Source organism: Aeromonas sp. S12(2024) (genome assembly GCF_041402305.1).
GTDB classification, from domain to species: domain Bacteria; phylum Pseudomonadota; class Gammaproteobacteria; order Enterobacterales; family Aeromonadaceae; genus Aeromonas; species Aeromonas veronii.
Genome location: NZ_JBGLRB010000002.1, coordinates 230,686 through 346,028, shown reverse-complemented (window position 1 = coordinate 346,028; position 115,343 = coordinate 230,686). Strand labels below are relative to the sequence as shown.

The window sequence follows — 115,343 nt, the reverse complement described above, 5'->3', positions numbered from 1 at the left end:
CGCCTATGAGGAGCGCATGAGCCTCACCTCCGGCGGTGTCACCCACACCTTGCGCCAACTCTGCGCGCCGCTCTATCGCAAGCAGCCGCAGCTCGATCTGGCCAGCGCCCTGCACGGGGTGAGCGATACCAGCGGGACGACCGGCTGGTTGCTGCACGGTGTTGTGCTGGCGCTCTTTATCCTGATGGCTGTAGGAGTCTGATATGCCTGTTCTTGAAATGCCGAGCTGGGGCATGGTTGCCCTCGCCCTGACCCAGGCCATCGCCATGCTGGCGCTGGCGCCGCTCGCCACCGGTTTCAACCGGGTGCTGCGGGCCAAGATGCACTCCCGTCAGGGGCCGGGCCTGCTGCAGGATTACCGGGATATCGCCAAGCTCCTGCGCCGTCAGGAGGTAACTCCCGAGCCTGCCGGCATCATTTTCAACCTGATGCCGGCGTTGCTCATCGCCGCCCTCTTGCTGGTGGGGATGGCGCTGCCGACCCTGACTCACGAGTCCCCCTTCCCCATCGCCGGGGATCTCATCACCGACATCTATCTGTTCGCCATCTTCCGCTTCTTCTTCTCCCTCTCGGGGCTCGACAGCGGCAGCATGTTTGCAGGGATCGGTGCCCGCCGCGAACTGACCCTCGGCATTCTGGTGGAGCCCATTCTGGTGCTCGCCTGCTTCATCATGGCGATGATGGTGGGCAGCTCGGATCTGGGCAACATCAGCAGCTATGTGGCGACCCAGCCACTGGCCGCGCCCATCGCCACCTTGCTGGCCGGTGCCGCCTGTGCCTTCGCGGTGTTTGTCGAGATGGGCAAGCTGCCTTTTGACTGCGCCGAAGCCGAGCAGGAGTTGCAGGAGGGGCCGCTCACCGAGTATTCCGGTGCGGGGCTGGCCTTGCTCAAGCTCTCCATCGGCCTCAAGCAACTGGTGGTGGTGCAGCTCTTTCTGGTGATTTTCCTGCCCTTCGGCAAGGCGGCCAACTGGAGTCTGCCTGCGCTCATCGGCGCGGCGCTAATCCTCGCCTGCAAGCTGCTGGTGGCCTTTTTGCTGGCTGGCATCATCGAAAACGCCATGGCCCGTACCCAGTTCGTGCGCACCCACAAGCTCACCCGCTTTGGGCTGGGGCTGGCTCTGCTGGCGCTGCTCGCCTATCTGGTCGGGATCTGAACCATGCCCGCCAGCACAGCAACTTTTTCCGATTTCATCATTTGTGAATGCTCATTCCCGAACATTAAAGTGAGAACTGCATGACCATCGCCATTTCGGATCGCATCGGCTGCGACTACATCCAGCAGGTGCGAGCCCAACTGCCCCACGCCATCGTCGACGAGGAGTGGCAAACCGCCGATCAGGCCACCATTACCGTCAAGCCCACCAGTCTGGTCGAGACGGCCAGCCTGATCTTCCATCAGCTGGGGGGCTGGCTTCCGCTCTCCTTTGCCAATGACGAGCGCAGCCTCAACGGCCACTTCGCCGTCTACCACGTCTTCTCCATGGAGGGCGACACCAAGTGCTGGATCACCGTCAAGGTGCTGGTGGATGCCGATACCCAGGAGTACCCCTCCATCACCCCGACCATTCCGGCAGCGGTGTGGGGCGAGCGGGAGATCCGCGACATGTACGGCCTGCGCGCCATTGGACTGCCGGACGAACGCCGTCTGGTACTGCCGGACGACTGGCCGGAGGATATCCACCCGCTACGCAAGGACGCCATGGATTATCGCCAGCGCCCTATGCCCACCACTGACACCGAGACCTACCCCTTCGTCAACGAGCTCGGCAGTGATGCCAACCGCATCGTGCCGGTCGGCCCGCTGCACATCACCTCGGATGAACCGGGCCACTTTCGTCTGTTCGTCGATGGAGAAGACATCATCGATGCCGACTACCGCCTCTTCTATGTCCATCGCGGCATGGAAAAACTGGCAGAAACCCGCATGGGCTACAACGAAGTGGCCTTCCTGACCGATCGGGTCTGCGGCATCTGCGGCTTTACCCACAGCGTCGCCTACACCACCTCGGTGGAGAACGCCATGGGTATTCCGGTGCCGGAGCGGGCCAAGATGATCCGCGCCGTGCTGCTGGAGGTGGAGCGCCTGCACAGCCATATCCTCAACATCGGCCTGTCGAGCCACTTCACCGGTTTCGACACCGGCTTTATGCAGTTCTTCCGGGTGCGGGAGAAATCCATGACCCTGGCCGAGCTGCTGACCGGCGCGCGCAAGACCTACGGTCTCAATCTGATTGGCGGGGTACGCCGCGACATCTTCAAGGAAGATCGCATCAAGGGTGCCCAGCTGGTACGGGAGCTGCGTGATGAGCTCAAACCCCTGGTGGCCATGCTGCTGGATACCGCCAACATCTCCTCCCGCCTCATCGGTATCGGCAAGCTCGAGCCGCAGATTGCCCGTGATTTCAGCTGCGTCGGACCCATGGTGCGGGCGAGTGGCTTCAAGCGCGACGTGCGCCGGGTCCACGACTTTGCCGGCTACCGCGAGCTGCCGATGGAGATCCAGACCAAGGCGGGTTGCGATGTGCAATCCCGGGTGCTGGTACGCATCCACGAGCTCTACGACTCCCTCGACATGATTGAGTTCGGTCTTGAGCACCTGCCGGAAGGGCCACTGCTCACCGAAGGCTTCACCTACCAGCCGGGCAAGTTTGCGCTGGGCTTTACCGAAGCGCCCCGCGGCGAGAACGTCCACTGGAGCATGACCGGGGACAACCAGAAACTGTTCCGCTGGCGCTGCCGCGCCGCCACCTACGCCAACTGGCCCGCCCTGCGCTACATGCTGCGCGGCAATACCGTGGCGGATGCACCGCTCATCATCGGCAGTCTGGATCCCTGCTACTCCTGTACCGACCGGGTCACCCTGGTCGACCCCAAGAAGGGCAAATCCACCGTGGTCTCCTACAAGGAGATCGAGCGCTACGGCATCGATCGCAAAAACTCTCCGCTGAAGTAAGGGGTCATCATGATCAAGCTGTTCAAGACCATCCTCAAGGCTGGCACCCCGACCGCCAAGTACCCCTTCGCCCCTTACGAGGTGAACCGGGATTTTCGCGGCAAACCCAAATATCAGGCGGATCAGTGCATCGCCTGCGCCGCCTGCACCAAGGCCTGCCCGGCCAATGCGCTGGTGATGGAAGTCGATATGGAGACCGGCGAACGGCGCTGGGAGATCTCCATGGCGCGCTGCATCTTCTGCGGCCGCTGCGAAGAGGTCTGCCCGACCCGCGCCATCGCCCTCTCCCCCGAGTTCGAGCTGGCGGTGACCAACAAGGCGGATCTCTATGAGGAGGCCCGCTTCGCGCTGGCCCCCTGCACCCTGTGCGGCACCTACTTTGCCCCGAGCAAGCTGGTGGCGCTGGTGGAGGACACCCTCAAGCAGGCAGGCACACCACTCACGACACCGGAGCGGCTGCACCACTGCCCCGACTGCAAACGAAAACAGAGCATGCTGAGCCAGCCTGACTCGGCCCTGATCACACCGATAGCCACACCGATGGCCGCACAAAAGGAGTGGATGTGATGAGCAAGATCAAAGGCATAGAACCGGTTGTCGGCCATGCCCATACCCGCGCCGTGCCGCTGGCACAGGATCCCGAGATCACCAAACTCAAGAAGACCCTGCTGAAAGACATTCGCCGCTCGGCCTATGTCTACCGGGTCGATTGCGGCGGCTGCAACGCCTGCGAGATCGAGATCTTCGCCACCATCACCCCGCTGTTTGATGCCGAGCGTTTCGGCATCAAGGTGGTCGCCTCCCCCCGCCACGCCGACATCCTGCTCTTTACCGGCGCAGTGACCCGGGCGATGCGGGTACCGGCCCTGCGCGCCTACGAGGCGGCGCCCGATCCCAAGATCTGCATCGCCTACGGCGCCTGCGGCTGTGACGGTGGCATCTTCCACGACCTCTACTGCGTCTGGGGCGGCACCGACAAGATCGTGCCGGTGGATGTCTATATCCCGGGCTGCCCTCCGACACCGGCGGCCACCATCTATGGCTTTGCCGTGGCGCTCGGTCTGCTTGAGCAGAAACTCAAAGCCACCAGCCACGAGGTGCAACCGGGTGAGCGGGTCGAGCTGCGCCACACCGGCATCCCCAACGAGATTCGGGTGATGATCGAACGCGAAGCGCGCCGCATGGCCGGTTATCGTCAGGGGCGGATCATCGCCGACGAATTCATGGCCCTGCTCGAAGGGGCGACCCAGCAGGATGTGGATCTGCGCATCCAGAGTTACCTCGATCAGCACGACGATCCGCGCCTCTCGGAGATCGTCAACAACCTCGCAAACGCCTGCCTCAACCGGGCGGGCGGCAAGGGAGAGGCGGTGCATGGCTGACGAGGTTTTTTTCTACCGCCTCTCGCGCAAGTTCGTCGACGAGCAGTTCGACGTGCCGGAAGAGGCCAGGGAGGTGATGTACTACAGCCTCGCCATCGGCCACCACCTCGGCATCGTCGATTGCCTGCGAGCAGACCTGGTCTGTTCGCTGACCGGTTATCGCGACTGGGTAGCCAAGCTGCCAGAGGGGAGTGAAGCGCGCCGCAAGATGGAGGGATTTCTCACCTTTGGCGAGGTCACCATCTATCGCGAGCACTGCCATATGCTGGCCTGCGCCTTCGACCGGCTGCGCAAAGCCGACAATGTGCTCGATGAGCAGGAGCTGGGCTGGACCAACACCTTTATGGATCAGCTCACCGCCCTCTATAACGATCCCCATATGTACCTGATGGTAAGGAGCCGCTGATGGGCTGCAATCTCGTGTTGACCGTGGGCAATGCCATGATGGGGGACGACGGTGCCGGCCCCTATCTCGCCGACAAGCTGCAGGCCGCCCCCCTGCCCGGCTGGATCCATATCGACGGCGGCATCGCGCCGGAAAATGTGGTCTACAAGGTGCGGGAGCTGCAACCGGAGCGGGTGGTGCTGGTGGATGCCGCCGAGATCGGCGAGAAGGCGGGTACCCTGCAGGTGATCCCCCCCGAGACCATCGCCGAGATGTTTATCTTCTCGACCCACAATATGCCGCTCAATTTCCTGATCGACGAGCTCAAGACCTTTGTCCCCGAGGTGATCTTTGTCGGGGTACAACCGGCCATCGTGGCGTTCTCCTTCCCGATGACCGAGATGGTGAGCGAGGCGATGGATTATCTTTATCTGCATCTTGATGCCGCCAAAGATACCAGTCTGTTAATAGACAAACTGGATCAGTGGAATATTGCCAACGCCAAGCGGTGATTATTTAGCGAGTTGTTAACGACCGTTATTGACTGACGCTTTTGGCTATGTGATCGAGGCCCGATGTTAAATTAAAAACATCGGGCTAATTGTGCTGAACTTGATATAAAACAAGGTTCTTTGATTTTTTCAAAAAATCGCTAACTCTCGCTTTTTTATGACAAAAAAGCGTTGCCAGTCACAGAAATTTGCCACAAAATGGCGACCGTTAAGGAAGTTGATGGGGTCTGGTGGCCTCCTCGGTCTTCAAAACCGATGTGAGCCGAGAAGGCTTTGGCAGGTTCGATTCCTGCCTCTTCCGCCAAATTTATCTATTGAACAAATACTCTCTCGCTGAGTTTATCTGCCCGAGTGTTATTTTCATCGCTTGTTCAATATGTTTGAAAGAATACCTTAAAAAAGGTGCTTGCCGCTTGCCAATATAATCCGGACTCAGGTTATCTCGCTGGCCAAAAAATAATTTATCAGCATCGATGCAGCATTAATTTATACCCGCTCATTGATGCATCCAATTTGCACTCATCCGCAAATCGCCAGCAGTGCCATAACCCGTCAGCTCGGCCTCTCTATCGGCAAACCGGTGCGCATCCCGAACCCACGCACTGCACTGGTAATCCCATGCCGAACTCGTCTCACGCGCCAGCCATCCCCCACCGCCAGCCCGCATCAGGTAAGGCTGCCGACGATTCACAGCCAGATTCTCAGCAACAGCCCGGCCAGCAACAAACGCGCCGTCTGCCGCAAGTGGAACAGCTGCTGCAGCAACCCTTTCTCGCCGGATTTATCGAGGCGCTGAGCCGCCCACTGGTGACTCAGGCGGTGCGCGACACCCTGAGCGAGCTGCGCCAGAGCGAAGATTTTCGCCAGCATGGCGTCGCCCCCGAGCAGATCGAGGCGCTGATTGCCAAACGCTGCCAACAGCAGTTGCGCCAGCGTCAAACCCGGGTGATCAACGCCACCGGCACCCTGGTGCATACCAATCTGGGGCGCTCACCATTAAGTCACGAGCTGTGGGACGAGGTGCGTGACCTCAACACCGGCTACAACAATCTGGAGCTGGATCTCGCCACTGGCAAGCGCGGCGGGCGCAAGGGGCTGATCGCCCCCCTGCTCCGTTGCCTCACCCAGGCCGAGGATTCGCTGGTGGTCAACAACAACGCCGCCTCGCTCTTTTTGCTGCTGCAGGAAGTGGCCAAGGGGCGCGAGGTGATCGTCTCCCGCGGCGAGCAGATCCAGATTGGTGGCGGCTTTCGCATTCCCGATATTCTGGCCCTCTCCGGCGCCAAACTGGTTGAGGTGGGCACTACCAATATCACTACCGCCAAAGATTACCTCGATGCCATCACCGATCAGACCGCGCTGGTGCTGATGGTGCACAGATCCAATTTCGCCATTCGCGGCTTTACCGAGTCCCCCGATATCGGCGAGGTGGCCCGCGCCCTGCCCGAACACGTGGTGCTGGCGGTGGATCAGGGCTCCGGCTTGACCACAGAAGAGTTTGCACCGGATGAAACCTCGGTGCGCCAGTACATCAAGGCGGGGGCGGATCTGGTCTGCTACTCAGGCGACAAGCTCTTGGGTGGCCCGCAAGCGGGCATCATCAGCGGCCGTAGCGACCTTATCAAGCGACTGGAAAAACACCCTATGATGCGCACCTTCCGCCCGAGCCGCATCGTCTACTCCCTGCTCGAACGCCTGCTCATCCACAAGCTCAACAAATCTCCCATCGGCGAAGGCATCGCCCAGCGCACCTTGAGCAACCCGGCCGCCATGCAGGCGAGAGCCTCCCGGCTGATGGCCGCCCTGCCCGGCTGCTTTGTGCCGGTCCCCGCCCAGCTGGTGGTGGGCGGCGGCACCTTGCCGGACGAGTTCTATCCGGCCCCTGCGCTCGAATGCACCGACCCGCGTCCGGCCCAGCAGTTGCTCGATGAGCTGCGCGAACTGCCGGTGCCGGTCATCGCCACCGTGCGCCAGCAGAAGGTGCTGCTCAATATGGCCACTCTGCTGCCGACCGAGATGGAGCTGCTGATCGCCCAACTCAGGGAATTGCTGCTGCCCACCCCGTTCAATGCAACAAATGCGACCGAGGAGCCCTGATCCCATGATCCCCTATCGCGCCGTTATCGGCCTTGCCGGCCACGTGGATCACGGCAAGACCCTGCTGATCAAGGCCATCACCGGCATCACCACCGCCCGTGCCCATGAGCAGGCCATCGGCATGACCCAGGATCTCGGCTTTGCCCACTTCGACGACGGTCAGGGCAACACCATAGGCGTCATCGACGTGCCCGGCCACGAGCGCTATATCCGCAATATGGTGGCGGGGCTCTGGAGTCTGGATCTAGTGCTGCTGGTCATCGCCGCCGACGAGGGGTGGATGCCGATGACCGGCGATCACCTGCGCCTGCTCAAGGCGATGGGGGTGCCACGCATCTTGGTCTGCATCAACAAGTGCGATCTGGTCTCCCCTGACGAGCTTTTGCTGTTGGAAGAGAGTCTGCTGGAGCGGGTGATGGACGAGAGCGGCATGGTGCCCGATATCGTCAGCGTCAGCGCCAAGACCGGCGCTAATATGGCTGCCCTGCACACCGCCATCGTGCGCCAGCTTGCCGATCTGCCAGCCTCACAAGCGGCTCGCGAACAGGGTGCCCCGCGACTGTATGTAGACCGGGTCTTTACCGCCAACGGCACCGGCACAGTGCTTACCGGCACCTTGCAGCAGGGCAGCCTCAAGGTGGGGGACAAGCTGCGCCTCTACCCCGCCGATCGGGAGGTGCAGGTGCGCTCCCTGCAGGCCTATCACCAGAGCGTCGACGAGATCGGCGCCGTCTGCCGGGTGGCGGTGGGCCTGAAAAAAGTGCCTCACAAGGAGGTGGCCCGCGGCCACTGCCTTACCAGCACCGCCGGTCAGTGCGAGGCGGCAACCCACCTTATCGTGCGGCTCAACGCCGAGAGCCTGAGCGGCAAGGCGTTACGCACGCAGGAAGTGGAAGTAGCCCTCGGCAGCTGGCATGGCCGTGCGCGCTTTGTACCAATAAAAGAGACCCGGCTGGCGCGGCTGATCTTTACCAGCCCCATCCCCTGCTTCTTTGGCCAGCCGCTTGCCATCATTCGTCACGGAAGCAGCGAACTGCTGCACGGCGCCCGCATCGTCTGGTGCGGCGACATCCATCCCGCCAGACGCAAGGCGCTGCACACCCTGCTGGGCGAGCTACCTGATGACTTGGAGCACTACAACCCGGCCACCCTGCAACTGGGGCTCAATGGCTATGTGCTGGCCAGCCGCTTTGACCAGCAGCCAGAGCAGATCCCCCCCCTCGGTGAGTGGCTGCTGGATAACTGCTGGCTGGCCCAAAGCCGCGACCAGCTGCTCGCCACGCTGGCCAGCGAACCGCTCAGCGCCGCCGAGCTGGCAACCCGCTTTGGCATCGCCCTGCCGGTCATTCAGGCCCTGCTCCAGCAGCTCAAGAGCGAGCAGCTTGTTCGCCTGCACCATGACAAGTGGCAGCAGGGCAGCGGCGAGTCGGAAGATGATTTGGGGGAAGAGGCGCAGCTGGTGCTCAAGGTGGTGCGAGATCAAGGCAAGGAGGGGTACGAGCCCGGTAAACTGGGCCCCGGCGGCGTGGAGCTGGACCCCTTTATCACCCGCAAGCTGCCCGCGGCCCTGCAGCAGGGCCTGCTACAAAAAGGCGCGTTGCAAAAGCAGCTGCGCAATCTGGCGCGACTCAAGTATCTGGTGCAGCTCGATGGCCCCATCTACTACGACGCCGCCCTTTACAACCAGATGGTCACCGCCGTGCTGGCGGGCCAGCAGGTGGGAGATCTGATCGACATGGCATCCCTCAAGGAGATCACCGGTTTGTCGCGCAAATACGCCATTCCGTTCTGCCTGCGCATGGAGATGGATGGCTGGGTGCGGCGCGAGGAGAACGAGCGCCGGGTGCTGCGTTTGCCGCAGACTCAAGATGAGATGGAGCCTGCATGAGCGCCACCATCGCCCCCGCTATCTCTCCCAATCCTGTGGCCAACCGGCTACGCCGCGAATTTCATATCGACGGGATCGTGCAGGGGGTCGGCTTTCGCCCCTTCGTCTATGGACTGGCACTGCGCCACGGCCTTGCCGGCTATGTGTTGAACGATGCCAACGGCGTCACCATCGGCGCCGAAGGATCGCCTGAGCAGCTCACAGCCTTTGCCCGCGAACTGCGGGAACTGGCGCCGCCGCTTAGCCGCATCGATCACTTCAGCGAGCGGGACCTTCCCCAAGAAGATAATCCCGATTACAACGACGCCTTTCATATCAAGGCAAGCCAGCAGCAGAGCGCGGCCACGGTCGCCATCTCACCGGATCAGGGGATGTGCGAGGCGTGCGCCCGGGATGTGGCCAACCCCAACGATCGCCACCACAACTACCCCTTTACCAACTGCACCCACTGCGGCCCGCGCTACACCATCATCCGCCGCCTCCCCTACGACCGCCCCCATACCGCCATGGCGGGCTTTGCCATGTGCCCGCGCTGCGCGGCGGCCTATGAAAACCCGCTGGATAGACGCTACCACGCCCAGCCGGTGAGCTGCCCCGAGTGCGGGCCCCATCTCAGCTGGCGCTCCGGCCGCGGCGATGCGCTGGCCGAGCGCGAGGATGCCCTGCAAGCAGCTGCCCGCGCCCTGCAAGCAGGCAAGCTTATCGCGGTCAAGGGAATGGGGGGTTATCACCTGATATGTGATGCCCGCAATGAACAGAGTGTTACCAGATTGCGAACGCTCAAGCGGCGCGCGCGCAAGCCACTGGCGGTGATGATGGGCTCCCTGGCCGAGGCCAAATTGCATGTCACCGGCAGCGAAGACGAGTGGAAGCTGCTCGCCTCTCAGGCCAGACCCATCACCTTGCTGCGCAAGCGCAAAAGCGATGATCGGCTCTCAGAATCACTACTGACAACCGCGCCGCTGGCCGAGGGGATCGCCCCCGGCATCCCCTACCTTGGGATCATGCTCCCCTATACCCCGCTCCATCAACTGCTGCTGGATGCCTGCGCCATGCCGTTGGTGGCCACCAGTGCCAATGGTCGCGGCAGCCCAATCCTTATCGAGTGCGAAGAGGTGGTCAGGGAACTCGGCCGCGAGATTGACGGCATTCTGGATCACAACCGTCCCATCCTGCACCCGTGCGACGACAGTCTGGTGCAGTGGACAGGCGGACGACGCCAAACTTTACGCCTCGCCCGGGGCTATGCCCCCTGCACCCCCAGCCTGAAACAGGCGGTCAAGGTGCCGCTGCTGGCGGTCGGGGCGCAACAGAAGAACCAGCTGGCGCTCGCCTTCGGTCGCCAGCGCATCTACAGCCCCTATATCGGCGATCTGCACAGCCTGCCGATGCAGGAGCACTTCGAGCAGACCCTGGCGACCTTTCGCGATCTCTACGATCTCAAACCCGAACTGCTGGTCTCGGATCGCCACCCGGGCTACCTCAGCCACCAGTGGGCCAAAAGCTATTGCCAGGATCAGGATGCAACCCACCTCGAGGTGCAGCACCATCACGCCCACCTGCTGGGGGTGATGGCCGAGCACGACATCACGGGCCCGGTGCTGGGTGTTGCCTTCGATGGCACCGGCCTTGGGGATGACGGTACCCTCTGGGGTGGCGAGCTGCTGCTGGCCGATGTGAAGGGCTTCGAGCGCGTTGCCCATCTCAGGCCGTTCAAGCTGATCGGCGGTGAGGCGGCCATCCGTGAGCCGGTACGCCAGCTGCTGGGGCTGCTGTTTGAATCGCATAGCCCTGAGCAGATCAGCGCCCTCGATATTCCGTTGATCAAGCAACTGCCCCTTGAGCGGATCAGCAACCTGCACCAGCTCTGGCATCTCGGTCGCAACGCCCCTTACACCTGCTCCATCGGTCGGCTGTTCGATGCGGTGGCGGCGCTCTTGGGGGTGATCGACACCCCCGATTACGAGGGCGAAGCCGGGCTCCTGCTGGAGGCAGCAGCCTTGCAGCTGGCCCCCGATGAACAGCCCTTCCCCCTCGCCTTTGATCTCAGCCAATCAGCGGAAGGGCCGCTGCAGATCGAGTGGGCCGAGCTCATCCATACCCTTGTCAGCGAGCGGCGCCAAGGCACCTCCACCGCCAGCCTGGCCGCCGGTTTTATCCGCGCCATCAGCAATCTGGTGGTTGCCCTTGCCGAACACTTCCCCGGCTATCCGGTGGCGCTGGGGGGCGGCGTCTTTCAAAACCGGGTGCTGATGGACCAGCTGGTGCCCGCTCTCGAAGCAGCCGGTCGGCAGGTATTGACCAGCGAAACCCTGCCGCTCAATGACGGTGGCATCGCCGCCGGTCAGCTCTGGTTTGCCATCCACCATCTTGCCACGCATCAGCCTGTCACAACCGGTTGTGCCACCTTGTCGGAGTCCTGAAATCCATGTGTCTATCCATCCCCTCTCAGGTGGTGCAGCTGCACCCCGAAGATAACTGCGTCACCGTCGATACCCTGGGGGTGCAGCGGCGCGTCAGCTGCATGCTGCTCGAGGAGCCCCTCCAGGTGGGCGACTATGTGCTGCTCCATATCGGCTTTGTGATGAGCAAGATTGACGAAGAGGAGGCGCAGGCCAGCCTCGAGAGCTTCCGCCAGATGGTGGCCCTGATGCCCAAACAGGATATCTTGCCATGCTGACCTTGAATGACCTGTTCCAGGGCTTTCGCCAGCCCGAGGTGATCCGCGCCCTCGCCGCCCAGATCACCGAACTCGCCAAAGATCTGCCCGAGCCGCTGCGGGTGATGGAGGTGTGCGGCGGCCATACCCACACCATCATGAAGTACGGCCTGCACCAGCTGCTGCCGGCCAGCATCGAGTTCGTTCACGGCCCCGGCTGCCCGGTCTGCATCATGCCCAAAGAGCGCATCGATCAGGCCATCGAGCTGGCGAGTCAACCGAATGTCATTCTGGTCACCCTGGGAGACATGATCCGGGTGCCGGGCTCCAAGGGCACGCTGGCACAGCAGCGGGCCAAGGGGAGCGATATCCGCCCGGTCTATGACCCCCTAGACGCCCTGCGTATCGCCAAAGAGAATCCGGAGAAAACCGTGGTCTTCTTCGCCATCGGTTTCGAGACCTCCACCCCGATGACAGCGGCGCTACTTGCTGCCGCTGAAGAGCAAGAGGTCGAGAATCTGCTGTTTCATATCAACCATGTGCTGGTGCCCCCTGCCATTCATGCGGTGATGGCCGACGGCGTTGCCAAGGTGAACGCCTTTATCGGCCCCTCCCACGTCAGCGTCATCACCGGCGCCGATATCTACCTGCCCATCGTCGATCGTTATCAGGTACCGGTGGTGGTGAGTGGCTTCGAACCGGTGGATGTGATGGAGGCGCTCTTGATGATGGTGCGCCAGAAGGTGGAGGGTCGCTATGCGCTGGAGGTGCAGTACAGCCGCGCCGTCACCGCCAGCGGCAATAAAGCCGCCCAGCGGCTGGTCGAGCGCTTTTTCGAGACCCGCGAGCACTTTCGCTGGCGAGGTCTGGGGGATATCAACGCCTCCGCCCTGCGCCTGCGCGATGCCTTTGCCAAGCGCGATGCGGAGCGTCACTTTGCCCTTAATCAGACTCCCATCGATGACCACAAGGCGTGCCAGTGCGCCGATATCTTGCGCGGCCTGGCCAAGCCAAACCAGTGCAAAGTCTTTGGCCGGGGCTGCACCCCGACCCAGCCCATGGGCAGCTGCATGGTCAGCTCCGAAGGGGCCTGCAATGCCTACTACCGATATATGGGGATCCAATGAGAGAAATTCAGTTAAGCCACGGCGGCGGCGGCGTCGAGATGAATCAGCTGATCAACCAGCTCTTCTTTCGCCACTTTGGCAACGAGATCCTGCTGCGCGGTGAAGATGCCGCCCTGCTGCCGGTGAGCGGCCCCGTTGCCTTCACCACCGACAGCTTTACCGTCTCGCCGCTCTTCTTTGAGGGGGGGGATATCGGCAAGCTGGCCATCGCCGGCACGGTCAACGATCTGGCCATGATGGGGGCCAAACCCGAGTATCTGAGCGCAAGCTTTATCATCGAGGAGGGCTTCCCCTACGCCGATCTGGCCCGCATCGTCGAGTCGATGGCTGCGGAGCTTGCCAAGAGCGGTGCCCGCATCGTCTGCGGCGACACCAAGGTGGTGCCCAAGGGGGCGGCCGACAAGATCTTTATCAACACCAGCGGGGTCGGCACTTTCCCTATGCCTCAGCAGAGCCGGGGCATATCGGTGCGAAACCTCAAGGCCGGTGACGCCATTCTGGTGTCGCGGGATATCGGCAGCCACGGCGCCTGCATCCTGATGGCCCGTGACGCCCTGCAACTGGGCTCCGATCTCAAGAGCGACTGCACCACCCTCTGGCCGCAGGTAGAAGCACTGCTAAAAGCGGGGATTACCCCTCACGCCCTGCGCGACGCCACCCGCGGTGGCCTTGCCGCCGTGCTCAACGAGTGGAGCAGCGCCTCCGGTGTTGCCATCGAACTGGAGGAGTCCGCCATTCCGGTGTGCGATCCGGTGCGCGGCCTGTGCGAACTCTACGGCTTCGAGCCCCATGATCTCGCCAACGAGGGAACCATGGTGCTGGCCCTGCCAGCCGAACAGGCGCAGGACGCGCTGGGCATCCTGCAGCAGTTCAACCCCACCGCCAGCCAGATCGGCGTGGTGCAGGCAAGCGATCGCCACAAGGTGATCCTCAACAACCCCTGGGGCAGTCGCCGTTATCTGGAGCTGCCGCAGGGGGAACTGCTGCCGCGGATCTGTTGATCGGCCATGTCATTCACTCAATTTCAGGGAAGAGTCACTGCTCCTCCCCATATCGGTTAAGGAGCCACCATGCACGAAATGTCTCTGGCCATGGCCGCCATTGATCTAGCGGCTGAACAGGCCACCCAGCGGGGCTTTACCAAGGTGACCGCCCTCTGGCTCGAGGTCGGCAGCTTCTCCTGCGTCGACCCGGGCACCATTGCCTTCTGTTTCGAGGCTGCCGCCAAGGGCACCGCCGTCGAAGGGGCCCAACTGCACTTTCAGCACCAGGCGGCAGAGGCCTGGTGTTACGACTGCAACCAGACGGTCACCCTCACCGAGCGCGGGCAGGCCTGTCCCGGGTGTGGCGGGTACAAATTACGAGTCGCGCAGGGTGATAGCCTGCGCATCACCGACATCGAGGTAAGTTGATATGTGTAGCGTATGCGGATGCGGCCAGGCGCGGATTGCCGGCCATGAGCACGATCATGAGCATCATCACGAACATGATCATAAGCACGACCATCATCATGCTCATGACGCCCATCACCATCATGATCACGAGCAGAGTGCGCCACGCACCCTGATCATTCACCACCACTATCACCATCAGGGAGATGTCCATCACCACTACCACGGGGTGCGGGCTCCCATAAGCCATGAGGGGCATGATCACCCCCATGAGCACCGCCATGATCACCCCCACGACCATCATCATGATCATGCCCACTCTCATGACCACGGCCATTCCCACGCGCATCCCCATGACCATGACCATGACCATGACCATGACCATGACCACCAGCAGGGTGATCTGCACTACGGCAAAGGGGAAGCGGGATTGTCGGTGCCCGGCATGGGGCAGCGTCAGCTGATCGCCATCGAGATGGATGTGCTGGCCAAGAACAATGCCTTGGCGGCCCATAACCGCGAACACTTCGACGAGGCGGCCCAGCTGGTGTTGAATCTGGTATCGAGCCCGGGTTCAGGCAAAACCACCTTGCTGTGCGAAACCCTGCGCCAGCTGGCCAACAAGCGCCCCTGCGCGGTAATCGAAGGGGATCAGCAGACCAGCGCCGATGCGGATCGCATTCGTGCTACTGGCGTCCCTGCCGTGCAGATCAACACCGGCAAGGGCTGCCATCTGGATGCCAAAATGGTCCACGACGCCTGCCACCAGCTGCCCGCCAATGAAGGGGGCATCCTCTTTATCGAGAACGTGGGCAATCTGGTCTGCCCCGCCAGCTTCGATCTCGGCGAGAAGTACAAGGTGGCGATCCTCTCCGTCACAGAGGGGGAAGAGAAGCCGCTGAAATACCCGGACATGTTTGCCGCCGCCCAGCTGATGGTGATCAACAAGATCGATCTGCTGCCCTACGTCAGCTTTGACGTGGCCCGCTGCATCGAGAACGCCAAACGGGTCAACCCCTATATTCAGGTGATCCAGGTCAGCGCCACCACAGGCGAAGGGATGGATGCCTGGCTCAACTGGCTGGCCAGTGCCTGAACCGGTTAAACGCCACTGATAGCGGTAGAAAACAAGAGAGGGAGGCTGATGCCTCCCTCTCTTTATCTGCGCACTTTGCCAACGGTTCTCTCTGTACAGAATGGCCAGCGTTTCATACTCGCATCCCCTCACCCTGGCCCTCTCCCCAGGGAGAGGGAACCGGTTTAGCATGCTGCAACTATACGACGCCCTCAAACTCCTCAGGGGGCGCTTCGAGCATAACAACCAGCCATATTTTCAAACCCCGAGATTTTCCAAAACCTAAACCCCGAGCCTGGCGAAATGGCACCGTCTGCCCCCTTCTCCCCTTGCGGGAGAAGGGCTGGGGATGAGGGGGAACTAACTATCAGGCCGCATTTTCAGCCAATACACCAGTCACGGGCTGCACCTCCCCAAAGCGCAGCACCCGATGGCAGATCTGGCGTAATAATGCCTGCTGGTGACTGAAGATCACCATGCCAAGCCCGCGCTGCTCGCATTCAACCATCAACTCCCGCCAGAGCTGACGCTGTATTTGCGGATCCAGCTGGGCGGTCACCTCGTCGGCAACCAGCAGACGAGTGCGAGGATCGAGGGCGCGCAACAGCGCGATGCGGGCCAGCTCGCCACCGGAGAGTTGACCGGGTTTACGACCAAGCCATTCAGGCTTGACCATAAAGCGGGCCAGCATGGCGTCATCGGGGCGCCATACATCCCAGAGCGCCTGCCCTGTGGTGCGATAGGGATTGAAGGTCAGTTCCGGATGCTGGGGCACCAGCTGGATGGGGTTATAACCTTTTACCTGTTCAGGTACTGGCTGCCCATCCAGCAGGATCTGCCCGCCAGCCCCAACCGGTTGCCAACCGGCCAATACCCGCCCCAGCGTGGTCTTACCATGGCCGCTGGGGGCAGAGATACCGAGCCGCTCCCCCGCTTTCACCGTCAGCGATAACCCCTGCCAGAGGGGGCGTTCCCCCTGGGCGATGGTGAGATTTCGTACTTCCAACATCAGGAGACCTCCGGCACAGAGAAGAGCGCATTGAACTCGGGCAGCGCCTGCCAGTGGGCGCGGAGCATCTCGCTCCCCTGCCCCTGGCGCAGATGGTGGCAGCTCAAGGTATCGCTCACCTGCCCCTGATGCAGCGCCACAATGCGATCGGCAAAGCGAGCCGCCAGCGCCAGATCGTGGGTCACCCAGAGGATACCGTTGCCCTGATTGGCCAATTCACGCAACTGGCCGAGCAGCAGACAGGCCAGCCCCTCGTCGAGCCAGGCGGTGATCTCGTCTGCCAGAATGTAGCGAGCACCGCCGAGCGCCGCAGTACAGGCCAGAATGCGCTTGGCCATGCCACCGGAGAGCTGGCGCGGATAGCGATCCAGAGTGGCAGCAGGCAGCTGGTAGCGCAGCAGCTGCTCGCCGAGCCGCTTGCGAGAACCGCTCTGGCCGCAGAGACGTGCCGCACGCCCCAGCTGGCGCTCCACCGTCAGCAATGGATTGAGGGCGCTTACTCCCTGTGGCACATAGCAGAGAGTGTGACCGCGCAGACGGGCGCGGCTGGCATCGCACAGAGGTGTGCCATCGAGGGAGATGCTGCCGCGCATGCGCAGATTGTCCGGCAGCAATGTCAGGGCGCTTTGCAGCAACAGGCTCTTGCCCTCGCCGCTCCCCCCCACCAGCGCCACTATCTCCCCCGGCGCCAGTTGCAGGCTGATATCGGTCAGCAAAGGCTGCCAGCTGCGCCGCCCCAGCCAGGAGTAGTGGACCGCCTCTATGGTCACCTGATCAAAACTCAGCATGGTTCACTCCTGTGCCACAACAGCTGTTGCAAGGCGCGGGTAGCCTGATCAAACAGCAGAACCAGCAGCAGCAACATCAGCCCCGGGAAGAGGGCCAGCCACCAACCGCCACCAGTCAGATAACGCAGGGCATCGGCCAGCAGCAGACCCAGCGAGGCCTCGTGGGCCGCCAGACCAAAGCCGAGAAAGCTCAAGGCCGCGCTGTGCAGTACCGCATGGGGAAACATCAGCAGGGTGCCGATAAACCACTGGGGCAACAGCCCCGGCAACAGGTGAGTACGCCAGCGACGCAGCGCCCCCATCCCCTGACAGCGGGCCAGCACCACATAGTCGCTGCAGGCGATCCGCCGCGCCTCGGCGCAGAGAATGAGCGCCAGCTTCGGCCAGTGGGTGAGTGCCACCGCCAGGATCACCCCGCGCATGCCGCCCCCCACGGTAAAGCAGATAAGGATCAAGAGCAGCATATGGGGCAGCGCCAGCATGGCGTCGATCACCATTCGCACCGCCGCATCACATCTGGGGTGAACGAGCGATACGCTGGCCGCCACCATGGCCAGCAACCCGCTGCAGAGCGCAGTGCTGATGCCAAGCTCCAGACTGGTGAGGGTGCCCTGAAAGGCGCGCAACCAGAGATCCCGCCCCATCTGATCGGTGCCGAACCAGTGGGTCAGCGAGGGAGGTTGCTGGCGCGCCAGCAGATCCATCGGCACATCCTGATGAGAGAGGCTCCAGCCGTAAGCAGCCAGCAGCGTCAATCCTAGCAGGGCAAAACCCAGCCGCAGTATGGAGGGTAACGGATTAAACAGCATGCTCACCCTCCCAGCCACGATTGATGCGCGCCAGCAGCAAACTGGCCACCGTATTGCCAATAAAGACCAGCAGGGTACAGAAGAGCACGATTCCCATCAGCAAGGGGATATCCCCCCGCAGCCCCGCATCCACGGTGGCCTGGCCGAGCCCCGGATAGGAGAAGACCTTCTCGGCCAAGAGCGAGCCGCCAATCAGCTCGCCAAGGGAGGCAAACTGCAGGCAGAGCGCCGGGGTCAGGGCGTGGCGCAGCACATGAAAACGCAGCATGGGCCAGCCGCCATCCCCCTGAGCGCGGGCGTAGCGGATAAAGTCGCTCTCCAGCACCTCGGCCACCCGCGCCCGGGTATGCAGGGCAATGTTGCCCAGTCCGAGCAGGGCGAGCGTGGTGACCGGCAGCAGCAGATGGCGCGCTCGCATAGCCCAATCTGCCTCATCGGCGGAGAGGCCCGGCGTCCAGGCGCAGCAGACTGGCAGTAGTGGCCAATGCACCGCAAACAGGGCGAGCAGCAACAGGCCGACCCAGAAGGTGGGCAGGGAGGCGAGCAGATAGGCAAAACGGCAAATCAGGCGATCGGGCCAACGATTGAGATAGCGACCGGCGCAGAGGCCAAGCAGAATGCCGAAAAAGCCGGAGAGCAGCCAGGCGCCCGCCAGCAGCAGGAAGGAGGCAGCAAAACGCTGGCCAATGACCTCACCCACAGGCGCGTTGTAGAGCATGGAGTAACCGAGATCCCCCTGCAGCACCTGGGTAAACCAGTGCCAGTAGCGCAGCCAGAGCGGTTGATCCAGCCCCCAGCGAGCGGCGATGCGGGCGTACTGTTCCGGCGGCACATGGAGCAGATCGTTGCCGATATAGGCCTTGATGGGGTCGATGGGGGAGTAACTCAGCAGCACAAAGGTGGCGACAGAGACCAGACAGAGCAGCCCTGCCAGACGCAGCAGGGCTTTTAGCAACAGATAACCTGAATGACTCAAGGGCGAACTTACCGGCACGTCCACCGCCAATCCTGCAGGTTGTTGAGCAGGGACCAGCTACCGTGGATTTCCGGCGCCCCCTTGCCAAGATCGATGCAGCGGTTGGCGAGATAGGTGTGCTGCACGTTGAGCAGCCAGGCCCAGGCGGCATCTCCCTGCACTCCGGCGCCGGTTTTGCCATCCCACTCCACCTGCTGCCAGAACGGCACGGCCGCCTGCCAGTTTGGGGCATCCAGCGCCTGCTTGAGGTGGCCATCCACCACAGCGTTGCTGTAGTAGCCCGGGTTGTAGAACTCTACACCACCGGAGCCGCTCTGGTAGTGGTGATAGAGCTCCATGGGATCCAGACTCCCCCACCCCATCAGTACCGGGTTGGCGTGCATTTCGCGCTCCACCTGCTCCCAACTGCCGGACTTGAGGCTCACCTCAAGGCCAATGGGTTTAAGCATGGCCCGCACCGCTTCCGCCAGATCCCGACGGGTGCTGTCGCCACTGGTGTACCAGAGGGTAAAGCCGGCGCGCAGCTTGCCCTTGTGGCGAATGCCGTCACTGCCCATCTTCCAACCCGCCTCGTCGAGCAGGGCATTGGCGTGGGCGACATCCCCATCCTTGAAGGCGGTGGCTTTGTTCAGCCAAGGCAAGCCTTCTACCGCGCTGTAGGCGGGGATGGCATGTCCTTCCAGCAGCTGGTCGGCCAGCAGCTTGCGGTCGATGGCGTAGTTGATGGCGCGGCGCACCGCCACATCCGAGGTCACGTCGTTGCCGATGGGATAACCCTTGGCATCTTTTTTACCAGCAGCAGGAATGGGGAAGACGATGCCGCGGTTCTCCACACTCGGCCGCACCCAGAGCTTGAGGGAAGAAGGCACGCTGGGCGCCAGCGACGGGGCAATGCGCACCACATCGAGCTGGCTACTCTGGGCAGCAGCATAGGCGCTCTCTTCATCGATAAAGACAAAGACCAGCCGCTTGAAGTCATTGCTGCCGCCGGCGTAAAAGGGGTTCGACTCCACCACCAGCTGTTGACCGGGCAGGAAGCTTACCAGCCGGTAAGGGCCGGCACCGACCGGTTTTTGGGCATAGGCTTTTGCGTCGTAATCCTGCTTCGACACTATCCCCAAGGATCCCAGCACGTTGACGAAGGTGCTCTGAGGGGCGCTAAGAGTGATGGCCACCTCGGTGGGCGAGAGCACCTTGGCCGAGACAAAGTTGCCCATGTCGATCTTGCCGCCACCCTTGGCGGCGCTGTTGTAGGTAAAGGCCACATCCTCGGCGGTGAGCGGCGCGCCGCTGGAGAATTTCAGGTCAGGCCTGAGGGTAATGAGCCACCCCTTGCCATCCTTGTTCGGGGTCACAGCCTGGGTAAGCACATTCTGCCAGCTGAGATCGGCGTTCTGCTTGAGCAGCGGGCTATGCAGCAGCAGGTAGCTGCCGTGGCTCCAGCCGAGCAGCGGGTCAAACCCTTCGGTGGGCTCACTGCCGATGGCGAGCTTGAGTTCGGCAGGCACAGGTTGGGCGGCGGCCAGCGCCGCGTGAGAAGCGGTGCCCAGCAGCAGGGTCAACAGGGCGGTAGCGCTGGATCTGGCGTAATGGCGAAGGGAATTGCGAGAAACAGTCATGGGGATCCTTCTTGTTTTGTACCACTCACGGATCATCACGCAAAAAAGAGGCGGAATGCGTGTCTGAACATGGGAGTGAGGGGCCAAAATGGCCCCCTATTCTAAACTTGATTTCGCGTGAAACCTAGCGACTATGCCGGTTGACCGCGCCGGGCACCGAATAGCCGTCTGCGGCCCAGATCCACGCCGCCAGCCCCTTGCTGCACCGGCAAGGAGAGCAGCATCTTGAGGGTGCTGCTCACCAGTGAGCGCCCCTTCACGGCACCGAGATGGGGATCGAGCGGCGACATCAGGGAGCAGGACAGCAGCTGACCACTTTCGGGCAATTCACCCACCATAAAGGTCATGTTGCCGCAGGGGAGCTGCAGGGCGAGTCGATCGCTGCTGCTGCGCACCGGCCAAAGCTGATCCGGCCCCGGCAGCACCACCACGCTCAGCATCCAGGGGGTGAGCACACAGCCGAGCCACTGACCTTCAAACAGCACGCACTCCGCAACGATTGGCATGGTGGCGTGATAGAAGGGCAGTCCTTGCATCTCTTCCCTGGCGATCCGCTCATACTGGGCCACCAGCAAGGGCGCGGGATTGGTGGCAAAACCGGCAAACTCCTGTGCCGTCTCCGGTACTCTCTCCAGCACTCTCTCAGCCTCGCTTAAATGGGACTGCGCCATAGGCCCTCCCGCGCTTGTTCAGCTTTCTCCTGCTCAGAGAGCGGGATGGCGGGGGCACCGACACTGGCCAGCAGGGTCAAAATCCGAACCGTCGCCTCCCCCATGGCCGCCGCCACCTCAGGGGTAAGGCCGATGCGCGGTTCGAGGGATTCAGGCTCTATGCCGATTAGAGTGAGCCGCTTGGGCGACTCCCCCGTCATATGCAGCGCCGAGAGCACGTCCGCCAGCCCCAGCTGGTGCGGGGAGATCTTGCGGCCAAACAGGGTCGGGATCTCCTCATCTTTCAGAGTCACTACGGTGCCCGGCGGATTACCGCTGCGCACCGCATCAACCAGAATGATGTGATCGCGACTGGCCATCGCTTCGAGCAACTCCATGCCGGCGGTACCGCCGTCGAGCAGCTCGATGCCGGGGGCGAAACGGTAGTTGCGCCCCAGCCCCTCAACGATGCGCACGCCGACGGCCTCGTCACTCAAGAGCAGGTTGCCCACGCCCAGGATCAAGGTGTTCATCACAGCACCTTCACCTGAGTCGTTTCACCATTTTGGGTATCCACCACATGCACAGCGCAGGACATGCAGGGGTCGAACGAGTGGATGGTACGCACCACCTCCAGCGGCTTGGCCGGATCGGCTACCGGGGTGCCTACCAGAGATTGCTCGTAGGGGCCGGGCTCGTCGTTGAAATTGCGCGGGCCCGAGTTCCAGGTCGATGGCACCACCGCCTGATAGTTCTCGATCTTGCCGCCCTTGATGACGACCCAGTGGGAAAGCATGCCGCGCGGCGCCTCTTCAAAGCCCACCCCGCGAAACTCCTTGTCCGCCGGGATCTCCGCCTTGATATAGGCGGTGGTATCCCCCTTGCCGATGTTGTCCACCAGCGCCTTCCACTGGTGCGCCAGGGTATCTTTGAGCACGCAGCAGCGCACCGCACGGCCGATGATGCGGCCCATGGTGGAGTGCAGCTGTTCAGTCTTGATGGCAGAGCCGGTGAGCGCCTTGTAGATGCCGTTCAGCTGATCGAAATGCGCCACCGTCTCCGGGTGTTTGGCGGCCAGCTTGACCAAGAGGTCTGCGAGCGGCCCCACCTCCACCACCTTGCCGTAGAAGGTGGGGGATTTGACCCAGGAGTATTTGCCATCATCCTGCCAGCCGGTGTAATTAGGCTCGGTCTTGCCCTCCCACGGCTTGAGGGGCTCGTCATCCTTGTACCAGGCGTGCTTGTTGCTCTCGGCGATGCCCTCCATCAGCCAGCCATCCTGATGGCTCTCGATGGGGCGATAACCCGCCAGATTGCCATTCTCGATATAGCCGCCCGGCATCAGGAAGCTACCACCGTTGGCGTCGGTGGGGAGCTCCGGCACGCTCAGGTAGTGCTTGGCCCCCTGCCCCAGACTCAGCCACTCGGGGTAGTGGGCAGCGATGATGGCGGCATCCACCTTGTAGACCTGCTCGATAAACTCGCCAAGCCGGTCGATAAAGCTCTTCACATAGAGCAGCCGCTCCAGGTTGAGCACGCTCGGTGCATCCAGATTGATGGGGTTGGCCACGCCGCCCACCGCCAGATTCTGGATGTGTGGGCTCTTGCCACCGAGGATGGCGACGATGCGGTTGGCATCGCGCTGGCACTCCAGCGCCTGCAGGTAGTGGGCCACGGCGATGAGGTTTACCTCCGGGCTCAGCTTCATCTCCTTGTGACCCCAGTAACCGTTGGCAAAGATGCCGAGCTGGCCGCTCGCCACCAGCGCGCGGATCTTGTCCTGCACCTTGGTCAGTTCATCGGCACTGTTGAGGGACCAGGTTGATACCCCCTTGAGCATGTCCGCCGCTTTTTGCGGATTGGCCTCAAGGGCCGCGGTGATGTCCACCCAGTCCAGCGCGGAGAGCTGGTAGAAGTGGACGATGTGATCGTGGATGTTGTGGGCCGCGATGATGAGGTTGCGGATAAACTGGGCGTTGACCGGCACCTTGGCGCCGATGGCGCTCTCCACCGCCCGCACCGAGGCGATGGCGTGGATGGAGGTACATACCCCGCAGATGCGCTGCACTATCATCCAGGCATCGCGCGGGTCGTTGCCCTTGACGATCTCCTCCATCCCGCGCCACATGGTGCCGGACGACCAGGCTTTGGTCACTTTTCCGCCTTCGATTTCGCAGTCGATACGCAGGTGCCCCTCAATGCGGGTGATGGGGTCTATGGTGATACGTTGGCTCATACGTTGGTTTTCCCTCGGGCCTGATAATCTTGGTGAACACGTTCAAGTGATGGCAGTACCGGCAGCAGCCGGATCAACAGCAAATAGGCACACACCTCGATGGCAACAAAGCCCAGAGAGATCAGCACCTCCTCCGCAGAGGGGAAGTAGTGGTAGCCATTGCCGGGGTTGAAGGCGAGCAGGGAGTAATCCAGCCGCCAGAGGGCGGCGCCCAGCAGCATGCTGAGGGCCCCCAGGAACAACATGCGCGAATCGCGGCGGCTCTTGTCCCAGTGGAACACCAGCAGCGGGAAGATCATCAGCGCAATCTCGCTCCAGAACATGATGGAGAAGCGATTGAACTCGGAGAGATACTCCGACTTGTCGTGGATGACGATCTCGGCAAAGCGCAGCGCCACAAACAGGATCAGGAAGATATCGATCACCTGGGTCAGCTTGTAGAAGAGCGACTTCTCGTTGGGGCCACGCCCCGCCAGTCCCGCCTGCACCAGAGAGCCCTCAAATACCACGATGGAGAAGCCCATGATAAATGCGGTCAGAAGCGAAAAGACCGGCAGCAACTCGTAGCTTTGCCAGAGCGGATGGATCTTCTCCCCCGCGACGATCATCAACGAGCCCATGGAGGATTGGTGCATGGTGGGCAGCAGAGCCCCCAGCGCCAGCACGAAGAACATGATCTTGTTGAGGCGAATGAGCGACGCCTTCCAGCCGAACTTCTCCAGCAGCACGGGCGCAAACTCCAGCGCCATCACCCCGATATAGATGGTCATGCAGACCGCCGTCTCGAACAGCACCGAGGAGGTGTTGAAGTGACCGGGCAGGTAGAAGTACGGCAGGTTCCAGTAACGGCCCACGTCGATGGTGATGGAAAGGCCGCCCAGCGAGTAGCCAAACAGGCTCGCCAACAGGGCTGGTCGCACCAGCGGGTGATACTCGCCCCGGTTGAACACATAGACAGCCCAGGCCAGCGCCCAGCCGCCACAGGCGAAACCGGTACCGATCAAGAGATCGAACGAGATCCAGAGCCCCCAGGGGTAGCCGCCATTCAGATCGGTGACAGAGCCCAGCCCGAAGACGAGGCGCTTCAAGATCAACATGCCGCACAGCACGGCAAAGGGGGCCAGCACCAGCACAGGCCAGCTGACCAGCTTGCCGCCGAGGGGATACGCCTTGTGGTTACTCATGATCCTTGCCTCCCTTTGTGGTGCCCTGATCCTTGATCTGCGCACGCCCCTGATCATGGCCATCATCGTGATGATGATCGTGACCATTCTTGGTGTTGCGGCGAATGAGCACCGAAAGGCCGGTCAGCACCACCATGGGCAGCACCATCCCCTTGTAGAGGGTGTGCTGGATATGCTCGGAGCGGGCACCGGAGGAGAGCTCCGGCAAGTCGGGCATGTCGAGCCTGGTATAGGGCACCCCGGCCAGCACCAGCACCTGGGTGCCGCCCCCCTCCTTCTCGCCATAGACGTAAGGCTGGTAGTTGGGCACTTCGTGCAGGTAAGGGTCGTTGGCAGAGAGGGTCTGGCGCGGATAGGCGTACTCGCTGCCCGGCTTTGCCAGCAGGCGGCGCTTGGCCTCGGCCATCAGCTCCTCGCGGGTGCCGAAGATCACGGCGCCGGTGGGGCACACCTCGACACACCCAGGCAACTTGCCCTGATCGATCCGCTCAAGCCCCTTCTGGTTGCAGAGCTCGCACTTGTGGATCGCCCCCAGCGGATTGTCGTAGTCATATTTGGGCACATCGAACGGGCAGCCCACCATACAGTAGCGACAGCCGGTGCAGACGCTCGGGTCGTAGTGAACGATGCCGGTCTTGGGATCTTTTTTAAGAGCCTGCACCGGGCAGACAGAGACGCAGTTGGGATCGACACAGTGCATGCACTGCTTCTTGATGTAGGCATAGCCATCCACCAGCTGATCCTTGTGCTCGCCAGTGCCGCTCTTCCACACCTGAATGATGTTGTTGGTGTAGGGGGTCAGCTTGTCGTTGTTGGACCAGGTTTGCGCCCCGGCTGGATTGGCCGGATTGCCGTTAAGGCGCTGGCACTCCGCCACACAGGCCTGACAGCCGACGCAAAGGGTAGAGTCATACAACATGCCGAGCGCGCCGGGAATGGGCGGCTTGTTCTTGGCCGCTGCCAGTGCGGTGCCGGGTACGGCTGTGCCCGCCGCCAGCGCACCGACGGAGGCGAATTTGAGGAAGTTGCGTCTGTTCACGGTTACTCCTCCCGTGATGGGTGCTGCCCGGCTTCGTGGCGCTTCTGCTGGCGACCGAGTTCACGCACCGTCATCAGACTCACCCCTACCAGCACCCCGAGGGCGCCACCGATAAGGCCGGTCGCGGTGGGCGAGGTATAGCCCCCCTCCTGGATCTTCACATCGGGTTTATCCACCCGCGGGGTCGGGTTCTCGACCTTGGCGAGCTGGAAGATCCCCTTGCTAAAACCGACCCCCTGCTCGTTGCAGCCATAACAGGGGTGACCGATGCCGACCGGCCAGATGCCGCCGCCCACATCGCAGAACTCCAGGGTCGAGCAGTTGCCGTAGGTCTCCGGCCCCTTGCAGCCCAGATGGTAGAGACACCAGCCCTGACGGTGACCCTCATCACCAAACTCCTTGGCAAAACGCCCTGCGTCGAAGTGCGGACGACGCTCGCAGTTCTCGTGGATCAGCCGCTCATAGGCAAACAACGGACGCTTCTTGCTATCAAGCGCCGGCAGCTTGCCGTAGGTGATGTAGTAGGCAACCGTGGTGAGGAAGTTGTGGGGATTGGGCGGGCAGCCCGGGATATTGATGATGGGAGTGCCGATATTGCCCAGCGCCTCTTCCAGACTGACGGCACCGGTCGGGTTGCCGCCGCTGGCAGGCACACCGCCCCAGGCAGCACAGGAGCCGATGGCGATCACCGCAGCCGCGTCGGCGGCAGCACGGCGAATATGGTCGGCGATGGGTTCACCGGCCACCATGCAGTAGACGCCGCCATCTTTGAGCGGAATGGAGCCATCCACCACCAGCACATACTTGCCTTTATAGCGCTTGATGGCGTTGTGCTTGTTCTCTTCCGCCTGATGACCAAAGGCCGCCGAGAGTACCTCGTGGTACTCCAGCGAAATGGTATTGAGGATCAGGTTTTCGATGGTGGGGTGCGTGGCGCGCAGCAGCGATTCGGTACAACCGGTGCACTCCTGCGCCCCAATCCAGATCACCGGCGGCCGTTCGGGGCTGGTGAGCGCAGTGGCCATCTTGGCGACAGCATGCTGACTTAATCCCAGGGTTGCGGCCATCCCGGCACACAATTTCATAAAATCACGGCGATTAATCCCATGAGCCGATAAAAAATTATCCTCGACCATTCTACTTATTCCCGTAGTGAGCACTTGTTTGATAAATGCTTAATAGCGGAAATGCTAAGGACTCACCCACCCTGCAGTATTGATCTCTATCAATTTCGACCGGCTTACCCCTATTTTCATAGCGAGCCACATCACAAATGAAATTAATTACCCCCAAAGAGATATTTAGCATCCCCGTAAATTTTATGAACTTAATTGGATATTAAATAATTAATCACCGCATATCCTCTCTTTCACTGTGAGCCAAATTAACATGATTGAAATCTTGGCTATACCGCTCATTTCACAATACTGATGCCCACCAATAAATGATCCATTGAATATATCTTTACTCATTCCATTGCATATTCCATACAGTCATCCACGGGACAACCTCCTGACTTGCCTCCCCATACCAGGACTGTCTCACGGCCAGCTGCCACCGGTAGCAAGCACGGCCTGCACGGCACGGTTTACCTACATGTAGCTTGGTTTCAGTTTGCATTTTACCTGCGCTTCAGTTCGACACGTTCTACTGCAAGCCCACACAGCACAACCCCGCTTGGCCTCCCTGCCCGTTTAACACAGCTTAATGAAAAGATGCCGCCGAGGTATGCATATCAATACGCTCCCCCCACTCTTTATTGTCTTGGATGCTGGTGAGTAAAATATCGCACTCACGGATATGTTTACGCATCATCGTGAATCTGCATTCAAATTAATGGTAAGAGAAAAGGCAAGGTGGAAGGCTGCCTGCAACATAGTGATCATATTTAACTCGCGATACATTCGCTCATCCGGTTACAGATGTTACTGCCCACCTTCACACTATTTACCTTCACGTCACCCTGCGTAATTAACCAGAGCGTAAATATCCATCTCCATCGATATAGATGATAATTATTCTTGTTCAATGGCAACCCCAAAAAATGAGTTGGGATGACGATGAACATGACAAACGATAAGGGTGTTAATCATCAGCCGAGCAGTGCCTCCAGCAACTACCTTGCCTGATCGAACTCGAACTCGTTGACAGCCCTGCTCAGCTCGTGAAATGCAGCCCGCAGCGGCCACCGTTGCAGAGAGAAACCTCCCCCTGACTGCCTCTGATAACCACGCCATGGAACCTTGATTCTGGCTGGCCCTACGGACACTTGCCAAGTGCGGGAATTGAACAAAAAAACGAGAAAAATCAAGATAGATAGCCAATTAAAATGACATAATTGACTATAGTTCAATCGAACGTTTGAAAAACGTGACCACTTCACATGGGCCCAGCGCAATGACCACTGAACGGGAACAGTTGATCCGCTCACTGTTTGATGAGTACATCGAGATGTATTCATCACGGGATGATCGGCTCACCACGCGGTTTAGCGACAATTTCAGCGGCTTTGCCGGCAGCAGTGATGTTCTGGTTACCGATAGGGATGAGTGGATCCGGATAACCCGCCGCGATTTTGCCCAGATCCCGGGCAGGATCCGCCTGGAAATACTCGATGTGACCCTGCAAGCTCTGGCCGCCGATGTGGTGGCGGTCACCGCCTTCTTTCATATCCATCTACCGAAATCAGAACCTATCCTCTCCCGCAGAACCGCCAGACTGGTATTGATTTTTCGACACGAAGCCACGGCGTGGAAAATTGCTCACAGCAGTATCTCCATCCCTTACAGTGCGGCTCGGGAAAGCGAAATTTACCCGATGACCAGTCTGGAGGAGCGCCAACATGAGCTGGAGCTCATTATCGAGCTCAGAACCAAAGAGCTGGCGGAAGCGAACCGGAAACTGGAAGCGCTCAGCAATACCGACGGGCTAACCAATATCGGCAACCGTCGTCTGTTCGACAACTCATTGAACCAGGCCTGGGAGCACTGTATTCAGACAGAGATGCCGATTGCGCTCATCATGCTCGACATCGATCATTTCAAGCAGTTCAACGACCTCTATGGCCACGTTGCCGGTGACGAGTGCCTTCGATTGCTGGCCCATACCCTGGCGCAATCCGGGCGCCGCTCGGGGGAGTTGGTGGCCCGCTACGGCGGAGAGGAATTTGTCATCCTGTTGCCACATGTCGAGCGTCAATCCGCCTATGAAATTGCCCAACATATCCAGCGGCTGATTTTTGCACTCGCGCAGCCACACGCACAAAATGCCACCGGTCTGGTGACCGTTAGCATGGGTGTTGCCTGCCTCAGACCATCGAGTCACTGGCAGCCATCTGAACTGGTAAAACTGGCTGATGCTGCGCTCTACACCGCCAAATCATCCGGCCGTAACTGCACCAGAGTGGCGGAGTCACCCAGCCTCCCGCAACCAGTCTGACCATAAGTCCCTCATACGCCACCATCCTCCCCACGGGGAATCACTGCGCGCTAACCATCCACGGCAAGGCTCAACGCATCCCATCGCAACATGCCTTCCCACTGATCCAGTGTGCTTTGATAGGTATCCGCCGCGTTGTAATGGGCCATGGCATGCAGGCGGGCATGATGGCCAAGTCGCTTGACCACATCGGGCATGGTGTTGAGGCTGGCCAGCACCTGCGCCAGATCGCCGGGATCGTTTGGCTGATATTTGCGGCAATTCACGTCATCGGTGAGGTGTCGATCCCACCAGGCCCCATCGGCCGGGATCACTACGCATAATCCTGCCGCCATGGCCTCCAGAATGGAGAGGCCAAAGGGCTCCTGATGACTGGTGGAGACAAAAATACCGCATCGAGATCGGATCTCGTCAAGATTGGCGGGGTTGGCATACCAGTGCGTGTCTGGCAGCTGTGGCTGAGGCTGGCTGCAGGGCTGCAGCGTGCCCTTGGGTTGCAGATAGCACACCATCAGCTCGGGGCGAGCATCAGGGATCATCTGATGGGCGGCCAGCATGGTCTCCAGTCCCTTCCAGCGCAGCAACGAGGCCGCCCACAAAATATGAGGCCCCCCTAGGGTCGCTTTGGGCCAATCAATCTCGCTCAAACCATTGGTAAATGGCTGCCAGTGTGACGGGAACTCGGTCTCGCCAAGCCGGGCCAGCAATGCCGCCAGGGAGCTGCGCGTTGATTCCAGATAAAAGACAAAACTCGCCCGTTGCAAGGCTCTGGCAGAGAGGCCCGAGCATCCCACAGGGCCATGGATCAGCTGAACCACCCGGCACCTCAACCAGCGGGCCGCCCAGTAACAGCAGAGATCCACCCCCGGCCCTGACGCCGCCACCAGGCACTTCACCTGCCCCAGACGCAACACCAGCCAGAGGATCAGCAGGGTCTGCCACCCCTGTTTGAGCAGATAGCCGATGCCGGACTCACGCCCTTTCAATATGTGGGGCAGCCAAAGGGGATGATGCTGACAACGGGGCCAGGAGTCGGGATCCTGGGTCAGCACATGGCATGTGAGCCCGGGCATCCGTTTGGCCAACTCATCGAGCAGCACTTCGGTCGCAACCTTTGAGCCCCCGCGAAACGGGATGGGATCCACAACGATGACCTTTCCGAACACCGGCTCAGTTTGCATGCTCATCTTGCTGCTCCCTTACTCTGGTACCTTGCGGCGGCCAAACCCCAGCTGTACTTTTTGCGCCACTCTTGCCATCCCACTCACCAGCATATTGCGCCCTCTGGCAAGGAGTCGTTGCCCCGCCCAGTGAATGAGTGGTCGGAAGGGTGTGGAGGCCGTGGCGTGCCAACGACCAGCCCGCGCGGCGTCCCACACCGCCGTGACCCCGTCAACGTAGCGCGCCACCGTGAACAACTGTGCAGCACGCAACTTAGCGGCCTGCCCCATTTCACATCGGCGTTGAGGATTACTCAATTGCCGCCAGTGATCAGCCATCTCGGCCCAATCCCCCAGGGTTGCCAGCAAGCCGGTCGCCCCCTCCTCCACCACTTCGGGGATGCCGCCCACCCGATAGGCACTGACCGGGAGCCCCAACATGCCCGCCTCCGCCAACGTCAGACCAAACACCTCCTCACGGGCGCCGGAGACCAGCAGATCCACCCCGCCCCGCAAGATAGCCGCACTGTCCGGCCGCTCGCCGAGAAAGTGGACACGCTCGGCCACCCCGAGCTCGACAGCCAACGCCATCAATGCTTCCCGCTCCGGACCGCTGCCAATAATCAGCAACTGAGCCTCCTCCCCCGATGCCATCAGGGCAGCCAGCGAGCGGATCAGCAGATCAATCCCCTTGCGTTTGATCAATGAGCTGACGGTTGCGATGATCATATCCCCCGGTGGCAAGCCCAGCATGCCGACAACCGGCCAGTGAGCACCGCCATTCAGGCGAGCGGCATCCACCCCGTTGGGTACCCGGATCAACCGCTCGGCCGCGCAGCCATCCTGGCGCCAACCGGTCAACACCGGCTCGCTCACCCCGATCAGCACGTTTGCCTGATGAACCCGCAGGCTGAATCTGTCTCTGGGCTGGTAACGGGCATGGAGGTGGCACACCAGCGGTACCTGCAACGCCCGACAGACCCCCGCCAGCCACTGACAAGGGGCCGCGCTGTTGGCGTGCACCAGCCCAATCTGCCGCTCGGTGATGAGCTCTCTGGCTCGCCGGGAGAGGCGCCGATGGGCCGCAAGATCAAAACGTGGCGCCTGCCATCCCAGCAGCAGGCTGAACGGCTCGACCATGGTTTCGACCCCGAGGGTGGTCGCCTCTGCCGCCAGCGTCGGGCTATTGCACCAGAGCAGGGGCGTAAAGCGGCTGCGATCGAGGTGGGCCAGCAGATCCAGCAGGCAGCGTTCGCTGCCGCGGATCCAGTCCTCTCCGTAGTGAACCAGCAAAACAGGGGTTGCGTTCATCCTCTTGCTCCCTTTGGTGGCACTGCCGGCAACCGGGTTGCCTCCTGATGATCCTCAGCGGTGGCCTTCGCCTCTGTGGCCGCCTGCTGCACGTACTTGATGGCGGCAACGGCCAGCGCCAGTTCCAGATAGATGGGCCAGGTAAAGCCCTGGGTCAGGAAGGATCCCGAAATCACAAACCCCACCATGCTGGCCATCACCCCCTGCATCGCCGTGATCACTGCAGGAGGCATGCCAGCAAGCTGGCAACGCCAGCAACTGCGCAGGGTCACCGTCACCATGCCGATAAACAGCGCCAGCCCGACAAAGCCGGTTTCAGCCAGCACCCCGAACCAGGTGGAGTGCACCGCATGATTGAGTCCATCCCAATGGGGGCTGTAGAAGAAGTAGTTGTAATAGAAATTGGACAAGCCCACCCCCACCAGCGGGTGGCCCAGCGCCATCCCCCAGGCCGCTTGCCAGGCGTAGATCCGCCCCATGGCCGAGGCATCGACCCCACTCTCGGCGGCGCCGCCAGATGCCCGGTCGCTGATCCCGGCGGCGGCAAACAGCACCACCAGCGCGACCATCCCCAGCGAGATCAACAGGGTTTTCGACTTCACCCGCTGCCAGGCAAACAGGCCACCAACGGCGCAGATACCCAGCAGACCACCCCGGCTCTGGGTGGCGATAATGGCGGCCGCAGTCAGCGCAAAGCCAAGCCCCCCCAGCAAACGCCCCCCCACCCCATTGCCCTGATTGAGCAGCAAGCTCAGCGAAAAACCGGCAGGAAAGAGCAGCACCAGCGCCAGATCGTTGGGATCCCCCAGCACAGAGCCCAGCTCGCGCCCTATGGTCACCCGGGTCCCCTCCACCAGCCCGATCCCGCTCGCCTTGTTGTAGAGGGCCACCAGCGCCACCAGACAGCCCGCTACCACGAAGGTGCGCACCGCCAGCGCAAAATCCCCCGGGGTGCGCACCAGCCAGGCGGTCGCCAGGGTCATCAGATAGATCTTGCTGTAGCTGCCGGTCCAGGTGGCGATCGCCTCGCCCCGGTTGCTGGCAAACAGCACACCAATGGAGACCATCACAAAGAAGGCCGTCAGCCAGCTCAGGGCTGGGCTCCAGTAGGGCTTGATCCGACCGGTCAGCAAAATGTGCCAGACCAGCGCACCGATGGCGGCCAGCGAGAAGAGCAGCGGGATCTTGAGGGGATAGAGCTGAGGGAACACCTCATGCAGTCGAAAGAAGGAGAAGGTGACAAACCCCAGTACCATCAAGAAGGGCCAGCGCAGGGCAAACCAGATGGCGGGAATGGCAAGGCCAAGCACCGGCAGCAGCAAGGGATGGGGCAGCCGCCACCAGAGCAGGGCCAGCACCAGACAGATGGCGCTTGCCCAGATGGCTGGCGTTAGACGAGCCATGATCCTGCCCACCATTGGCCGAGCCAGACCATCGCCAGCGCCCCGAGCGAACTGGCCCAGAGGGTCGAGAGGCGATACGGCAGCGGCAGCAACCGCTGGCTCACCAGATAAAAGGCCAGCGCCCGCACCAGATAGACCAGCAGCAGGGTCCAGATCACCCCGGCAACCCCGAAGGGGGGGATGGCGAGCAGAAAGCCTGCGACCCCAAGGGCGCTGCAGCCCAGATTGATCACCATCTGGGCATTACTCTTCTCGCCGCTAAAGCAGCCGACATTGAGCAAGTCCGAAACATTGCGCACCGCCATGCCCAGCACCAGCAGCGGAATATAGGCGATCGCCCCGTGATAGCTCTCCGGGGTCAGCCAGCGAATAAGCAAGGGGGCGGTAAGCCCGACAATCCCCGCGGTGACAAACCCCAGCACCGACCCCATCACGCTGTAGTGGGCATTGAGTCGCAGTCCATCCGGCTCGCGCAGCAGCATGAAACGGCGGGGATACCACCAGAGGGCAAAGGGTTGCAGCAACAACCCCACCGCCAGCGCCAGCTTGCCCGCCACCGCGTAGTAGGCAAGCAGCGCCTCCCCCACCACATCGGCCAGCAGCCAGCGATCCAGTCCGCTCAGGGCAAAGCCTGCCAGCCCGCTCACCACCAGGGGCAATCCATAGCGCAGCAGCGGCCGATAGTGCTGCCAGTCAAAGCGGATCCCGCTATCTCGCCACTGCCAGAGGCTCAGCAGCAGCGCCAGTGCAACGCAGGTCAGGGTGCCGGAGGCCAGCACCCCGCTCACGCCCCAGCCGAGCCAGAGCCACCAGCCGGTCAGCACCGACTGGATCACTGCCTTGCCTGCGGTCGCCACGAAAAAGAGCCGGGCCTGATTGCGCATCCGCAGCCATGCCAGCGGCACGCCGATCACCCCTTCAAACGGCAGGGCGCAGAGCACCCAGCGCACATCCGCAAGGCGGGTTTCCACCGGCAGCCAGGCTTGCACCACAGGTGCCAGCAGCCAGAGCAGCACCAGACTGGCCAGGGCGATCAGCCAGACCAGACCAAACATGCGGGCCACCACCTGCTGGCGCTCCTGCTCATCTTTCGCCAATCCGGCAAAGCGGTAGAGGGCATCCACCAGCCCGAAGCCCAAAATAAGGGAACCCAGATTGATGATGGTCAGCAGCACCTCCAGCTGGCCGTATTCGCGAGGCAGCAGCTGATGGGTCAACACTGGCAGCATCAGCAGGGAGATCCCCTTCATCAGGAGCAAGCCACCGGCGTAATAGAGCATGGCAATCTGGTTCACACCAAGTTTCATAGGGCCTCCCAGCCTCCCGAAGCATCCCGCTTCGGGTCAGCTACCACTAATGCAAAGCCCACGCCACTCACCCCCGCCCAGAGACGATAGCCCCTTAGTGCGGCTTAACCGTCCAGAACAGGCCCAGAATGAGACTGGCATTTGCGTTTTGCACAACGCTGGCTGCAAATTGCACCGACCGGCGCAATCTGCCCCACCTCTTAGCCCCATTTGGCCCGATCTAGCTGGGGCCGTCCTGTTGGCCCGATCCCTGCTTTCTGCTTAGCGAGCAACGGACTGCACCAGAGGGAGAGGTCGCCATGAACACCATCAACCTGCACCGGATGAAAAGCTGGGCCAAACAGGGGGAGACGCCACTGGCTCGCCGGGTATGGCGACTGGCCAAAAGCGCCCGCCACTGGTCATTCCCCGTGATCCCACCCCTGCATCGGCTGCTTTATCGGCTCTATCTGTTGGGCAGCAACGCGCTGGCGACCCTGACCCGCACCCTTTGGTGGACCCCCTTGTTTCAATCTCGCCTGACGGCCCCCGCCCCGCGCCTCTATCTCTATGGCGGCATCCCCTATATCAGCGGTCCGGTCACCATCGAGATCGGCGCCGACTGCCGCCTCAGCGCCGCCATGACCATCAGCGGCCGGGCATCGAGCCAGACGCCAAGGCTGGTCATTGGTCGCAATGTCGGGATTGGCTGGCAGACCACCCTGGCGGTGGGCAGCAAGATAGTGCTGGGGGATAACGTCAGAATTGCTGGCCGTGCCTTTCTGGCGGGCTACCCGGGGCACCCGGTCAACGCCCGCGATCGCGCCCGGGGCCTGCCGGATCGCGATGAACAGGTGGGGGCCATTGTGCTGGAGCAGGATGTCTGGCTTGGCACCGGGGTGATGGTGATGGCCGGCGTCACCATAGGCGCTGGCACCATTGTCGCCGCAGGCAGTGTCGTCACCCGGGATCTGCCCGCCGGCGTGCTGGCAGCGGGTGTACCGGCCACCGTACTGCGCCCCTTGCAGCCACAAGATCACAGCGACCCCGCACACGCTTCGGAGACCTTTGCATGAAACCACACTCACTGCCGCAACTGGTGGTGCTGGGCGAGGATTGGGGCCAGCACCCCTCCAGCACCCAACACCTGATCAAGCGTCTGTTGCCCGATTATCAAGTGCTCTGGGTCAACTCCATCGGCATGCGCTGCCCCCGCTTTACCCTTCATGATCTCACCCGTATCGTCCGCAAACTGGGGGCGGTGCTGCGCGGTGCGCGCCATGCTGGCGACCGGTCGGTTGCACCATCAGAGGTCAGCAGCCCCCGGGTTCTGCCGCCGCTCGCCTTGCCACTGCCGGGCAGTCGTCTGGCGGGCAAGATCAATGGCCACTGGCTGGCGGCGCAGATCCGGCGCCAGTTGCCCGAGCTGGATCGCCCCCTGCTCTGGATCTCCCTGCCCAGCGCCGTCGATCTGATTGGCAAGCTCGAAGAGCGGGCGGTGATCTACTACTGCGGCGATGACTTCTCGGCGCTGGCGGGGGTGGATCATCAAGCCATTGCCCACTGCGAAGCCCGACTGGTGGAAAAAGCGGATCTCATTCTGGCCGCCAGCCCCGCGTTGGCCAGCCGCTTTCCCCCTCATAAAACCCGGCTCCTCAGCCACGGCGTGGATCTCGAGCTGTTTATGCCCCCCAGAGAGCGCCCGGCGGATCTCCCCTCCGGCCGTCCCATTGCCGGATTTTACGGCAGCCTGAGCGACTGGATTGATATCCCCCTGCTGGCAGAGACGGCGGCCGCCCTGCCCCACTGGGATCTGGTGCTGATTGGCCCGGTCCAGACCGATATCTCCCCCCTCAAGGGGCTCCCCAATATCCATCTGCTGGGGCCCCGTCCCCATCACACGCTGGCGGCCTATGCCCAGCACTGGCAGGTGAGTCTGCTGCCCTTTGTCGACAACGCACAGATCCGAGCCTGCAATCCGTTGAAATTGCGCGAGTATCTGGCCGCAGGGCGCCCCATCGTCAGCACCGATTTTCCGGCTCTCGATGGTTATCGGGATCAGATCCAGCTCCCCCACGATGGGGAGAGCCTGGCCCAGGCCATCAACCGGGCCGCCTTTGATCAACCCAATCCGGGCTGGTTTCAGGAGAGTGGCTGGGAGGGGCTCACCCGCAGCGAAGGGCGCCACACGCGCCAGCAGCAGGTGGCCCTGCAAAGCTGGGATCACAAGGCTGCCGAGCTGAACAACTGGTTGAAGGGGCTGGCCGGATGAGCAGAGGGCTCTGGCTGGTTATCCTGCTCTGCTGCCATGCAGCGATGGCCGCCACCCGGCTGGAGGGGCAGACCCCGCTGCCCCTAACCAGTAACCAGACACCCCAGCGGCTCGATCTGAGCACCCACAACTGGCCAATAGGCAGCGATGATGAACTGGTGATCGAGGGCCATAACCCCAGCGCCCACCCGCAAACCCTGATCCTGCGTATCGACGATGAGGCCTCGGTCAACTACCGCAGCCGGGTCAATCTGGAGCGGATTGTCGCCCCCGGCCCCTTCACCCAGCGCTTTGCCTTGAGTGAGTGGCGCACCAGCCAACCCAGAGCGCTGGCGCTGGACAAACTCACCAAGCTCTATCTCTTTATGGCCGATAACGCCCCCTCAATGACCATTCACCGCTGGTACTGGCAGCCCGGTCTGACTCTGCCTGAGGGCACCATTGCGCTGGATCTGGGGGCGGCGGCTGCGCCCCGCTTTACCGGCTTTGAGGCCCTGAGTCCGGGGGATCCCCGGCTGATTGGCCATCCCACCCCCATCTTGCGCCCCTCCGGCGATGCCCTTGTGCGCGATGGACTGCGCAATCTCGACGGGGTGCAGTTGGACGTAGCCAAGGGGCGCTACCAGCTCACCCTCTGGCTCGATGATCCCGGTGAATGGGAGTATCTGCCCCACCCCTTCGAGCGCAGTGTGCTGGTCAATGGCGAACCCATCTGGGCCGAGCAGTGGCAACCGCAGGAGTGGCTAACGCAGCGCTATCTGGCGGGGCAATCCCGCGAGGCGCTGCCAAACCCGGATCCCTGGCAGCTGTTCGGGGCTCGTCAAGGCGGCCCCGTTCATGTCACCCTGAACCACCCCGGCGGCCCGCTCACTATCACACTGGTGGGTCACTCACCGGATGCCAAATACCTGGCGGGGCTGCTGCTTGCCCCCTATCCGGCCAGCACCAGCAAAGAGGCTCTCCCGAATAGTGGAAAAGATCTCGCCGTATTGGCCGACGCTACCGCAAGCGTGCTGACCAAGCAGCGCCAGCTGTTTTTGGAAAAGTGGACTCTGGCCCCCTATTCCCCAACCCCAGCTTCGCAGCAACTGAGCCTCACGCCGATTACGGATGCCGCCCCAACCCTGCAGATCGCCCCGCTATCTGCGGCCGATGCGTTGCAGCAGGCTGCACAACCCGTGCTGGCCGCCCGTGGCAGCCAGCTGCTGCTGGAATTTGCCATCCACGCCGCCACCGACGATCCGGCCCCTTTGCTGGTGATCCAGCCCCCCGAGCAGGCAGGATCGCCGCTGGCGCTGACCCCCTATTACGGTAAGTGGCATCTGGTTCGCCCGCAGGCGAGTGGCACCCTGCTGGCCCCCTCGGATCAGGAGTTGGTCGAGGGGATCGCCGGGCTCACCCTGCTGGCAGGCGTACCTCGGCGTCTGGTGCTGCAGATCACCGTCCCCCGCGATGCACCTGCCGGTCACTATCTGGGCAATATTCAGCTGCTGAGCCAACAGCAACTGGTGCAATTGCCGCTAACTATCGAGGTGCTGCCGCTGACTCTGCCCGCGGCCAGCAAGCCGGTCGGCATCTATGTCGAAGCGCCCCCCTATCTCAACTGGCTGAGCCCCGACCCCGAGGCGTTAAAAGAGCAGATCGCCGCGGCCAGTCGTTGCGATCTGCAGCGGCTCGCCAAGCTCGGGATCAGCGGCCTCTCGCCCGCCCTGCCACAAGATGAGGCGGGGATGCGGGAGATCTTGGGAGAAGCGGTGGGGCTCGGCTTTGTGCCGCCCCTGCTGGCCTATACCCCGCTCAAGCGCTGGGGGAGTGACCCTGCCAGCCAGCTTGATCAGTGGCAGGCGCGGCAACAGGGGCTGACCGCCAGCGGCTTGCCCCCGCTGGCATGGAGCCTGTTTGATGAGCCCGATCTTGCTACCCTGCCCGCCATCACCACCCTGGCGCGGGAGATGAAACGGCGGGATCCGGCGGTGATCCGCGCGGGTCACTTCAATCATCCAGGTCAGGTTGGTCTGCTGGCAGAGGTGGAGATTGCCCTGTTCAACGCAGGCTTTGGCGCCGACAAGGCCGATGTGGCGCGGGTGCGCCAGCACAAGGTCACCCCCTGGTTTTACAATCTGGGCACCCCGAGAGCCGCCGGTTTTTATCTGTGGCAGAGCGGCGCCGAGGGCTATTTGCAGTGGCATGGCCGCATGCCCACCGCCCTGCCCTACGACCCCACCGACGGGCGGGAGAGCGACTTTATGCTGCTCGGCCCGCAAGCCTGCGAGACGCACCGCCTCTCCCACGATCTGTTGCTGTTGCAGCAAGCCATCGAGGACCTGCGCTGGCTCGCCTGGCTGGAGCAGGAGGCCCGCTATCAAGTAGAGGCCGCCCTGCTGCTGGAGCGTCTGCGGGATCAGCTGCCGACCCGCTGGCAGGTGGCAGAGCAACTGCCCTCTGCCGCCTGGATCCAGTGGCGCCGCGAGATTGAACGACTGGCCAAGGGATTGAAAACATTGCAAACTGGTGCCAACTCATCCTCCTGAAGTGACTGCGTATGGCCAACCAGACTCCACGATCCACAGCAAAAGACTGCGTCCTGCCCCGCCTGTTGCCTCTGATGCTGCCGCTGCTGATCCTCACCGGTTGCGCCCGTCAGGAGCCGGTCAATGAGACACTGCCGATCCTCAACCAGTTGCGGGAACAACAAATAGCCGAACAGCCCCAGCTGCAACTGCAGTACCAGCAAGCGGAGACACAACTGCCAGCGGATCAGGAGCAGCAGTTGCATCAGTTTTTGGGACGCAAGGATCCGGCCCGGATTGCGCTGATAAGCGGCCCCGGGCTGCAAACCGACATGCTGGAGAGTGCGCGGATGGCGAGCGTGCGGCTGACTGCCCTCACCCGCTTGCTGGGAGCTCGCGCCATTGAGCTGGAGCCCCGCTATGACCCCATGCTGGCCCCCAATACCTTGCTGATCCGCATTCTGCCAAGCGGTGAATCGGGGGCTGTCACCCCATCGGCGGCGCAATAAGGCCGAGGCAAGAGGTTGGCAAAGCCACCCGATAGAGGGGATAAGGGGTCAGCCCCCACAATTTGCGCCACCCCTGGGTCAGACGGTACGAGAGCAGCGGCGGACTCTGGTGCAGCTCGCCTAAAAACATCACCCCCTGACTCATCCCTTCACCCGCCAGCGTCACTGACATCGCCTCACTATCCGGCGCCACCAGCATGGCCTGCAACAGGCCGTCACAGCGGGGATGGGCCAGCTGATAGCTGACATAGGTGCCGCCCAATACCGGCGTAGCCACCCGCAAGCGCCATCCCAACTGGACCAGCTCCATCAGCATGGGCTTGGCCCCCTCGTTAACTGCCCGGTTCTGATAACGCCAACCCATGGCGGCAGCACTGAGCAGCGCCACCAGCAACAGCAACAGATATCCCCTAGATAGATGCATCACGGCGTCCCCGGATAAAGAGGATGGTCATCACCAGCAACATGATGGCCCACTGGTAGAGCTGGGCCAGCGAGCCGGTATGCAGCCAACCATACCAGCGCAGATCCAGGCTCATCAGCACTAGCCGCAGCTGATTGGCCCCGATATAGAGCAGGCAAACCAGCAGCAACATGGGCCACTGCCGGTAGAGGGGGCGCTCCGGTGCCAGCCAGCAGCAGGAGACCAGCCAGGAGAGCACCACCAGATAGAGTTGAGAAAACGAGGAGCACCCCTTGAGCACGATCAGGGCATGACCCCCCAGCCGCTCGATGCGATTGCCATCAAGGCGAGTCTCCCAGCCCAGCAGCTGCAACCACTGGCCTACCCCCCAGGCATCGAGCGCCAGCACAGGGCCGGAGAGCAGGGCAAACACCTGCTGCCCCCACAACACCGCCACGGTAAAGGCGAGCACAATCTGCAACACCGCCCGCTCATCGTCACTCTGATGACGGCGCCATAGCGAGGCCACCAACAGCAGACAGGCCAGCGCCTTGCAACTGGCGCTGGGGATCAGGATCAGCAGGATAAAGAGGGCGAGCGCCAGTGGATGCGGACGCCAGCTCGGTGCAACCCGCGATGCAATTTGCCACCAGATAGCAATCAGCAACACCACCAGCAGGTTGAAGTGGCCCATATTGAGCCACACCATGCCCCACTGATTGGCCAAACCAAGTAGCAGCCAGTTGGGTGCCCACTGCCAGGGACGGATCTCCATCGCAACTCCTGCCGGTTATCAGCGCTTTTGACCTCTGTCACAAGTTCTCGCAAGTTCCATGCCTGCCCGGCCTCACCCGGATCAAGCCAAGTCAGAGGATTCGCCAAAGCTGGCACGCTTTATTCATTCCCCCCTGCTGGCACTAGCGCCAGGGAGAAGGAGTGAGCAATGAAACTCAAACCGTTGGCAGGGCTGCTGGGGATGTTGTTGGTAACCTCCCCCGCATACGCCTTGACCGAAGTCGATACCGAACTGCAACTGCTGATGGATGTGTCGGGCAGCGTCAGTTCATCGGAATTCAATTTGCAGTTACAGGGCTATGTGGACGCCTTTTACAGTCAGGAGGTACAAAGCGCCATCCTCGACACCAGCGGCGGTAAGCTGGGCTCCATCGCCGTGCAGATGATCATGTGGAGCGGCTCGACCCAGCAGAGCGTGATGACCGACTGGTTCCACCTCTACGACATGACCTCCATCAACAACTTCGCCGCCACCCTGGATGCCCTGGTACGCCCCTATGCGGGGATGACGGCCCCCGGTTCGGCCATGGCCTTTGGTGGCTTGCAATTTGATACCAACGACTTCACCGCCGCCCGCCAGGTGATGGATGTGTCAGGTGACGGGATCCAGAACGCAGGGCTGGATACCGCCACCGTGCGGGATCAACTGCTCGCCTCCGGCATCGATACCATCAACGGCATCACCATAGGTCAGGACTACGCCGATGGGGTGTTGCAAGAGTGGTATGTGGAGAACGTGGCGGGCGGTCAGGATGCATTTGTTATCAATGCCACCACCTTTGCCGACTTTGGCAATGCGCTGGAGCTCAAACTGGCGGCCGAAATTGAGGGAGGCATTATTCCGGAAGGTGCACTGGCCGCCCCCATCGAGGAGATCCCGCTGGCCGCCCAGTTGCTGCTCGGTATGCCGCTACTGCTGGCCTGGCGCTATCAACGCCGAACTCAAGGACGTCCGCAGCAAGCCAACTGGCAACAAACGCCAGCCATCGGCTAGTGAATCACCCCGTGTGTTGCGATTAGGGAGCTATGACTCCCTGATTTTTTTGGGGCGGCTATAGCATACAGTGTTCAAGATGGTTTCGTATTTGATCGATAGCTTATATTTTTTAATAAAGTTCGAACTACAGATAAAAACTTGCCAAATACCAAATTGGGAAGAGACTGAAAATCGGCCATTATTTTTGAAGTAGAAACATATTACCACATAGCTTAACTATTCAATGATACTAGAAACACCACATATGACCGTCCATTACAAGGAACTTGTTATAACGAAAGTTCACCAAACAAGTCGTTTACTTTATCTAATGACCCTATCAATGAGTTTTTAGGCATACCTCTCGCCGATAAATATTTCGCAATTATATCAAAACATGCATCTATGTCTTTCAAGTCTTCATCTGTAAAAGTTATCGTTGTAATTCCAAACTTTGAAAAATAATCATTTCTCTTATCCATCTCCTTTTTCCATTGCTCAGATAAATCTCTATTCATATCGACTTTTTTAACATCTCTAATTTTTGGAACTGACATATGGGTTGAAGCTGGACTTATTTCAAATCCCACTAACTCCATTGTATATGGATTTAATATTGTATAGTCCAATCTATATTTATGTTTGGACTCTTTTCCTGCATACCTTAGCTCAGGAATTAAAAAAGGCTCCTCATATGGCGCTAATGACTTCTTTAAATATTCAATGTAGCGTTCTGCAATTGCTTTTTCATACAGAGAATTTGAAACTCGTTTTAGAACACTTCTATAAAATTGGATAAAATCGTCCGGTTTATTAAACTTAATCGGTTCTTTTGATTCGGGATCAATTAACCCAGTTTTCATAACATGCCGAATCGTCCAAAAATTAAAATCAGAACGTCTAATCTCAGACTTATCTATCGCCCAATCATCATTTCGCATTTCAGGTGAAATGAGTAGCCCCCAGACTAGGTTTCCGCCTCCAAACCATATAGACCACAATGATTCATCAGGCTTACTGCGTATTCTTTCTTTGAAGTTTCGATAGAAATTCCTAGCTAAGAATAAAAATAAGTACTCTCTAAGAATTGTATCTTGAAGTGCGTGCATCAGGAAATACTCTCTGTTCACTCCAAAGTTTACTCGAGGTTTTAATGTTTTTTCTTTCGCTCGTTGTTTTACCTTTTCAGTAAGTCCTTCTAGCCAACGTGATATAAAGTCATTAGGATCTAAAAAAACACTATTAACACTATCTACATAAGTATTATTATTTGAACCCATCATTGCATGGAACGAGTGGATAGAGTTTCTGCCCGTGATTTCTTCGAATCGCATAAGAGCTTTATCTTGCAGAGACTTCAAACGAGCAGTCATTGTAATTTCTTTACTTTCCAAATATTTTCTATCAATATTTACTACGTTCATAAATTCCTACTTATCTGTAACAGATATTACAAAAATATCAGTGGCACATTCCATCCTAATTTATTCTAACAAACCTCACCATTATCAGTTTTCGCTGTCTGTTGTAATATATATCTTTAACTCGCCAAAATCCTTCCATCTTGCTGCCTCTCCAAAAACTCACTCTCAAACTGGTAGCCAAAGTCAACAATCGGGACGTACTTGCCATATTAGCGGCGAGTGTCTCCGCGAGCGTCCGAATACTCCTACCGGCTCAAGCGAAACTTTTTAGATACACGGCTAAACCGATACCTAATTGAACATATATTAAACCAAAGCTCTGACCACTTTTCACTTAGTGGCATATTGAGCTGCCTATGTTCATGCCTAATGCAGAGCAGAATCCTAAGATAGGGATCTTCAACAGGCTCTTCTATTACCTCACAAGCTTGATCATTAACTCGCTTCAAGGATAAGTATTCATTTTTTACTTTTTCTGGGGAAAGTAGCCTCATTTTTTCCCAGTTTTCAACGATTACTGGACTAAAAAGAGAAAGGTTCTCTGTAACATGATTAAGCAAGCGTTTAAACCGGCTGGAAAACTCTTCATCATCTAGATGGAAGACCGGCGATTGGTAGTTTAAAAACTCCTCAAATGAGCTGTTTTGTTTTTCTCTTTCAAATGTATGATATGCCTCCCTGACTTTTTCATTGAACTCTCGCCGTTCATCATCGGTTTCTAGTGAACTCGGGATATAGATATTAAAACCGTAGGTTTGTTCTAACCAATGAGCATTAGCATATTCATTTACCGCACGTTCTAAATCTTTATCTTCAGATGAAAATGGCTTCTCTATCGCATTTTTATAATGGAACAAGAGTAAATCAGATGCGTCATGGTACACCTTGTCATATGCACGCAGCCGTTCATTATTTTTATTTACTGTTGACTGCCTAACGGCGAAAAGAAAGCTGAGAGAAGAAACTGCTAAGCTTCCGAGAGATATGTATATTGCGATTTGCGAGTTCTCTGCCATAACTTCCTTAGTATATTTAACAGTAATTAGATGGAAGGCTACATTCATGTGTTAGTAACGCCTTTCATCTAACTCCGCCCGACCAAAAAATCATTTAAAAGTCAACTTTTAATAACCAGCGCCTGATTTATCAGTGTATTATCAACATTTTAAGCCAGCTCCACTTGTACCACTGGATAAAACCACAGTCAACAAACAGAAATAGAAAATGAAGCCTATATCTTCTTTTATTGGCTTGCCGCGATGTTTACTCCACCATCTTCACGATATAAAAAAGGCCTCATTAAGAGGCCTAATCAGAAATATTCAGGTTTCGGCTGATAGCCCGCTTTTACGGCAATCACCCCGGTTCTGGTGACAAGGGCAACACCTGCCCATCCAGCGCATGATCACTATTGGATGAATAGTCCGGCACCGGCTCGCAGTAGGGAATGCGGCTTAGCACCGGCGCCTTGACCAGGGCGGCCAGTTGATCGGAGCGGCGCAGGCTGGCATCCGCCAATTCGGCCACCAGTGCCAGACCGCAGCCCAGCCCCAGCCCGCCAACAATGCCTGCCAACAGAAACAGCCAGAGCGGGTAGTTGCTCGGCTTGCTGGGGGCAAAGGGTTTGTCGATCACCTTGATCCGCTCTCCCTGCTCGAAGTTGCCCAGATCGCCGGTCACCTTGGCCTTCTCATAGCGCAGCAGCAAATCCTGATAGAGGGTGCGCTTGACCGCCAGATCCCGTTCCAGCTCGGCGAGCTGGCGCTCGGTATCCCCCTGGGAGTCGACCACCTTGTCCAGCCCATCGAGCTGGTTCTTCAGGCCGGCGGCGTTTTGCTCCGCCTCCGTCAGCTGCGTCTGGGCCAGTTGCCACTCGGGCCCGCGCGCCATATCCGGTTGGGATTTGAGCTGCTCGAACTCCTGCTGCAACTGATCAATCTGATAGCGCAGACTCTGCACCTTGCTGTGCTCGTCGCTGTAGCGGGCCCGCAGCAACACCAGCTCGGTGCGCATCAGTTGCAGCTTCTCATCCAGTTGGCGGGCAAGCTGGCTCTCCTGCCCCAGCGATAGCTGATCGACCCGAGCCTTGGCCTGCTGCAGGGTGATCAGGCTCTCGGCATAGCGCTCCTGCAAACCATAGAGACGGGCGACGTTGGTACTCTGCTGCTGAGGCAAGGCGCTGGCATGCTCCCGTTTAAAATCGGCGAGCAGCTGCTCGGCCGCTTGCAGTTCGCTGCGGCGGCTGTCGAGCTGGCTTTGCAGGAAACGCTCGGACGATTCCGCCGACTGGCGCCCCTTGCTGAGCAAATTGAAGAAAAAGCGCCGTGAAATGGCTTCGAGCAAACCGGCGCTGTTGGCCGCCGAATCCGCCTTGACCTTTATCTCGATCACCTCATCGCCAATCAGCCGCAGCGAGACAGCACTCGAGAGCCAGTCCATGATGGCATCGCGCTGGGCAGGCGGGGTCTCGTCATTGACCAGACCGCGATCCCGCGCCACCCCGTCCAGCACATAACGGCTGCGCAGCAGGGCTTCGAGCACCGCAAAGCGATCTTTCAGGCTCTCCTGAGTGATCAGATCCTTGAGGGTCGGGGTCTGGTTGGCATCTTGCGGCACCATAAAGGTGGTGCGGCTCTCATACTCCTTGGGGGTGAGCAGGCCGACCGTCACGCCCACCAGCGGCATCACCAGCACCGGGATCACCAGCAGATAGCGACGGCGCCAGGCGGCAAAGAGAATGATGTAGAGGTTGTAATAGAACTGGACAGGCATGGCATCACTCCCAGAGAAAAGCCCTCCCCCCGCACAATGCAAGGGCAGTGCCACCAGAGGAGCTGATCGCCTCTGTGGGCAGATCGCAAGAGTGGTACAAGATTCGCATTCTCCCACTATCCGGGGTGTCACCCCTTCCCTTGCCGGAGCGCGAACCATGTTGTCATCAACCCCGTCGCACAGACCCCATCCCCGCAGGAACGCCAGTGCCCAGCCCGTCGTTCAGTCTGTCGTGCAACCTGCTGTTCCACCTGTCGTGCAAATCGTGCAGCACCTGCAGCCCGGCGGGCTGGAGACCATGGTGCTCAACCTCACTCAGGCGAGCCCTGCCGAGCAACCGGTGCATATCATCTCCCTCGAAGGGCGCAAAGGGGATGTGCTAAGGGCGTGGCCCGCTCTGCATCCCTTCGCAGGCAATATTCACTGCCTGGAAAAGCCCGCGGGCTGGTCGCTGGCAACCCTCTGGCGGCTCACCCGACTGCTGCGCCAACTCAAGCCCGTCGCGGTACATACCCACCATCTGGGGCCCATGCTCTATGGCGGTCTGGCCAGTCGGCTGGCCCGGGTGCCCACCCTGGTACACACAGAGCACGATGCCTGGTATCTCGATGACCCCCATCAGCGCACGCTGGCCCTGTGGGGGCTGCGCGCCTTCAAACCCATTCTGGTGGCCGATGCCACGCCGGTGGCCAACCAGCTGCTGGCCAAGCTGGGCCAGCTGTCGCCAACCGTGATCCCCAACGGCATCGATGAGCAGCGTTTTGCCCCGGGCGCCGCCGCCCTCGCCCGTCAGGAGATGGGGCTGCCGCAAGGGGTCAAGTTGATTGGCTGCGCCGCCCGCCTTGAGTCGGTCAAGGGTCACACCTTGCTGCTGGAGGCAATCCGCGCCCTGCCGGAAGAGGTGCATCTTGCGTTGGCTGGGGTCGGCAGTTTGCAAAATGCGTTGCAACAACAGTGTCAGCAGTTGGGGATCGCCCATCGGGTCCATTTTCTGGGGCTGGTCGAAAATATGCCGCGTTTCTATCAGGGGCTGGATCTCTTCTGCCTCCCCTCACTGGCGGAGGGGATGCCGCTTTGCGTGCTGGAAGCACAGGCGTGCGGGGTGCCGGTGGTGATGAGCGACGTGGGGGCGGCCAGAGAGATCGTCTGCCAGGCCAGCGGCCATATCCTGTCGGAGCGGGATCCCGGCCGCCTTGCCCAGCTTCTGGCACAAGGGTTGCTGCAGTGCCATAGCCTGCGTGCCGTCACCCGTGAGTTTGTGTGCCAGCAAAGCAGCTTGAGCCGGATGGCTCAGGCCTATCAGCAGCTTTACAGCCGCTGATCAAGCGACCCGATGACCAGAGGAGCATCCCATGGAATGGATCATGATCGTGTTCTGGCTGTGTGCTGTACTGGTGGTCTACCACCATGTCGGCTATCCCCTGCTGCTCAAATTTGGTGGTCGGCAGGCGCGCAAGGTAGCCAATCCGCCCCGCCCCCTGGCTCGGGGATTCAAAACAGATGCCACCGATGAGGCGCTGCCGACCATCACCCTGCTGATGCCGGTCTACAACGAGTCGGCAACCATCGCGGCCAAGCTGCAAAACCTCGCCAGCCTCGATTACCCCGCCGACAAGCTGTGGGTGCATGTGCATTTCGACGGCTGCAGCGACAACAGTTACCCCATTGCGCTCAGCCAGCTCGGTGATCCCGCCCTGCAGCAGCTGCAGATCAGGCTGTTTGATCACCCCCGCAATCGCGGCAAGGTCGCCGTGCTCAACGAGGCCATGACCCGGGTGCACAGCGATCTGGTGGCCCTCACCGATGTCTCGGCCCTGCTGCCCATCGACAGCCTGCTGCTGGCGGTCGCCCATTTTGCCGATCCCAAGGTAGGGGTGGTCGGGGAGGCATACCGCTTCTGGCAACCGGGCTCCCAGGGCGAGGAGAGTTACTGGCACTATCAAAGCCAGATCAAGCTCTGCGAATCGGCCCTTGGCGGCATGCTGGGTGCCCACGGGGCCTTTTACATGATGCGCCGGGAGTGCCTCACCCCGCTGGCTGCCGATACCATCAACGACGATTTCATCCTGCCGATGCAGGCCATCGCCAAGGGGTATCGGGCTGTCTATGACAATCGCTGCGCCGCACTGGAGCTGGAAGTTTCCAATGCCGCGCTGGAGGCAACACGGCGCAAGCGGATCGGGGCCGGCAACACCCAGCAGCTGCTGCGGTTGCTGCCCCTGCTGCACCCCAAGTTCGGCTGGGTTGCCTTCAACTTTGCCAGTGGCAAGGGGCTGCGAGTATTGATGCCGCTCTGCCTGACCCTGCTGTGGCTCTGCGCCATCCCGCTGGCCACCCAATCCCTGCTGTTTCAGCTGTTGCTGGGGCTGCAACTGCTGGGGTATCTGCTGGTCATCCTGATCCAGCTGACCCCTGTGCACCCCTGGCCCAATCTGTTTCGCAAGATCCACTATCTGGTACTCGGACACTGGTACAACGGCATGGGCACCCTGCGCTACTGCCTGCGCGCCCCCATACGTTTCATGTCACAGGAGAAAGCCGTATGACACACCCCATTCCAAGATTGACCCTGGTGGTCAAACGCAGCATGGATCTGCTCGGTGCCACTCTTGGCCTGCTGCTGACACTGCCACTGTGGCCGCTGATCATGCTGGCCATCCGGCTCGATAGCCCGGGGCCGGTGTTCTTTCGTCAGCTGCGGATCGGGCGCAGCCACGCCACCCATACCGAGCTCTTTTTCATGATCAAGTTTCGCACCATGCGCGCCGACGCCGAGGCGGGCACCGGGCCGGTCTGGTGTGGCAAGGGGGACAGCCGGATCACCCGCTGCGGCGACTTCCTGCGCAAAACCCGGCTCGATGAGCTGCCGCAGTTTATCAATGTGCTCAAGGGGGAGATGTCGCTGATCGGCCCCCGTCCGGAGCGACCCGGGATCGCCAACCGGCTGGAAGATGCGGTGCCGTACTTTATCGAACGCACCTATGAAGTGGCCCCCGGCATTACCGGTCTGGCACAGGTCAATCAGGGTTACGACGAATCGCTCGATGATGTGCGCAGCAAGCTGGCGTTCGATCTGGCCTACTCGGTCGCCCTGCTCCACCCCTGGCGCTGGCTGGTGCAGGATGTGCATATCATCGGCAAGACGATCGCTATCATGGTCGGCAAGAAGGGGCGCTAATCCCGCCGCCCCAACCTCAACCACATCTCAACACCCATCAGGCCATTGCCACTGCAATGGCTTTTTTTTATGGCGCATCGTTGTGGCGCATCAATGGTGATCACAGAGAAGTCAGCGATCTGATCGCCATCATCTGGCCCCATCCATCCACAGGCCTGATGTCCGCTTGACCAACCGCAGAAACCCGAGCCTTGCGTGCTCACCGAAGCAATCCGCCCCCTGCTCCCCATAACACCGGCACATAAAAAAACGAGTAGCCAGCGGCCACTCGTTTTGACAGGTTTCTCCGTGATTCAGGCGCCGTAGACGGCCAGAATATCGGTCACTCTGTTGCTCACGCTGTACCCGCGGGCGATGGTGTTGCGGGCCGCCTGACTCATTTTGCTGCGCACCACCCCATCGCTGCGCAGCCAGTAGTTGACCAGCTCCGCCATATCCCGCACATGGCCGGGCTCCACCAGCCAGCCATTGGATTTGTGATCGATCAGGTTGACCAGGCCCCCCACCGCAAAGGTACAGACTGGTATGCCGTGAGCCATCGCCTCCAGGGCCACCAGCGGCAACCCTTCAAAGCGGGAGGTGATGCAGAGCAGGTCGATGTTGTGCCACTCATTGGCCATGTTCTGAAAACCATGAAGCTGGACGCGATCACCATACTGCTGTAACAAGGCGCTTTTCATGGGGCCATCCCCGTAGAGATGAAACGCCCCGTCCGGGCAGAAGGCAGCCAGCTGGCAGAACGCCTCCGGCCCCTTTTCCGGCGAGAGGCGGCCGACAAAGGCAATCCGGTTGCCAGTTACCGTAGCCGGCGTCGCAGGCATGGGGACAAAGTTGCTGATCACCGTGCTTGGCACAGGCAATTTGCGAGCGATGGGCTCGCTTACTGCAATACACTTCGCAAAACGCGCTGTAGTGCGATCCAGCCAGCTGTAAAACTTCAGCAATCCCTCCCCGTCATCCCCGCTGTGAAAGGTCGAGACCACCGATTTACCGGTAAACCAGGCTGTCAGCCGCCCCAGCACCCCGGCCTTGTAGCCGTGGGTGTGGATCAGCACAGAAGCCGGCTGGCGGGCCAGACGGCGCATAAAGTCGCGGCTGTTGTGGCACACCTCGTAGGGCAAGCCCTGTTGTTTGAGCAGGGTCGTAAAGGGGGTCATGCCGTGGTTGCTCACCAGCACTATGGTGGGGCGAAATCCTCTGGCCAGCAGATCGTTGGCCAAGTGGATAATGTGAACTTCTATTCCACCGACCTGACGTGCATCGATGGCCAGCCAGATCTGCTGCATGGGTAACATAGTCACCTCCTCCCGTGGCTCCATGCCACCTGAAATGAGGTGTTGCATAGAGCGGGCCAGTCAGGTAAGGAGGGGCAGGATCAGGCGCCGGGACAGGCGACCAACAAGAGGGTCATGTCATCGAGGGCGGCATCATTGATGCGCTCATCAAACCAGCGGGCAATGCGATGAGCCAGTTGCTCAAGACCGGGCCCCGAAGTCAGGCAGATCTCTTTTAGCTGCGACTCCCAGCGCTGGCGCTCTGCGGCATCACGGCTATCGAGCAGACCGTCGGTCCAGAACAGCAGGATCTCGCCGGGCTTGAGCTGACGCTCATTGGTCACGAAGTGGGGATCCGGGCGCAAACCGGGCAAGGGGCCGGTCACGCCGACCTGACGGATGGTACCGGGCCCGACCAGCCAGGGCGCCGGGTGGCCCGCGCTGGCCCACTGCACCCGCCCCTCGTTGCCGAGTTCAATGCAGAGGGTGGTGAGCAGGGTAGCCCCCAATAACGGATCACTGTGAACCGCATTGGACAAGATGGTCAGCAAACGGGCGGGGGCGCGCTCCAGATCGTGCGCCGTCAGCAAGCCGCGCAGATAACCGGCATAGGCATGGGCAAAAAACTTGGCTTCCGCATCGTGGCCCATCACATCCCCGAGCCACAGCACCCGATCCTTGACCAGCAGAAAGTCCCCGCCCCCCACGGTGGCCGCGCGGGTTTGCAACGCCAGCTGGTATCCCCCTATGGAGGTGGCGGGCAATAACGGGCGCAGCGCCGAGGTCATGCGCTGATCCAGCTGCTCGCCCCATTGCGACTTGAGCTGCTCCGAGCGTTGCAGCACCCGCGAAACCGCCAGCAACAGGTCCTGCTTGGTGATGGGTTTGACCAGAAAGTCATCGATCCCCAGCGCCCCCGCCCGACTCTGGGTCCACTGATCCTGATGACCGGTCAGGAAGATAAAGGGCACCCCCTTCATCTTGGGATCCTTCATCAACTGCTGGCGCAGCCCAAAGCCATCGATCCCCTCCATCTCGATATCGGAGAGCACCAGCGCGGGGGGCTGCTTTCCGAGCGCCAGCAGGGCGGCATGGGAGTCGGCATAACTTTCAACCCGGTAGTGCTCATGGAGATAGGCGGTGAGCAGGGCACGCATCACCTTGTCATCGTCGATCACCGCGAGCACCGGCAGTTGGTTGACCGGGCCCTGCTGGCGAAGGGTCACGCGATTGCGATCATCGTCGCGAGAGAAGTGCACCTCGGCAAACAGCTGGTGCACCAGCGCCAGCCCGTATCCCCCCTCCTGCAGCTCATCGGGTAACGGCGCACTGGCAAGACCGGGTTGCGGGCCGCCATCATCCTCCAGTATCAGACTCAAGCCCGTTTCATCCTCTTTCAGCGTGAGCCAGAGCTGGGTCGCGGGAGGAGCTGTGTGTTTGACGCTATTGGTGGCCAGCTCACTGAAACAGAGCAGCCAGTTGGCTTGATCCTTTGGGGAGACCTGAAACAGGGAGAGTCCCTGCGCCAGCCGGTTGCGCAGTTCGCGCACCGACTGCAGGGTTGCCGGAGCAGATCGCAACCAGTCATCCATATCGGGCCTCCATCAGCGGGCGATCAGATCCGGAAATTGAGCAAGGCACTGCGCCGACACCAGCGCTTGAGCCATTCGGTCACCCGGTTACTGGGCAGCCGGTTGAGTTCGCGCAGGATCTCGCTGGCCAGCCCCGGGTTGAGCTTGTCGTTATAGACAGCGCCAATCAGATTGGCCTCGGCACGGGTCAGTTTATCCACCGCACTTTGTACCACGGTCGTCGGTGTCACTCCAGCCAGCACCACCAGCAGTGCCCCTTCACAGGCCCCGCACACCTGATCGGCCGGAATATTGCCCCGATTGAGGGCGGTGAGCGGTGAGGTATCGAAGATCACCACATCGTAATGTTCGAGCCAACGAACCAGCAGCTGACGCAAGGTATCCTTGTTGCGAAAAGCCATCAGATCCTTGCCCGGCGCCGGGAGCAGCGACAACGACCGGCCAGTGGCTACCGGCTCGGGCACATCATTGGGCCCCCAGGCAACAGCCGGGGCGCGGCCGGGGTGATAGAGATTGAGATCCACCAGCAGGGTGCGCAGCCCATCCGCTTCCGAGCGCCTTGCCAGCGCATCGCAGATGGAGCTCACCCCCTCTCCCCCTTCCGACGAGGTGACCGCCAGCGAGCGGATCCCCCGGGCGACCGTCGCCGCGTAGAGGGATTCGAGCTCCAGATATTGAATGGGGATGCTCATATCAAAGCGTCCCGACCAGGGCCACCACCGAGATCGTGGTCAGGATATCGCGCATGCCATCCATGAAGATGGCCCAGTTGCTGCTTTTGCTATCAGGGATAAAGACGGTGTCCCCTGCACGCAGCACCGGCAACTGGCTAAAGTCGGGCTCTTTGGCAAAGCCGTCGAGATCGAAGCTGCGGGCCTGATCCCCCTGACCACTGGTAGCCATGTTGATCACCACAATCTTCTTGATATAGGCGCTGCTGGTCGGGCCCCCCGCCTCTGCCAGCAGATCCAGCAGGGTCATGGAGGAGTCAAAGCGGTAGCGACCCGGGCGGGCGATCGCTCCCAGCACCCGAATAGTGTTCTCCTTCGGCTCATCGAGCCAGGGGCGATTCTTCTCCGGCAGATAGATGGAGTCGCCGGGCAGCACCTTGGGCAGCAAGGTTTCATCGCCGGTTTCAAAGTAGAGGGCAAGATCGAGCTTGCTGACCCGCGCAGTGCTGCCACTGCGATGGGCGATGCGCACATTGCGCAGATCCGCCGCCGCAGTCGGACCATCGGCGGCCGACAGGATGTCGATAAAGCCCATCTGCTCATTGAAGGCATAGCGACCGGGGGCCCCGACCTGACCGAAGATATAGATGGAACTGTCCGGTGACTGGCGCACCCACTGGGACTTGTTGTCACTGGGATCGGTGGGCAGCTCGGGGATCATGATGGTGAATCCGGCCCGGATCTTCGGCAGGCTGGCCAGCGCCCCCCCCTGATGGAGAAACTTGTCCAGATCAAACAGGGTTGGCGTGGCCTGCCCCCCTTCGGCGGTCAGGATCTGCACCTTGGCGATATCGGCCCGCTCGTTGGGGCCACCAGCGTGGGCGATCAGATCCAGCAGCGACATCTCGTCAGACCATTCATAGCGGCCCGGGATCCGCACCGCCCCCATCACCATCACCGCCCGTCCGGGCGCCACTTTTAACCAGGACTTCTCGTTAATGTCGGTCTTCTCCGGCACAAAGATGGCATCACCGGGTTTGACTTGGGGCAGCGCCTTTTGCATCCCTTCGGTATAGGCCTGCAAGTCGATGGGTTCGATCGTGCCATCGGTGCGCAGCAAACGGATCTGGCGACTCTCGGCATAGCGGGTCGGGCCACCGGCATTGGCCAGAATATCGAGGAAGGAGTCCCCTTCCCGCCCCTCATAGGCGCCGGGTTTGAACACCTCGCCCATGATGTAGATGGTGCGTGCCCCCCGTTTTATCTGCTCTTCATCCTTGGGCACGAAGATGGTGGCGCCCGGCGCCAGATTGGGCAGCAGCTTGTTGTTGCCGGAGTCGAGATAGGCTTTGAGATCGAACAGTTCGGGGGCATCACCATTGATCACCCGGATCCGCTCCACCCCGGCAAAACGGGTTACCCCACCGGCTCGCATCAGCAGATCCACGATGGAGTTGCCACTCTTGAAACTGAAGGCGCCGGGGCTGTTGACCTCGCCAAACACCTTGATCGCCTTGCCGGTATCGCCATCCCCGCCTGCCGCCAGGGTTGCCGCATCAAAATCTATTTGCACGTTGCCGATCAGCGGAGAGGCGGGTACGAACACCACATCGAGGGATTGCAATGGCGGCAACACGCTGGCATCGCCGGTATCGAGATAACGCTTGTAGTCGAAGCTAGATACCGTGCTGCCGCGCCGCACCTGCATGTTGTTGAGCTGGGCACCGGGCACCAACCCGCCAGCGGCATCGAGGGCCATCTGCACGTTGCCATCGGGCGCCAGATCATAACTGCCGGGTTTTTTGACATAGCCCATCACGCTGATCAGCAGCCGCTTCTCCAGCAAGGTGACGGTCAATTGAGAGAGGTTGTTGTAAACAGGTTTGAGGGCGGTGCGGATCAGCTCATCCGCCTGTTGCAGGGTCTTCCCCCCCACCACGACGTTTCCAACTTCAGGCAGTGCAATCTCCCCCTGCTTGTTGATCTGGAAAGGCTGATCAAAAGCAGGCTCACCGGGTTGCACTATGGCCAACCGATCACCGGGAGCCAACAAGGTGGAGGCCAGTAACGGGCAGGTGAACAACAGCAAGAGAACACAGATCAATCCTTCGAGAGCGCCCCGTTTCATAGACATCCTTTTCGTCTGTTACGTCTGCCCCCATTGGCGTAAGGGGAGCCCTGACCAATCAGCACGACAGCCATCCGCTGTTGTCTGTTGCAGCCGCAAACGTACTTGTTGTAGTGATTGTGCCAACACGGTCTGACGCCAGGCTACATCCGACCAGAGCCGTCCGTGCATATCCCGTTCGATATCAATACGTTGAGATTGTAGTCGTTTCAACTCGGCAGGCATACACCCCTGCAGACTCGCTTGCTTTAATTCCGTCAGCTGCAAGTCGAGTTCCTTCTGACGCTCATCATAACGAGACCAGACCCGCCGTTCATCCTCATTGACCGGAATACGGGTGGGTCTTGCCTCGGCCATGCCGCCATATCCCTCCGGCGGCCACTGCGCGCAACCCGACAGCAGAATGGACGATAGCAGGATACCAAAGCGTTTCATGATGCCGCGGCCATCATGCCACGGGAACGCATATAGGCCTTGATGCTCTCATGGCAGGGGATCACCCGGTCGATATGCAGCATCTCCAGCAGGTCATGGGGTTGACCGGGTCCACAGACAAGGGCCATCTGATGCCCGTTCATAATCAATCTTTTATAGAGAAATACCAAGGCTCCGATCCCCGACGAGTCGATAAAATGAACATCGCTGATATCGGCCAGGATATCTCCCGGGTGGGTCGAGAGGGTTTCAAACAACGGGCGGAGCTCACTGACGGCCATCGCGTCAAACTCGTTTTCCAGTACCACTACCTGGATATCATTAAGGGTGTAAGTCATGCTTTCCATCGCTAGCTCCTTGTCGATTCTCAGACTATTTGCTGTCACGGCATTCAGCACGTTGCAAATGTTATGCCGGACAGTGCCACGGCACTTGTTCTCCAAATGATACTCTTTGCGCCTTATTCGCCGACACCCACTCCTCGTTTTGATTGCCAAATTGCAATTAACCTCCCCCGAACGTTGCAAACTGCAATTCACCTGGGCCGAGATTGCCCGATAACAGGCTAAATGGCTGATAATTCAAGCCCATTAGACTGGGCCCGATTATTGCTTGCCTTTGTACACACTTCACAAGCCACCGTTGGCTCGGCCCCCATGCCGCCATTTTCCAGGAAGGAGAGACCATGAAAGCAGGCCTTTACATCGCACCACTGCTGGCAGCCCTTTGCGGCACCGCATACGCAGCCCCCTCCCCTGACAGCGCCGTGTTGAAGGTTGAAGGCGCCATCAGCAGCCCCACTCATCAGGCTCTGGCCCTGTGGGACAGCGCCATGCTGGATCAACTGCCGGTACACGAAATCAAAACCCATACCCCCTGGTATGACGAAGCCAAGACTTTTCGCGGCCCGCTGCTGCAAGATGTATTGGCCAAGGTCGGGGCAACCGGCAAACAGCTCACCATTACCGCGCTCAATGACTACTCGGTACAGGTGCCGACAAGCGATGCCGAGCAATATCGGGTCATCCTCGCCCGCACGATCAATGGCAAGCCACTGTCGGTGCGTGACAAAGGGCCGCTGTTCCTTGTCTATCCGTTCGATCAATATCCCGAACTGCAAAACAAGCTCTATTATGGTCGGGCTATCTGGCAGATCAGCGCGATAAAAGTGGAGTAGATCCCATCATGCGTTCCATGGCGGCCAGTCAACGTTTCTTGTTTGTGGTGCTTTGTGTGCTGCTCCTTGCCTTTGCCGGTATTGGTACCATCCAGTATCGGCAATTTCAGGATCTGCAGCGCAGTACCAGCCAGGGCGAAGACAACGTGATGTGGAACTATTTCCAGCTCTATAACGAAGCGCTGCGTTTTCAAAGCTCGCTGCTCCATGAGTCGCAACCGACCTTCCAGCTCAGATACGATATTCTGGTCAGTCGCATGGATCTGGTGCTGGAGAGCAAGGATCGCAGCCTGCTTCAGCAAACCGAGATCTACCAGCAGGCAAGCAAAGCCATTCGATCCTACATCTCTCTGGCGGATATCTGGCTCGGCCCGGAAGCCACCAAGCCGCTCGACAATCTTGCCCATCAGGAGCTGCGCCAACAGCTTGCCTCCCTGCTCCCCCTGCTCCATCAGCTGACTCTGGAGGTGAACCAGCAGGCGACCCTGTTTGATGTGGCGCGTCGCGACAGCGTGAGGGAGCAGATCATCACGACGACACTCATCGCTACCCTGCAATTTGCGCTGCTCTTTGTGCTCGCCCTGCTGATCTGGCGGCAAATGAATATCTCGTTTCTGCAGCACAAACTGATGCAGCAGCTCAATGACAAACTGCTGCGGGCAAATCAGGCGGCAGAGGCCGGCACAAGAGCCAAAAGCAGCTTTTTGGCCAACATGAGCCATGAAATTCGCACCCCCATGAATGGCATTCTCGGCATGCTCTCACTGCTGGCCGACCGGGATATGGACCCAAGGGAGCGAGACTATCTGGAGACGGCGCGCGAATCGGCAAACCATCTGCTCGGTCTGCTTAACGACATTCTGGATGTATCAAAGCTGGAAGAGGGCAAGATCGAGCTGCAACTGGCCCCCCATCACTTGCCCCAGCTGCTGGAGGATATCCGGGCCCTGATGCAGAGCAACTGCGATGCAAAAGGGATCAAGCTGACCCTGACAGTTGCCTCCGATACGCCGGAGTGGTTGATGATCGACCCGCTGAGGGTGCGCCAGATCCTCTTCAATCTGGTGAGCAATGCCATCAAGTTCACCCATCAGGGGGAAGTAAAGATCCATGTTGATAGCACCCTGTTGGAGCAGGATCGCCACTCGATACGCATCTCGATCCAGGACACCGGGATCGGCATGAGCAAAAGTCAGCTAAAGAACCTGTTTCAACGTTTCGCCCAGGCGGATGTCTCGATCACCCGCCAATATGGTGGATCGGGCTTGGGACTTGAAATATCCCGTAACCTCGCACGCCTGATGGGTGGCGATATCTCGGTAGAGAGCAGCGAGGGACATGGCAGTACTTTTACCTACATCTGGCCCGCCAGAGCCACGACCCCCTCGATTGTTTGCCTGCCGTCCAAGCCGCTGGATCAGGAGAGCTATCGCATCTTGCTGGTTGATGACAATGCCACTAACCGCAAGGTGATCGGCGCCATGCTCGACTCCGTGGGCCATCAGGTCACACTGGCCGTTCAGGGAGAAGAGGCGCTGGAGAAACTGGGTCACACCGAATTTGATCTGGTGTTGATGGATGTCCAGATGCCAGTGATGGATGGCCTGGTGGCCACCACCCGGATCCGCACCTCCCAGATGCCTTGGGCAGATATCCCCATCATCGCCCTGACGGCGGATGCGATGCCGGAATCCAAGCAATACTATCTTTCCCATGGCATGAATGGATATATCACCAAGCCCATCAATAAAGAGACGCTACTGAGCGAGATAAACAGACATATTTCCCATGGTCGGCTCAAATACAACGCCGCCCTGCGTGTCACCAAGCAATAACCCCCCCCCCCTGATTCCGGGCTACTGATTGCTCATGTGGGGCAACATTGACTTCTGCAGGCAACTGAATGGGCTTGGGTCTGGAACACACGCAGGCAAGCCGCTTCGCAACCGCTGCACGGGCCGTCGGCTTGTCTCGGGTATGCAGGGATTTTTTGATCTCTTTACGACGACCACGGGGGAGCGTGGTGACTTTCCGGTAATACCAGATGCCGTGGGGACTGAGCCAGAGATTCATCGATGAGCTCCTTGTCGTCCACATAAAATGGATGACCAAGGGCTTTAGGAAGCTAACTTATTGAATTGCAGAAACAAGTGGTGGCCCTACCAGCCACATCCCGGCACTCGAGTCCCCCGCCTTGGCTGCTACCTTCCGGTCCTGACCAGGTCGACGGGTTATCAATGCGAGAGGACCAATAGGACCACCGGCGAGGAGAATAGGCAAACTAGGCGTTCAATGCAACGGCTTTCTACCCTCCAACAGATCGTTTGCCTTATTTTTCAACAATCTGCCGAATGAATCAGCTAAACAGCATAAATTTCGCCCCCACCAGCAGCATCAGCAGGGCAAAGGCCTGCTTGAGGCGTGTGGGTGACAAGCGGTGTGCCAGCTTGGCGCCAATGCGGGCGAACTGGGTACTGGTCAGCACAATGCCCAGCAGGGCGGGCAGATAGATGTAGCCCACACTCCACTCGGGCAGATCTGCATGATCCCAACCCGCATAGAGGTAGCTGAGGCTCCCCGCCAGCGCGATGGGCATGCTGCATGCTGCAGAGGCCGCTACCGCATTGCGCATTGGCACCGAGCTCCAGCTCAGGTAAGGGACGGTCAGCGAACCACCGCCAATACCAAACAGCGCAGACATCCAGCCAATGATGGTACCGGCAATGCCTGTGCCGAGCGGCCCCGGCATATGGCGCTCCGCTTTGGGTTTAAGGTTGAGCCCCATCTGTAGCGCCATGCTCCAGGCGAAACAACCGATGATGATATTGAGGGTGCTGGTGCTGAGCAGATTGGCGGTCATGCCGCCAAGCCAGCCCCCGATCAGCATGCCGGCGCCGAGTCGGCGGATCATCACCCAGTCGACGGCGCCCGCCTCCCGGTGGGCCCGCAGCGAGCTGAATCCGGTAAAGATCATGGTGGGCAACGAGGTGCCGAGGGCCAGATGGGTAATGATTTCAGGGTCTATGCCCTGGGCGCGAAAGGTCATGACCAGCACGGGGACAATGATAAGACCGCCGCCGATCCCGAACAGTCCCGCCAGCATACCGGCAAAGGCGCCCAGCAGGAGGTAACCCATAAACAGCATAAAAATTCCTGTGTTAAACAAAAACTGGCCGACACGGCCGGGCAACAGTGGATATCTGCATGAAAAAAAGAGATGGCGCGAGGGCCATCTCTTCATTGTGCCGGTTAGTGCAGTGGAATGGTACCGTCCATCACCTTGTAGAAGGCCAGCACGGCACAGCCAAGCAGGGCCGCCGTCATCCCCTGCTCCAACCGGTTAAGGCCGCGCAGACCGTGATGCTGACGCGCCTTCCAGTAGATGAAGATGCCCGGGCTGTAGAGCAGCGCCACCAGCAACAGGTACTCCACACCGGCAGCGTAGACCAGCCAGCAGCCGTAAAGCGTCGCCACCAGGGCCAGCAGCAGGTCACGCTTGCGCTGATGGGGTTGACCCTGATAGGTCTCTCCTTTCAATGCCAGCTTCAGACCATAGGCACCGGAGAAAACGTAGGGCACCAGCGCCGCCGAGGTAGCGATGTTGACCAGCGCCAGATAGGTGCTGCTCTGGAAGTAGATGATGATCAGGAAGATCTGCACCAGACAGGTAGAGCACCAGAGGGACACCTGCGGCGAGCCGTTCTTGTTCTCCTTGGCAAACCAGCCCGGGAACACACCGGTTTTGCCCGCAATGTAGGGCACTTCAGCGGCCAGCACGGTCCAGCTGAGCAGAGCACCCATCACCGACACCACCAGACCGATGTTGATAAGCCAGGCGCCCCAGGGGCCGACCACGGCTTCGAGGATCATGGCGGTCGAAGGGTTCTTGAGCGCCGCCAGTTGCGGCTGGCTCATGACACCCAGCGAGAACAGGGTCACCATCACGTAAAGCGTCAGGGCGCCGAGCAGCGCCAGCACGGTGGCGCGGCCCACATCCTTGCGATGACGGGCACGGGCAGAGACCACCACGGCCCCTTCAATCCCGATAAAGACCCAGAGGGTCACCTTCATGGTGGACTTGACCTGATCCATCACGGAGCCCAGCTCCATGTTGTTCTGGCCCCAAATATCCAGAGTGAAGGTATCCATGTTGAAGGCCAGCAGGATCGCAACACAGAAGACGATGAGCGGCACCATCTTGGCGATGGTGGTGACGATATTCACCAGTGCAGCAACCTGTACCCCGCGCAGCACCAGTGCATGCACCGACCAGATCAGGATGGAGGCCAGCGTGATGGCCACCGGTGTATTGCCGTCACCGAAGATGACGTTGTCCGGCGTATCGAAGAAGTAGCTCAGGGCGCTAAACACTACGATGGCGTAGGAGACGTTGGCCAGCAGTTGGCAGAGCCAGTAACCCCAGGCGGCGTTGAAGCCGATAAAATCGCCGAAACCGGCTTTGGCATAGCTGAAGATACCGCCATCGAGATCGGGGCGGCGCATGGAGAGGTTCTGATAGACCAGCGCGAGACAGATCATGCCAAGACCGGTGATGGCCCAACCCAGGGCGACAGCCCCGGCACTGGCATGCGCAGCAATGTTTTGTGGCAGACTGAAGACCCCGGCGCCGACCATGGAGCCGATCACCAGCGAAATGAGGGCGCCCAGCCCTAGTTTCTTGTCCATTTCAATCCTGTTTATTTAGGCGGCGGCAGAGCGTCCGTATTCATACTGCGCGCAATATGGGAGGGGCTGGGAATCCTGACCCCGTGAAAAAGGCGGCAACTATATTGCATGACTATTCCGACCGCAATCCCTCGTCCCGTCAATCATGCACCGCCTTGACCGCGCGCAATTTTACAGCACTGACCCATATGGCCTGTGAGCTGGCTCAAATTAACCAAGACCCATTGATATTTCTCATTTTTCTGCCAACACAACCTGACTCGCATGGTTCCTATGCATCGCCATTCAGGCACTCTCTGTATAAATAATCTGCATAAAAAAGCCCCGGTGGAAACACCGGGGCCCATTATGTAAATCCCTATAAACGCAAACCGCCATCCAGTTCTACCATCCGCCCCGACAGATAGTCGTTGGCAAAAATAAAGCTCACCGTCTCGGCCAGCTGTTGCGCCTCGCCAAGGGTGCCGACCGGAATGGCCTGCTGCATCCGCGCCATCGCCTCCGGCTTCATCGCCGCCGTCATGTCGGTGGCAAACACCCCGGGGGCAATCCCCATGACCCGAATGCCATGGCGCGCCAGCTCCCGCGCCCAGGTCACCACCAGCGAGGCAACTCCCGCCTTGCTGGCGGCATAGTTGCTCTGGCCAATATTGCCGGCGCGGGCGATGGAAGAGATGTTGATGATAACGCCCCCCTGCCCCCCTTGCGCCATCAGCGCCGCCCCTTCGCGCCCGCAGAGGAAGGTACCGGTGAGGTTGACGTCAATCACGCTCTGCCACTGGGCCAGCGTCATCTTCTCCACCAGCTCACCCTCTTTCACCTTGATCAGCATGCCATCGCGCAAAATACCGGCGCAGTTGATAAGACCGTGCAGCACGCCAAAACGCTCCTTGATGCCAGCAAAAACCGACTCAACCTCGGCTTCGCTCGCCACATTGCAGACAAACAGCTCGCACTGGCTATCTTGATCGCACTGATCATTCTGACTGCGCACCAGGGCTACGGTCGCCTCCAGATCGGCGCGATTGATGTCGAGCAGCGCCAGCGTCGCCCCCTGTGCGCTCAGGGCCAGCGCAATGGCCCGTCCCAAGCCACGTCCGGCGCCGGTAATAACGATGACCTTATCTTTGATATCCATCAATGCTCCTTGTAGCTGGTCGAAGGGAGATGCCTTGAAGAGAGGTGGCCCGTCAGGCGGGACCCTGTTTATCCAGATAGAGTTCGACGATGCTCGAGAAATCGCGACTCCCCTGCCCCTGGGCGGCATGCAGGTTGAACAGGTTGCGGGCCAGCGCCCCCATGGGCACAGCGCTGTGCCCATGCTCGGCCAGCGCCATGGCCAATCCCAAATCTTTCACCATCAAACGGGTCATAAAGCCCCCCTGATAGTTGCGAGCGGCAGGGACATTCTCCATCACCCCGGGCCAGGGGTTGTAGCGCTCCAGACTCCAGTTGTTGCCGGAGCTCTTGCCCATGATGGTGGAGAGCACGGCGGGATCCAGTCCCTCCTTCACCCCGAGGGCCAGCGCCTCGGCGGTACCCGCCATATGGATCGCAAGCAGCATGTTGTTGCACATCTTGGCGATCTGCCCGGCGCCCAGCGCCCCGGCGTGAAACAGGTTCTGCCCCATGCAGGCGAGCAGGGATTTCGCCGCCTCGAAATCTGCCGCGTCGCCGCCAACGATAAAGGTGAGCGTCCCAGCGGCCGCACCGGCGACACCGCCCGATACGGGGGCATCGATAAAGCGCAAACCGCGGGCGCGGGCCGCCTCCCCGACCTGACGGGCAGAGTCGACATCGATAGTGGAGCAGTCGATCACCAGTGCACCAACCGGCAGGGCTGCCAGCAGATCCTGCCCCTCAGACAGCCAAAGATCGCGCACATGTTCCCCCGCAGGCAACATGCTGATCACCACCTCGCAGCCGGTCACCGCCTCACGGGCATCCCCCGTGGCGATGCAGCCAGCGGCGATGGCGCGCTCAATGTTTTGGGCAACCAGATCAAACACCTGCACCGTATGCCCGGCCCTGGCCAGATTGGCCGCCATGGGGCCGCCCATGTTGCCGAGCCCGATAAACCCTATCCTTGTCATCCCGCTTGCTCCTTGCGTTGCTGATGCCGGCGTCCGCCGGTTGCCAAGATGTTATTCCTTGCAGGCCAACGGATTGCGCCCCTGCGGCCAGCGATAGAACTCGTCCAGCCACTCCCCCTCCGGTGGCAACTGTTGCCAGCGGGGATCTTTATCCTTGTCGATTAGCAGTGCCCGCACCCCTTCCACAAAATCGCCCTTGAGCACGCAGTTGACCGAGAGGGTCAGCTCCTCGGCAAATACCTCTGCCAGTGAGTTGCGGCGAGCCTGCCAATATTGACGCCACAAAATGGCACGGCTGATGGGGCTACCGGTGCGGCAGAGCTGCTGCGCCTGCTGGAGTACCGCCTCCGGTTCATCGAACTGAGCTTCGAACAACCGCGCCAATACCCCTTGCAGCGTGCGTCCCGCCAGCAAGGCATCGATCCTCTGTTGATGGGGCAGCAATACTGGCGCTGGCAAGCGGGCCGCTACCTCACGGTGCAATCCCCTGAGCAGCAGATCGATCTGCTCACGGGGCTCACCACTGCCAGCCCAGTCGAGCACGGCGAGGCGTGACAACAGCGCACTGCGCTCGCCACTGGCGATAGCGTGATCCGCCAGCCCAAGACCGATGGCATCACTCCCGTTGAAGCGGGCGCCAGTCAGACCGAGCCAGAGCCCCAGCCGCCCCGGCATCCGGCTTAAAAACCAGCTTGCCCCCACATCGGGGTAGAGGCCTATGGTTACCTCCGGCATGGCGAACAGGCTCTTTTCGGTCACCACCCGGAAATCGGCACCGGCAAACAGGCCAATGCCGCCCCCCATGCAGATACCGTCCGCCACGCAGATCAGGGGCTTGCGGTAAGAGTGGATGTGGTGGTCGAGCCGGTACTCCTGCTCGAAAAAGTCGCGGGCATATTCGAACAGTTCCGATCCGCTTGCCTCCTGTTTGCGGTAATAGAAGGAGCGGATATCGCCACCGGCACAAAATGCCTTCTCACCCATCCCCTGCAGCAGTACACAGACGATGGCGGGATCCTGCTCCCAACGGGTCAGCGTCTGTTGCAGGATCTGGATCATCGGCAGGCTCAATGCGTTGAGAGACGCAGGGCTGTCGAGGGTCAACACCCCGATCTGATGGCCATCTTCGGTGGGATAACAGCTAACCTTGACCGGCTCACTCATAAACGGCTCCGTATGGATTTATTCTGTTGGGCCATATTGCCAGCGCGGTAAGCGTTTCTCCAGGAAGGCGGCCACCCCTTCACGCTGATTGACATCGCTAAAGAGATCGAGAAACAGCGACCGCTCAAGGGGCAAGGCGGCATCCCGCGGGCCACTGCGGCCCTGATTGATCAGGGTTTTGCAGGCGCGCAGGGCGCTCGGGCTCTGGCGCTCCACCAGATGGGCCATCTGGTGCGCCGCCTCCCATGCCTGACCGGTTTTCACCACCTCCTCCACCAGCCCCATCTCGTAGGCCAGCGAGGCACTCACCTTCTCGCCGCAGAGGATCATCCGCTTGGCCCAGCCCGGCCCCACCAGCTCGGTCAGGCGCTGAGTGCCACCGGCACAGGGGAGCAAGCCCACCGAAGCTTCCGGCAGTCCCAGCAACGCCTGCTGCTCGGCGATGCGGATATCACAGGCCAACGCTACTTCCAGGCCACCGCCCATGGCATAACCATTGATGGCGGCGATACTGACGCCGTGAAAACGGGCCAGCGCCTCGAAGGCCTTGCCAAAGGCTTCGGCTACTTCGCGGGCCAGCTCGACATTCCCCTCGACAAACATATTGAGGTCGGCACCGGCGCAGAAAAATTTGTCGCCCGCACCACGGATCACCAGCGCCACCACATCGGGACGACTGTCGAGCTCCACCATCATCTGCAAAAAGGCCTGCAGGCTGGCGAGGGTCCAGGTGTTGGCAGGGGGATGGTCGAGGGTGATATAGGCCACGTGGCCATGATATTCGAGTCTGATCCTTGTCATAACATTGTCCTTGTCGATGAAGCTGCCGCCATGATGACAGGCTTGAATGACGCCAACCTGTGGCTGGCTCACAAAGCCGAAACCGGCATGGTGCAAATCGGGTGGCAGGCAACACACCCTTGATGCGACCACCGGTTAGCCCAGCGACAAACCGGGATCGGCCAGCAGGCGGCGCGCGATGATGAGTCGCATCACCTCGTTGGTGCCCTCCAGAATGCGGTGTACCCGTGTATCGCGCAGATAGCGCTCGAGCGGATACTCGCGGATATAACCATAGCCGCCAAAGAGTTGCAGAGCCTCATCGCAGACTCGATAACCCACATCGGTGGCAAACCGTTTGGCCATGGCGCACCAGGCACTCTTGTCCGGTGCCCCGCGATCCAGCTTGTCAGCGGCCTGACGCACCAGCAAACGGGCGGCAGCCAGCTCGGTCGCCATATCGGCCAGGCGAAACTGCACGCTCTGGAATTCGCTGATCGGGTGACCAAATTGCTGGCGCTGCTGCACATAGACCAGCGCATCGTCCAGCGCCTGCTGGGCGGTGCCCACTGAACAGGTGGCAATATTGATGCGCCCCCCATCGAGGGCCTGCATGGCGAACTTGAATCCTTCCCCCTCTTCGCCCAACCGATAACAGGCAGGAATGCGAACCCCGTTGAAAACAACCTCCCGGGTCGGCTGGCTGTTCCAGCCCATCTTCTCTTCTGCCTTGCCATAGCTCACGCCGGGGGCATTAGCCGGCACCATAAAGGCAGAGATCCCCTTCGCACCTTCACCACCGGTACGGGCCATCACCACCAGCACGTCAGTGCTGCCCGCTCCCGAGATAAAGACCTTGGTTCCCTCGATGAGGTAGCTATCACCCTCGCGAGTGGCTCGGGTCATGAGTGCCGCAGCATCGGAACCCGCCCCCGGCTCGGTGAGACAATAGGAGCCCAGCAACTCGCCGCTGGCCAGTTTGGGCACCCACTCTTTGGCAACCTCGGTGGGTAACCAGCTTCCCAGCATCAAGCTCACCATGTTGTGGATAGTCAGATACGCCGTGGTCGAGGTACAGCCCATGGCGAGGCGTTCGAAGATGAGGCTCGCATCGAGGCGCGGCAGCCCCAATCCGCCAAACTGCTCCGGGGTATAGAGACCACAAAAACCTAGCCCGGCCGCCAGCTTGATGGTCGGGATCGGAAAATCATGCTCCTTGTCCCAGCGCGCGGCATGGGGTTTGAGCGCCTCATCGGCAAAGGCGGCGGCCGCCTCCACATACGCCTGTTGATCATCGGTCAGGGTAAAATCCATCTTGTCGTTCACTCCCTTGTTGCCCCGCGCATATTTTCCCGCATTAGTGCTTTATGACGCGGCGCCCACACGCTGCGTCAGTCGGATCTGCCACTATGGCGCTGTTGTCGTGGTAGCTGCTGACTCTTTCACTACCACCGCTTTATCGACACACAACAGATTAACAATTGATTTACGTTTACGCTAACGTAAACTTGTGGCAGAAGTGAAGTACAAAAATGGACCGACCACTGCCAGCCATAACGCAGAGTCAGCCGGTCGAACCAACCTTCCTACCCGACTGTCATATCCGCAAGGAGAGCATGGATGCAGATGGATGAGACTCTGAATGCCCTGACCGAACAGGTTGCGGCTTTCTGCCAGAAAGTGATCGCCCCACGCGCCAGCGAGATCGATCAGAGCAATGCCTTCCCCCGCGATCTCTGGCCCCGGATGGGTGAGCTGGGGCTGCACGGCATCACGGTGACCGAGGAGTATGACGGGGTGAACCTCGGCTATCTCGCCCATGTGCTGGTGATGGAACAGGTGAGCCGCGCCAGCGCCTCGGTCGGCCTCTCCTACGGCGCCCACTCCAATCTCTGTATCAATCAGATCCACCGCCACGGCACGGCGGAGCAAAAAGCACGCTATCTCCCCCCGCTGGTGAGCGGCGAGCATGTGGGGGCGCTGGCCATGAGCGAACCGGGAGCCGGGTCCGATGTGGTCAGCATGCGCCTCACCGCGGAGCGCGAGGGCGATCACTTCGTGCTGAACGGCAACAAGATGTGGATCACCAACGGACCCGATGCCGACACCTTCGTCATCTATGCCAAGACAGATACCAGTGCGGGCCCCAAAGGGATTTCTGCCTTTATCGTTGAAGCCGGCACTCCCGGTTTTTCTACCGCCCAGAAGCTCGACAAGCTGGGGATGCGCGGCTCCAGCACCTGCGAGCTGGTGTTCGACAACTGCCGAGTGCCGCAGGAAAACCTGCTGGGCACCCTGCACGGCGGGGTCAAGGTGCTGATGAGCGGGCTGGATTACGAGCGGGTGGTGCTGGCTGCGGGCCCCCTTGGCATCATGCAGGCCTGCATGGACGTGGTGCTGCCCTATGTGCGCGAGCGCAAGCAGTTCGGCCAGGCCATCGGCGAGTTCCAGCTGGTACAGGGCAAGCTCGCCGACATGTATACCCGCCTCGCCAGTAGCCGGGCGCTGGTCTATTCGGTGGCGAGCGCCTGCGATCAGGGCCGCACCAGCCGTAAAGATTGCGCCGCCGCTATCCTGTTTGCCGCCGAAAATGCCACCCAGATGGCCCTCGATGCCATCCAGCTGCTGGGCGGCAACGGCTACATCAACGAATACCCCACCGGCCGTCTACTGCGGGACGCCAAACTCTACGAGATCGGAGCCGGCACCTCGGAGATCCGCCGCTGGCTCATCGGCCGCGAGCTGATGGGAGAAAATGCATGAGTCGTATCCACTCCCGCCTCGACACGGCGAGCCCGGAATATGCGGCCAATCGGGCCGCCATGCAGGGGCTGGTCGACGATCTCCACGCCCGCATTGCCGAGATCGCGCTAGGGGGCGGCGCGGCCAACAACGCCCGCCATCAGGCCCGTGGCAAGCTGCTGCCCCGCGAGCGCATCAATCAGCTGCTGGACCCGGGCTCCCCCTTTCTCGAACTGTCGGCGCTGGCTGGCTGGCAGGTCTATGACGAGCCGGTGCCCGCCGCCGGCATCATCACCGGCATCGGCCGGGTTTCAGGCCGGCTCTGCATGCTGGTGGTGAATGACGCCACCGTGAAGGGCGGCACCTACTACCCGCTCACGGTGAAAAAGCACCTGCGCGCCCAGGCCATCGCCGAGCGGCTGCGCCTTCCCTGCCTCTATCTGGTGGATTCCGGCGGCGCCTTTCTGCCGATGCAGGATGAGGTGTTCCCCGACCGGGATCACTTTGGTCGCATCTTCTACAACCAGGCCCGCATGTCGGCCCAGAATATCCCCCAGCTGGCGGTGGTGATGGGGCTCTGCACCGCAGGCGGCGCCTACGTGCCCGCCATGGCGGACGAGTCGATCATGGTCAGGGAGCAAGCCACCATCTTTCTGGCGGGTCCGCCGCTGGTCAAGGCCGCCACCGGCGAGGAGATCAGCGCCGAGGCCTTGGGCGGCGCCGAGGTACACTGCGCCCACTCGGGAGTTGCTGATCATATGGCCCGTGACGATGCCCATGCGCTGGCCATCGCCCGCACGCTGGTTACTCATCTGGGTAACGAGCCGATAGAGAGCAGCCCCGGCTACGAGCCCCCCTGCTACCCGATCGAGGAGCTCTACGGTCTGGTGGGCACCAGTCTCAAACGCCCTTACGACGCCCGTGAACTGATTGCACGACTGGTGGATAGCTCTGACTTTGACGAATTCAAGGCGCTGTTCGGAACCACTTTGGTGACCGGCTTTGCCCGTATTTGCGGCATGGAGGTGGGGATCCTCGCCAACAACGGCGTGCTGCACAGCGACAGCGCCCAGAAGGGGGCCCACTTTATCCAGCTCTGTAATCGGCGTGCCATCCCGCTGCTCTTTTTGCAGAACATCACCGGTTTTATGGTGGGGAGTAGCGCAGAAAAAGAGGGGATCGCCAAGCACGGCGCCAAGCTGGTCACAGCAGTGGCCTGCAGCCGGGTGCCCAAGATCACCCTGATCGTCGGCGGCAGCTTTGGTGCCGGCAACTACGGCATGTGCGGCCGCGCCTATGAACCCGATTTTCTCTTTAGCTGGCCCAACAGCCGCATCTCCGTCATGGGGGGCGAGCAGGCGGCCGGGGTGCTGGTGCAGGTGCGTCGGGACAAGCTGGCTGCCGAGGGCAAAGATTTGAGCGAGCAGGAAGCGGCTGCCATCCGTGCCCCGGTGATCGAACAGTATGAGCGCCAGGGTCACCCCTACTACGCCAGCGCCCGCCTGTGGGATGACGGCGTCATTGACCCGGCCCAGAGCCGCACCGTGCTGGCACTGGCGCTCGCCGCATGTCAGGGTGCCCGCATTGAACCCGAGCAGTACGGTATCTTCCGGATGTAAGGAGCAAAACGATGTCAGATCCACTTACTTCCTCAGCACTTGGCTCTTCAACACAGGGCCCGTTTCGGCTGGAGCGGCATGGCCCGCTGGCCGAACTGGTGCTGTCGCGCCCGGCCCACCACAACGCCTTTGATGCCGACCTGATGCTGGGGCTGCTCGACTGCCTCGATGATCTGGCCCATCTCCATGGTCATGATCTTGCCGAACGCCCCCACGCCCTGCTGCTGCGGGCCGAAGGCAAACACTTTTGCGCGGGCGCCGATCTCAACTGGATGCGCAATCTGGCCCACGCCGATTTTGAGCACAATCGCGAAGACGCCCGGGTACTGGCCAGGCTGATGCAGACCCTCGACGAGCTCCCCTTCCCCACGGTGGCGCTGGTGCAAGGGGCCGCCTACGGCGGGGCGCTGGGGCTCATCTGCGCCTGCGATCTGGTGCTGGCCAGCGATGATGCGCGCTTCTGCCTCTCAGAGGTAAGCCTCGGGCTAGTGCCTGCGGTTATAAGCCCCTACGTGGTACGCGCCATGGGAATGCGTCAGGCACGCCGCTACATGCTCAGTGCCGAGCCGTTCGATGCCATCACCGCCTGTCGGCTCAATGTGGCGCATCAACTCTGCAAACCGGATCAACTGCCTGCGGAGGGACGGGCGCAGGCCCTTCGTCTGTGCCGCAACGGGCCGGAAGCGATGAAAGAGACCAAACGGCTGCTGGCGGCGATAGAGGCCCATCCTTCCCGCCTGCACGAAGAGAAAACTGTCGAGACCATTGCCCGGGTTCGGGTGGGGCTTGAAGCCCAGGAGGGGATGCAGGCCTTCTTTGACAAACGCCCTCCCGCCTGGCGTCCCCGTTTCAAGGATGAGACATGACCCATCACACTCAGATTAAACGCCTGCTGATTGCCAATCGCGGCGAAATCGCCGTGCGCATCATCAAGACGGCGAAACGCCTCGGCATTCACACCATCGCCCTCTACTCCGATGCCGACGCCCATGCCATGCACACCCGTCTGGCCGATGAGGCCTGGCATCTGGGGCCCGCACCGGCCAGAGAGAGCTATCTCGACACCGGCAAGGTGCTGAAGATTGCCAAAGAGGCGCGCGCCGATGCCATCCATCCCGGTTACGGCTTTCTGTCGGAAAACAGCGATTTTGCCACCGCCTGCGAACAGCGCGGCCTGCGCTTTGTCGGCCCAAGCGGCGCCGCCATTCTCGCCATGGGCGACAAATCGGGCGCCAAGGCGCTGATGCAGGCTGCCGGCGTACCTGTGCTGCCTGGCTATCACGGCACGGATCAGCGGCCGGACTTTTTGCGCGATCAGGCGAGCCAGATTGGCTTCCCGCTACTTATCAAGGCAGCCAGTGGCGGCGGTGGCAAGGGGATGCGCCAGGTCGATCAGCTGGCTGACTTTGACGAGTCGCTGGCGGCAGTCAAACGGGAAGCCAAGGCCGCCTTTGGCGACGATCTGGTGCTGCTGGAGCGCTATCTACCCCGGGCTCGCCACGTGGAGGTGCAGGTCTTTGCCGATAGCCTCGGCAACGCCATCTATCTGGGGGACAGGGACTGCTCCTTGCAGCGACGCCATCAGAAAGTTATCGAAGAGGCGCCCGCCCCCGACATCCCTCCGGCTTTGCGTCGCGCCATGGGGGATGCGGCCGTGGCCGCAGCCAAAGCCATCCATTATCAGGGGGCTGGCACCATCGAGTTCCTGCTCTGCAAGGATGCGTTCTTCTTTATGGAGATGAACACCCGGCTGCAGGTGGAGCATCCGGTCACCGAAGCGGTGACCGGGCAGGATCTGGTGGCCTGGCAACTGGCCGTGGCAGAAGGCAAGCCGCTACCACTCACCCAGGAGGAAGTGGTGCTGCGCGGCCATGCAGTGGAGGCGCGCCTCTACGCCGAGGATGTGGCGGCCGGTTTTCTGCCCGCCAGCGGGCCTATCCACTGGCTCCACTGGCCCGTTGGCGTGCGCATCGACACCGGCGTTACCGCTGGCGATGAGGTGAGTCCCTATTACGATCCCATGATCGCCAAGCTGATCGCCCACGGCCAGAACCGCGCCGAGGCGTTCGCCAAACTGGCAGATGCGCTGGCGGCACTGGATCTCGGGCCGCTGGTGCACAACGGCCCGCTCTTGCTGCGCCTTTGTGAAGAGCCTGACGTCCTGGCCATGGGCCACCATACCCAGTGGCCCATTCCCACCACAGCACAGCCCATTCCTGAGCTCGCCTGGCCGCTGGCCACCCTCTGGCTGGCGAGCCGTCCTGCGGGCACCTGCCCCTGGCAGCAAGCCTGCGGATTTCGGCTGGGGCCGGATCGCTGCTGGACAGCGGCGGTGCGCATCGGTGATGAGCACCGGGTATTGACCCTTAACGATCATGGCGGCCAGTTTGAGTGGCAAGGGGAGACTCATTGCTACCAGAGAGGTGACGATCATATCCGGCTGCAGCAGGGTGGCTGCTGGCAACAGATCCCCATTCAGAGGGCCACAGGCTCGGAGGCAGCCTTCATCATGACCCTGGGGGGCCAGCGCATCCGCTTCGCGGCCGATGATCGGCAGCACAGCCACCATCATGATCAGACAAATGAGAAGGCGCAGGGCGCCATCGCTCCCATGCACGGCATAGTGGTAGCCGTGATGATCGAACCTGGCCAAACGGTCAGCAAGGGGCAACCCCTGCTGGTGCTGGAGGCGATGAAGATGGAACACCAGTTGCGTGCAGAGCGGGACGGGGTAATTGAAGCCCTGCAGTGCAAACAGGGCGAGCAGGTAAGCCAGGGAACCGTGCTGGTGCGCTTTGCCGAAGAGACTGCTTCACAGGAGGAACACCCATGAACCGATCACAGGACGTCCGTGACGACAGGGTCAGTCTGGTGGAGATGGGGCCACGAGATGGCCTGCAAAATGAAGCTGCGCCCCTCTCCTTGGTACAGCGGTTGGAGCTGATCCAGCGCCTTACCGACAGCGGCCTGCAACGCATCGAGGTGGGTGCCTTTGTCTCTGCCAAAAAAGTGCCGCAGATGGCGGACTCCGCAGCGCTGTTCGAGGCACTGCCGCGCAAGGGCTCAACCCGTTACGGCGCTCTGGTGCCCAATCTGCAAGGCTTGCAGGCAGCCATTGCCGCCCGTGCCGATGAGATTGGCCTCTTCACCGCCTGCTCCGATGGTTTTACCCGCGCCAATATCGGCATCAGCGTGGAGGAGTCGCTGGTGCGCTTCGCCCCGCTGGTGCAGGAGGCGCGCCGACTCGGCATCAAGGTGCGCGGCTACCTCTCCACCGTCATCGCCTGCCCGTTCGATGGCCCGACCCGTCCGAAACGAGTCGCTGCCATGGCCGAGCAGTTGCTGGATCTCGGCTGCCACGAAATTTCGCTGGGGGACACCATAGGCGTCGGCACCCCGGGCACGGTGGCGCCCATGCTGGATGCGGTGCTGCACGAGATCCCGGCGGGGCGACTCGCGGTCCATTTTCACGACACCTACGGCCAGGGGTTGGCCAACCTGCTACCCGCGCTGGAGCGCGGCATTCGCACCATCGACTGCTCGGTGGCGGGGCTTGGCGGCTGCCCCTATGCGCCGGGCGCCTCCGGCAATGTGGCGTCAGAAGAGGTGGTCTACCTGCTGCACGGCCTTGGCATGACGACAGGGGTGGATCTCGACAAACTGGCGGCCACCGGCCAGTGGGTGAGCGAGCAGCTCGCTCGCCCCAACGGCTCGCGGGTCGGTCAGGCCCTGCACGCCAATGCCGAGCGGCTGCGTGCGCGCCTCTGCCAGCCACACGCCCAGCAACAGGAGTCATGATCATGTCCCGTCCCCTGCCCGGCAAGGAGATCACCTACAGCATTTCGGAGCTGGCCCACGAGTTCGATGTCACGCCGCGCACCATCCGCTACTACGAGGATGAGGGGCTGCTCACCCCGCTGCGGGAGGGGCAAACCCGCATCTACAGCCATCGGGACAAGATCCGGCTCAAGTTGACCCTGCGCGGCAAACGGCTGGGGTTTAGCCTGGCCGAGATCCGCGAGCTGTTCGATATGTACGACACTGACAAATCGAGCAAAACCCAGCTCCACTCCATGATCCAGCTAATCGAGGCAAAACGCGGCGCCCTGCGCCAGCAACTGGAGGATATCCAGATGGTGATGGCCGAGCTGGAAGCCGCCGAACAGCGCTGTGTTAATTCCCTTAACAGCTTGAAAACTGGCGCAGATTAACCGAATCTGGGAGGAAGCTATTGCCCTGGGGATCCCATGAGATATTGGTGCTGGTTTTTGCTCTTGTTCAGCCTCTCTGGCTGGAGCCATCCCCTCATCAAGGTTGGTGGATACCCCTATGCCCCCTTTGTGGTCAAACTCTCCGATTCCCGCTATGAAGGGCTGACGCTGGACCTCATCGCCAAGCTCAACGAGATCCAACAAGAGGTAAGATTCGTGTTTGTTCCCACCTCGGCCGCCAACCGTTACAAGGCGCTCGATCTGGGCCGTTTCTCGCTGATGCTGTTTGAAGACACCAAGTGGGGCTGGGACACAGATAAACTCAAGATGACAGCCCCCTTCCTCGGTGGTGGCGAGGTCTATGTGGCCCTGAACAAAGCGGGCCGGGATCAGCGCTTTTTTGACGATCCTGCCAGCCATCACCTCATCGGGGTGACCGGCTATCACTACGGCGTCGGCCAGTTCAATGCCGATCCCCTCTACCTGCAGCGCAAGCTCAATATCACCCTGGTCAAAGACAACGTCAGCGCCCTGCAAGCGCTACTCAAAGGGCGCGGCGAGGTAGCCATTCTCAACGTTTCGTACCTTAACCAGTATCTGCAGGCCAATCCCGACACAGCCGACCAGCTGCTGATCTCGCAAAAATGGGATCAACAGTATCAACACCGCGCCATCCTTCACCCTGAGGCCCCCATTACCCCTGCCCAGCTGGAACAGTGGCTGGCAGCGCTGCAACAAAAGGGTGAACTTGATCGCCTTTGGACAAAGTACGGCGTACAACAGCACGCAACCCCATGATTACTATCCAGCTTTTCTGTACCATGGCGGGAACCAAATGGGAGTGCACCAAATGAACACCACCGAGCCCGCGTCCCCCAAGCTCCGCTTGCTGCGCTACCTTGCCTACGCTTTCTTGCTGTTTCTTATCCTGATCACTCTGCTGCTGTGGCAAACCCCCCGTCTGATCCAGCGCTATCTGCCCGGCTGGCTGGCCGAGCACTACGGCCTGCAACTGACGCTGGGGGAGATTGACGTAGGGCTGCGCAACCCTTCTCTCACCCTCGGCGCGACGGCCCTGCTCGATGCCAAGCAGCAGCCCATCATCGGTTTTGAGCAGCTCTTTATCACCCCAAACCTGCAAGCCAGCTGGCAGCAGAAAGGGGTCGTGCTTTCCGCCGTCACCCTGACCAAACCCGTGGTGCTGCTGCAACGGCTGACAGACAAAAAAGGGGATGTTCGACTCAATCTGACCGATGCACTGGCGACCCTGCTCGCCCCTGCGCCCTCCCCCGAGCCCGAAACAGCCAGCGCCCCGCTATTGGTCGATATTGCCATCATCGCAGTCACTGACGGCCATGTGCGCTATCAGGATCAACGCAAGGAGAGCGAACCCGGCTGGTTGCCGCCTCTCAATCTGGAAAAAGTGACCCTCAAGCTCGATAACCTCCGCACCGAGGCAAACCATCCGACCGCCTATCAGCTGAACGCCGCCATCAACGGCAAAAGCAGCCTCGCTGCCCACGGCAAACTCGATGTGATGAGCGGCATGGGTCAGGGCAAAGCGAGCCTCAAACAGGTCGACCTGAAACCCTTCGCCCCGCTCTGGGCACCCTATCTCAAGCTGGATCTGGCCAAAGGCCACGCCAATGCAGAGGTGGAGTACCAGCTTAAAGAGGGCAAGCAAGGAGTGCTGTGGCAATTGTCCAAAGGCAAGCTGACCCTGGACAACTGGCAGCTTAAAAAACACAAGGGCGACGAATTTGCCCGCTTCGGCCAGCTGGCCCTGAGCGATCTGGCTGTCGATGGCCAGAAACAGTCGCTCCAGATCGGCAAGATCACTCTGCAACAACCCCTGCTCAAGGCCACCCTCAACCCACAGCAGGAACTGGATCTGGCTGACTTGCTGATTGAACAGGTTCCCGCCAAGCCCGTCAAAGAAGCCAACACCGCAAACGAGGTGGCCAACAATGCGGCGCCCAAGTCGGCACAACAAGCAAAGACAGCCGGTAACGGCAAGAAACACGGGGCAGACAAACCCTGGCAGTGGCAGATCAAGCAGATCGTTATCGACAAGGGCGATCTCACTCTCACCGAATCGAGCAGCGGCAAACCGCAGGCACGCCAGCTCTCCGGCCTCAAGCTGGCGCTGGGGCCACTGGGCAGCAAGGGGGAGCAACCGAGCAAACTGACTCTGGCCACCCATTTCAACCAGAGCAGCCCCCTCGCCTTTGATGGCCAACTGACCCTGACTCCTTTCACCTTAAGCGGCGACATCAACCAGCAGGGGCTGCCCCTCACGCTGGCACAGCCCTATCTGGCCGATCTGGTGCGTATCAAGGTGCAAAACGGGCTGCTGAGCAGCAAGACCCGCCTTGATCTCGCCACCACCGCCCAGGGAGATCTGAGCAAGCTGACCCTGCAGGGGGGGCTCGATGTCAACGGGCTCAAGGTGGTCGATCGGGCAGACAATCAGCGGCTGCTGGAGTTCAACACCCTGGCTCTCACCGGTCTGACGTACGACGGCATCAACCAGCAGATGCGGATCAAGGACATTGCTCTGAACAAGCCCTTCGCCCGCATCGAGATCAACGAAGATGGCACCACCAACCTGCAACAGCTGCTGTTGCCGCAACCGGCGGCAGCAAAAAGTACTGAAGCAAAGGCAGGCAGCAAGGCTCCCGACTTTCGTTTCACCATCGACCAGCTGCGCACCGAGCAGGGCAACCTGCGCTTTGCCGATCGCAGCCTGAGCCAAGATTTTGTGGCCGATATCGCCTCGCTGGGCGGCCAGAGCCGCCATATCAGCAATATTCCGGGGCAACGCTCCGATCTCGCCTTCAACGGCAAGGTGGATCGCTATGCGCCAGTGACCATTCGCGGCGGTACCAACCTGCTGGTCGCCAACCCTATCCTCGACATCGCGGTCGCTTTCCACAATCTGGAGCTCACCACCTTTACCCCCTACTCGGGCACCTATGCCGGTTATGCCATTGACAAGGGGCAGCTCTCCATGAAGCTGCACTACAAGCTGGAGGGCAACCGGCTGGAGGGGGATAACGACATCACCATCAAGAAGCTGCAACTGGGCGAGAAGATCAAGAGCGATCAGGCCAAGGATCTGCCGCTGGGGCTGGCCATCGCCCTGCTAAGCGATGCCAACGGTGTGATCCAGATGAACCTCAAGGTAAAGGGAGATCTTGATCAACCGGACTTCAGCATCGGCAATATCTTCTGGGATGTGCTGGGCAACACACTGAGCAAGGCGATCACCTCCCCCTTCTCCCTGCTCGCCTCGCTGGCCGATGGCACCGAAGATCTCGACGAACTTCCTTTCCTGCCGGGGGATCCCGATCTCACCCCCACCCAGCAGGAGAAACTGGTCAAGCTGGCGCAGGCCCTCAAGGATAGACCCAAGCTCAGCATGAACATTCGCGGCAAGGTCAACTTCAACGAGGAGCGCACCATCCTGCAACGGCAAAAGCTGGAACGGGTACTGGCCAAGCTCACCGGCAATCAGGCGGATCTCGACCTGCTGGAACAGGACCCCGCCCTGCAAGAGGCGCTGGCCCAAGCCTATGAAGAGCGCTTTGGCGAAGATCTGGATGATCTGGCCGATCGCCTCCATCTGGATGAAGAGAGCGCAGCACTGCGGGCCCAGGCGGTGATCCTGCTGCGGGATCAGCAGCTCATCACCGCCAAATCCCTGCGCAATCTCGCCATGCGCCGGGCGCAAAATACCAAAGAGTTTCTGGTCGACAGCCAGGGAATCGCCCCGGAGAGGCTGTTCGTGCTCGACAGCCAGGTCAAGGAAGAGGACAAGGAAGCCAAAGTGATCCTGACACTGGATCAGTAAGGCCGCCGCACTGCGCAAAAGCGTAAGAAAAATACAACCCCTCAACTATTTTGACACCTTTTGCTCACCAAACAGCCTGTCTTGGTGAGCATTTGGCCGCTGATGCAAATAATCACGTAGTTTTTTTACGATTTATCCCCCTTGCCCCCTTGCGGGCGCGCCACAGCCTGCCTAAAATCGCGCGTCTTTTGTTAACCCCCACCTCTATTTTTGGAGAACGCCACGTGAGCGAAAAATTGGCCAACCCTGCCCCTCTGGGTCTGATGGGTTTCGGTATGACCACCATCCTGCTGAACATCCATAACGCAGGTTTCTTCCCCATCAGCGCCATGATCCTGGCCATGGGCCTGTGCTACGGCGGCATCGCCCAGATCATCGCTGGCATCATGGAGTACAAGCGTGGCAACACCTTCGGTGTGACCGCGTTCACCTCCTACGGCCTGTTCTGGCTGAGCCTGGTGTTCCTGCTGATCATGCCGACCATGGGTCTGGCCGAAGCCACTCCGCACGCCTACATGGGTTGGTATCTGCTGATGTGGGGCATGTTCACCCTGTTCATGCTGGTTGGCACCATCAACTACCCGCGCGCCAAGCAGTTCGTGTTCGCCTCCCTGACCGTGCTGTTCTTCCTGCTGGCCGCCCGTGACTTCACCGGCAGCACCCTGATCGGCACCATCGCCGGTTTCGAAGGCATCATCTGTGGCGCCAGCGCCATCTACCTGGCCATGGCCACCGTGATCAACGAGCAATTCGGCCGCACCGTGATGCCGATCGGCGATCACAAGAAAGCCGCCGCCGTACAGCTGAAAGCCGCTGCCTGATAGGCAAGCCACTCAGATTGTGAAAAAGGCACCCTCGGGTGCCTTTTTGCTATCTTGAATAACCGTTTAACAGCTCGGTTATCAGCTAAGTGACCCGGCGTCCGCTTCTCCCGCCAGCAAGCGGGTCGCGGGAAAACGCTGCGCGGGATCCTGGCTAAAGAACTGGCTCAGTTGCCGGTATACCGCGGGATAGACCTGCTGCAGCCGAAGCGGATCGGTAAAGAAACACTCGCAGCTGACGGCAAAAAACTCGGCGGGATGTTCAGCAGCATAGGGATCGATATCGGTCACTTCGTCCCGATCAAGCTGCTGGCACAGCTCATCGAAGGCAGCCTGAAAGGCCTGCTGCCACAGCTGGCTGCTCATCGGCCCCGGCAACGGCGGCGCACCGTCCGCCTCACCGCCCAGCATATCGAGCTTGTGAGCCAGCTCGTGGATCACCAGATTAAAGCCGTCCCAGTCGCCATCTTGCTGCAGTTCGCTCCAGGCCAGCACCAGCGGCCCTTGCGGCCAGGATTCGCCAGCGTTCTCCTCTTCAAACTCGCTCACCAGCCCGAACTCATCCTGCACCTCCTGACGCCGGGTGACGGGCTCGGGAATAATGATGATTTCGTGAAAGCCGCGATACCAGTCGATACCGAGATGAAGAATGGGCAACGCCGCCTGCAGCGCCAGCACCGCCTGTTGGCGTGGGCTGAGCTCTACCCCGATCAGGGTCAGGGTCTTGCGCTTGAGCAGCTGTTGCCCTAACCCGATCAGCGTTGTCTGCTCGGCCTCGCTGAGCCCTTGCAAGATGGGCACAGCCGCCAGCGCCTGACGCCACAGCGCTAACTCATCCTCACTCATGGGCGTTTGCGGGCGACCACCCAGCCATTTGAACCATCCCAGCACGCCTACTCCTTCTTGTGATGCAAAAAACAGGTTACAACAGTTTGACGAACCGTTTCGGCCGCTCCTGATAATCCTGCGCCAGATAAAAACGGTGGGCCGCCTCGCGCTTGAGACTGCTGGATAGCTCCAGCTGGGCGCAACCTGCGGCCCGCGCCATCGCTTCGGCGCCCTTGAGCAGGGCTGCGCCCACTCCCGCCCCTCTTGCCCCTTCATCGACAACCAGCGCCGAGATCAGGCCCCAAGCTGGTGCAACATGCAATGATGCCAGCTTGTGCCACACCAGCACGCCGACCACCTTGTCGCCCTGAGAGGCGAGCAGCACAAAGCTCGCGGGATCCGGCGCCAACAGGCGTGCCGTCACGTCAGCGCCTTCGGCAGGATACCCCAATTGGGTGAACAGGTGGGCGATGGCGCTCCCGTCGTCGGCCTCAGGGGGACGGATCGTCAACGTCTCAGGGTCATTTTTCATTGTTGGCCTCATGTTTGCTTTCCATAGTGTTACGCCCGTCACATTGTCTGGCGCAGATCAACAAGGAGGATCTCATCTTTACTCATAGAAAACGCTGCCTGCCATTATCCCCCCACCCTTGTCAATTCACAAATTTGCAACAAGACAACATTTTTCGCTGGGAAGCACCGATACAACTCGATATGTTACAAGCCATGCATGGCGCCTGTTTGCGCTCTGCTTAACCCCTCAACCTCGCGCTCATTTGTTAACTGGATTGTTAACAAACAGGGCCGAAAACAGTGACAGAGAGCGAGGCCAAGATCTCGCCAAGACAGCGCCACAAACACAACAAAGGAGTTGTTGTACATGAATGAAATCGTCAATGCCATCAATGGTGTAATCTGGAGCCCTGCGCTCATCTACCTGTGTCTGGGGGTCGGTCTTTACTTCTCCCTGCGTACCCGTTTTTTGCAACTGCGTCATATCAAAGAGATGGTGCGCCTGATGTTTGATGGCAAGAGCACCGATGCCGGTGTCTCCTCCTTCCAGGCGCTGGCCATGACCCTGGCCGGTCGCGTGGGTACCGGTAACATCGCCGGTGTGGCCACCGCCATCACCTTCGGTGGCCCGGGCGCCCTGTTCTGGATGTGGATGGTCGCTTTCCTCGGCGCCAGCTCCGCCTTCGTGGAGTCCACCCTGGGTCAGGTTTACAAAGAGAAGATCAACGGTGAATACCGCGGCGGCCCGGCCTTCTACATCGAGAAAGGGCTTGGCATGAAGTGGTACGCCTGGGCCTTCGCCATCGCCACCGTCTTCGCCTGCGGCGTGCTGCTGCCGGGCGTGCAGGCCAACTCCATCGGTTCAAGCCTGCAGACCGCCTTTAATATCGATCCGAACGTCACCGCCGCCGGTCTGGCGCTGCTGCTCGGCTTTATTATCTTCGGTGGCGTCAAGCGTATCGCCAGCTTCGCCAGTACCGTGGTGCCCTTTATGGCGCTGGGCTACATCATCGTGGCTTGCGTCATCATCGCCCTCAATATCGGCCAGCTGCCGGGCGTGATCCTGCTGATCTGGAAGAGCGCCTTCGGTCTGGATGCCGGTTTCGGTGCCATTCTGGGTCTGGCCATCATGTGGGGGGTAAAACGCGGGGTCTACTCCAACGAAGCGGGTCAGGGTACCGGACCGCACGCCTCCTCTGCGGCGGCAGTGAGTCACCCGGCCAAGCAGGGTCTGGTGCAGGCGTTCTCCGTCTATATCGACACCCTGTTCGTCTGCTCCGCCACCGGCTTTATGCTGCTGATCACCGGTCTCTATAACGTACAAGGGCCGGACGGCGCCGCCATCTACACGGGTATTGCCGGTATCGCAGCAGGTCCGGGCTATGTACAGACCGCCATGGAGAGCATGATGCCGGGCTTTGGCAGCATTTTCGTGGCCATCGCGTTGTTCTTCTTCGCGTTCACCACTATCGTTGCCTACTACTACATCGCCGAAACCAACATCGCCTACATCAACCGCAAGATAAATCGCCCCTGGCTCACCTTCTTGCTGAAGATTGCGCTGATGGCTGCCACTGTCTACGGCACCGTCAAGACGGCGGATCTGGCGTGGGGCATGGGTGATATCGGGGTCGGCCTGATGGCATGGCTCAACATCATCGCCATCCTGCTGCTGCAAAAAACCGCCTTCACCTGTCTGAAGGATTATGAAGCGCAGCAGGCACAAGGGATTGACCCCGTATTCCACCCGGAGAAGCTCGGCATCAAGAACGCCGATTACTGGGTGGGCAAACGCTCCGAAGAGAACCTGGAGCGGGAGAAATCGGGCCATCAGTTCGAGCCGGATCAGGATCGCAAGACCTCCTGAACCAGAACGACATAAGAAATCAATAAAAATGGCAGCCTCGGCTGCCATTTTTATTGATTTAATTTCAACAGTTTACATTAAAACCAAGGAGTTAAGTGCCACACAAGGGGACAATTTGGGACGTGAAAAGACACCAAAATTGGCAAAATGTGGACACTTTTTTCTGCCCATTCCCGGGGGAAATCAAGCTGGTTTAAGATGGTTTTCCAACGGGTTAAAGCGGACAGCGTCATTGAGATAATCCGGTGCAAAGTGGGCGTATGTCATCGTCTGATGAAATATCAAGTGGCCGTCCTCAAACGGTGGAACGCCCCCGTTTATGGATTTCGCGTTTGCGAGGCTCACCACGACGGCACCCCGCACTGGCATCTGCTGCTCTTTATGCGCCCGGAAGATCGCAACCGGGTGATCGGCATCCTGCAACGCTATGCCCTGACCGATGACCACGAAGAGCTGGTACGGGATATCAAGGGCTGCCCACCCTTTACCGACTTTACTCCCCGCTTTGACTGGAAAGAGATAGACCCGGCCAAGGGGGATGCCGCGGGCTATATCGCCAAATACATTGCCAAGAACATCGACGGCGCCTACCTGGACGATGACGAAGAGGCCGGCACTGCCGCCGATGAGGGCGCCCTGCATGCCGTGGCTTGGGCCAGTTGGTGGGGCATTCGCACCTTCCAGCAGATCGGCGGCGCCCCGGTCGGGGTATGGCGTGAGCTGCGCCGCATCAGCAACGCCAAGAAGAATGCCGAACTGGTTGGCCCACCCAAGCCAGTGCTGCAAGACCCACGCTTTGAGGCCGCCCGCTTTGCCGCAGATAACGGCATCTTTCGCTGCTACCTGCACGCCATGGGCGGTGCACTGGCCACCCGTGCCGAACACCCCATCAAGCTGGCCCACCTCATCGAGGAGCAGGCCAACAGCTATGGCGAAGACATCAAGCGCCTGATGGGCATTACCTCCGCTCGTCTGGGCATCAAGACCCGCCTGCAAGGGTGGGAGATTGTGCCTGCCGGTACCCATGAAGCCAGGAAAGCCGCAGAGGCTGCAGCGAGGGGGGTTGGGGTTAAGACGGGCGACAGCCCGGCACCTTGGAGCTCTGACAATAACTGTACGCTACCGGATCCTGATGCCTTCGCAGAGCAGATCATGAGGGAACAATGGGGATTATCGCCCTTCTCCATCGACCGATTACGGTCAGGTGCCAGCGTAAGGGTGGATGGTTTCACCCTTACGCTGGAAAACGACCAGGTGCAGTCGAGCCGCTCGCGACCAAGCGAGCCGGATTGGATACCAGATGGCCAGCCACCAACCGAACTGGACCAACCGGATGAATACGCAGTTCCAGAAGGGGATCAAGACTGGCCGATGCTGGTCGAACTGTGCGGCAAGGTTTACCAAGCACAAGGCCACACCGGGACGCACCGTTGGATCGAGATGTTGCCGCAGCCCTATCAGTCAGAGATGTGGCGGGTACTGGAGGGGCTGGACACCCCTGTGTGGATGCAGGAACGGTACGGCTACAACAAGAAGTGGGTATGAACAACAAGCAGAAAGTCTGCAGAGAACAGTGCCTCAGCCTGAATAATTGAGTTGCCTGGATTTCCAACAGCATTGGCCAAGGATGCTCAAGGATAAAAAACAGTATATGGCATGCGCCGCCGGCACCATCGACCAGATCGGCACCGTCAGCAGCCGCCCCCTCCTTATCGCACCGGACAACAATATCGACCGAACCAATTCTGGCGCAGCCGAACAACTCAATCCAATATATCAGGCCGTCTTTCATTTAGTAGTAGCTGAGCACCGTCAACATGTAGACGCCGCCACCAAACCTTGAGTAAATACCGCTCAGGATCTGCTGCTATGAGTAACAGAAGGCTCTATCATCTCCTTCATCTCTCGTTTCAGCACACTACAACTTGGCTAGGCACACCTATGGTACGGTCGCATCAATCACAGTTTTGACTTGTTCAAAGAGACGAGCTTCGGTGGATCTTTCCATTGCAGTTCCTAGAGTGTATTGTTGCTTCGTTACAGGCATGGATTCAAAAGAAGAGCAATAGAAGATACGTTCAACACCAGAGGTAGGCTGATAACGTTACTATCTAAAATCAATTTTTCTGAAGGGCTATTCGGGTGATTCGAAACTATATAGCATGCTATATTAACGGATTACTCTCGCTCTTCATCTAATCACGGTCAGTTTTTATGGAATCGAATGTGAGAATAGATAAGTTTAGAATCTTAGTACATGAATCGACTCGTCAAAGCTACGAAGATCTATTTGTTAAAATCATGGGGTATTATGACCCCAATTTCAAACCGGTAAAACCTCATGGAAATATAGGTGACAGAGGTAATGATGGTTGGTGTGCATGTAATGGAAAATACTATCAAGTATATGCTCCCGATGAGTTAACAAAAAATAATAAGGAAGCCATAAAAAAATTAAAATCGGACTTTCTCAATCTGAAATTGTATTGGGATAGTATATCTAAAGTAAAGACATTTATTTTTGTTGTTAATGACAAGTTTAAAGGGGTCTCACCTCATATATATAAGGCCCTTGATGATTTAAAGAGAGAGCATGACCTTGAAGCTGCTCAGGTAATGGATGCACATGATTTACAGAAAACGCTATTTAAATTAAAAGAAGCAGAGATCAGTAGCATCGTTGGAGGTGAGGAAAAATCAATCAACCTGAATAATGAAAAAGTTTTTCAATTTTGGTATAAGGCAGTTGACGCTAAGCGCATGACCTATAATGCTAACTATTTACCTCATCAGACACACAACGTTAAATTCTCCCGTTCCTTTATTAATTCATTGAAGAGTTTTCACTTAAACTCATATAATTTTTTAAATGAACCATCTTCAAATCTAGCAGATACCTCATTGATTAATGCAATTATGGATTTTAGATCTGTAACATTCGATTTAATTAATTCTTGTGAGGAATTCGACAACAAGCTAAATATAAACAATGGAATTGTAACATTTTGGGTTGAGGGATCAGATGATTTTGAGTATATTCAAATAAAAAAATGGACGTTAAAAGCTCTTTTCTATCATTTGATAAAGTTTTCAAATAGAATTATTTATATTAAAAACAACCTTGGTGATAACTCCCCAGCAGTCGAGTACATATGTTATCATGAAGAGTATTATCCTAATTTCCCTTTACTTGGTGACATCGAGCCCTCACCAGCTATTTATATTGGATCCGAAGGGCAAGAGCTATTTTATCCAGGCCTATCCAGCATAGAGAAATATATTACCAAGCAGTTGGTGGAACAAAATAGACATTAAGAAATAACTTGCAACGTGTAGCATTTTTACTATGTTTTGGCTGAAATAGTTAGGGGGGGGACGGTGACTTTATTATTACGTTCACGCCTCCCTTAACAGAACGTTAAATTAATGGAGGTAAAATGAAAAACCGAGGGCGCTTTCAGGCACAAGGTATGAGGTTAGAAAAGTCTAAGCCATGGGCAAGAAATGGAGACTTAGGCGTAACTGAAAGTATTGATTTGTTGAACCATTTGGAAGCTAGCCTACCCCAAAATGAGATTTTAATTCGAGAAGTGGAGTTTTCCAAAGCAAGATCTTACGTCCAAGGTGCGAATGGAGTACAAGCTCAAGTGTCAAAGACATTTCGTGTTAAAAATACGAAGTCAGAGCGCGTAGATATAGAAGTCCGTGCTGGTCGCGCCTTCGTAAAAGACTGTGAGGTGCAACCGTGAGAGATGAAATAAACTTACCTTCAGATATAGGCTCTGAGGTTAGTTATGAAAAAGCCAAACGTTTTTGGCGTCAACTATTGAGTAATTTGACGTTTGACCAAGAACAACAGCAAATAACGGAAGAAATTCTTCACAAGATTAGTTATCTCGGTCCAAAAATCAGAAAACGTCGCAGGTTTGTTAATGCGAGGCAGTTTTCGAACATTTCCTTGGAAACTGACGGAAATCCTATCTTTTACTGTCAACTACATGATATCAATAAGTCACTACGGATCATTCAAGAAGAACCAACACTCGATGGTCTTCAGGTCGGTGCATGGGTCGAGAAAGCTAGTGAATATAAGGATTATGATGAATTCGTTCTTTCACTCGAACTAACAAGCGAAAGTTACCGCATTGCTAAGCCTTTGATATATTATTGGCTATTTTATTGCGATAAAAATGAAGATATGGAGCAGGTTATCTCTCACTTCATAAATTAATTCAACAAACTATTTAATAGTGCCTAGCAATGTGTAGCATTTTACTATGCGTTGGTTTAAGTGTTTATGCTGGTTGCAGCACCTTTTGTATTGCGTTGCTCAACCCTTAACAGGACGTTAAGTCTCGACAAGCTCACACGAGCAATCTATGAAGGTATCGAGTGAATAGGGAAAAACAACTGGGGGCGCTATTGCGTCCCAGTCCTTTGAGTACCAGCTGCCGCCCCTCTGGTGTGAGCGATCCCATCAAGCTAAGCACCAGCTGGTTGGTGGTCTTGGCCGAGGGGCTTAGGGTGTGGGCGAACGACAGAGTGGCCACCCAACTGTGGCCACACTCGGCATCGGTGCACTGGCAGTAGAGATCCGAGACATCATCGCTCAGTCGGTTGGTCTTGGTAATGCGGCCCCGCTGGCCACACACTTTGCAATAAACCCGCATTGCGCCCCCTTTTCTATCCAAATCAACAGCCTATCTTCCCACAGCAAGCACTGTTTGTTTATACAGTTGAACCGATATTCTCCCGAAAATCGACCCAAAGGGAGCGAGGGCGTCCCTCGCTGTTGATTGCATCCTGGATAAGCTCGCACAGCGGCAGCACCTCGTTGCGGGCATAGGTAGCATCGTACTTCTCAGGGTCTCCAAGCCCTCCCCCGCCATTGGTCGGAATGATGCCGGCCAGCGCAGCCGGGAAGCGGTGGGAGGTCAGTACATCCTGAGCGGTGATCCCCTTGATGGCCGCGAACTCGTCCTTGGTGGCAATGTCCCCCACAGGGATCAACTTGATGCCATCGGGCTTGCCGTCCGAGATGTTGACGAACATGGAGCGAAAATTCCCCACCCCTTTGCTGCTGGCGATCATCTCCTTCATCTCCCCTCGGTGTCGTCATCCATGTTCGGGTCGGTGGCGTAGAAGATGAAGCCCATGTGGGCGCCGTTGAGGAAGTATTTGCGCCGAAACAGGGTGGCATCCTGGTTAAGCAGGGCCGACTGCAGGCCGCCCAAGTAGTCGGGCATACCGTAGATCGCTCGTGCAGCTCGCAGTCAGAGCGGATTGCGGCGCGGCCCGAAGGGCAGCCGCCAGCGAAACAGGCTGTTAAGGGTGGCCCGCCACTGATTGGGTCGCCCCAGGATCTGCTTTTGCAGCCGGGTCTCTTCCTTCAGCATCGCCTCGTCACTACGAGCCCAGGCCTGGCTGTAAAGCTGCTTGATCCCCGCCAGTGCATCGGGCGACTTGGTGATGAGGGTGCGGGCAAACTCTCGCGCCTCCACCAGCGGATCGGCGCAAACACGGCTCACCATCCCGAGGGATTTGGCCTCGACGGCATCCAGTTCGCGCCCGCTCATGGCCAGCTCCATGGCGGTATCCAGCCCCATCAGGTTGCGCATGGTGACACTGCCGCTCATATCGGGGATGATGCCCCACTTGATCTCCATCACCGAGAAGCGGCAATCGGGGGTGCTGAAGCGAAAATCGGCGCCGAGCGCGATCTGCAATCCACCGCCAAAACAGACTCCCTGGGTCACCGCAATCACCGGCACCGGCAGCTGGTGCCAGCCATAGGCAACCCGCTGGGCCAGATTGGTCGCTTCGTCTGCTTCACGCTTGAGAATATCGAGCGCCGCTACCGGCTGTCTCAGCATGGATTTCACATCCAGCCCGGCGCAGAAGGCCCGCCCCTCGCCATGCAGGATCACCGCCCGCAACCCCTTGTGCCGGGCGAGCTGCGTCAGCGTCTCGTCGATGGCACTGAACATGGCGCGGTCCAGCGCATTGAGTTTGTCCCCCCGCGTCAACATCACTTCGGCAATCCCGTCGTGGATCTCGCATTTGATCCTTGGTTTTTCCATCTCCCTTGTCCTCTCCTTGATCCCTGAAACTGACTCACTGGTCATACCACCACGTTATCAGAGTGTGAACAGGCGGTACAGCTGAGACTAAAGTCGGCTGGTCGCCTCCCCCTCCCTTTGTCACACTGGGAGCTGCATGAGTGCCGCAAGCCAGCAAAGGACGCTGTCATGTCAACCCTGTTCAATTTTGCCAGACCACCGTTCGACAGACTGGATGAGGAGGCGCGCGAGCGGCTATCCCGTCACCTCTCGCTCTGCTATTTTCGGGCCGGGGAGCAGCTGCTAAAAGAGGGAGACGAGCCTCCCGGCCTCTATCTCATCATCAAGGGGGCGGTGGAAGAGTCTGCCCCTCACCACCAGTTTGGTGATTACGGGGTTGATGATCTGTTCGATGTGCGCGCCCAGTTTGACGGCCACTGCCGCCACCGCTTCACTGCACTGGAAGATAGCCTCTGCCAGCTCATCCCTCGCCACACCTTTCTGGCGCTCTGTGAGCAGGATCCGCAGTTTGCCAGCTACTTCACCGCCAATCTGGCCGAGCGTCAGCGCCAGCAAGAGCAGCGCGAACAGCTGGGTCAGAAGAATCTGGCGGAATTTATCCTGACCCGCATCGAACCCGGCCACCTGCAGGCACCGCTTATCGTCGACAGCAAGCTGTCACTGCTGGCGGCGACCGAAGCCATGGTGAGCAAGGGAACCGATTGCCTGCTCTACCCGGCCCACGACGGCTCCCTCACGCTTGCAACCCGCAAGACCTTGCTCCACGCCCTGACCCTCAAGGGATTGCCGCTGACGGCGCCCCTCTCGGTGCTGACCCCCACGCCCCTGATTGGTCTGCCGCTGGAGAGTTATCTGTTTGATGCCCTGCTGCTGATGACCCGCCATCGCATCAAGCGACTGGTGGTGTGGCGCGGCAACGAGGTGGCGGGGATCCTGCAACTGACTCAGGTGCTGGGGCTCTTCTCTACCCACTCCCACGTGTTGACGTTGCGTATCGCCCGCGCCGACAGCCTGCCGGCACTGGAGGCGGTGGCCCGCGAACAGCAACAATTGACCCGCTCGCTGTTTGCCCAGGGGATCCACACCGCCTTTTTGATGAAACTGATCGCCACCATCAACGAACAGCTGATCGCCAAAGCCTTTGCGCTGGTGCTTCCCCCCGAGGTGCAGGATAAGGTCTGCCTGCTGATGCTGGGCTCGGAGGGGCGCGGCGAGCAGATCCTCAAAACCGATCAGGACAACGCCCTGATCCTGCCAGAAGGGCTGGCATGGCCCACCCAGGCAGCCGATCTGGCCGAATTCAGCGCCCTGCTGGAGCGCCTCGGCTACCCGCTGTGTCCCGGGCTGGTGATGGTGAACAATCCGGCCTGGGTGAAAACAGGTAGCGAGTGGCAAAGCGCCATTGCCAGCGCCTGCACCACGACAAAAGAGGATGAGCTGCTCTGGCTCGCCACCCTGGCCGATGCTCACCCCATCGCGGGGGATCGCCAACTGCATCTGCCGGTTGCCAGAGCGCTGCGCGAGCAGTTGGCGGACAGACGGGATCTGCTGGCGGAGATGGTGCGATCGGCGGTGGCCTTCCATGCCCCCCTCACTCTGTTTGGCAGGCTGGAGCAGCCACCGGAAGGGCTGGATCTGAAGCGGGGCGGCCTGTTCCCACTGGTGCACGGTATCCGCATGTTGGCCCTTGAGGCAGGCATTCTGGAAACCTCAACCCTGGGGCGTATCGATGCGCTGGTGGCAGCCGATCGGCTCAGTGCCGACTATGGCAGCAATCTGGCAGAGGCGTTTCGGCTCTTTATCCGGCTGAGGCTGCGCAGCCAGCTAAAGGGAGGCAATAGTCGGGTGCAGACAAGCGAGCTTAGCCACAGCGAGCGGGATCTGTTGCGTCAGGCGCTGCATCAGGTGAAGAAATTCCAGCAGTGGCTCACCTTGCACTTTCGTCTGAGACAATAGCCATGTTGAGCCGCGTTCGACGCTACTGGTATGGCCGTGCGTTCCGAACGGGCGAGTTCGCGCCACTCTTTGCCACCCCACCGGAAGATGAACGGATCGCCCTCGATTTCGAGACCACCAGTCTCGATCCCGAGCAGGCAGAGATCGTCTCCATCGGGGCGGTGCGCATTCAGGGCAACCGGCTGCTGACCGGTGAGGCCCTCGCCATCAAAGTACAGCCACCGGCCAGCCTGACCAGCCAATCTGTGGTGATCCACGGTCTGCGCCATCAGGATCTGCAACAGGGGATGAAGCTGGAAGCCGCGCTGCGCCTGCTACTCAACTTTATCGGCCCGCGCGAACTGGTGGGCTATCACATCGCCTACGACCTGCGCATTCTCAATCTTGCCTGCCAGAAATTGTGGGGATTGACCCTGCCCCAGCGAGGGATCGAGGTGAGCCAGCTCTATCACGACCACCTCTATCGCCGCTACCCCGATGCGGCGATTGACCTCCACTTGAGTGCCATCTGCCGTCACTTGGCGCTGCCCCCCCTGCCCGCCCACGATGCCCTTGCCGATGCCACCACGGCCGCGCTCATCTACCTGCGCCTGACCTGCGGCTCGCCACTCACTTATCCCAAAGTCTAATTGTCGAGAAATAACATTTAATTCACATTTTGATTACATGAGCAGATTACCTGCTCGTCGGGGTTACCCCATCCACCGCTGACACTCATGTCATGGAGAACTGCAATGGAACAGCAAAGCTATCTGAGGATCCAGCAAGATCCCAACTTCCAGGAGCTGGTCGCCAAGCGCCAGCGTTTTGCCTGGGCCCTCTCGGCTCTGATGCTGGGACTCTACCTGGCGTTTATTCTGCTCATCGCCTTTGCCCCCGGTTGGCTCGGCACCCCCCTGAGCGAAGGGTCGACCATTACTCGCGGCATTCCTGTCGGGGTAGGATTGATCCTCTCCTCCTTCGTGTTGACCGGCGTCTATGTCTTTCGCGCCAACGGCGAGTTTGATGAACTGAACCAGAAGATCCTCAAAGGGGTGCAATCATGAAAGGCAAGTTGCTGCTGTTGACTTCACTGGCCTCCTCTCCCCTGCTGGCGGCCGATGCAATCTCTGGCGCCGTGGAGCGTCAGCCCCTTAATGTCGCCGCCATCGTGATGTTTCTGGTGTTTGTGGCCGCTACCCTGTTCATCACCTACTGGGCCTCCAAGCGCAACCGCTCGGCTTCCGACTACTATGCGGCCGGTGGCCGTATCACCGGCTTCCAGAACGGTCTGGCCATCGCCGGTGACTATATGTCCGCCGCCTCCTTCCTCGGGATCTCCGCGCTGGTCTACACCTCCGGCTATGACGGCCTCATCTACTCCATCGGCTTTCTGGTGGGCTGGCCCATCATTCTGTTCCTGATCGCCGAACGGCTGCGCAATCTCGGCAAGTACACCTTCGCCGATGTCGCCTCCTACCGCCTCAAGCAGACTGAAGTGCGTACCCTCTCCGCCTGCGGCTCGCTGGTGGTGGTCGCCCTCTACCTGATCGCCCAGATGGTCGGTGCTGGCAAACTGATCGAGCTGCTGTTTGGCCTGCAATACCATGTGGCCGTGGTGCTGGTCGGTATCCTGATGGTGCTCTACGTGCTGTTTGGCGGCATGCTGGCCACCACCTGGGTGCAGATCATCAAGGCAGTGATGCTGCTCTCCGGTGCTAGCTTTATGGCCATCATGGTGATGAAGTCAGTCAACTTCGACATCGGCGCCCTGTTTAGCGAAGCGGTCAAAGTGCACGAGAAAGGCTCCGCCATCATGAGCCCGGGCGGGCTGGTCTCCGACCCCATCTCCGCCATCTCGCTCGGTCTGGCATTGATGTTCGGTACCGCCGGCCTGCCCCACATCCTGATGCGCTTCTTCACTGTGAGCGATGCCAAAGAGGCGCGTAAATCGGTGTTCTACGCCACTGGCTTTATCGGTTACTTCTACATTCTCACCTTCATCATCGGTTTTGGCGCCATCCTGCTGGTCAGCACCAATCCGGCCTTCAAGGATGCCACCGGCGCCCTGCTGGGCGGCACCAACATGGCGGCAGTCCACCTGGCTGATGCAGTGGGTGGAAGTCTGTTCCTCGGCTTCATCTCTGCCGTGGCATTTGCCACCATTCTGGCGGTAGTCGCCGGATTGACCCTGGCCGGTGCCTCTGCGGTCTCCCATGACCTCTATGCCAGTGTGTTGAAGAAGGGCAAGGCTAACGAGACCGATGAACTGCGTGTCTCCAAGATGACGACTCTGGTGCTGGGCGTAGTTGCCATTGGTCTGGGGATCCTGTTCGAGAAGCAGAACATCGCCTTCATGGTGGGTCTGGCTTTCTCAATCGCCGCCAGCTGCAACTTCCCGGTGCTGTTCCTCTCCATGTTCTGGTCACGCCTGACCACCCGTGGCGCCGTCTACGGTGGCTGGCTGGGGCTGGTGAGCGCAGTAACCCTGATGGTCCTGGGCCCGACCGTGTGGGTGAAAGTGCTGGGCCATGCCCAGGCCATCTTCCCCTACGAATACCCGGCCCTCTTCTCCATGGGTTTGGCCTTCATCGGGATCTGGTTCTTCTCCATCACCGACAGCTCCCAGAACGCCGCCGACGAGCATGCCAAGTTCCTGCCGCAGTTCGTTCGCTCCCAAACCGGGCTGGGGGCCTCTGGCGCTACCTCCCACTAACAGTTCAAATTCATCCTTCCAAGCCGGCTTCGCGCCGGCTTTTTTATTGCCCATCAATCGGCTGCACGCCCCGCTTGCCCCGATCAAGATCACACTTCTCGCTAAAACTTTCGGGGGATCTGTGCCATAATGCGCGCCATTTGACAGACCAATCGGGACACATACCTTGTTAAGTAGCAACAACATCACCATGCAGTTCGGCGCCAAGCCGCTGTTTGAGAACATCAACGTCAAGTTTGGCGGCGGCAACCGCTATGGCCTTATCGGCGCCAACGGCTGTGGCAAGTCCACCTTTATGAAGATCCTCGGTGGTGATCTGGAGCCCACTGGCGGTAATGTGAGCCTGGACGTCAACGAGCGCATCGGTAAGCTGCGTCAGGATCAGTTCGCCTACGAAGAGATGCGCGTACTGGACGTGGTCATGATGGGTCACACCGAGCTGTGGGCAGCCATCGCCGAGCGCGATGCCATCTACGCCAACCTCGAAGCCACCGACGAAGACTATATGAAGGCCGCCGAGCTGGAAGGTCTGGTTGCCGAGTATGACGGCTACACCGCCGAAGCACGTGCAGGCGAGCTGCTGCTGGGTGTCGGCATTCCGCTCGAGCAACACAACGGCCCGATGAGCGAAGTGGCCCCAGGCTGGAAACTGCGGGTGCTGCTGGCACAGGCCCTCTTCTCCAACCCTGACATCCTGCTGCTGGACGAACCGACCAACAACCTGGACATCAACACCATTCGCTGGCTGGAGCAGGTGCTCAACGAACGTGAAAGCACCATGATCATCATCTCTCACGACCGTCACTTCCTGAACTCCGTCTGTACCCACATGGCGGATCTGGACTACGGCGAGCTGCGCGTTTACCCAGGCAACTACGACGACTACATGCTGGCCGCCACCCAGGCGCGCGAGCGCCTGCTGGCTGACAACGCCAAGAAGAAGGCCCAGATCGCCGATCTGCAATCCTTCGTCTCCCGTTTCAGCGCCAACGCCTCCAAGTCCCGTCAGGCGACCTCTCGTCTCAAGCAGATCGACAAGATCAAGATTGAGGACGTCAAGGTCTCCAGCCGCCAGAACCCATTCATCCGCTTCGAGCAGGACAAAAAGCTCTATCGCAACATCCTGGAAGTGGAAGGTGTATCCAAGGGTTATGGCGACGGTCCACTGTTCAAGGGCCTCAACATGATGATGGAAGTGGGCGAGAAGGTCGCCATTCTGGGTACCAACGGTATCGGTAAGTCCACCCTGATCAAGACCCTTGTCGGCGCACTGGCACCGGATACCGGCACCATCAAGTGGTCCGAGAACGCCCAGATCGGTTACTACGCTCAGGATCACGCCGAAGACTTCGACACTGATCTCAACGTGTTCGACTGGATGGCCCAGTGGAAACAGGAGAACGAAGACGAGCAGGCTGTACGCTCCATACTGGGCCGTCTGCTCTTCTCTCAGGACGACATCAAGAAGCCGGTCAAGGTACTCTCCGGTGGTGAACAGGGTCGCATGCTGTTCGGCAAGCTGATGATGCAGCGCCCCAATATCCTGATCATGGATGAGCCGACCAACCACCTGGACATGGAATCCATCGAATCCTTGAACATGGCACTGGAGCTCTACCAGGGGACCCTGATCTTCGTCTCCCACGACCGCGAGTTCGTCTCATCTCTGGCGACCCGTATCCTGGAACTGACCGAAGATGGTATCCGCGACTTCGGCGGCACCTACGAGGATTACCTGCGCACCCAGGGCGTGGTATAACCCCGCTCCTGCGCAAGTGCGCAATGCAAAACCGGCACTCAGGTGCCGGTTTTTTTATATCCCGTATTTAGACGACTGAGATGGCATATAGCAGTGGTGTGACTACACGCCACAGAGCAGAGAGCAGAGAGCAGAGAGCAGAGAGCAGAGAGCAGAGAGCAGAGAGCAGAGCTTGAGTATCCCCCCTCTTTTGCCCACAGATAAAAAAACGGCTCCATCAAGGAGCCGTTTTCAATGGATTGCGCAGTGCCGATTACTCGACGGTCGCTTCCACACTGGTGAAGTACTCGATCTTGGCTGCTTTGCGCAACTCGTCGATCAGAGACTTGTAATCCACCTGAGCTTTGCCCTGACCCAGCTGAGCTTGCAGCATGGCGGCCATGCCGGATGCGACGGCAGGGACGTTGACCTTGTCCAGCGCAACTACAACGCGGTCACCATTGGTCTCGGCAACCAGAGCCACGCTCGGCTTGCCGTCGATCGGATGGGGCAGCGTGAATGCCTGGGCAATCAGGTTCTGATCCAGCTCGCGATCGAAGCGGGCAACCCCTTTGTGGGTCTCCACTTTCAGACCCAGTGCAGTCAGATCGGCGGTGATGCTCTCACCGACTTTCAGCTTGTCCAGCAGGCCCTGGGCCTTGCCACGGGCCACTTCACTGGCCTTGTCATGCTTGATGGCGGCAATCACCTGCTCTTTCACCTCGGCCAGCGGCTTGACTGCTTTGGGCTTGTGACCAGTGATGTGCAGCACCAGCGCCTTGCCGTCAGCCAGCTCGATCACGTCGGAGTTGGTGTTGTCATCGCGCAGCTGTTCGGAGAACGCCACGGAGAGCACCTTGGGATCATTCAGCGGAGCCGGAGCAGTCGCTTGGGTGAAGAAATCGGAAGATTGAACCTTCATCCCCATGGCATCAGCGGTCAGATCCAGCGAGTCCGGGTTTTCGAAGCTGTTGTCAGCCATCTTCTGCTGCTCGGCGAAGAATTTCTCCTTGGCCTTGTCAGCTTGCAGACGAGTGATGGTCTCTTCTTTCACATCGGCAAACGGCTTGGTCTGGGCTGCTTCAACCCCCAGCAGCTTGATGATGTGGAAACCGAACGGGCTCTTCACCACGGTGGAGAGATCGCCAGCCTTGTTCAGGGCGAACGCGGCTTTCTCGAAGGCCGGATCCATCACCCCTTTCTCGAACCAGTCCAGCTCGCCGCCTTTTTTGGCAGAGAAGGTATCGGAAGAGTCAGCCTTGGCCAGCGCAGCGAAATCATCACCCGCCTTGGCTTTGGCCAGCACGGCTTCTGCTTTCTGCTCGGCCGCTTTCTCGTCCTTGCCAAACGGGATCAGGATGTGAGCCACGTGGCGACGCTCGGCACGCTGGAACAGATCCTGGTGCTGATCGTAGTAATCCTGGGCATCCTGCTCGGTGACCTTGATATCTTTGGCGAGGTTGGCAGCGTCCAGCAGCAGATAGTCGACCTTGACCTGTTCGTCGTTCATGAAACGGGCGCCATTGGTCTTGTAGTACTGCTCCAGCTCGTTGTCGGAGACCTGAACGTCAGCCATGTAGTTGGCAGCAGCCAGACGCACCAGACGCAGATCGCGAGTCTGGTTGTAGAGCTTGTCGAGCTGCTCCGCTTCACCCTTGAGGGAGAATTCGGTGCCCAGCAGAGCGCTCATCAACTGTTGACGTACCATGTCCTGACGCAGGGAGTCACGGAACATTTCAGGAGTCATGCCGGCACGACGGATCAGTTGCAGATAGCGGTCATTGTTGAACTTGCCGTTCTCGGCAAACTCCGGCATGGCCACGATGGCTTGCTTGATCTGTTCGTCACTGATACGCAGACCCAGTTCACGGGCCTTGCTGTCCAGCAGCGCCTGATCGATCAGGCGATCCAGCACACCGCGACGGAACTGTTTCATGTAATCGGGGTTCGCGGCCAGCTGGCTGAATGCCTCTCCCATCTGGGATTCCATGCGGGCGCGCTCGTTACGGTAGGCATTTTCCAGTGCCGCAGCACTGATCTCGGTGCCATTGACGGTGGCGGGGGCGGTACGGGCCGGGCCGTTCAGGTAACTACCTACACCAGCCAAGGCAAAGGAGAGGATGATCAGGCCCAAGATAACCTTGGCTACCTTGCCCTGCGCCCCTTCGCGTAGTTTATCCAACATCATGTTTGTACTTATGCTCCCGAACTCGATGGGCGTAAACAATAAAAAGGCGCACCGATTGCGATGCGCCTTGGTCAATCAGTATGAGAGAAGACTCTCTAACTTGTCTGGTCTGCGACCAAGGACGGTAGCCGACGGATATCAGCGACCGACTTAGTTAACAGCGTCTTTCAGGGCCTTACCGGCTTTGAAGGCAGGAACTTTACCAGCAGCGATTTCGATGGTCGCGCCAGTCTGCGGGTTACGGCCTGAACGGGCAGCACGCTCGCGTACAGCGAAAGTACCGAAACCAACCAGAGCAACCTGGTCACCCTCTTTCAGCGCTTCACCAACAGCATCAATGAAGGCATCCAACGCACGGCCAGCGGCAGCTTTGGAGATATCGGCACCGTCTGCAATCTTGTCAATCAGTTGAGATTTATTCACTCTTATATTCCCCTTTTATCAAACACCGCTGCGGCGCTGATTTCCCTGGCCACAACAAGTGGAGGTTTTATAGCAAGCCTCCTGATCAGTTGCAAGTGACAATCTGGCGCAAACCCGCGCCACACAACGCATTGCGACTCATCACGAGTACCCGATCGGTGGTCAAGGCTACTTCCGTTATCGGGCGCATGCAAGCCTTAACCACCCGCCGAATGCGCCAAATTTGCGGCGCATCAACATTTACACGACAGAAACGCGCTCAAACCCCTGTGGATTGTCCTGCAACGCCAATTCCAGCACCTCGTCAATCCAGCGAACCGGATAAATTTCAAGGTCTTGTTTGACGTTTGCCGGGATCTCCTCAAGGTCACGCTCGTTCTCTTTCGGAATAAGCACTCGCTTGATGCCGCCACGATGGGCTGCCAGCAACTTCTCCTTGAGACCACCGATGGGCAGCACTTCGCCGCGCAAGGTGATCTCCCCTGTCATCGCCACATCAGCACGAACCGGATTACCGGTCAAGCTGGAGACCAGGGCAGTACACATGGCGATACCGGCGCTCGGACCATCTTTCGGGGTAGCCCCTTCCGGTACGTGCACGTGGATATCGCGCTTCTCGTAGAAGTCGGCATTGATGCGCAGCTTCTCGGCACGGGCTCTTACGACCGTCATGGCCGCCTGGATGGACTCCTGCATCACATCACCGAGAGAACCGGTATAAGTGAGCTTGCCCTTGCCCGGCATATTGGTGGTCTCGATGGTGAGCAGATCGCCCCCCACTTCGGTCCACGCCAGACCACACACCTGACCCACTTGATTCTGGTCGGTGGCCTTGCCGTAATCGAAACGCTGCACCCCGAGGAACTCCTTGAGGTTCTCCTGATTAACCTGAACGTGCTTGATGCTCTTGTCCAGCAGGATGCGCTTGACCGCCTTGCGACAAATCTTGGAGATCTCGCGCTCCAGACTCCGCACACCGGCCTCGCGGGTGTAGTAGCGGATCACCCCGACCAGGGCAGAATCTTCGATGGTGATCTCGGACTCTTTCAGGCCGTTGCGCTGGATCTGCTTGGCAACCAGATGCTGCTTGGCAATGTTGAGCTTCTCATCTTCGGTGTAACCGGAGAGGCGGATCACTTCCATCCGGTCCAGCAACGGACCCGGGATGTTCATGGAGTTGGAGGTGGCCACGAACATCACGTCCGACAGGTCATAATCCACTTCCAGATAGTGATCGTTGAAGCTGTTGTTCTGTTCCGGATCCAGCACTTCCAGCAAGGCAGAGGCAGGATCGCCACGCATGTCCGAGCTCATTTTGTCGATCTCGTCGAGCAGGAACAGCGGGTTCTTCACACCGACTTTCGCCATCTTCTGGATGAGCTTGCCAGGCATGGAACCGATATAGGTACGGCGGTGACCACGGATCTCCGCCTCGTCACGCACCCCACCGAGGGCCATCCGCACATATTTGCGGCCTGTCGCCTTGGCGATGGATTGGCCCAGCGAGGTCTTGCCCACACCGGGAGGCCCAACCAGACAGAGGATAGGGCCCTTGAGCTTGTTCACCCGTGCCTGTACCGCCAGATATTCGAGGATGCGATCCTTGACCTTCTCGAGGCCATAGTGATCGGCATCCAGCACCTCTTGCGCCTTGCCAAGGTCTTTCTTGACCTTGGAGCGCGCCTTCCACGGCACCTGTACCATCCAGTCCACATAGCTGCGAACCACGGTAGCCTCGGCGGACATGGGAGACATCATCTTCAGCTTGGCAAGCTCGGCCTGGGCCTTTTCACGGGCATCTTCCGGCATGCCAGCCTCTTCAATCTTGCGATTGAGGGCTTCAAACTCATCCGGGCTATCTTCCAGCTCACCCAGCTCTTTCTGGATGGCCTTCATCTGCTCGTTGAGGTAATACTCGCGCTGGCTCTTTTCCATCTGCTTCTTGACGCGAGTACGGATGCGCTTCTCAACCTGCAGCAGGTCAATTTCCGACTCCATCATCGCCATCAGGAACTCGATGCGCTCGGAGACCGAGACGATCTCCAGCACCTTCTGCTTGTCTTCCAGCTTGAGCGGCATGTGGGCCGCCATAGTGTCAGCCAGACGCGCAGCATCGTCGATCGCCGAGATCGAGGTCAGTACCTCGGGCGGGATCTTCTTGTTGAGCTTGATATAGCCTTCAAACTGGCCGATGGCGGAGCGAACCAGCACTTCCTGATCCTTCTCCTCAATGGCTTGGGAGGGAATGTACTGGGCCTCGCAGACAAAGAAATCCTTGTCGTCGAGCATCCGCTCCAGGCGGGCACGCTGTCCCCCCTCTACCAGCACCTTGACGGTGCCGTCCGGCAGCTTGAGCATCTGCAGAATATTGGCCACTGTCCCGACGGTGAAGATCTCCTCCACCGTTGGCTCATCGGTTGACGCATCCTTCTGGGCCACCAGCAGAACTTTCTTGTCCTGCTCCATGGCCGCTTCCAGACAGCGAATGGATTTTTCCCGCCCCACAAAGAGTGGAATGACCATGTGGGGATAAACCACCACGTCACGAAGAGGCAGGACGGGAATCTCGATGCGTTCTGAACGCTCTAGGTTCATATATGTCCTCTCGGCTTGTTATACCGTTGGCAAAGCGCTTGGCTGAGTATATGGGGGCGCTGAGATGAGATTCAATCGCCGAAACCGTAAAAAGCATGAAAGGGGCAAAAAGCCCCTTCCATTTGATTAAAAATCAGACATTTACTCTGATGCAGCAGCCTGGGTTTCGGGATTTTCGTAGATCATCAAGGGCGCGGAGTCCCCTTTGATCACGGTTTCGTCGATCACCACCTTGCTGACCCCTTCCAGAGAAGGCAGGTCATACATGGTATCCAGCAGCACGGCTTCCACGATGGAACGCAGACCACGAGCACCGGTTTTACGCTCCATCGCCTTGCGGGCAATGGCGTTGAGCGCATCGTCACGGAACTCCAGCTCGACCCCTTCCAGATCGAACAACGCAGCGTACTGTTTGGTCAGCGCGTTTTTCGGCTCTTTCAGGATCTTGATAAGGGCAGACTCGTCCAGCTCGGTCAGGGTCGCGACAACCGGCAAACGGCCGATGAACTCGGGGATCAGACCATACTTGATCAGATCTTCCGGCTCTACCTTGGCGAAGGTCTCGCTCAGGGTGGCCTTGGCATCCTTGGATTTCACCTCGGCACCAAAACCGATACCGGTTCCCTTCACGGAACGCTGCTCGATCACCTTGTCCAGACCAGCAAAGGCACCGCCACAGATGAAGAGGATCTTGGAGGTATCAACCTGCAAGAACTCCTGCTGCGGATGCTTGCGACCACCTTGCGGCGGCACGGAAGCGATGGTCCCTTCGATCAGCTTGAGCAGTGCCTGCTGTACCCCTTCCCCAGAGACATCGCGGGTGATGGAGGGGTTGTCCGACTTGCGGGAGATCTTGTCGATCTCGTCGATGTAGACGATGCCACGCTGGGCTTTCTCTACGTCGTAGTCGCACTTTTGCAGCAGCTTCTGGATGATGTTCTCCACGTCCTCGCCTACATAACCGGCTTCGGTCAGGGTGGTCGCATCGGCCATGGTGAACGGCACATCCAGCAGACGAGCCAAAGTCTCGGCCAGCAGGGTTTTACCGCTACCGGTCGGGCCAATCAGCAGGATGTTGGATTTACCGAGCTCCACACCACTGTTTTCGCCGCTGTTGCGCAGACGCTTGTAGTGGTTGTAGACGGCAACGGCCAGCACCTTCTTGGCATACTCCTGCCCGATCACATAGTCATCGAGATGAGCGCGGATCTGATGAGGGGTCGGCAGCTCGTTACCATCGCGCTTGGGCGAGATCTCACGGATCTCTTCGCGGATGATGTCGTTGCACAGCTCGACGCACTCATCACATATGTAGACGGAAGGGCCAGCGATCAGCTTGCGCACTTCATGCTGGCTTTTGCCGCAAAAAGAGCAGTAGAGCAGCTTATCACCCTCACCCTTGCGTTTCTCTGTCATTCAGCAACCTCGTTTTATCAATAGAGGATGGATCGGCCTGTTGAGTTTACAACAGACCGGGACACCCTGCTCAGCTACGCTGGCTCAGAACACCGTCAACCAGACCATAGGCCACGGCCTGCTCGGCAGACATGAAGTTGTCACGATCGGTGTCACGCTCGATGGTAGCCATGTCCTGACCGGTGTGGAACGCCAGGCGCTCGTTCAGGGTATTTTTGATCTTCAGGATCTCCTGGGCGTGGATCTGGATATCAGATGCCTGACCCTGGAAGCCACCCAGCGGCTGGTGGATCATCACGCGGGCGTTAGGCAGGCAGAAACGCTTGCCCTTGGCGCCACCGGCCAGCAGGAAGGCCCCCATGGAGCAGGCCTGCCCCATGCAGACGGTGCTGACATCCGACTTGATGAACTGCATGGTGTCATAGATGGACATGCCCGCAGTCACCGAACCACCCGGCGAGTTGATGTAGATATAGATGTCCTTGTCCGGATTCTCGGATTCGAGGAACAGCAACTGGGCAACCACCAGATTGGCCATGTGATCTTCAACCTGACCAGTCAGGAAGATCACCCGCTCTTTCAGCAGACGGGAGTAAATATCGTAGGAACGTTCACCCTTGGCAGTCTGTTCGACCACGATGGGGACCAGCGCATTGCTGGGAGAATCGGTCATATCGTTATAGTTCTTGTACATAAGGCATTGTCCCTAAAATAAAATGGCCCGAGTGGAGATCACACGAGCCATTATACTTAACAGTCTTGACCTTAAGTCAAATGTTCTTAGGCAGCGGCGCCAGACTTGTTGATCACTTCGTCAAAGGCAACTTCTTTTTCGGTCACTTGCGCTTTGGACAGGATCAGGTCGATGGCTTGATCTTCGACTGCCAGGTTACGAACGCCGTTCAGCATCTGTTCGTTCTTCTGGTAGTACTCGATCACTTCCTTCGGATCTTCGTAGGCAGTCGCCATGGACTCGATGATGCTGTTTACACGGGCATCGTCAGCCTTGATCTCGTTGGTGCGGATCACGTCACCCAGCAGCAGGCCTACACGTACACGACGCTCGGCTTGAGCCTGGAACAGTTCAGCCGGCAGCTCGGGAGCGTTGCCGCCCTGGAAACCACCGAAGCGCTGCAGAGCCTGCTGACGCAGTGCGTCGATCTCTTGAGCAACAGCTGCTTTCGGCAGGTCGATTTGGTTGGCTTCAACCAGACCGTTCAGAACCTGCTCTTTCACGCTGTTTTTCAGGGCTTGAGCCAGTTCGCGTTCCATGTTCTTGCGCACTTCGGCTTTCAGCTCTTCAACAGAACCGCTCTCGATACCGAAACGCTTCACGAACTCTTCGGTCAGCTCAGGCAGGATCTGCTCTTCAACCTTGATCAGCTTGGAAGCGAACTTGGCCTCTTTGCCTTTCAGGTTTTCAGCGTGGTAGTTAGCCGGGAAGGTCACTTCGATGGTGAACTCGTCGCCCGCTTTCTTGCCCAGGATGGCGTCTTCGAAGCCCGGGATCATACGGCCAGCGCCCAGGACCAGGTTGAAGCCTTCAGCTTTGCCGCCGTCGAACTCTTCACCGTCGATGGAACCGACGAAGTCCATGGTCACACGCATGCCATTGGCAGCAGCAACATCGGCATCAGCCCAAGTAGCGTGCTGCTTGCGCAGGGTGTCGATCATGTTGGCCAGATCTTCATCCTTCACGGTCGCAACCGGCTTCTCGACCTTGATGGTCTCAAGACCTGCAACTTCGAACTCCGGATACACTTCAAAAGTGGCGGTGAATTCGAAATCCTGACCCTCTTTGATCTCTTTCGGATCCATGGTCGGGGCACCGGCCGGGCTCAGTTTGTTTTCGATGATGGCTTTGATGAAGTTGCTCTGCATCATTTCATCAGCAACGCGGGCGTGAGCCATGGCGCCGAACATCTTCTTGATGATGGCAACCGGAGCCTTGCCAGGACGGAAACCGTCGATGCGACGAGTTTTGGCCAGGCCATTCAATTCTTTACGCACAGCGGCGTCTACGGTAGCAGCCGGTACAGTGATGGTAAGACGGCGTTCCAGACCCTGGGTTGTCTCTACAGAAACTTGCATTCTTCTACCTCGTTCAACTCAGCACTGTGTGCTGACCCTTTATTGCCCCTGGGCAAAGCCCGGAGTCTTCCTGTTTATAAAGACAACGATATGTCTTTGTGATGAGAAAATATGACGCGGCATTATAGCGGCGCACTTTGGTCGAGTCGAGCCACACATCCCCCACATTGAGCGGCGTGCAAGCACAATTCGTGCAAAACTGCCCTTTATATGGGGAGAGAGGACCTCTAGTTCAACCATCCAGTGAGGATAATTTTGCGTTTGCTCACCTTTTTTCATCCGAACGCCGCTTTATTACCCATTTTTCGCCGATAAACAGGTCACCGTTGCGGACGACGACTCAATTTGACCAGCCAAATGGCGATTGGGCCAATCAACCATTGCGTCCCTACCCCTCCCTCGTTATGGTGGCAACCAAATTGATGATCTGGAGTCACTCACATGGCCTTTTTCCGCTTCTTGTTCAATCTGCTCTGGTTTGTACTGGGAGGTGTCTTTATGGGCCTGGCCTGGTGGCTGGCCGGTCTTATCTGCTTTATCTCGCTGATCGGCATTCCCTGGGGACGAGCCTGCTTCGTGATCGGCACCTTTACCTTCTTCCCGTTTGGCAAGCAGGCTGTCAACCGCAAAACCATGACCGGCCAGAGCGATATCGGCACCGGCACTCTGGGGCTGATTGGCAACATCCTCTGGTTCGTGCTGATCGGTGTCTGGCTGGCCATAGGCCACATCGCTTCCGCACTGGCCTGCTTCGTGACCATTATCGGTATTCCGTTCGGTATCCAGCACCTCAAGCTGGCGCTGATCAGCCTAGCGCCCATTGGCCAGATGATTGTGACCAATCAGGAGGCTGAATCGGGCCGCTATATCCGCTAACTGCGGGAAATGCGCGGGCAGACGCTGCCCAGCAACGAAAAAAAGGGCAGACTAGGGTCTGCCCTTTTCTATTCTCTTTTGTTGAGGCAATCATGTTACCCAGTCACTTTTTCGCCAATCTCGCCCGCATGAAACTCATCTATCGCTGGCCCCTGATGCGCAACATCCAGCCGGAAAACATTGCCGAGCACAGCCTGCAGGTGGCCATGGTGGCCCATGCCCTCGGCATCATCAAAAACCGGCTGTTTGGCGGCAGCGTGAATGCCGGCCGCGCCGCCGTGATGGCCCTCTATCACGACAGCAGTGAGGTGCTGACCGGCGATCTGCCCACCCCGGTCAAATACTTCAACCCCGAAATTGCCCGTGAGTACAAGAAGATTGAGCTGGCCGCCGAACAGCGTCTGCTCGGCATGCTGCCGCCAGAACTGGTCGATGACTTTCGCCCCCTGCTCGATTCAGCAGCTCAGGATGAGGAGCTGGCCAGGCTGGTCAAGGATGCGGACACGCTCTGCGCCTATACAAAATGCCTGGAGGAGTTAAGCGTGGGCAACCGGGAGTTTGAACCGGCGCGCAAGCGCCTTGAAGCCATGCTGGAAGCCAGGATGAGCGACGAAATGCGCTACTTTATCGATATCTTTGTACCGAGCTTCTCGCTACCGCTCGACGAGTTGAACGCCCACTAAGTCCGCTCACCACATCGACACACAGACAAAAAACAGAAGGGCCCGCCGGTTTAACACCGGCGGGCCCTTCGTTACTTGTTGCAACTTGGCTCAGCGTATCAGTGACCCAGCTCGCGGGACGGTACCAGACCGCTCGCCCGCCAGGCAGGATAGAGGGTTGCCACCAGGCTCATCAGGATGGCAGCACCCGTCACGATAAGCAGATCCTGCATATGCAACTCGGTCGGCAAGAAGTCGATAAAGTAGATATCCGGATTGAGGAAGCGGTGGCCAATAAGCTTCTCGATGACACCCAGGATCTGGGTCAACTTGCTCGATAGCAGCCCGCCCAGCAGGGCACCGAGCAGGGCACCGGCCACGCCGTTGACCATCCCCTGAATGACGAAGGTGAGCCGGATCTGGCCGGGGCTCGCCCCCATGGTTTTCAGGATAGCGATCTCGCTGCGCTTCTCGTTCACCGCCATCACCAGGGTGGAGACGATGTTGAAGCAGGCCACTGCCACCACCATCAGCATCACCACATACATGACGGTACGCACCATCTGGATGTCCTGATAGAGATAACCCTGGCTGTTCATCCAGCTGCGGATATAGACGTGATGAGGGAACTGCTGCGCCGCGGCGATCGTAATATTTTGTGCATTAAGCACATCGCTCACCCGCAGGCTGAAGCCCTCCACATCGCTGCCCATGCCGGTGATCCCTTGCGCATCGGCCAGATGCATAAAGCCGAGCAGGCCGTCGAGCTGACCGCCGATCTCCAGCAGCCCTACCACGGTCAGGGCTTCGCGGCGGGGATTCTTGATCCCCGCCTGATCGCCCCCTTGCGGCAGCAGCAGGGCAACAGAATCCCCCACCTTGACGCCCAGCTTGTCGGCGATGGTCTTGCCAAGGATCACCCCACGTTCACCCGGTTGCAGCTCACGCAGACCACGGCCCGTCATGTATTTGCCGGCATCCGACAGATTGGCTTCCAGATCGGGCAGCACGGCGCGCAGTTGCACCCCCTTGAGGGCAGAGCCATGCTCCAGCAGGCCATTGAGGCGAATGACCGGCGCAGCCGCCTCAACGCCCGGCTGGGCCAGCAGATAGTCACGCAGACGTGGCCAATCCGGCAGCGGCCGCTCGACGGCGTCCAGCTCACCTTGCGGCACGACCGAGAGCACCCGATCTTTGAGCTCCCGCTCGAAACCGTTCATGGCGGAGAGGCCCAGGATCAGCGCCATCACCCCGAGGGCAATACCGATCAGGGAAGAGGCAGAGATAAAGGCGATAAACCCGTTGCGACGGCGGGAGCGGCTGTAACGCAGGCCCAGAAAGAGGGGCAGCGGTTTGAACATCAGGCAACCTCCGCCATCACGCCGCTCACCAGGGTCACCCGGCGATGGAGCTTGGCCGCGAGGCTCAAGTCGTGAGTCACTACCACAAACGCAGTGCCCAGTTCACGATTCAGTTCACACAGCAGTTCGTACACCGCGGTGGCACTGGCGTGATCCAGATTGCCGGTAGGCTCATCCGCCAGCACCAGACTCGGTTCGTTGACCAGCGCCCGGGCGATCGCCACCCGCTGACGTTCGCCACCGGAGAGCTCGGAGGGACGGTGATTCAAGCGATGGGAGAGCCCCACCCGCCCCAGCATCCTGGTTGCCTTTTCGGTGGCAACCGCCACCGACTCACCGGCGATCAGCAGCGGCATGGCCGCATTTTCCAGCGCACTGAACTCGGAGAGCAGGTGGTGGAACTGGTAGACAAAGCCCAGCTCGCGGTTGCGAAAACGGGCCTGGGTACGGCTGTCCCAATGGTGGATATCCTCCCCTTTGAACAGCACGGCGCCGCTGGAGGGGTTGTCCAGCGCCCCCATCAGATGCAGCAGAGTGGTCTTGCCGGAGCCGGAGCTCCCCACCACCGCCAGCATTTCACCGGGTGCGACGCAGAGATCGATCCCCTTGAGCACCTGAGTCTCCAGCTCCCCCTCTTTATAGACATGATTGAGCGCCTGGCAGCGCAGCAGAGGTTCACAGGATACGGCTTCATTCATAACAGGGGCTCCACTTGCCTCGGTAACAACGCTGGCACCCGCAACTACAGGGGCACCAGTCACAACAGAAGATGCATTATTCACGGCATTACTCATAACGCAGCGCCTCGGCCGGTTTCACCCGCGCAGCGCGGGCCGCCGGATAGAGGGTGGCACTGAAGCTCAGCAGCACGGCGCCCAGCAAAATGGTGATGACCTGAGCCGGCTCGACAATCACCGGCAGGCCACTGCCGCCCGCCGCCATATAGAGGTTGAGCCCCACCGCATTGAGCAGAGGGTTGAGACCCAGGGAGAGCGCAAGGCCCGCCAGTCCGCCAAACAGGGCGCCAATCACCCCGCTGGAGGCGCCGAGCACCATGAAGATTTTGACGATCCCCGATTCACTCATGCCCATGGTGCGCAGGATGGCTACTTCGCCCTCCTTGTCCGTCACTACCATCACCAGCGCGGAGAGGATGTTGAAGGTAGCGACGGCGATGATCAGCACCAGCATCAGCCCCATCATCCGTTTTTCCATGGCAACCGCCTGGAACAGCTCGCCCCGCTCGCGGCGCCAATCCTGCCACAGCAGCCCATCCGGCAGCGGCGCCTTGATCACCTCGTCAGCGGCAAAGGGATCATCGAGCCAGAGGCGAATGCCACCGACGGTTTCTGGCGGCAGGCGCAGCAGCCGCTGAGCATCCCCCAGCGCGATCAGCGCAATCTGGTTATCCACATCGGCGCCGACCCCGAAGATGCCGGAGACGGTAAAGAGGCGCTGGGCCGGTACCCGGCCAAACGGGGTGAAGCGGGTCCCTTCGGTCAGGATCAGGCGAACCTGATCGCCGATGGAGACATTGAGGCGACGAGCCACCCCCTGCCCCAGCACGATGCGGTAGTGGCCTGCCTGCAGGGTATCGAGTCGCCCCCCCAGCATCTGGCTGTGGAGGATGTCATCTTTGGGCCACTTTGCAGGGTCGATCCCCTGCACGCTCACCCCGGTCAGCTGCCCAGGGCTTTGCAGCATCCCTTCGCTGTCGAGCATGGGGGCCGTGGCGACCACATGGGGTAAGTTGGCCAGATCCGGCAAGCCTTGCGGGTCTGCATCAATGCGGCCAGCCTGATTGGTCACCACCACATGGGGGATCACCCCGAGGATGCGCCCTTTGAGCTGCCCTTCGAAACCGTTCATCACCGAAATGACCACCATCAGGGCGGCGACCCCGATGGCAATGCCAAAAGTAGAGAACAGGGAGATAAATGAGACGAAGCGATTGCTGCGCTTCGAGCCTGCATAACGCAGGCCGATGGCCAGCGAAAGGGGCTGAAAAAGTCCGGTCTTCAAGGATATGTACGTTGCCAACAAAATAAGATACCGGATAATAAAGGGAAACCGTCCATGACAACAAGGGATAGCCTCCATGCAGGAACAGTTCTTCAGCGTCACTCATGCCACGCCGGTCAATGTGATCCCCATGCCGGCCGACTTCCACCTCCCCTCGCTGGAGGAGCTGGACGCTGAGCTGCCGGAGCCCTTTCGGATCTCTTCGGCCATTACCTCCATCGATCTGGTGACCACCCGCCTGCTGCGCAACCAGAACGAGTCGATGCACGATCTGATCGAGATCGTCAATCAGCAGTCCCGCAAGATCGACATGATCATGGGCTATGTGCTCTCCCTGCAGGACCATCCGGAGCAGCGCTTTCACACCCTGCGCTTCGGGGCTGGCCAGCTCACCTACCTGCACCCTTATAATGATCACGGGGATGCGCCGCACCTGCACCAGATCGTCCGCCTCAAGATCTTCCTGCGGGAAGAGGCGGCAGCGATCTACTGCTATGGCCAGGTCAAACAGCTCGACGGCGGTGAACATGGCACCCATGTGCAGCTCGACTATGTGCGGATCCGCGAAGATGACCGCGAACTGCTGGTTCGTGCCAGCCTCCACGTGCAATCGAAACAGCTCAAGCTGCGCGCCCAAGAACGTCAGCGCTAACCAAAGCGAACGTCAGCGATAGATAACGTCAACGTTAAAAGAATCGAACCATGCCAATGACACTCCCCGCCTTGCCCGCCAAAGCGGGCCAAAAGATCACGCTCGGCCAGCTGGTTGGCAGCAGCCTCTCGCTGATTGCAGCCCGTCTCACCAGTGAAGCCAAGGGGCCGGTACTGCTTATCACCGCCGATACCCCGAGCGCCCTGCGCCTGGAGCAGGAGCTGCAGTATTTGCTGACAGACAAGCTGCTGGCAGACAAGCAGCTAGCCGATCAGTCCGCCCCCGTATTGCTGTTCCCCGATTGGGAGACCCTGCCCTACGACACCTTCTCTCCCCATCAGGACATCATCTCCCAGCGGCTCGAGACTCTCTACAAGCTGCCGCAGATGAGCAAGGGGGTATTGATTGTCCCCATCTCCACCCTGATGTTGCGCTGCGCCCCCCGGGTCTATCTCGACAAATACAGCCTGATGGTGAAGGCCGGTCAGCGCCTCAACCTGCAACAGCTGCGCGGGCGCCTGGCCGAGGCGGGTTACGTGGCGGTGGACCAGGTGCTGGAACATGGCGAATTTGCCGCCCGCGGCTCCCTGCTCGATCTCTTCCCCATGGGCAGCAGCAGCCCCTATCGCATCGACTTCTTCGACGATGAAGTGGACTCCATCCGCCCGTTCGATCCCGAAACCCAGCGTTCCAGCGAACCGGTCAAGACGGTCAGCCTGCTGCCCGCCCGGGAATACCCTACCGACGAGGCGGCCATCGAGCTGTTTCGCGGCCAGTTCCGCGAGCAGTTCGAGCTGTCGCGGGCCGAGGGCTCCGTCTATCAGGAGGTGAGCAAGGGGCGCTGGCCCGCCGGCATCGAATACTATCTGCCGCTCTTCTTCAACCAGACCGCCAGCCTGTTTGACTACCTGCCGGAAGAGACCCTGCTGCTCACCGTGGGGGATATCTACCCCGCTGCCCAGCGCTTCTGGAACGATATCGGCCAGCGCTATGAAGACAGACGCTGGGACAACACTCGCCCACTGCTACCCCCAGCCCAGCTCTATCTGCCGGTGGAGCAGCTCTTTGCCGCCCTCAGCCAATATGGCGCGGTGCGGCTGCAAGAGGCCGCCACCGCGGGCGATGCCGGTCAGCACGATCTGCCCATCGAGGCGCTGCCGGACCTGCAACTCGATCACAGCCAGGAACAACCCCTGCTGGCGCTCAACCAGTTCCTGCAAGGCTTTGCCGGGCGCACCCTGTTTGCAGTGGAGTCCGAAGGACGGCGGGAGGTGCTCGGCGATCTGCTGGCGCGTATCTCGCTGCAACCCAAAGAGTTCCCCTCTCTCGACGCCTTTATAGCAAGCCCGGATCGCCACGGCCTTTTGGTTGCACCGCTTGAACGTGGCTTCCTGTGGCAGGAAGCCGGAGCTGATGCCAGTAATCAGCCACTGGCCCTGATCACCGAAACCGAGCTGCTGGGCGGCAAGGTGCGCAGCAAGCGGGCACGGGAGAAGAGCAAAAACTTAAGCTCCGATGCGGTGATCAGAAACCTGGGTGAGCTGACCCAGGGTCAGCCGGTGGTCCATCTCGATCACGGGGTCGGCCGCTATCTGGGGCTCGAAACCATCGACGCCGGTGGTCTGCCCACCGAGTTTTTGACCCTCGAATATGCCGGCGGCGACAAGCTGTTCGTGCCGGTCACCAGTTTGCACCTTATCAGCCGCTACACCGGTTCTGATAACCCGCCCAGCCACAAACTCGGCGGCGAGGCCTGGAGCAAGGCGCGGCGCAAGGCGGCGGAGAAGGTGCGCGACGTGGCAGCCGAGTTGCTGGATGTCTACGCTCATCGCGCCGCTCGCGCCGGGTTTGCCTTCAAGCACGACAAAGAGGCCTATCGCCAGTTTGCCGCCAGCTTCCCGTTCGAGGAAACCGACGATCAGCTCAACGCCATCAATGCGGTGCTAGGGGACATGTGTCAGGCCAAGAGCATGGACCGACTGGTGTGCGGCGACGTGGGTTTCGGCAAGACCGAAGTGGCTATGCGGGCGGCGTTTGTGGCCGTGCATGGCGGCAAACAGGTCGCCGTGCTGGTGCCCACCACCCTACTGGCGCAACAGCACTATGACAATTTCCGCGACCGCTTCGCCAACTGGCCGGTGCGTGTCGAGGTGCTGAGCCGCTTCCGCTCCGCCAAGGAGCAGAGCGCTGTGATGAAGGAATTGGCCGAAGGCAAGGTGGATATCATCATCGGCACCCACAAGCTGCTCGGCTCCGAACTCACCTTCAAGGATCTGGGACTGCTCATCGTCGATGAGGAGCACAGATTCGGGGTGCGCCAGAAGGAGAAGATCAAGGCACTGCGGGCCGATGTGGATATCCTCACTCTCACCGCTACCCCCATTCCGCGCACCCTCAATATGGCGATGTCCGGCATGCGGGATCTCTCCATCATCGCCACCCCGCCCGCCAAGCGACTCGCCATCAAGACCTTCGTGCGCCAGCACGAACCGGCTGTAGTGCGCGAGGCGGTGCTGCGGGAACTCAAACGTGGCGGCCAGGTCTACTACCTGCACAACGACGTGGAGAGCATCGAGAAGTGTGCCGCCGATCTGGCGGAGCTGGTACCCGAGGCCCGCATCGGCATCGCCCACGGCCAGATGCGCGAGCGTGACCTTGAGCGGATCATGTCCGACTTCTACCACCAGCGCTTTAACCTGCTGGTCTGTACCACCATTATCGAGACCGGCATCGACGTGCCGAGCGCCAACACCATCATCATGGATCGAGCGGATCATCTCGGTCTGGCTCAACTGCACCAGCTGCGTGGCCGGGTTGGCCGCTCTCATCATCAGGCCTACGCCTACCTGCTCACCCCCCATCCCAAGCTGATGACCAAGGATGCGGTCAAACGGCTGGAGGCGATCGCCTCCCTCGAAGATCTCGGCGCCGGCTTTGCGCTGGCGACCCACGATCTGGAGATCCGTGGCGCAGGCGAGCTGCTCGGCGACGATCAGAGCGGTCAGATCGAATCGGTCGGCTTCACCCTCTACATGGAGATGCTGGAGCAGGCGGTCGAGGCACTGAAAAATGGCAAGGAGCCGTCGCTGGAGCAGCTGATGAGCCAGCACACCGAGGTGGAACTGCGCCTGCCTGCACTGCTGCCGGATGACTATATTCCGGACGTCAACATGCGCCTCTCCATGTACAAGCGGATCGCCAGTGCGGCGGACGAGCAGGAGCTGCGCGAGCTCAAAGTGGAGCTGATCGACCGCTTCGGCCTCTTGCCGGAGGCGACCAAAACCCTGCTGGAGCTGGCCGCTTTCCGCCAGCGCGCCACCGCCCTTGGCATTCGCCGGGTGGAGATGAGCGAGCGCGGCGGCTATCTCGACTTCACCCAGGAGACCAAGGTCAATCCGGCCTATCTGGTCAAGCTGCTCTCCAGCCAGCCACGGGTCTACAAGATGGACGGGCCGACCCGGCTGCGCTTCCAGGTGCCGACCCAGGATCGCGCCATGCGCCTGAAACTGGTAGATGGTTTGCTGGCTGATCTGGCCAGCAACAGCCTGTGAGTCTCTGCAGCGCTGGCGTCGAGCCAGAGAGATAACGCCAACTAAAACGGGAGCCATATCGGCTCCCGTTTTTTATTTGCTATCTGACTACTGCGTACGTTCAGCCTTGGTTAGCTGGATCCTCATGGGCGGAGAACTCGCGCATAAAGGCCTCGGCCCGCTCCACCATCTTGGTCGAGCCAACAAAGTAAGGGGTGCGCTGGTGCAGCGCAGTGGGTTGGATATCCATGATCCGGCCAAAACCGTCGGAGGCCTTGCCACCAGCCTGCTCCACCAGAAACGCCATCGGGTTGCACTCATAGAGCAGGCGCAGCTTGCCGTTCGGCGAGTTGGTGCCGGACGGATAGATGTAGATGCCGCCCTTGAGCAGGTTGCGATGGAAATCGGAAACCAGGGAGCCGATATAACGGGAGGTGTAAGGTCTGTGGGTCGCCTCGTCGCGCTCCTGGCAATATTTGAGGTACTTCTTCACCCCGTCCGGGAACTTGATGTAGTTGCCCTCGTTGATGGAGTAGATCTTGCCCTCTGCCGGAATGCGGATGTTCTCGTGGGAGAGGCAGAAGCAACCGATGGAGGGGTCGTAGGTAAAGCCGTTGACGCCAAAACCGGTGGTGTAGACCAGCATGGTAGAGGAGCCGTAGACCACATAACCGGCGGCGACCTGACGGTTGCCCGGCTGCAGGAAGTCCTCCAGCGTCACCGGCGAACCTTGCGGGCTCAAACGGCGGTAGATGGAGAAGATGGTCCCGACCGAGACGTTGACGTCGATATTGGAGGAGCCATCGAGCGGGTCGATCAGCACCACATACTTGGAGTTTTTGGAGAGCGGTGAGTCAAAGGCCACGAAGTCCTCTTCCTCTTCCGAGGCCATGCCACACACCTCGCCGCGCGCTTCCAGCGCCGCCTTGAAGCGTTCGTTGGCGTAGACATCCAGCTTCTGCTGCACCTCGCCCTGTACGTTTTCAGCGCCCATGGAACCGATGATATCCGCCAGTCCCGCCTTGTTGATCTCCCGGTTCACCACCTTGGCAGCAAGGCGGATCGAGCTGAGCAACGAGGTCAGCTCGCCGGTCGCGGTAGGATAATCCGCCTGCTTTTTGACGATGAACTCACCCATGGTGATCATGTTTCGCATTTTTGTTCCTTTAGATCGCATCCGTTGGCATTGAAAACGTTTGCAGGCGTCAGCAAAAAAAATGCCGATCACCGGCGGCCTTGATTTGTAACCTAATGTAACGTCTGTTTTTTGTTTTTGCAGCGAATTAAGCGGCCTATTAAATAGGCTATCTCGCCTAACGTTATGGTAAAAGACGCGTTTTATTCGGTTTCAATCGATAACTTTCAGCCCCTTAATTCGTGGCAATAACCTGCTGCAAGCCATGAGTTGACTGGCCTTGAGCCATTAAAAATGGAGTCTGATGGGCCTGCTCATCCTTCAGCCATTGCCTCTTGAGATCCGATCGCCAATCCAGCACACTGATTTCGCTTTGGAAGCAAATAAAACTCAAGGATTATCAATGAACAAGACTCTCATTGCCGGCATGGTAGCCGGACTGTTTGCCCTTCCCGCCTGGGCTGCCCAGGTGCCTGCCGGTACCAAGCTGCTGCCGGATGCCCAACAAATCTACGTGACCAATATCGGCACCGAGCCCACCACCATCGATCCCCAACTGGTGGAAGAGACCGCTGGTAGTGCCATCGTCAACGATCTGTTTGAAGGGCTCTATGAGCTGGATAGTACCGGCAAGATCAAGCCAGCAGGTGCCGTCAGCTACGAGGTCGACAAGACAGGTACCGTCTACACCTTCAAACTGAGGCCCGAGGCCAAGTGGTCAAACGGTGAACCGGTCACCGCCGCCGATTATGTCTACGGCTGGCAACGGGCGGCCGATCCCAAGACCGCCTCCAACTACGCCTGGTTTATCGAGTTGACCGGAGTGGTCAATGCAAGGGAGGTGACACAGGGCAAGAAGAGCCCGTCAGAGCTCGGGATCAAGGCGCTCGATGACCACACCCTGCAGGTCACCCTGAAAAATCCGGTTCCCTTTTTCCTGAAGACGCTGGCCCACTACACCACGTTCCCGGCCCCCAAGGCCACCATTGAAAAATACGGCAAGGATTGGGTCAAACCGGGCAATATCGTCTCCAACGGTGCCTTTGTACTCAAGGAGTGGACCCCCAACGAGCGGCTGAGCGCCGAGCGCAATACCCACTACTGGAACAACCAGCACACCGTCCTGAACAAGGTGATCTATCTGGAGATCGTCTCCGAAACCGCCGCCTACAACCGCTATCGCACCGGTGAACTGCACTACACCACTTATCCGCTGGAGCAGTACAAACAGCTCAAGAGCAAGAGCCCGGAAGAACTGGTCAGCGTCCCCACACTGGCCAGCTATTACTATGTCTTCAATACCCAGCGCAAACCGTTCGATGACCCGAAAGTACGCAAGGCGCTCTCGCTCGCCATCGACCGGGAGACCATCACCGACAAGATCCTGGGACAGGGACAAATTGCCGCATATAGCTTCACGCCCCCCATTGTGGACGGTTTTGAATTGAAAAAACCGGCCAGCCAGCTGCTGAGCAAAGAGGAGCGGATCAAGCAAGCCAAAGCCCTGTTGGCCGAAGCGGGATATGGCCCGGACAAGCCACTCACAGTGGACATTCTCTACAACACCAACGAGAGCCACAAAAAGATTGCGCTGGCCGTCTCCTCCATGTGGAAACATAACCTGGGGGTCACTGCCGCCCTCAACAACATGGAGTGGAAGACCATGGTCTCGGCACTCAACGAGGGGGATTTTGGCGTTAGCCGCTATGGCTGGAACGGGGATTATAACGATGCCTCCACCTTCCTCGACATCATGACCTCCAGCAGCAGTGCCAACAGCGGCAAGTGGTTCAACAAGGAGTACGACGCCCTGCTGGCCAAGGCCCACGACTCGCTGGATCCCGCTGAACGCAATGCCCTATATCAACAGGCAGAGGCACTCATTGATGCGGATGCCCCCATCGCCCCCATCTATTTCTCGGTCAAATCCAGGTTGCTCAAGCCTTTCGTGAAAGGCTACCCCCACCTTAACCCGCAGGATGTGGTCTACAGCAAGGAGCTCTATCTGGTTGCCCAATAACCGGCTCGGCAAGATGTGACCATAAAAAAGCGCCTGCATTGCTGCAGGCGCTTTTCATTGGCGGCCAAGCGGGCCATTGGGCCCACTTACGCTTTCACGCAAGATTACTCTTCGGGACAAGGAGCCAGCATTACCCGGCGGCGACCCATCACCACCGGACGCACCAGCAGCTGTGCCAGCAAAACCCCCAGCAGGGTCAGCCCACCCCCGATCAGGTGATAGCTGGTCAA

General features: G+C 59.4%; 99 protein-coding genes, 1 tRNA gene, 1 other RNA gene and 3 pseudogenes (2 of these 104 only partly in view). 52 read left to right on the top strand and 52 right to left on the bottom strand.

Annotated elements, in window-relative coordinates:
- The 15 genes from hyfB to hypA all read left to right on the top strand — a co-directional run.
- A protein-coding gene (gene hyfB, locus ACB035_RS03470; RefSeq protein ID WP_371166691.1) for a hydrogenase 4 subunit B crosses the window boundary here: on the top strand, positions 1-202 show its 3' end. Its footprint begins 1,670 nt before the window's first position; the window shows 202 of its 1,872 coding nt (coding positions 1,671-1,872); the start codon falls outside the window, past its left edge; its stop codon occupies positions 200-202.
- A 1-nt stretch (position 203) separates the two neighbouring features.
- The gene (locus ACB035_RS03465) at positions 204-1,157 is read left to right on the top strand and encodes a respiratory chain complex I subunit 1 family protein (RefSeq protein ID WP_043819836.1); all 954 of its coding nucleotides are present in this window, start codon (positions 204-206) and stop codon (positions 1,155-1,157) included.
- An 80-nt stretch (positions 1,158-1,237) separates the two neighbouring features.
- On the top strand, positions 1,238-2,956 hold the full coding sequence (locus ACB035_RS03460) for an NADH-quinone oxidoreductase subunit C (RefSeq protein ID WP_040065714.1): 1,719 nt from the start codon (positions 1,238-1,240) through the stop codon (positions 2,954-2,956).
- A gap of 9 nt (positions 2,957-2,965) precedes the next feature.
- Complete coding sequence (locus tag ACB035_RS03455) at positions 2,966-3,523, top strand: formate hydrogenlyase complex iron-sulfur subunit (RefSeq protein ID WP_042053810.1); 558 nt, start codon at positions 2,966-2,968, stop codon at positions 3,521-3,523.
- Positions 3,523-4,338 (top strand): NADH-quinone oxidoreductase subunit B family protein, encoded by an 816-nt coding sequence (locus ACB035_RS03450; protein ID WP_371166690.1) that lies wholly within the window; start codon positions 3,523-3,525, stop codon positions 4,336-4,338. The genes ACB035_RS03455 and ACB035_RS03450 overlap by 1 nt, the downstream gene beginning before the upstream one ends.
- Complete coding sequence (locus ACB035_RS03445) at positions 4,331-4,744, top strand: formate hydrogenlyase maturation HycH family protein (protein ID WP_371166689.1); 414 nt, start codon at positions 4,331-4,333, stop codon at positions 4,742-4,744. The genes ACB035_RS03450 and ACB035_RS03445 overlap by 8 nt, the downstream gene beginning before the upstream one ends.
- On the top strand, positions 4,744-5,235 hold the full coding sequence (gene hycI, locus ACB035_RS03440; protein WP_021230220.1) for a hydrogenase maturation peptidase HycI: 492 nt from the start codon (positions 4,744-4,746) through the stop codon (positions 5,233-5,235). The genes ACB035_RS03445 and hycI overlap by 1 nt, the downstream gene beginning before the upstream one ends.
- Before the next feature lie 212 nt (positions 5,236-5,447).
- A tRNA-Sec gene (locus tag ACB035_RS03435) sits at positions 5,448-5,539 on the top strand.
- A gap of 314 nt (positions 5,540-5,853) precedes the next feature.
- Positions 5,854-7,332: an L-seryl-tRNA(Sec) selenium transferase gene (gene selA, locus ACB035_RS03430; RefSeq protein WP_371166688.1), complete on the top strand. Its 1,479-nt coding sequence runs from the start codon at positions 5,854-5,856 to the stop codon at positions 7,330-7,332.
- Positions 7,333-7,336: 4 nt separating this feature from the next.
- Positions 7,337-9,220 (top strand): selenocysteine-specific translation elongation factor, encoded by a 1,884-nt coding sequence (gene selB / locus ACB035_RS03425; RefSeq protein ID WP_371166687.1) that lies wholly within the window; start codon positions 7,337-7,339, stop codon positions 9,218-9,220.
- The gene (gene hypF / locus ACB035_RS03420; RefSeq protein WP_371166686.1) at positions 9,217-11,643 is read left to right on the top strand and encodes a carbamoyltransferase HypF; all 2,427 of its coding nucleotides are present in this window, start codon (positions 9,217-9,219) and stop codon (positions 11,641-11,643) included. Before selB ends, hypF begins: the two co-directional genes overlap by 4 nt.
- A gap of 5 nt (positions 11,644-11,648) precedes the next feature.
- Complete coding sequence (locus ACB035_RS03415) at positions 11,649-11,900, top strand: HypC/HybG/HupF family hydrogenase formation chaperone (protein WP_040065728.1); 252 nt, start codon at positions 11,649-11,651, stop codon at positions 11,898-11,900.
- Positions 11,894-13,006 (top strand): hydrogenase formation protein HypD, encoded by a 1,113-nt coding sequence (hypD, locus tag ACB035_RS03410; RefSeq protein ID WP_203119019.1) that lies wholly within the window; start codon positions 11,894-11,896, stop codon positions 13,004-13,006. The genes ACB035_RS03415 and hypD overlap by 7 nt, the downstream gene beginning before the upstream one ends.
- Positions 13,003-14,007 (top strand): hydrogenase expression/formation protein HypE, encoded by a 1,005-nt coding sequence (gene hypE / locus ACB035_RS03405; RefSeq protein WP_371166685.1) that lies wholly within the window; start codon positions 13,003-13,005, stop codon positions 14,005-14,007. Before hypD ends, hypE begins: the two co-directional genes overlap by 4 nt.
- A 69-nt stretch (positions 14,008-14,076) precedes the next feature.
- Positions 14,077-14,418, top strand: coding sequence for a hydrogenase maturation nickel metallochaperone HypA (gene hypA / locus ACB035_RS03400; protein WP_371166684.1), 342 nt, complete (start codon positions 14,077-14,079; stop codon positions 14,416-14,418).
- Here the strand turns inward: hypA and ACB035_RS03395 are convergent.
- The gene (locus ACB035_RS03395) at positions 14,396-14,806 is read right to left on the bottom strand and encodes a hypothetical protein (protein WP_371166683.1); all 411 of its coding nucleotides are present in this window, start codon (positions 14,804-14,806) and stop codon (positions 14,396-14,398) included. The genes hypA and ACB035_RS03395 overlap by 23 nt on opposite strands.
- Between ACB035_RS03395 and hypB the strand changes: the two are divergent.
- A pseudogene (gene hypB, locus ACB035_RS03390) lies at positions 14,720-15,493 on the top strand (hydrogenase nickel incorporation protein HypB); the annotation flags it as partial. The gene ACB035_RS03395 and the pseudogene hypB sit on opposite strands and share 87 nt — an antisense overlap.
- Before the next feature lie 346 nt (positions 15,494-15,839).
- On the opposite strand, the gene ACB035_RS03385 reads toward hypB, so the two are convergent.
- The 11 genes from ACB035_RS03385 to hybO all read right to left on the bottom strand — a co-directional run bounded on the left by ACB035_RS03385 (position 15,840) and on the right by hybO (position 26,918).
- Positions 15,840-16,481: an ATP-binding cassette domain-containing protein gene (locus ACB035_RS03385; protein ID WP_371166682.1), complete on the bottom strand. Its 642-nt coding sequence runs from the start codon at positions 16,479-16,481 to the stop codon at positions 15,840-15,842.
- Positions 16,481-17,269: an ATP-binding cassette domain-containing protein gene (locus ACB035_RS03380; protein ID WP_323935216.1), complete on the bottom strand. Its 789-nt coding sequence runs from the start codon at positions 17,267-17,269 to the stop codon at positions 16,481-16,483. The genes ACB035_RS03385 and ACB035_RS03380 overlap by 1 nt, the downstream gene beginning before the upstream one ends.
- Positions 17,263-18,078: an ABC transporter permease gene (locus ACB035_RS03375; protein WP_371166681.1), complete on the bottom strand. Its 816-nt coding sequence runs from the start codon at positions 18,076-18,078 to the stop codon at positions 17,263-17,265. Before ACB035_RS03375 ends, ACB035_RS03380 begins: the two co-directional genes overlap by 7 nt.
- Positions 18,068-19,078, bottom strand: a complete 1,011-nt coding sequence (locus ACB035_RS03370) for an ABC transporter permease (RefSeq protein WP_371166680.1) — start codon at positions 19,076-19,078, stop codon at positions 18,068-18,070. Before ACB035_RS03370 ends, ACB035_RS03375 begins: the two co-directional genes overlap by 11 nt.
- A complete protein-coding gene (locus ACB035_RS03365; protein WP_371166679.1) occupies positions 19,063-20,673 on the bottom strand; it encodes an ABC transporter substrate-binding protein in 1,611 nt (536 codons plus the stop codon). Before ACB035_RS03365 ends, ACB035_RS03370 begins: the two co-directional genes overlap by 16 nt.
- 131 nt (positions 20,674-20,804) lie before the next feature.
- A complete protein-coding gene (gene hybE / locus ACB035_RS03360) occupies positions 20,805-21,344 on the bottom strand; it encodes a hydrogenase-2 assembly chaperone (RefSeq protein ID WP_371166678.1) in 540 nt (179 codons plus the stop codon).
- Positions 21,326-21,856, bottom strand: a complete 531-nt coding sequence (locus ACB035_RS03355; protein WP_371166677.1) for a HyaD/HybD family hydrogenase maturation endopeptidase — start codon at positions 21,854-21,856, stop codon at positions 21,326-21,328. Before ACB035_RS03355 ends, hybE begins: the two co-directional genes overlap by 19 nt.
- Positions 21,856-23,559, bottom strand: a complete 1,704-nt coding sequence (gene hybC, locus ACB035_RS03350; protein WP_371166676.1) for a hydrogenase 2 large subunit — start codon at positions 23,557-23,559, stop codon at positions 21,856-21,858. Before hybC ends, ACB035_RS03355 begins: the two co-directional genes overlap by 1 nt.
- Positions 23,556-24,743: a Ni/Fe-hydrogenase cytochrome b subunit gene (gene hybB, locus ACB035_RS03345; RefSeq protein WP_371166675.1), complete on the bottom strand. Its 1,188-nt coding sequence runs from the start codon at positions 24,741-24,743 to the stop codon at positions 23,556-23,558. The genes hybC and hybB overlap by 4 nt, the downstream gene beginning before the upstream one ends.
- Complete coding sequence (gene hybA, locus ACB035_RS03340) at positions 24,736-25,782, bottom strand: hydrogenase 2 operon protein HybA (RefSeq protein WP_371166674.1); 1,047 nt, start codon at positions 25,780-25,782, stop codon at positions 24,736-24,738. The genes hybB and hybA overlap by 8 nt, the downstream gene beginning before the upstream one ends.
- 2 nt (positions 25,783-25,784) lie before the next feature.
- Entirely contained in the window at positions 25,785-26,918 is a 1,134-nt protein-coding gene (gene hybO, locus ACB035_RS03335) for a hydrogenase 2 small subunit (RefSeq protein ID WP_335817126.1), read from the bottom strand.
- Between the two features lie 1,282 nt (positions 26,919-28,200).
- On the opposite strand from hybO, the gene ACB035_RS03330 reads away from it, so the two are divergent.
- Entirely contained in the window at positions 28,201-29,220 is a 1,020-nt protein-coding gene (locus ACB035_RS03330) for a diguanylate cyclase domain-containing protein (RefSeq protein ID WP_371166673.1), read from the top strand.
- A gap of 50 nt (positions 29,221-29,270) precedes the next feature.
- Here the strand turns inward: ACB035_RS03330 and ACB035_RS03325 are convergent, their stop codons facing one another.
- Genes ACB035_RS03325 through ACB035_RS03310 form a run of 4 tightly spaced genes read right to left on the bottom strand, consistent with a single transcriptional unit; the run spans position 29,271 to position 34,401 of the window.
- Positions 29,271-30,407, bottom strand: a complete 1,137-nt coding sequence (locus ACB035_RS03325; RefSeq protein WP_371166672.1) for a glycosyltransferase family 4 protein — start codon at positions 30,405-30,407, stop codon at positions 29,271-29,273.
- Positions 30,408-30,419: 12 nt separating this feature from the next.
- Positions 30,420-31,691 (bottom strand): glycosyltransferase family 4 protein, encoded by a 1,272-nt coding sequence (locus ACB035_RS03320; protein ID WP_371166671.1) that lies wholly within the window; start codon positions 31,689-31,691, stop codon positions 30,420-30,422.
- Positions 31,688-33,094, bottom strand: a complete 1,407-nt coding sequence (locus tag ACB035_RS03315) for an O-antigen ligase family protein (RefSeq protein WP_371166670.1) — start codon at positions 33,092-33,094, stop codon at positions 31,688-31,690. The genes ACB035_RS03320 and ACB035_RS03315 overlap by 4 nt, the downstream gene beginning before the upstream one ends.
- Complete coding sequence (locus ACB035_RS03310; protein ID WP_201941988.1) at positions 33,082-34,401, bottom strand: lipopolysaccharide biosynthesis protein; 1,320 nt, start codon at positions 34,399-34,401, stop codon at positions 33,082-33,084. The genes ACB035_RS03315 and ACB035_RS03310 overlap by 13 nt, the downstream gene beginning before the upstream one ends.
- Before the next feature lie 299 nt (positions 34,402-34,700).
- Here ACB035_RS03310 and ACB035_RS03305 point away from each other — a divergent pair, with 299 nt between their 5' ends.
- Genes ACB035_RS03305 through ACB035_RS03290 form a run of 4 tightly spaced genes read left to right on the top strand, consistent with a single transcriptional unit; the run spans position 34,701 to position 39,671 of the window.
- Complete coding sequence (locus ACB035_RS03305) at positions 34,701-35,456, top strand: acyltransferase (RefSeq protein WP_201997830.1); 756 nt, start codon at positions 34,701-34,703, stop codon at positions 35,454-35,456.
- The gene (locus ACB035_RS03300; protein ID WP_371166669.1) at positions 35,453-36,652 is read left to right on the top strand and encodes a glycosyltransferase; all 1,200 of its coding nucleotides are present in this window, start codon (positions 35,453-35,455) and stop codon (positions 36,650-36,652) included. Before ACB035_RS03305 ends, ACB035_RS03300 begins: the two co-directional genes overlap by 4 nt.
- The gene (locus ACB035_RS03295; RefSeq protein ID WP_371166668.1) at positions 36,649-39,183 is read left to right on the top strand and encodes a hypothetical protein; all 2,535 of its coding nucleotides are present in this window, start codon (positions 36,649-36,651) and stop codon (positions 39,181-39,183) included. Before ACB035_RS03300 ends, ACB035_RS03295 begins: the two co-directional genes overlap by 4 nt.
- Positions 39,184-39,194: 11 nt before the next feature.
- A complete protein-coding gene (locus ACB035_RS03290) occupies positions 39,195-39,671 on the top strand; it encodes a hypothetical protein (RefSeq protein WP_371166667.1) in 477 nt (158 codons plus the stop codon).
- Here the strand turns inward: ACB035_RS03290 and ACB035_RS03285 are convergent.
- Complete coding sequence (locus ACB035_RS03285) at positions 39,649-40,095, bottom strand: hypothetical protein (RefSeq protein WP_337072153.1); 447 nt, start codon at positions 40,093-40,095, stop codon at positions 39,649-39,651. The two genes, ACB035_RS03290 and ACB035_RS03285, sit on opposite strands and share 23 nt — an antisense overlap.
- Positions 40,082-40,849, bottom strand: a complete 768-nt coding sequence (locus ACB035_RS03280) for a hypothetical protein (RefSeq protein WP_371166666.1) — start codon at positions 40,847-40,849, stop codon at positions 40,082-40,084. The genes ACB035_RS03285 and ACB035_RS03280 overlap by 14 nt, the downstream gene beginning before the upstream one ends.
- Before the next feature lie 168 nt (positions 40,850-41,017).
- On the opposite strand from ACB035_RS03280, the gene ACB035_RS03275 reads away from it, so the two are divergent.
- Positions 41,018-41,863, top strand: a complete 846-nt coding sequence (locus ACB035_RS03275) for a DUF1194 domain-containing protein (protein WP_371166665.1) — start codon at positions 41,018-41,020, stop codon at positions 41,861-41,863.
- A 272-nt stretch (positions 41,864-42,135) separates the two neighbouring features.
- Here the strand turns inward: ACB035_RS03275 and ACB035_RS03270 are convergent, their stop codons facing one another.
- The 3 genes from ACB035_RS03270 to ACB035_RS03260 all read right to left on the bottom strand — a co-directional run bounded on the left by ACB035_RS03270 (position 42,136) and on the right by ACB035_RS03260 (position 46,041).
- A complete protein-coding gene (locus ACB035_RS03270; RefSeq protein ID WP_193859294.1) occupies positions 42,136-43,269 on the bottom strand; it encodes a topoisomerase II in 1,134 nt (377 codons plus the stop codon).
- A 245-nt stretch (positions 43,270-43,514) separates the two neighbouring features.
- Positions 43,515-44,333 carry a hypothetical protein gene (locus tag ACB035_RS03265; RefSeq protein WP_128815127.1) on the bottom strand — a complete coding sequence of 273 codons (819 nt, stop codon included), beginning with the start codon at positions 44,331-44,333 and terminating at the stop codon, positions 43,515-43,517.
- A gap of 292 nt (positions 44,334-44,625) precedes the next feature.
- The gene (locus ACB035_RS03260) at positions 44,626-46,041 is read right to left on the bottom strand and encodes a GumC family protein (RefSeq protein WP_371166664.1); all 1,416 of its coding nucleotides are present in this window, start codon (positions 46,039-46,041) and stop codon (positions 44,626-44,628) included.
- 265 nt (positions 46,042-46,306) lie between these two features.
- On the opposite strand from ACB035_RS03260, the gene ACB035_RS03255 reads away from it, so the two are divergent.
- The 3 genes from ACB035_RS03255 to ACB035_RS03245 are packed head-to-tail and all read left to right on the top strand — an operon-like array spanning position 46,307 to position 49,219.
- Complete coding sequence (locus ACB035_RS03255) at positions 46,307-47,362, top strand: glycosyltransferase (protein WP_371166663.1); 1,056 nt, start codon at positions 46,307-46,309, stop codon at positions 47,360-47,362.
- Positions 47,363-47,393: 31 nt separating this feature from the next.
- A complete protein-coding gene (locus tag ACB035_RS03250; RefSeq protein WP_371166662.1) occupies positions 47,394-48,587 on the top strand; it encodes a glycosyltransferase family 2 protein in 1,194 nt (397 codons plus the stop codon).
- Complete coding sequence (locus ACB035_RS03245) at positions 48,584-49,219, top strand: sugar transferase (protein WP_193859298.1); 636 nt, start codon at positions 48,584-48,586, stop codon at positions 49,217-49,219. Before ACB035_RS03250 ends, ACB035_RS03245 begins: the two co-directional genes overlap by 4 nt.
- A gap of 293 nt (positions 49,220-49,512) precedes the next feature.
- Here the strand turns inward: ACB035_RS03245 and ACB035_RS03240 are convergent, their stop codons facing one another.
- From ACB035_RS03240 to ACB035_RS03215, 6 genes are all read right to left on the bottom strand, one after another.
- On the bottom strand, positions 49,513-50,514 hold the full coding sequence (locus tag ACB035_RS03240) for a glycosyltransferase family 4 protein (RefSeq protein WP_042052829.1): 1,002 nt from the start codon (positions 50,512-50,514) through the stop codon (positions 49,513-49,515).
- A gap of 80 nt (positions 50,515-50,594) precedes the next feature.
- The gene (locus ACB035_RS03235) at positions 50,595-52,085 is read right to left on the bottom strand and encodes a SpoIIE family protein phosphatase (protein ID WP_371166661.1); all 1,491 of its coding nucleotides are present in this window, start codon (positions 52,083-52,085) and stop codon (positions 50,595-50,597) included.
- A 23-nt stretch (positions 52,086-52,108) separates the two neighbouring features.
- The gene (locus ACB035_RS03230; RefSeq protein ID WP_042083492.1) at positions 52,109-52,777 is read right to left on the bottom strand and encodes a tyrosine-protein kinase family protein; all 669 of its coding nucleotides are present in this window, start codon (positions 52,775-52,777) and stop codon (positions 52,109-52,111) included.
- 1 nt (position 52,778) lies between these two features.
- A complete protein-coding gene (locus ACB035_RS03225) occupies positions 52,779-54,884 on the bottom strand; it encodes an SLBB domain-containing protein (protein WP_005360128.1) in 2,106 nt (701 codons plus the stop codon).
- An 18-nt stretch (positions 54,885-54,902) separates the two neighbouring features.
- Positions 54,903-55,319 (bottom strand): hypothetical protein, encoded by a 417-nt coding sequence (locus ACB035_RS03220; protein ID WP_005351415.1) that lies wholly within the window; start codon positions 55,317-55,319, stop codon positions 54,903-54,905.
- On the bottom strand, positions 55,316-55,666 hold the full coding sequence (locus ACB035_RS03215; protein WP_005333409.1) for an STAS domain-containing protein: 351 nt from the start codon (positions 55,664-55,666) through the stop codon (positions 55,316-55,318). Before ACB035_RS03215 ends, ACB035_RS03220 begins: the two co-directional genes overlap by 4 nt.
- 338 nt (positions 55,667-56,004) lie before the next feature.
- Between ACB035_RS03215 and ACB035_RS03210 the strand changes: the two genes are divergently transcribed.
- Positions 56,005-56,496, top strand: a complete 492-nt coding sequence (locus ACB035_RS03210) for a molybdopterin-dependent oxidoreductase (protein ID WP_005351410.1) — start codon at positions 56,005-56,007, stop codon at positions 56,494-56,496.
- 8 nt (positions 56,497-56,504) lie between these two features.
- Positions 56,505-58,331 (top strand): ATP-binding protein, encoded by a 1,827-nt coding sequence (locus ACB035_RS03205; RefSeq protein WP_216950682.1) that lies wholly within the window; start codon positions 56,505-56,507, stop codon positions 58,329-58,331.
- Here ACB035_RS03205 and ACB035_RS03200 read toward each other — a convergent pair.
- The 9 genes from ACB035_RS03200 to ACB035_RS03160 all read right to left on the bottom strand — a co-directional run bounded on the left by ACB035_RS03200 (position 58,318) and on the right by ACB035_RS03160 (position 66,533).
- Positions 58,318-58,569 (bottom strand): hypothetical protein, encoded by a 252-nt coding sequence (locus tag ACB035_RS03200; RefSeq protein WP_371166660.1) that lies wholly within the window; start codon positions 58,567-58,569, stop codon positions 58,318-58,320. The genes ACB035_RS03205 and ACB035_RS03200 overlap by 14 nt on opposite strands.
- An 84-nt stretch (positions 58,570-58,653) precedes the next feature.
- Positions 58,654-58,750, bottom strand: an RNA gene (ffs, locus tag ACB035_RS03195) — signal recognition particle sRNA small type.
- Positions 58,751-58,852: 102 nt separating this feature from the next.
- Entirely contained in the window at positions 58,853-59,641 is a 789-nt protein-coding gene (locus ACB035_RS03190) for a sulfite exporter TauE/SafE family protein (RefSeq protein ID WP_371166659.1), read from the bottom strand.
- A gap of 104 nt (positions 59,642-59,745) precedes the next feature.
- Complete coding sequence (gene arcD, locus ACB035_RS03185; RefSeq protein WP_129504151.1) at positions 59,746-61,182, bottom strand: arginine-ornithine antiporter; 1,437 nt, start codon at positions 61,180-61,182, stop codon at positions 59,746-59,748.
- Positions 61,183-61,540: 358 nt separating this feature from the next.
- The gene (locus ACB035_RS03180) at positions 61,541-62,320 is read right to left on the bottom strand and encodes an SDR family oxidoreductase (RefSeq protein WP_338711531.1); all 780 of its coding nucleotides are present in this window, start codon (positions 62,318-62,320) and stop codon (positions 61,541-61,543) included.
- A gap of 52 nt (positions 62,321-62,372) precedes the next feature.
- A complete protein-coding gene (mmsB, locus tag ACB035_RS03175) occupies positions 62,373-63,275 on the bottom strand; it encodes a 3-hydroxyisobutyrate dehydrogenase (protein ID WP_371166658.1) in 903 nt (300 codons plus the stop codon).
- A gap of 51 nt (positions 63,276-63,326) precedes the next feature.
- A complete protein-coding gene (locus ACB035_RS03170) occupies positions 63,327-64,439 on the bottom strand; it encodes an enoyl-CoA hydratase/isomerase family protein (protein WP_371166657.1) in 1,113 nt (370 codons plus the stop codon).
- An 18-nt stretch (positions 64,440-64,457) separates the two neighbouring features.
- Positions 64,458-65,240, bottom strand: a complete 783-nt coding sequence (locus ACB035_RS03165; protein ID WP_371166656.1) for an enoyl-CoA hydratase — start codon at positions 65,238-65,240, stop codon at positions 64,458-64,460.
- A 135-nt stretch (positions 65,241-65,375) separates the two neighbouring features.
- The gene (locus ACB035_RS03160; protein WP_371166655.1) at positions 65,376-66,533 is read right to left on the bottom strand and encodes an acyl-CoA dehydrogenase family protein; all 1,158 of its coding nucleotides are present in this window, start codon (positions 66,531-66,533) and stop codon (positions 65,376-65,378) included.
- Between the two features lie 306 nt (positions 66,534-66,839).
- Here ACB035_RS03160 and ACB035_RS03155 point away from each other — a divergent pair, with 306 nt between their 5' ends.
- From ACB035_RS03155 to ACB035_RS03115, 9 genes are all read left to right on the top strand, one after another.
- Positions 66,840-67,982, top strand: a complete 1,143-nt coding sequence (locus ACB035_RS03155; RefSeq protein ID WP_201906741.1) for an isovaleryl-CoA dehydrogenase — start codon at positions 66,840-66,842, stop codon at positions 67,980-67,982.
- Positions 67,979-69,580 carry a carboxyl transferase domain-containing protein gene (locus ACB035_RS03150; RefSeq protein ID WP_371166654.1) on the top strand — a complete coding sequence of 534 codons (1,602 nt, stop codon included), beginning with the start codon at positions 67,979-67,981 and terminating at the stop codon, positions 69,578-69,580. Before ACB035_RS03155 ends, ACB035_RS03150 begins: the two co-directional genes overlap by 4 nt.
- Before the next feature lie 11 nt (positions 69,581-69,591).
- On the top strand, positions 69,592-70,446 hold the full coding sequence (locus ACB035_RS03145; RefSeq protein ID WP_371166653.1) for an enoyl-CoA hydratase-related protein: 855 nt from the start codon (positions 69,592-69,594) through the stop codon (positions 70,444-70,446).
- Positions 70,443-72,413, top strand: a complete 1,971-nt coding sequence (locus ACB035_RS03140) for a biotin carboxylase N-terminal domain-containing protein (protein ID WP_371166652.1) — start codon at positions 70,443-70,445, stop codon at positions 72,411-72,413. The genes ACB035_RS03145 and ACB035_RS03140 overlap by 4 nt, the downstream gene beginning before the upstream one ends.
- Positions 72,410-73,378: a hydroxymethylglutaryl-CoA lyase gene (locus ACB035_RS03135; RefSeq protein ID WP_064337796.1), complete on the top strand. Its 969-nt coding sequence runs from the start codon at positions 72,410-72,412 to the stop codon at positions 73,376-73,378. The genes ACB035_RS03140 and ACB035_RS03135 overlap by 4 nt, the downstream gene beginning before the upstream one ends.
- A gap of 2 nt (positions 73,379-73,380) precedes the next feature.
- Positions 73,381-73,791, top strand: coding sequence for a MerR family DNA-binding transcriptional regulator (locus ACB035_RS03130; RefSeq protein ID WP_371166651.1), 411 nt, complete (start codon positions 73,381-73,383; stop codon positions 73,789-73,791).
- Between the two features lie 36 nt (positions 73,792-73,827).
- Positions 73,828-74,589 (top strand): substrate-binding periplasmic protein, encoded by a 762-nt coding sequence (locus tag ACB035_RS03125; RefSeq protein ID WP_371166650.1) that lies wholly within the window; start codon positions 73,828-73,830, stop codon positions 74,587-74,589.
- Between the two features lie 52 nt (positions 74,590-74,641).
- The gene (locus tag ACB035_RS03120) at positions 74,642-77,644 is read left to right on the top strand and encodes a DUF748 domain-containing protein (RefSeq protein ID WP_371166649.1); all 3,003 of its coding nucleotides are present in this window, start codon (positions 74,642-74,644) and stop codon (positions 77,642-77,644) included.
- Positions 77,645-77,868: 224 nt separating this feature from the next.
- A complete protein-coding gene (locus tag ACB035_RS03115; RefSeq protein ID WP_005336948.1) occupies positions 77,869-78,465 on the top strand; it encodes a GPR1/FUN34/YaaH family transporter in 597 nt (198 codons plus the stop codon).
- A gap of 81 nt (positions 78,466-78,546) precedes the next feature.
- Here the strand turns inward: ACB035_RS03115 and ACB035_RS03110 are convergent, their stop codons facing one another.
- A complete protein-coding gene (locus ACB035_RS03110) occupies positions 78,547-79,311 on the bottom strand; it encodes a zinc-dependent peptidase (protein WP_371166706.1) in 765 nt (254 codons plus the stop codon).
- Positions 79,312-79,387: 76 nt separating this feature from the next.
- Positions 79,388-79,825 carry a GNAT family N-acetyltransferase gene (locus tag ACB035_RS03105; RefSeq protein WP_371166648.1) on the bottom strand — a complete coding sequence of 146 codons (438 nt, stop codon included), beginning with the start codon at positions 79,823-79,825 and terminating at the stop codon, positions 79,388-79,390.
- A 348-nt stretch (positions 79,826-80,173) separates the two neighbouring features.
- Between ACB035_RS03105 and ACB035_RS03100 the strand changes: the two genes are divergently transcribed.
- From ACB035_RS03100 to ACB035_RS03075, 6 genes and pseudogenes are all read left to right on the top strand, one after another.
- Complete coding sequence (locus tag ACB035_RS03100; RefSeq protein ID WP_371166647.1) at positions 80,174-81,673, top strand: alanine/glycine:cation symporter family protein; 1,500 nt, start codon at positions 80,174-80,176, stop codon at positions 81,671-81,673.
- A 288-nt stretch (positions 81,674-81,961) separates the two neighbouring features.
- Positions 81,962-83,218 (top strand): annotated as a pseudogene (locus ACB035_RS03095) (replication endonuclease); the annotation flags it as partial.
- A gap of 82 nt (positions 83,219-83,300) precedes the next feature.
- Positions 83,301-83,516: a hypothetical protein gene (locus ACB035_RS03090; protein ID WP_236380785.1), complete on the top strand. Its 216-nt coding sequence runs from the start codon at positions 83,301-83,303 to the stop codon at positions 83,514-83,516.
- A 383-nt stretch (positions 83,517-83,899) separates the two neighbouring features.
- The gene (locus ACB035_RS03085) at positions 83,900-84,988 is read left to right on the top strand and encodes a hypothetical protein (RefSeq protein ID WP_371166646.1); all 1,089 of its coding nucleotides are present in this window, start codon (positions 83,900-83,902) and stop codon (positions 84,986-84,988) included.
- Between the two features lie 122 nt (positions 84,989-85,110).
- A complete protein-coding gene (locus ACB035_RS03080) occupies positions 85,111-85,422 on the top strand; it encodes a hypothetical protein (RefSeq protein ID WP_371166645.1) in 312 nt (103 codons plus the stop codon).
- Positions 85,419-85,904 carry a hypothetical protein gene (locus tag ACB035_RS03075; protein WP_236380789.1) on the top strand — a complete coding sequence of 162 codons (486 nt, stop codon included), beginning with the start codon at positions 85,419-85,421 and terminating at the stop codon, positions 85,902-85,904. The genes ACB035_RS03080 and ACB035_RS03075 overlap by 4 nt, the downstream gene beginning before the upstream one ends.
- Before the next feature lie 133 nt (positions 85,905-86,037).
- Here ACB035_RS03075 and ACB035_RS03070 read toward each other — a convergent pair whose 3' ends face one another.
- The 3 genes and pseudogenes from ACB035_RS03070 to ACB035_RS03060 all read right to left on the bottom strand — a co-directional run bounded on the left by ACB035_RS03070 (position 86,038) and on the right by ACB035_RS03060 (position 87,753).
- A complete protein-coding gene (locus tag ACB035_RS03070) occupies positions 86,038-86,343 on the bottom strand; it encodes an ogr/Delta-like zinc finger family protein (RefSeq protein ID WP_236380790.1) in 306 nt (101 codons plus the stop codon).
- Positions 86,344-86,401: 58 nt separating this feature from the next.
- Positions 86,402-86,928, bottom strand: a pseudogene (locus ACB035_RS03065) (phage portal protein); the annotation flags it as partial.
- An 18-nt stretch (positions 86,929-86,946) separates the two neighbouring features.
- A complete protein-coding gene (locus tag ACB035_RS03060; RefSeq protein ID WP_064336229.1) occupies positions 86,947-87,753 on the bottom strand; it encodes a crotonase/enoyl-CoA hydratase family protein in 807 nt (268 codons plus the stop codon).
- A gap of 168 nt (positions 87,754-87,921) precedes the next feature.
- On the opposite strand from ACB035_RS03060, the gene ACB035_RS03055 reads away from it, so the two are divergent.
- The 5 genes from ACB035_RS03055 (at position 87,922) to ACB035_RS03035 (ending at position 94,163) form a co-directional block, all read left to right on the top strand.
- Complete coding sequence (locus ACB035_RS03055; protein WP_371166644.1) at positions 87,922-89,709, top strand: putative nucleotidyltransferase substrate binding domain-containing protein; 1,788 nt, start codon at positions 87,922-87,924, stop codon at positions 89,707-89,709.
- 2 nt (positions 89,710-89,711) lie between these two features.
- Positions 89,712-90,338, top strand: a complete 627-nt coding sequence (locus ACB035_RS03050; protein ID WP_371166643.1) for a 3'-5' exonuclease — start codon at positions 89,712-89,714, stop codon at positions 90,336-90,338.
- 105 nt (positions 90,339-90,443) lie between these two features.
- Positions 90,444-90,755 carry a DUF485 domain-containing protein gene (locus ACB035_RS03045; protein ID WP_040068110.1) on the top strand — a complete coding sequence of 104 codons (312 nt, stop codon included), beginning with the start codon at positions 90,444-90,446 and terminating at the stop codon, positions 90,753-90,755.
- A complete protein-coding gene (locus ACB035_RS03040) occupies positions 90,752-92,404 on the top strand; it encodes a cation acetate symporter (RefSeq protein WP_247822679.1) in 1,653 nt (550 codons plus the stop codon). The genes ACB035_RS03045 and ACB035_RS03040 overlap by 4 nt, the downstream gene beginning before the upstream one ends.
- A 166-nt stretch (positions 92,405-92,570) precedes the next feature.
- A complete protein-coding gene (locus ACB035_RS03035) occupies positions 92,571-94,163 on the top strand; it encodes an ABC-F family ATPase (RefSeq protein WP_069553922.1) in 1,593 nt (530 codons plus the stop codon).
- A gap of 253 nt (positions 94,164-94,416) precedes the next feature.
- On the opposite strand, the gene ppiD is transcribed toward ACB035_RS03035, so the two are convergent.
- The 6 genes from ppiD to tig all read right to left on the bottom strand — a co-directional run bounded on the left by ppiD (position 94,417) and on the right by tig (position 102,855).
- Positions 94,417-96,330: a peptidylprolyl isomerase gene (gene ppiD / locus ACB035_RS03030; RefSeq protein ID WP_371166642.1), complete on the bottom strand. Its 1,914-nt coding sequence runs from the start codon at positions 96,328-96,330 to the stop codon at positions 94,417-94,419.
- Positions 96,331-96,480: 150 nt separating this feature from the next.
- Positions 96,481-96,753 (bottom strand): nucleoid-associated protein HU-beta, encoded by a 273-nt coding sequence (gene hupB / locus ACB035_RS03025; RefSeq protein WP_005315375.1) that lies wholly within the window; start codon positions 96,751-96,753, stop codon positions 96,481-96,483.
- Positions 96,754-96,993: 240 nt separating this feature from the next.
- Entirely contained in the window at positions 96,994-99,348 is a 2,355-nt protein-coding gene (gene lon / locus ACB035_RS03020) for an endopeptidase La (RefSeq protein WP_371166641.1), read from the bottom strand.
- 141 nt (positions 99,349-99,489) lie between these two features.
- The gene (clpX, locus tag ACB035_RS03015) at positions 99,490-100,764 is read right to left on the bottom strand and encodes an ATP-dependent protease ATP-binding subunit ClpX (RefSeq protein WP_371166640.1); all 1,275 of its coding nucleotides are present in this window, start codon (positions 100,762-100,764) and stop codon (positions 99,490-99,492) included.
- A gap of 70 nt (positions 100,765-100,834) precedes the next feature.
- Positions 100,835-101,458 (bottom strand): ATP-dependent Clp endopeptidase proteolytic subunit ClpP, encoded by a 624-nt coding sequence (clpP, locus tag ACB035_RS03010; protein ID WP_371166639.1) that lies wholly within the window; start codon positions 101,456-101,458, stop codon positions 100,835-100,837.
- 86 nt (positions 101,459-101,544) lie between these two features.
- Entirely contained in the window at positions 101,545-102,855 is a 1,311-nt protein-coding gene (gene tig, locus ACB035_RS03005; RefSeq protein WP_371166638.1) for a trigger factor, read from the bottom strand.
- A 441-nt stretch (positions 102,856-103,296) separates the two neighbouring features.
- Between tig and ACB035_RS03000 the strand changes: the two genes are divergently transcribed.
- Positions 103,297-103,731, top strand: a complete 435-nt coding sequence (locus ACB035_RS03000) for a YccF domain-containing protein (protein WP_201933346.1) — start codon at positions 103,297-103,299, stop codon at positions 103,729-103,731.
- A gap of 92 nt (positions 103,732-103,823) precedes the next feature.
- Positions 103,824-104,414, top strand: coding sequence for a 5'-deoxynucleotidase (gene yfbR, locus ACB035_RS02995; protein ID WP_371166637.1), 591 nt, complete (start codon positions 103,824-103,826; stop codon positions 104,412-104,414).
- A 98-nt stretch (positions 104,415-104,512) separates the two neighbouring features.
- Here yfbR and lolE read toward each other — a convergent pair whose 3' ends face one another.
- The 3 genes from lolE to ACB035_RS02980 all read right to left on the bottom strand — a co-directional run bounded on the left by lolE (position 104,513) and on the right by ACB035_RS02980 (position 107,776).
- A complete protein-coding gene (gene lolE / locus ACB035_RS02990) occupies positions 104,513-105,754 on the bottom strand; it encodes a lipoprotein-releasing ABC transporter permease subunit LolE (RefSeq protein WP_100653592.1) in 1,242 nt (413 codons plus the stop codon).
- Positions 105,754-106,452, bottom strand: coding sequence for a lipoprotein-releasing ABC transporter ATP-binding protein LolD (gene lolD, locus ACB035_RS02985; protein ID WP_371166636.1), 699 nt, complete (start codon positions 106,450-106,452; stop codon positions 105,754-105,756). The genes lolE and lolD overlap by 1 nt, the downstream gene beginning before the upstream one ends.
- Before the next feature lie 88 nt (positions 106,453-106,540).
- A complete protein-coding gene (locus tag ACB035_RS02980) occupies positions 106,541-107,776 on the bottom strand; it encodes a lipoprotein-releasing ABC transporter permease subunit (RefSeq protein WP_371166635.1) in 1,236 nt (411 codons plus the stop codon).
- A 76-nt stretch (positions 107,777-107,852) separates the two neighbouring features.
- Between ACB035_RS02980 and ACB035_RS02975 the strand changes: the two genes are divergently transcribed.
- Together ACB035_RS02975 and mfd are read left to right on the top strand one after the other, a co-directional pair.
- Positions 107,853-108,428, top strand: coding sequence for a PilZ domain-containing protein (locus ACB035_RS02975; protein ID WP_279504986.1), 576 nt, complete (start codon positions 107,853-107,855; stop codon positions 108,426-108,428).
- Positions 108,429-108,484: 56 nt separating this feature from the next.
- Positions 108,485-111,979, top strand: coding sequence for a transcription-repair coupling factor (gene mfd, locus ACB035_RS02970; RefSeq protein WP_371166705.1), 3,495 nt, complete (start codon positions 108,485-108,487; stop codon positions 111,977-111,979).
- A gap of 100 nt (positions 111,980-112,079) precedes the next feature.
- On the opposite strand, the gene fbp is transcribed toward mfd, so the two are convergent.
- Positions 112,080-113,114 carry a class 1 fructose-bisphosphatase gene (gene fbp, locus ACB035_RS02965; RefSeq protein ID WP_201950682.1) on the bottom strand — a complete coding sequence of 345 codons (1,035 nt, stop codon included), beginning with the start codon at positions 113,112-113,114 and terminating at the stop codon, positions 112,080-112,082.
- Positions 113,115-113,496: 382 nt separating this feature from the next.
- On the opposite strand from fbp, the gene ACB035_RS02960 reads away from it, so the two are divergent.
- Positions 113,497-115,113, top strand: a complete 1,617-nt coding sequence (locus ACB035_RS02960; RefSeq protein ID WP_201950680.1) for a peptide ABC transporter substrate-binding protein — start codon at positions 113,497-113,499, stop codon at positions 115,111-115,113.
- 104 nt (positions 115,114-115,217) lie between these two features.
- Here ACB035_RS02960 and ACB035_RS02955 read toward each other — a convergent pair whose 3' ends face one another.
- Positions 115,218-115,343: the final stretch of a DMT family transporter gene (locus ACB035_RS02955; RefSeq protein ID WP_193860387.1), read on the bottom strand. The gene runs 792 nt beyond the window's last position; the window shows 126 of its 918 coding nt (coding positions 793-918); its start codon lies beyond the right edge, outside the window; the stop codon is at positions 115,218-115,220.

Bases quoted from the DNA above. Each gene is read 5' to 3' on its own strand.
- ACB035_RS03130 (WP_371166651.1), top strand. From the start codon at position 73,381: ATGTCCCGTCCCCTGCCCGGCAAGGAGATCACCTACAGCATTTCGGAG.
- ACB035_RS03455 (WP_042053810.1), top strand. From the start codon at position 2,966: ATGATCAAGCTGTTCAAGACCATCCTCAAGGCTGGCACCCCGACCGCC.
- ACB035_RS03265 (WP_128815127.1), bottom strand. From the start codon at position 44,333: ATGAATGTAGCCTTCCATCTAATTACTGTTAAATATACTAAGGAAGTT.
- ACB035_RS03320 (WP_371166671.1), bottom strand. From the start codon at position 31,691: ATGAACGCAACCCCTGTTTTGCTGGTTCACTACGGAGAGGACTGGATC.
- selB (WP_371166687.1), top strand. From the start codon at position 7,337: ATGATCCCCTATCGCGCCGTTATCGGCCTTGCCGGCCACGTGGATCAC.
- ACB035_RS03080 (WP_371166645.1), top strand. From the start codon at position 85,111: ATGAAAAACCGAGGGCGCTTTCAGGCACAAGGTATGAGGTTAGAAAAG.
- ACB035_RS03465 (WP_043819836.1), top strand. From the start codon at position 204: ATGCCTGTTCTTGAAATGCCGAGCTGGGGCATGGTTGCCCTCGCCCTG.
- ACB035_RS03240 (WP_042052829.1), bottom strand. From the start codon at position 50,514: ATGTTACCCATGCAGCAGATCTGGCTGGCCATCGATGCACGTCAGGTC.
- ACB035_RS03460 (WP_040065714.1), top strand. From the start codon at position 1,238: ATGACCATCGCCATTTCGGATCGCATCGGCTGCGACTACATCCAGCAG.
- ACB035_RS03310 (WP_201941988.1), bottom strand. From the start codon at position 34,401: ATGAAACTTGGTGTGAACCAGATTGCCATGCTCTATTACGCCGGTGGC.
- selA (WP_371166688.1), top strand. From the start codon at position 5,854: ATGCCGAACTCGTCTCACGCGCCAGCCATCCCCCACCGCCAGCCCGCA.
- ACB035_RS03445 (WP_371166689.1), top strand. From the start codon at position 4,331: ATGGCTGACGAGGTTTTTTTCTACCGCCTCTCGCGCAAGTTCGTCGAC.
- ACB035_RS03355 (WP_371166677.1), bottom strand. From the start codon at position 21,856: ATGAACACCTTGATCCTGGGCGTGGGCAACCTGCTCTTGAGTGACGAG.
- ACB035_RS03280 (WP_371166666.1), bottom strand. From the start codon at position 40,849: ATGGAGATCCGTCCCTGGCAGTGGGCACCCAACTGGCTGCTACTTGGT.
- ACB035_RS03140 (WP_371166652.1), top strand. From the start codon at position 70,443: ATGACCCATCACACTCAGATTAAACGCCTGCTGATTGCCAATCGCGGC.
- ACB035_RS03220 (WP_005351415.1), bottom strand. From the start codon at position 55,319: ATGAAACGCTTTGGTATCCTGCTATCGTCCATTCTGCTGTCGGGTTGC.
- clpX (WP_371166640.1), bottom strand. From the start codon at position 100,764: ATGACAGAGAAACGCAAGGGTGAGGGTGATAAGCTGCTCTACTGCTCT.
- ACB035_RS03245 (WP_193859298.1), top strand. From the start codon at position 48,584: ATGACACACCCCATTCCAAGATTGACCCTGGTGGTCAAACGCAGCATG.
- ACB035_RS03160 (WP_371166655.1), bottom strand. From the start codon at position 66,533: ATGGATTTTACCCTGACCGATGATCAACAGGCGTATGTGGAGGCGGCC.
- ACB035_RS03235 (WP_371166661.1), bottom strand. From the start codon at position 52,085: ATGGATGACTGGTTGCGATCTGCTCCGGCAACCCTGCAGTCGGTGCGC.
- ACB035_RS03105 (WP_371166648.1), bottom strand. From the start codon at position 79,825: ATGAAAAATGACCCTGAGACGTTGACGATCCGTCCCCCTGAGGCCGAC.
- ACB035_RS03190 (WP_371166659.1), bottom strand. From the start codon at position 59,641: ATGCTGTTTATGGGTTACCTCCTGCTGGGCGCCTTTGCCGGTATGCTG.
- ACB035_RS03290 (WP_371166667.1), top strand. From the start codon at position 39,195: ATGGCCAACCAGACTCCACGATCCACAGCAAAAGACTGCGTCCTGCCC.
- yfbR (WP_371166637.1), top strand. From the start codon at position 103,824: ATGTTACCCAGTCACTTTTTCGCCAATCTCGCCCGCATGAAACTCATC.
- ACB035_RS03215 (WP_005333409.1), bottom strand. From the start codon at position 55,666: ATGGAAAGCATGACTTACACCCTTAATGATATCCAGGTAGTGGTACTG.
- clpP (WP_371166639.1), bottom strand. From the start codon at position 101,458: ATGTACAAGAACTATAACGATATGACCGATTCTCCCAGCAATGCGCTG.
- ACB035_RS03040 (WP_247822679.1), top strand. From the start codon at position 90,752: ATGAAAGGCAAGTTGCTGCTGTTGACTTCACTGGCCTCCTCTCCCCTG.
- ACB035_RS03060 (WP_064336229.1), bottom strand. From the start codon at position 87,753: ATGGAAAAACCAAGGATCAAATGCGAGATCCACGACGGGATTGCCGAA.
- ACB035_RS03415 (WP_040065728.1), top strand. From the start codon at position 11,649: ATGTGTCTATCCATCCCCTCTCAGGTGGTGCAGCTGCACCCCGAAGAT.
- ACB035_RS03305 (WP_201997830.1), top strand. From the start codon at position 34,701: ATGAACACCATCAACCTGCACCGGATGAAAAGCTGGGCCAAACAGGGG.
- ACB035_RS03045 (WP_040068110.1), top strand. From the start codon at position 90,444: ATGGAACAGCAAAGCTATCTGAGGATCCAGCAAGATCCCAACTTCCAG.
- ACB035_RS03325 (WP_371166672.1), bottom strand. From the start codon at position 30,407: ATGAGCATGCAAACTGAGCCGGTGTTCGGAAAGGTCATCGTTGTGGAT.
- ACB035_RS02960 (WP_201950680.1), top strand. From the start codon at position 113,497: ATGAACAAGACTCTCATTGCCGGCATGGTAGCCGGACTGTTTGCCCTT.
- ACB035_RS03050 (WP_371166643.1), top strand. From the start codon at position 89,712: ATGTTGAGCCGCGTTCGACGCTACTGGTATGGCCGTGCGTTCCGAACG.
- ACB035_RS03210 (WP_005351410.1), top strand. From the start codon at position 56,005: ATGAAAGCAGGCCTTTACATCGCACCACTGCTGGCAGCCCTTTGCGGC.
- ACB035_RS03275 (WP_371166665.1), top strand. From the start codon at position 41,018: ATGAAACTCAAACCGTTGGCAGGGCTGCTGGGGATGTTGTTGGTAACC.
- tig (WP_371166638.1), bottom strand. From the start codon at position 102,855: ATGCAAGTTTCTGTAGAGACAACCCAGGGTCTGGAACGCCGTCTTACC.
- hypF (WP_371166686.1), top strand. From the start codon at position 9,217: ATGAGCGCCACCATCGCCCCCGCTATCTCTCCCAATCCTGTGGCCAAC.
- ACB035_RS03300 (WP_371166669.1), top strand. From the start codon at position 35,453: ATGAAACCACACTCACTGCCGCAACTGGTGGTGCTGGGCGAGGATTGG.
- ACB035_RS03155 (WP_201906741.1), top strand. From the start codon at position 66,840: ATGCAGATGGATGAGACTCTGAATGCCCTGACCGAACAGGTTGCGGCT.
- ACB035_RS03150 (WP_371166654.1), top strand. From the start codon at position 67,979: ATGAGTCGTATCCACTCCCGCCTCGACACGGCGAGCCCGGAATATGCG.
- ACB035_RS03100 (WP_371166647.1), top strand. From the start codon at position 80,174: ATGAATGAAATCGTCAATGCCATCAATGGTGTAATCTGGAGCCCTGCG.
- lolE (WP_100653592.1), bottom strand. From the start codon at position 105,754: ATGTTCAAACCGCTGCCCCTCTTTCTGGGCCTGCGTTACAGCCGCTCC.
- ACB035_RS03375 (WP_371166681.1), bottom strand. From the start codon at position 18,078: ATGCTGTTTAATCCGTTACCCTCCATACTGCGGCTGGGTTTTGCCCTG.
- ACB035_RS03180 (WP_338711531.1), bottom strand. From the start codon at position 62,320: ATGGATATCAAAGATAAGGTCATCGTTATTACCGGCGCCGGACGTGGC.
- ACB035_RS03170 (WP_371166657.1), bottom strand. From the start codon at position 64,439: ATGAGTGAGCCGGTCAAGGTTAGCTGTTATCCCACCGAAGATGGCCAT.
- ACB035_RS03450 (WP_371166690.1), top strand. From the start codon at position 3,523: ATGAGCAAGATCAAAGGCATAGAACCGGTTGTCGGCCATGCCCATACC.
- hybC (WP_371166676.1), bottom strand. From the start codon at position 23,559: ATGAGCCAACGTATCACCATAGACCCCATCACCCGCATTGAGGGGCAC.
- lolD (WP_371166636.1), bottom strand. From the start codon at position 106,452: ATGAATGAAGCCGTATCCTGTGAACCTCTGCTGCGCTGCCAGGCGCTC.
- ACB035_RS03285 (WP_337072153.1), bottom strand. From the start codon at position 40,095: ATGCATCTATCTAGGGGATATCTGTTGCTGTTGCTGGTGGCGCTGCTC.
- ACB035_RS03205 (WP_216950682.1), top strand. From the start codon at position 56,505: ATGCGTTCCATGGCGGCCAGTCAACGTTTCTTGTTTGTGGTGCTTTGT.
- hycI (WP_021230220.1), top strand. From the start codon at position 4,744: ATGGGCTGCAATCTCGTGTTGACCGTGGGCAATGCCATGATGGGGGAC.
- ACB035_RS03365 (WP_371166679.1), bottom strand. From the start codon at position 20,673: ATGACTGTTTCTCGCAATTCCCTTCGCCATTACGCCAGATCCAGCGCT.
- hybE (WP_371166678.1), bottom strand. From the start codon at position 21,344: ATGGCGCAGTCCCATTTAAGCGAGGCTGAGAGAGTGCTGGAGAGAGTA.
- ACB035_RS03270 (WP_193859294.1), bottom strand. From the start codon at position 43,269: ATGAACGTAGTAAATATTGATAGAAAATATTTGGAAAGTAAAGAAATT.
- hypA (WP_371166684.1), top strand. From the start codon at position 14,077: ATGCACGAAATGTCTCTGGCCATGGCCGCCATTGATCTAGCGGCTGAA.
- ACB035_RS03315 (WP_371166670.1), bottom strand. From the start codon at position 33,094: ATGGCTCGTCTAACGCCAGCCATCTGGGCAAGCGCCATCTGTCTGGTG.
- ACB035_RS03120 (WP_371166649.1), top strand. From the start codon at position 74,642: ATGAACACCACCGAGCCCGCGTCCCCCAAGCTCCGCTTGCTGCGCTAC.
- lon (WP_371166641.1), bottom strand. From the start codon at position 99,348: ATGAACCTAGAGCGTTCAGAACGCATCGAGATTCCCGTCCTGCCTCTT.
- ACB035_RS03125 (WP_371166650.1), top strand. From the start codon at position 73,828: ATGAGATATTGGTGCTGGTTTTTGCTCTTGTTCAGCCTCTCTGGCTGG.
- ACB035_RS03135 (WP_064337796.1), top strand. From the start codon at position 72,410: ATGAACCGATCACAGGACGTCCGTGACGACAGGGTCAGTCTGGTGGAG.
- ACB035_RS03000 (WP_201933346.1), top strand. From the start codon at position 103,297: ATGGCCTTTTTCCGCTTCTTGTTCAATCTGCTCTGGTTTGTACTGGGA.
- ACB035_RS02975 (WP_279504986.1), top strand. From the start codon at position 107,853: ATGCAGGAACAGTTCTTCAGCGTCACTCATGCCACGCCGGTCAATGTG.
- hybB (WP_371166675.1), bottom strand. From the start codon at position 24,743: ATGAGTAACCACAAGGCGTATCCCCTCGGCGGCAAGCTGGTCAGCTGG.
- hypE (WP_371166685.1), top strand. From the start codon at position 13,003: ATGAGAGAAATTCAGTTAAGCCACGGCGGCGGCGGCGTCGAGATGAAT.
- arcD (WP_129504151.1), bottom strand. From the start codon at position 61,182: ATGGACAAGAAACTAGGGCTGGGCGCCCTCATTTCGCTGGTGATCGGC.
- ACB035_RS03200 (WP_371166660.1), bottom strand. From the start codon at position 58,569: ATGAATCTCTGGCTCAGTCCCCACGGCATCTGGTATTACCGGAAAGTC.
- ACB035_RS03295 (WP_371166668.1), top strand. From the start codon at position 36,649: ATGAGCAGAGGGCTCTGGCTGGTTATCCTGCTCTGCTGCCATGCAGCG.
- ACB035_RS03380 (WP_323935216.1), bottom strand. From the start codon at position 17,269: ATGCTGAGTTTTGATCAGGTGACCATAGAGGCGGTCCACTACTCCTGG.
- ACB035_RS03055 (WP_371166644.1), top strand. From the start codon at position 87,922: ATGTCAACCCTGTTCAATTTTGCCAGACCACCGTTCGACAGACTGGAT.
- ACB035_RS03145 (WP_371166653.1), top strand. From the start codon at position 69,592: ATGTCAGATCCACTTACTTCCTCAGCACTTGGCTCTTCAACACAGGGC.
- ACB035_RS03385 (WP_371166682.1), bottom strand. From the start codon at position 16,481: ATGTTGGAAGTACGAAATCTCACCATCGCCCAGGGGGAACGCCCCCTC.
- fbp (WP_201950682.1), bottom strand. From the start codon at position 113,114: ATGCGAAACATGATCACCATGGGTGAGTTCATCGTCAAAAAGCAGGCG.
- ACB035_RS03260 (WP_371166664.1), bottom strand. From the start codon at position 46,041: ATGCCTGTCCAGTTCTATTACAACCTCTACATCATTCTCTTTGCCGCC.
- ACB035_RS03230 (WP_042083492.1), bottom strand. From the start codon at position 52,777: ATGAGCATCCCCATTCAATATCTGGAGCTCGAATCCCTCTACGCGGCG.
- mfd (WP_371166705.1), top strand. From the start codon at position 108,485: ATGACACTCCCCGCCTTGCCCGCCAAAGCGGGCCAAAAGATCACGCTC.
- ACB035_RS03165 (WP_371166656.1), bottom strand. From the start codon at position 65,240: ATGACAAGGATCAGACTCGAATATCATGGCCACGTGGCCTATATCACC.
- ACB035_RS03090 (WP_236380785.1), top strand. From the start codon at position 83,301: ATGCTCAAGGATAAAAAACAGTATATGGCATGCGCCGCCGGCACCATC.
- mmsB (WP_371166658.1), bottom strand. From the start codon at position 63,275: ATGACAAGGATAGGGTTTATCGGGCTCGGCAACATGGGCGGCCCCATG.
- ACB035_RS03225 (WP_005360128.1), bottom strand. From the start codon at position 54,884: ATGAAACGGGGCGCTCTCGAAGGATTGATCTGTGTTCTCTTGCTGTTG.
- hybO (WP_335817126.1), bottom strand. From the start codon at position 26,918: ATGGTCGAGGATAATTTTTTATCGGCTCATGGGATTAATCGCCGTGAT.
- ACB035_RS03110 (WP_371166706.1), bottom strand. From the start codon at position 79,311: ATGAGTGAGGATGAGTTAGCGCTGTGGCGTCAGGCGCTGGCGGCTGTG.
- ACB035_RS03250 (WP_371166662.1), top strand. From the start codon at position 47,394: ATGGAATGGATCATGATCGTGTTCTGGCTGTGTGCTGTACTGGTGGTC.
- ACB035_RS03070 (WP_236380790.1), bottom strand. From the start codon at position 86,343: ATGCGGGTTTATTGCAAAGTGTGTGGCCAGCGGGGCCGCATTACCAAG.
- ppiD (WP_371166642.1), bottom strand. From the start codon at position 96,330: ATGATGTTGGATAAACTACGCGAAGGGGCGCAGGGCAAGGTAGCCAAG.
- hypD (WP_203119019.1), top strand. From the start codon at position 11,894: ATGCTGACCTTGAATGACCTGTTCCAGGGCTTTCGCCAGCCCGAGGTG.